Here is a 112645-nt window from a genome sequence, read left to right on the forward strand (position 1 = left end):
CCCAGCGCGCGCCCCAGGCCCAGCATCACGCCGCCTATCACGCCGTTCTTGGTAAAGGGCAGCACGATGCGCCAGATAACTTCCCAGGTGGTGCAGCCGATACCGTAGGCCGACTCTTTCATCATCACCGGGGTCTGTTCGAACACGTCGCGCATCACCGCGGCGATGTAAGGAATGATCATAATGGCCAGGATCACCCCGGCGGCCAGAATGCCGATGCCGAAAGCCGGGCCGGAGAACAGCTCACCGACGATCGGGATGCCGGACAGCACCTCGCCGACCGGCGTCTGGAAATACTCGGCGAACAGCGGGGCGAACACGAACAGGCCCCACATGCCGTAAACGATGCTCGGGATCGCCGCCAGCAGCTCAATGGCGATGCCCAGCGGGCGCTTCAGCCAGTTTGGCGCCAGTTCGGTCAGGAACAGCGCGATGCCGAAGCTCACCGGCACGGCGATAATCAGCGCAATCAGCGAGGTAACCACGGTGCCGTAGATAGGCACCAGCGCACCGAACTGCTCGGCCGGCGCATCCCACTCTTTGGTCCACAGGAAGGCGAAGCCGAATTTTTGCATGCTTGGCCAGGAGGCGAAGATCAGCGAAACAATAATGCCGCCCAGCAACAATAGGGTAATCAACGCAGCCAGTCGAACCAGCGCGCTGAAGATGAGGTCACCATTTTTACCTGGTGCTTTAATGGTCGGCTTGTACTCAGCCATAGATTACTCTCTGTTTGAACCCTGGCAGACCCAAATGGGTTGGGCCCAGAAAAACTGAGTGGGGCGCGGTGAGTCCCGCGCCCCTGCGTTGTTAGTACAGCGCTTTACCGGAACTGTCTTTTACGTTGGTTTTCCATGCTGCGCGCACCTGCTCAACCACTTCGTTCGGCAGGGAAGCGTAATCCAGGTCGTTAGCCTGTTTGGCGCCGGTTTTGTACGCCCAGTCGAAGAACTTCAGCACTTCGGCGCCCTGAGCAGGGTTCTTCTGCTCTTTGTGCACCAGGATGAAAGTGGTGGAGGTGATAGGCCACGCGTTCTCACCTTTCTGGTTGGTCAGGTCCTGAGCGAAGGTCTTGCTCCAGTCCACGCCTTTGGCGGCGTTGCTGAAGCTCTCTTCGGTCGGGCTCACCGGCTTGCCGTCTGCGGAGATAAGCTTGGTGTAGGCCAGGTTGTTCTGCTTGGCGTAGGCGTACTCAACGTAGCCGATGGAGCCCGGCAGACGCTGTACGAAGGCGGCGATGCCGTCGTTGCCCTTGCCGCCCAGGCCGGTTGGCCAGTTAACGGTGGAGCCGGCGCCGATTTTCTCTTTCCACTGCGCGTTGGCTTTGGTCAGGTAGCTGGTGAACACGAACGAGGTGCCCGAACCGTCAGCGCGGCGCACCACGGCGATGTTTTGATCCGGCAGCTTCACGCCCGGGTTCAGCTTGGCGATCGCCGGGTCATTCCACTTCTTCACGTTGCCCAGGTAGATATCGCCCAGGGTTTTACCGTCCAGGGTCAGTTCGCCGGATTTGATGCCAGGAATATTGACCGCCAGCACCACGCCGCCGATCACGGTCGGGAATTGGAACAGGCCGTCAGCCGCCAGCTTGTCGTCAGACAGCGGGGCATCGGAGGCGCCAAAGTCAACGGTGTTGGCAACGATCTGCTTCACGCCGCCAGAGGAGCCGATCCCCTGATAGTTAACTTTGTTGCCGGTTTCTTTCTGATAAGAATCTGCCCACTTGGCGTAAACCGGAGCGGGGAATGTCGCACCTGCACCGGTCAGGCTGGCAGCAGCGAACGCGGACACGGCGGTCAGGGAGAAAGTCGCTGCCACAATACTGGCGACGGTGGTACGCATCAGTTTCATAATCCCTCCTAATGGGATATTTAAAATCGACTTTGAGTCGTTTTAATCAGAGTAAGTATTGCTGCAGGAGGGAAAATAGGACAGTTTGGTGACAGAAAAATGTACGCAATATGACAGTTATATTACACTCAACCAGGCCAGGTTAACTCACTATAGAAATCAGCACTTTAAATACAAAACACCTCAATTATTAATCAATAAAAAAACCGTTTTCACCCTGCCTATCCGCTTGAATATGACAACTTTTATCCAAAATGCCGCTTCAGCGTCGTTGTTGTTACCGCCATGAAAAAAGCCGGCGCAGCGGCCGGCTTTTCGATGATGCCTGAAAGAAATTACTCTACGGTGACAGACTTCGCCAGGTTGCGCGGCTGGTCAACGTCGGTGCCTTTGATCAGCGCCACGTGGTAAGACAGCAGCTGCAACGGCACGGTATAGAAGATAGGGGCCACGATCTCTTCAACGTGCGGCAATGGGATGATGGTCATGCCTTCGCTGCTGACGAAACCGGCGTCCTGATCGGCGAACACGTACAGCTGGCCGCCGCGCGCGCGCACCTCTTCAATATTCGACTTCAGCTTCTCCAGCAGTTCGTTGTTCGGCGCCACCACGATCACCGGCATATCGGCATCGATCAGCGCCAGCGGGCCGTGTTTCAGCTCGCCCGCCGCATAGGCTTCGGCGTGAATGTAGGAGATCTCTTTCAGCTTCAGCGCCCCTTCCATGGCGATTGGGTACTGATCGCCGCGGCCGAGGAACAGCGCGTGATGCTTGTCGGAGAAACCTTCCGCCAGCGCTTCGATGTTTTTGTCCATCGACAGCATCTGCTCGATGCGCGCCGGCAATGCCTGCAGCGCGTGCACGATATCGTGCTCTACGCTTTCCGCCATGCCCTTCAGGCGGCCCAACCGCGCCACCAGCATCAGCAATACCGCCAGCTGGGTGGTGAACGCCTTGGTGGAGGCTACGCCGATTTCGGTGCCGGCCTTGGTCATCAGCGCCAAATCGGATTCACGCACCAGCGAAGAACCGGCAACGTTGCACACCGCCAGCGACCCCAGGTAGCCCAGCTCTTTGGACAGGCGCAGCGCCGCCAGGGTATCGGCGGTTTCGCCAGACTGAGACAGCGTGATGATCAGGCTGCCCGGGCGCACCGCCGATTTGCGGTAGCGGAATTCGGAGGCGATTTCGACGTCGCAAGGCACACCGGCCAGCGCTTCGAACCAGTAGCGCGCCACCATGCCGGAGTGATAAGAGGTGCCGCAGGCGATAATCTGCACGTGCTGTACCTTCGCCAGCAGTTCGTCGGCACGCGGGCCCAGCTCGCTCAGGTTGATTTGGCCATGGCTGAAACGCCCTTCCAGGGTGTTTTTCAGCGCCAGCGGCTGCTCGTAGATCTCTTTTTGCATGTAGTGGCGATATGCGCCCTTGTCGCCGGCGTCGTATTGCACCTGAGATTCGATCTCAGGGCGCTCAACCGGGGTGCCCTGCTTATCGAAGATGCTGACGGAACGGCGGGTCACTTCCACCACGTCGCCTTCTTCCAGGAAGATAAAGCGACGGGTCACCGGCAGCAGCGCCAGCTGATCGGAGGCGATAAAGTTTTCACCGACGCCGCGGCCAATCACCAGCGGGCTGCCGGAACGCGCAGCCACCAGCACGTTGGGATCGCGGCTGTCCATCACCACGGTGCCGTAGGCGCCGCGCAGCTGCGGGATCACCCGCTGAACCACTTCCAACAGCGTGCCGCCCTGCTTTTGCTCCCAGTGCACCAGGTGAGCAATCACTTCGGTGTCGGTTTCCGAGCTGAAACGGTAACCGCGCTCGATCAACAGCTCGCGCAGCGGCTCGTGGTTTTCGATGATGCCGTTATGCACCACGGTAATGTAATCAGAAACATGCGGGTGCGCATTCGCTTCGGTCGGTTCGCCGTGGGTCGCCCAGCGGGTATGGGCGATACCGGTGCCGCCGTGCAGTTCATGCTGCTCCGCAGCTTCGGAAAGCGCATTCACCTTGCCTACGCGGCGCAGGCGACTGACGTTGCCTTCGGCATCAACCACCGCCAAACCGGCGGAGTCGTAACCCCGGTACTCGAGGCGGCGTAAACCTTCCAACAGAATTTCTGCAATATCACGTTGCGCTACTGCGCCTACAATTCCACACATCAGTTGTATTCCTAATTAAACGCCTTTCGGGGCGCTTTCGATGTCCTGACCTGATTTTCGCCGGTTTTTACCGTGCGGCCCCGAGCCTGTAGATGGTGGGGTTATTATGTTTTGTATTGGGCTCTGCATTGGAGCGCAATATAAAACATACTCTTATACTACCTACTACCGCCCAATAGATTTCGGGCTGCAGCTAGGCGGCAAATGTCAGAATCCCCAGGAGCTTACTCAAGTAAGTGACTGGGGTTCTGGCATGAAGCCAACAACGCTGCAGTTCGAAATATGAAGGGCGCCTCCTATTTCTTCTTCACCGGGCGCTGCCAGCCCTGGATATGCACCTGCTTGACGCGGCTCAGCACCAGCTCATCGTCGCCGATATCACGGGTGACCGTAGTGCCGGCGGCGATGGTGGAGCCTTTGCCGACCGACACCGGCGCCACCAGCTGGGTATCGGAACCGACGAACACGCCGTCGCCGATAATGGTCTTGTGCTTATTGGCGCCATCGTAGTTGCAGGTGATGGTGCCGGCGCCGATATTCACGTCGTCGCCAATCTCGGCATCGCCCAGATAGCTCAGGTGGCCGGCTTTCGAACCTTTGCCGAGGCGCGCCTTTTTCATTTCCACGAAGTTGCCGACGTGTGCGCCGGCCGCCAGTTCGGCGCCGGGGCGCAGACGAGCGAAAGGCCCGACGGTGCAGGCGGCCTCCAGCACTGCGTCTTCCAGCACGCTGTATGGGCTGATCTCGCAGTCGTCGCCGATAATGCAGTTCTTGATGACGCAGCCGGCGCCGATTTTCACCCGGTCACCCAGCTTGACGCGGCCTTCGATAATGACGTTGGCATCAATAGAGATGTCGCGGCCGTGGACAAGTTCCCCGCGCAGGTCGAAACGCGCCGGATCCAGCAGCATAACGCCGGCCAGCAGCAGCTTTTGAGACTGTTCCGACTGATACACGCGCTCAAGCGTCGCCAGCTGCAGGCGGTTGTTGACGCCTTCCACTTCGCTCAGGCGCGCCGGGTGCACCGCCTCAATCTTTTTGCCGTCGGCATGGGCCAGGGCGATGATGTCGGTGATGTAGTACTCACCCTGTGCATTGTCGTTGTTCAGCATCCCCAGCCAGCGTTTAAGGTCACGCCCATTGGCCACCAGGATGCCGGTGTTGATTTCGTTAATCTGGCGCTGCGCTTCGCTGGCATCCTTGTGCTCGACGATGCCCACCACCTCGCCGTTTTCACGCACGATGCGGCCGTAGCCGCTTGGGTCGTCCAGTTTTACCGTCAGCAGGCCGATACCGCCCTGCGGCTTGGCCGCCAGCAGGCGAGTGAGCGTATCGACAGAGATCAGCGGCACGTCGCCGTACAGCATCAGCACGTCTTCGTCGTCGGCAAAATGCGGCGCAGCCTGCTGCATGGCGTGGCCGGTGCCCAACTGCTCCGCCTGCAGCACCCAGTTCAGGGCGCCGTCCGACAGGGTGCTTTTCAGCAGATCGCCGCCGTGGCCGTACACCAGATGGACATTTTGCGCGCCCAGTTTCATCGCGGCATCAATGACGTGCTGCACCATTGGCTTGCCCGCCAACGGATGTAACACCTTGGGAAGATCGGAATACATGCGTGTTCCCTTGCCCGCGGCGAGGATCACCACACTCATTGCGCTGTTCGACATAAGCAACCTGATAACTCCATTTTGATAGACGAAAGTAAAACCGTTTAGTGACGAAATTACTACATATTTCTCTGCACGAACCGGGCGCAGGCCGCACGGGCATTGGCTTGCCGCAAAACCGGCTAATTTTGCGCCGCAGCGAAAAAACTGTCGGCATTCGGCGACGTTTCACCCGCCATATCGGGGGTTATACACCACAATGGCGGCCGGTTTGAAACAGTTATTTTAAAGTAAAAAAAAAGCGACCCTATAGGCCGCTTTCTTAAATTTGGGTGCCAGCTAAGCACCCAAACATTACATCGCTTTTCTGGTGAGCTCGATAACGCGCAGTTTTGCGATCGCTTTCGCCAGTTCAGCGGATGCCTGAGCATAGTCGACATCGCCATGAGAGCTGCGAATATGTTCTTCAGCTTTACGCTTAGCTTCCAGCGCTCTCGCTTCGTCGAGGTCAGTTCCACGGATAGCAGTGTCCGCCAACACGGTGACCACGCTCGGCTGTACCTCAAGGATACCGCCGGACAGGTAGATGAACTCTTCTTCACCGTGCTGTTTAACAATACGCACCATGCCAGGCTTGATGGCAGTCAGCAGCGGCGCATGGCCAGGGAAGATCCCCAGTTCACCTTCGCTGCCTGTCACCTGGATCTTTTGCACCAGGCCGGAAAACATCTGTTTTTCCGCGCTGACTACATCCAGATGGTAAGTCATAGCCATATCACCCTCCTCTCAAGGCGTTACAGTTTCTTGGCTTTTTCCACTGCTTCTTCAATGGCGCCAACCATGTAGAACGCCTGTTCTGGCAGGTGGTCATAGTCGCCGTCCATAATGCCTTTGAAACCACGGATGGTGTCTTTCAGCGATACGAACTTGCCCGGAGAACCGGTGAAGACTTCTGCCACGAAGAACGGCTGAGACAGGAAGCGTTGGATTTTACGCGCACGGGATACAACCAGCTTGTCTTCTTCAGACAGCTCGTCCATACCCAGGATGGCGATGATATCTTTCAGCTCCTGGTAACGTTGCAGAATAGACTGCACGCCACGCGCTACGTCGTAGTGCTCCTGGCCAACCACCAGCGGATCCAGCTGACGGCTGGTGGAGTCCAGCGGGTCAACGGCCGGGTAGATACCCAGAGAGGCGATGTTACGGCTCAGTACCACGGTTGCGTCCAAGTGCGCAAAGGTGGTGGCTGGAGACGGGTCAGTCAAGTCATCCGCAGGAACGTAAACGGCCTGTACGGAAGTGATAGAACCGGTCTTGGTCGAGGTGATACGTTCTTGCAGAACGCCCATCTCTTCCGCCAGCGTTGGCTGATAACCTACCGCGGATGGCATACGGCCCAGAAGTGCGGACACTTCGGTACCGGCCAGGGTGTAACGGTAAATGTTGTCAACGAACAGCAGAACGTCGCGGCCTTCGTCACGGAATTTCTCCGCCATGGTCAGACCGGTCAATGCAACGCGCAGACGGTTACCCGGCGGCTCGTTCATCTGGCCGTAAACCAGGGATACTTTGTCCAGAACGTTGGAATCGTTCATTTCGTGGTAGAAGTCGTTACCCTCACGAGTACGCTCGCCCACGCCCGCAAACACGGAATAACCGGAGTGCTCGATCGCGATGTTACGGATCAGCTCCATCATGTTTACGGTTTTGCCCACGCCCGCACCACCGAACAGACCGACTTTACCGCCCTTGGCGAACGGACAAATCAGGTCCATTACCTTGATACCGGTTTCCAGCAGGTCCTGGGAGTTGGACAGCTCTTCGTAGCTTGGCGCAGGACGGTGGATCGCCCAACGCTCTTCTTCGCCGATGTCGCCTTTCATGTCGATTGGTTCGCCCAATACGTTCATGATACGGCCCAGGGTAGCTTTACCCACCGGCACTTCAATCGGGTGTTCCAGGTTGTTCACTTTCAGACCGCGACGCAGACCGTCAGAGGTCCCCATTGCGATACAGCGAACGACGCCACCGCCCAGCTGTTGCTGAACTTCCAGCACCAGTTTTTCGGTACCGTTTTCTACCTCAAGGGCATCGTACACTTTTGGTACGGCATCCTGAGGGAACTCGACGTCCACCACGGCGCCGATTACCTGGATAATCTTTCCAGTAGCCATCTTGAATCCTCTACGTAATTCGTTTACCCGTCATATTTCAAACTGCAGGCGCGTTGGCCGCCTTCCCGCAATCCGAACTATTTGGGGTAATAACCTGGTTAAACCGCGGAGGCTCCCGAAACGATCTCGGTGAGTTCCTGAGTGATGCTGGCCTGACGAGCCTTGTTGTAAACCAACTGCAGCTCTTTGATCAGGCTACCGCCGTTATCGGTTGCGGCTTTCATCGCGACCATTCGTGCGGCCTGCTCGCTGGCCAGGTTTTCCACGACGCCCTGATAAACCTGCGACTCCACATAACGGCGCAGCAAGGTATCAAGCAGCACTTTTGGATCGGGTTCATACAGGTAATCCCAAGGTGTTTTCTTCAGCTCTTCGTCATCGGCTGGCGGTAACGGCAGCAGCTGAATGACCTGCGGCTCCTGGGACATCGTATTGACAAATTTGTTGCTGACAATGTACAGCTTGTCCAAACGACCTTCGTCGTAGGCTTGCAGCATCACTTTCACCGGCCCGATCAGATCCGACAGGGAAGGTTTATCCCCCATGCCGGTCACCTGGGCAACCACGTTGCCGCCCACGGAACCAAAGAAAGAGGCCGCTTTAGAGCCAATCAGCGCCAAATCGGTTTCAACGCCTTTTTCGGACCAGCCTTTCATCTCCGCCAGCAGCTTTTTGAACAGGTTGATGTTCAAGCCGCCGCAGAGACCACGGTCAGTAGACACCACCAGATACCCGACGCGCTTAACGTCACGCTCATCCAGGTACGGGTGCTTGTACTCCAGATTCCCTAACGCAAGGTGACCAATCACTTTGCGCATGGTTTCTGCATAAGGACGGCTGGCCGCCATGCGTTCCTGCGATTTACGCATTTTGGAGGCGGCGACCATTTCCATCGCTTTAGTGATCTTTTGCGTGTTTTGCACGCTAGCGATCTTACTACGTATCTCTTTTGCGCCGGCCATCTCTGCTTCTCCTCAGTGCCAGACGGCCTGCTGTCTTTCAACAGCAGGACCGTTCGACGTTACCAGGACTGGGTTTTCTTGAAGGTCTCGAGCACGCCTTTCAGCTTGCCTTCGATCTCGTCGTTGAAGTTGCCAGTTTGGTTGATGTGGTTCAGCAGTTCGGCGTGCTCGCGGTCCGCATAAGCGACCAGAGCGGCTTCGAAGCTCACAACTTTTGCGACTTCGACGTCGTTCAGGTAACCGCGTTCTGCGGCAAACAGCACCAGAGACTGTTGTGCGACCGACATCGGCGCATACTGTTTCTGTTTCAGCAGCTCGGTCACTTTCTGACCGTGGCTCAGCTGTTTGCGGGTCGCATCATCCAGATCGGAAGCGAACTGGGAGAACGCGGCCAGTTCACGATACTGCGCCAGAGCGGTACGGATACCACCGGACAGTTTTTTCATGATCTTGGTCTGCGCTGCGCCACCCACACGGGATACGGAGATACCCGGGTTAACTGCCGGACGAATACCGGAGTTGAACAGGTTGGATTCCAGGAAGATCTGACCGTCGGTAATCGAGATTACGTTGGTCGGAACGAACGCGGAAACGTCACCCGCCTGGGTTTCAATGATCGGCAGAGCGGTCAATGAACCGGTTTTACCTTTGACTTCACCCTTGGTGAAGGCTTCAACGTATTCGGCGTTAACGCGCGCAGCACGCTCCAGCAAACGGGAGTGGAGGTAGAATACGTCGCCCGGGTAAGCTTCACGACCTGGCGGACGACGAAGCAGCAGGGAGATCTGACGGTAAGCAACGGCCTGCTTGGACAGGTCATCGTATACGATCAGCGCATCTTCACCGCGGTCACGGAAGTATTCGCCCATCGCACAACCGGCATATGGCGCCAGGTATTGCAGTGCGGCGGATTCAGACGCGGTAGCCACCACAACGATGGTGTTGGCCAGTGCGCCGTGCTCTTCCAGTTTGCGCACCACGTTAGCGATGGTGGACGCTTTCTGGCCGATAGCCACGTAAACGCATTTGATGCCGGAGTCGCGTTGGTTGATGATCGCATCGATCGCCAGCGCGGTTTTACCGGTCTGACGGTCACCGATCACCAGCTCACGCTGGCCACGGCCGATTGGAATCATGGCGTCGACGGATTTGTAGCCAGTCTGAACCGGCTGGTCGACGGATTGACGCTCGATAACGCCAGGGGCGATGGCTTCAACCGGAGAGAAACCGTCGTTCTCAACCGGGCCTTTACCGTCGATAGGTGCGCCCAGGGTGTTAACAACGCGGCCCAGCAGGCCGCGGCCAACCGGAACTTCCAGAATACGGCCGGTGCACTTAACCTTCATGCCTTCGGCCAGATCCGCGTACGGACCCATTACCACGGCACCTACGGAGTCGCGCTCCAGGTTCAATGCGATTGCGTAACGGTTGCCTGGCAGCGCGATCATCTCGCCCTGCATGACTTCGGCCAGACCGTGTACGCGGATGATCCCGTCGCTGACGGAAACGATAGTACCTTCATTGTGAGCTTCGCTCACTACATTGAACTGAGCAATGCGCTGCTTGATCAGTTCGCTGATTTCGGTGGAATTCAGTTGCATGCTCCAGTCCCCTTAAGACTGCAAGACGTCTGTCAGGCGTTCAAGACGACCGCGAACGCTGCCATCAATCACCATATCGCCGGCGCGGACGATAATGCCGGCCAGTACAGACTTGTCAATTTTGCAATTCAGCTTAACTTTGCGTGACAGACGTTTTTCCATCGCAGCGGCAATTTTAGCCTGCTGTTCGTCACTCAGTGCGCTCGCAGAGAGCACTTCGACTTCGACGGTGGATTCCAGCGAGGCGCGCAGTTCGATGAACTGCTGCAGCACGGCAGGAAGAACCAATAAACGTCCATTTTCGGCCATTACACGGATAAAGTTCTGGCCATGTTCGTCGAGCTGTTCGCCACAAACCGCGATGAACGTCTTGGACAGCGTCTCTGGCGCAACCGCGCCAGACAGCAGTTCAGAAATCTGTTCATTGCGAGTGACAACAGCCGCAAACGCCAGCATGTCCTGCCAGCGCTCTACGCTTTTATGCTCAACGGCAAAGTCAAAAGCTGCTTTGGCGTAGGGGCGAGCTACAGTTACAAATTCAGACATCAGCCCCTCCCTCCTTACAGTTCAGCGACCAGTTTATCAACGATGTCGCTGTTAGCAGCTTCATCCACGGAACGTTCGATGATCTTCTCGGCGCCGGCAATTGCCAGCATCGCGACTTGCTTACGCAACTCTTCACGAGCGCGCTTACGTTCGGCTTCGATCTCAGCCTGAGCCTGCGCCACGATTTTGTTACGTTCCTGCTCGGCTTCGGCTTTCGCTTCATCCATGATCTGAGCTTTGCGTTTGTTCGCTTGCTCGATGATCACCTGAGCTTCTGCTTTAGCAGTTTTCAGCTGGTCGGTCGCATTGGCTTGCGCTAAGTCCAGATCTTTTTTGGCACGCTCTGCAGAAGCGAGACCGTCAGCAATTTCTTTCTGACGCTTCTCGATGGCAGCCATGATCGGCGGCCATACGTACTTCATGCAGAACCAGACAAACAGAACGAACGCGATGGCCTGGCCGAGGATTGTTGCGTTAAGATTCACAGCACAATGCCTCTTTAAAAGTTAATAGTGTGGTTTCAGTGTAGAGAAATTCTCTACTTACGCGACGGCGAACATCACGTACAGACCCAGACCAACAGCGATCATCGGGATGGCGTCAACCAGACCCATAACGATAAAGAACTGTGTACGCAGCAGAGGAATCAGATCAGGCTGACGCGCTGCGCCTTCCAAGAATTTACCACCCAGGATGCCGATACCGATCGCAGCACCGATTGCCGCTAAACCCATCATCACAGCGGCAGCCATGTACAGCAGATCCATACTCAGGTTTTCCATGACAGTCTCCAGTTTGTTTCAGTTTAAAAGTGCAAGTGTTTTAAGAAAATCAGTGCTCTTCAGACGCCATCGACAGATAGACGATCGTCAGAACCATGAAAATAAAGGCTTGAAGCGTAATGATCAGGATGTGGAAGATAGCCCAAGGCAAGCTCAGGACCCACTGTGACCACCACGGCAACAGGCCGGCAATCAGGATGAAGATCAACTCACCCGCATACATGTTGCCGAACAGTCGCAGGCCCAGTGAAACAGGCTTGGACAGCAGGCTGACACCTTCAAGAATCAGGTTGATCGGAATGAATACCGGGTGGTTGAACGGCTGCATGGTTAACTCTTTAACGAACCCGCCAACGCCTTTCATTTTGATGCTATAGAACAGAATCAGGATAAACACGCCCAGCGCCATCGACAGGGTAACGTTCACGTCGGCGGTAGGCACTACGCGCAGCGCAGGCAGCCCCAGAACGTGCTCGCCGATGTACGGCAGGAAGTCGATTGGGATCAGATCCATCATGTTCATCAGGAACACCCAAACGAACACGGTCAGCGCCAGCGGAGCGATAACCTTGCTCTTGCCGTGGTACATGTCACGAACGCTGCTGTCGACAAACCCGACCACCAGTTCCACTGCGGTTTGCAGTTTACCCGGCACGCCGCTGGTGGCGTTTTTGGCCACTTTGCGGAAGATCACCAGGAAGAGAGCTCCGAGGACAACGGAGAAAAACATCGAGTCGATGTTGATCGACCAGAACCCCGTCCCGACCTGAAGCTGCGTCAGGTGGTGACCGATATACTCCTGTGGAGTCAAGACTTCTCCTGCAGACATGATGCCTCTTACCCTTATTTAGTTAAGTTCGGTAACTGTTAATCACGGCCGGTGCCACTATCTGCACCACTAACACCGCTAAATAGGTCAGGCCAAGCGGTATAAACTCCGCCTTGAACACCCCCAGCGCCACGATCAGCAAAACGATGGTGATCACGACCTTTAGCCCCTCGCCGACGGCGAACGACCAGGCAACCCGTCCGGGCGCCGGCGTCTGCGCCTGATGGCGCAAGGCAAACAGCATAAACATTGCACTCGGCAACCAGGCGGCAAGACCGCCAGCCAACGCCGAAGCGCTCCATTCCAGGCTTTTCAGCAGGAAAACAGCGCTGATCAGAACAAAAGTCATTAACTGCAGAAACAGCAGTTTACGTGCGACTTTCCCGCTGTAAAGGGACACAGACATGACGTTTGTTCTCTCCGTACCCCAGAGGGGGTATGCTGAGTGACGTATACAACTGTTTTTGCTGTCCTGAGTCAAGCAGCAAAAAACGAGCAAATTATACGGGGCACACCAACGAATTCAATCGATAAGTAGCGAAAAGGTGAACAATTATTTAAATTGCCCCATTTCAGGCTATTTTCACAAGAAAACGGTCGGAATAATAGGGCGCATTTAATTGTCTGATTATTCCAGCGTTGCACTACGAAACGCGAAATCGATCACAATAATGTCCCTTTCTGATTTATAGCCGATGGTCAATCAAACCGTCTTTAGCAATTTGAGCGATCAAAAAATTATATAAATCAAAACATTAAAAATTAACTGTTCAAAAACAATCCGTCTACCCGATGAAAACCTTTATTGACAGCCAGCGGGATAATATTCCAACAGACAATTAACATTAGCAGCAAGGTGAAATCTTTCGCACATGATTGCTAACGTGACTATTTCCGATGGCAATTACCCTATTGTCGCTAATTAGCCGTCGTTTTTGTGTTAATCAAAAGTAAATTAACTAAAAAAAGCAGCCAATTAATTAGCCTGCTTAGCTTTATCCCTGCCGCGGCCTTTTAATTCATCCTCGTTTGATCAAAAACAAACTCAGTTTGCCTTAAGGATCACCAAATGGCGTTCGCCTTCCAGTTCAGGCACCTGCAACCGCACCACCGATTCCAGGCTGATGCCTTCCGGCAGCTGCGCCAGCTCTTCATCCGGGCGCACGCCTTTCAGCGCGTAAAAACGGCCCTGCCCTTTCGCCGGCAGATGATGACACCAGGACAGCATGTCCTGCAGCGAGGCGAAAGCGCGGCTGATGACACCGTCGAACGGCGGCTCGGCCGGGAACTCTTCAACGCGGCTCTGCACCGGCTCGACGTTGCTCAGGCCCAGCTCGTGCTGCACCTGGCGCAGGAAGCGCACGCGCTTGCCCAGGCTGTCCAGCAGCGTAAAGTGCGAATCCGGGCGAACAATGGCCAGCGGAATGCCCGGCAGGCCGGGACCGGTGCCGACGTCGATAAAACGTGAGCCCTGCAGATGCGGGTTCACCACTATGCTGTCGAGAATATGCCGCACCAGCATCTGCTGCGGATCGCGCACCGAGGTGAGGTTATAGGCTTTGTTCCACTTGTCCAACATGCCGACATAGCCCAGCAGCTGCTGTTTCTGCCGATCGGGCAGCGCAATGCCTGCTGCCGCGAGCAGCGAGTCTAATTTCTTTTGCACAATGGTTCCTCTGACAGGCGCTGGCAGCCAGCAGCTCTCTGGGGCTGGCGTTACGAGGCGACTATGATAATTCAGGCCGGGAGTGATGTCAGCGGCCGTTTGCTCATCCCGTGAACAAACGGTCGCTCAAATGCGGGTTTTATGCGCTGCGGCGCAGCAGCCCCTGCTTTTTCAGCCAAATCAGCAGAATTGATATCGCCGCTGGGGTGATCCCCGAGATGCGCGATGCCTGGCCGATCGAGTTAGGCTTGTGGTCGTTCAGCTTGGCGATCACTTCGTTCGACAGGCCGGACACCTGACGGTAATCGAGATCCAGCGGCAGCACGGTGTTTTCGTTGCGCTGCTGTTTTTCGATCTCTTCCTGCTGGCGAGCGATGTAGCCTTCGTACTTGACCTGGATCTCCACCTGCTCGGCGGCCTGGGTATCGGCCAGCGCCGGCGCAAAGGCGTCTACGCTGGTCAGCAATGAATAATCCATTTCCGGACGGCGCAGCAGCTCTTCGCCATTGGCTTCGCGCGACAGCGGCGCCTTCAGCAGCGCGTTGACCTGCTCGACGTTCTCGGCATGCGGATGCATCCAGATGTCGCGCAGGCGTTGGCGTTCCTGTTCGATGTGCTCCAGCTTTTCGCAGTAGCGCGCCCAGCGCACGTCGTCCACCAGGCCCAGCTCGCGGCCTTTCTCGGTCAGACGCAGATCGGCGTTGTCTTCGCGCAGCATCAGGCGGTATTCGGCGCGTGAAGTGAACATGCGGTACGGTTCTTTGGTGCCGAGAGTGCTGAGATCGTCCACCAGCACGCCAAGGTAGGCCTGATCGCGGCGCGGCGCCCAGCCTTCGTCTTCTACGGCGTAGCGTCCGGCGTTCAGACCGGCCAACAACCCCTGGGCCGCGGCTTCTTCATAACCGGTAGTGCCGTTAATCTGGCCAGCGAAGAACAGGCCCTGAATGAATTTGCTTTCCAGCGTCGGTTTCAGGTCGCGCGGATCGAAGAAATCGTACTCGATGGCGTAACCCGGACGAATAATACGGGCATTTTGCATCCCTTCCATCGAACGAACGATCTGCATCTGCACGTCAAACGGCAGGCTGGTGGAGATACCGTTCGGATAAATTTCGTTGCTGGTCAGGCCTTCCGGCTCGAGGAAGATCTGGTGCGCGTTACGATCGGCAAAACGCATTACCTTGTCTTCGATCGACGGGCAGTAACGCGGTCCGATCCCTTCGATGATCCCGGCGTACATCGGGCTGCGATCGAGGTTATTACGGATCACGTCATGGGTTTTTTCATTGGTATGAGTGATGTAGCACGCCATCTGTTCAGGATGCTGGCTGGCATCGCCCAGGAACGAGAACACCGGCACCGGCGTATCGCCGTGCTGCGGTGCCAAAACGCTGAAATCTATGGTGCGGGCATCGATACGCGGCGGTGTACCGGTTTTCAAACGGTTAACGCGCAGCGGCAGTTCACGCAGGCGCTGCGAAAGAGAGATCGACGGAGGATCGCCGGCACGGCCGCCGCTGTAATTCTCCAGGCCAATATGGATCTTGCCATCCAGGAAGGTGCCTACGGTCAGTACCACCGCCTTGGCGCGGAACTTCAGCCCCATTTGAGTTACGGCGCCGACCACCCGATCGTTTTCCACGATAAGATCTTCCACCGGCTGTTGGAATATCATCAGGTTGGGCTGGTTCTCCAGCGCAGTGCGCACCGCTTGACGATACAGCACCCGGTCTGCCTGGGCGCGGGTAGCCCGCACCGCCGGCCCCTTGCTCGCGTTTAGTATCCTAAACTGAATGCCGGCATGATCGATCGCAGTGGCCATCAGACCGCCGAGTGCGTCAATTTCCTTAACCAGATGCCCTTTGCCAATACCCCCAATCGCCGGGTTGCAAGACATTTGCCCCAGCGTATCGATATTGTGCGTCAGTAATAAAGTCTGACGTCCCATGCGCGCCGCGGCCATGGCGGCCTCGGTACCTGCATGGCCACCACCGATGATGATGACGTCAAATTGGTCTGGATAAAACATGGAACTGCACCTCGTCGTATTGCGAACGATCGTTGTTTGCCCTGGGGTGGGGGATTCTACTCAAGTTTAGACGATCGACCAAGTGGTCAGGATCGTCGGTAATTAAAAGAAGATCTTTTTTATTTAAAGATCTCTTTATTAGATCTCTTATTAGGATCGCGATCCTCTGTGGATAACTGATTATTCACGATGGAGATCAGTAAATTAAGGAGGATCGTTAGCTGTGAATGATCGGTGATCCTGGCGCTGATAAGCTGGGATCTAAATGGCATGTTATGCACAGGTCAAAAAGCGAACCCCGGTTGTTATTGGGATAACTACCGCTTTTACCCTGCTTTTAAGCTTAGTTATCCACAATCGTTCGGGCGATCTTTGAACGAATTAGAGTAAATTAATCCAGTTTTTTACCCATTCCTCTGCCGGATCCTCAGGAATTTCGTGTTCGGTCACGTCGATCTCGAGCCGATCGCCGATCCTTTTCGCCCCTCTGGCGATCAGAAGATCGTCGATCTGTTGGATCGCACCGCAGAAGGTATCGTATTCAGAGCTGCCTAAACCGACCGCGCCAAATTGCACCTGGGACAGATCCGGCTGTTGCTCAGCGATCTGTTCCAACAGCGGCTGCAGGTTATCAGGCAGATCGCCGGCGCCATGGGTAGAAGTCACTACCAGCCAGCGGCCGGACAGGGTCAATTCATCCAGCTCTGGGCCGTGCAGCGTCTCGGTGGAGAAACCCGCGTCTTCCAGTTTTTCAGCCAAATGTTCAGCGACGTATTCGGCGCTGCCAAGCGTGCTGCCGCTGATCAGAGTAATGTCTGCCATGAATGAACGATCCCAACCTTCAACAAAGTGGCAGCATTGTACGCTGTGAATCGGCTGGGATCTACCTGTGGATAATATGGGTATAGCAATTGGCCGCTTAGGGAGTGATGGTGCGCATGATGGGGTTCTGCAGCGAGATCAGCGTCTCGGTGGACTGGATCTCGTCGATGGTCTGGATCTTGTTGATAAGTACCTGTTGCAGCGCGTCAATCGACCGGCACATCACTTTGATGAATACGCTGTAGTGGCCGGTGGTGTAATAGGCCTCTACCACTTCTTCCAGGCTTTCCAGCTTTTTAAGCGCGGAAGGGTAGTCTTTGGCACTCTTCAATATAATGCCAATAAAGCAACAAACGTCGTAACCCAGCTTTTTGGGGTTCACGTCCACCCGCGCGCCGGTGATGATGCCGGCCTGCTTCATCTTCTCTACTCGTACATGAATGGTGCCGGGGCTGACGGCAAAATTCTTCGCCAGTTCGGCATAGGGCGTGCGCGCATTGTCCATCAGGGCGTTGAGGATGCCGCGATCGAGATTATCGATCTGATAAATTTCCGCCATTTAATCCACCGTTAATTAGTGATTGTTGAATTACACACCGGTAAAAATGAACGATTAAAAATGAAAAGGCAATATTGATTAACGGATATTGAATTAAGCTGCGGTTCTGTTGCTTAATCGATGCAACAGAGACAGGTTTATAAGAGATACGGCAATGAAAAAACAGTTTATCCAAAAACAACAACAAATCAGCCTGGTTAAATCCTTCTTCTCCCGCCAGCTGGAACAGCGGCTGGGTCTGATTGAAGTGCAGGCGCCGATCCTCAGCCGCCTGGGCGACGGCACGCAAGACAACCTGTCCGGCAGTGAGAAAGCGGTGCAGGTAAAGGTGAAAACCTTGCCGGACGCCACCTTCGAAGTGGTGCACTCACTGGCCAAATGGAAACGCAAGACGCTGGGCAGCTACGATTTCGGCGCCGGTGAAGGCCTGTATACCCATATGAAAGCGCTGCGCCCGGATGAAGATCGTCTGAGCGCGATCCACTCGGTGTACGTCGATCAATGGGACTGGGAGCGGGTGATGGGCGACGGCGAACGCAGCCTGGACTACCTGAAAAGCACCGTGAGCCGCATTTATGCCTCCATTAAGGCAACGGAAGCGGAAGTAAGCCGCGAATATGGCTTAACGCCATTCCTGCCGGAGCAGATCCACTTTGTCCACAGCGAAACCCTGCTGCAGCGTTATCCGGATCTGGATGCCAAGGGCCGCGAACGGGCGATCGCCAAAGAACTGGGCGCGGTGTTTCTGATTGGCATCGGCGGCAAGCTGTCGCACGGCAAGTCACACGACGTGCGGGCGCCGGATTATGATGACTGGACCACTCAGGCGGCCGAGGGGCTGGCCGGCCTGAACGGCGATATTCTGGTGTGGAACCCGGTGCTGCAGGACGCCTTCGAGATCTCCTCTATGGGCATCCGCGTTGACGCCGCTGCGCTGCAGCACCAGCTGGCGCTGACCGGCGATGAAGATCGCCTGAAGCTGGAGTGGCACCAGTCGCTGCTGCGCGGCGACATGCCGCAGACCATCGGCGGCGGTATCGGCCAGTCGCGCCTGGTAATGCTGCTGCTGCAGCTGCCGCATATCGGCCAGGTGCAGTGCGGCGTATGGTCGCCGGAAGTGCGCGGGGCGGTCGAAGGCCTGCTCTAATCCCGCCTAGCGCCGCCAGCGGCGCATCAAACGGCTTTTTAGCCCGGTATCAAAGCGCCAGATATGATCGAAGATGCGCATGATGCCGGGTTTGCCATAGGCGGACATCGCCACCGCGTGAAAACGCTGATGATGGCTCTGCTGCTGCAATTTCACCTTCTTTATTACCTCATCCGGCAATCGCTGGGCGATAAAATCAGAAATAATCACCGCATCGGCGTCAAACCAGCCGCTTTCCGCCATCTTGCCGGCGGTGGCGTTCAGGCAGGCCGCCAGATCGGTGCCGCCGCGGAAGTGTTGGCCCAGAAAGCGCACCGCTTGCTCGATACCGCTGGCGGCGGTGAGCTCGTAATGCACGATCTGGTTGGCGAACAGCATGATGTAGCAACGGCGATTATCCGCCAGTGCAATGCGCAGCAACGCCAGGCAGAAGGCCTTGGCGCACTGTTCGTTGAAGCCACCCATCGAGCCTGAGGTATCCACGCAGACGATAAACGGCCCGCGCGGTTGCTGATCCTGCTGCTGATGGGTCACCTGGCGGATTTGGATCTGCTCCTGCCAGACGTCGCCCTGCAGGCGATAGCTCAACAGCCGTTTTTCCAGCAGACGGCGGTAAAACTCGAATTCCAGTTCCTCGATGCCCAGCGTCGCCAGCTCCGGCGGCAGCAGGCGCAAGATATCATCGCTCTGGTGAATGCCGCTCACCTCTTCCGGCAGCGTGGCCGGCACCTGCACCATCACGCGAAACGGCTCCGGCTGCGCGTCCTGCTGCTGCACCGCCTTGGCCTGATAGCTGCGGCCCAGCTGCTGCGCCAGCTTTTTCAGTTCCGGCTGCTGCTGCAAAAAATTGCCGTACTCCACCAGCCGCTGGTAGTCGCCGCGCTGTAGCTGGCCTTTGCTCATGTCCCAAAGCCGCCCGGCGGCGGTGTCGTTTTCCGACAGCAGCGGCTCCAGCGCGCCGCTCAGCGCCAGGCGTTCCTGCAGTTCCGCCATCAGCTGTTCGCGCTCTTGCTCCAGCAGCTGGTGGTGCAGCATGGTGGCCTGCAGCGTCAGGCTGATGCGCCAGCGCTGCAGAAACAGGGTCTGAAAGCTGTCGTCCAGCGGATGATTGGGCAGATCGGCGGCGTCCACCAGCGTGCGCGCCTGTTCATAAAACGGCGAGACCAGCTGGCGCAGCAGCTCCAGCGTATCGCTCAGGTTATGGTAGAACTGGGTATTGTTTTCCAGCTGGCATTGCTGATAGCGATAAAACTCCTGCGCCAGCGCCGGCGGTACCATGGCTTCATGGAGCCGTTCTTTGAGCTGCAGCTTCCAGCGCGGTAAATCGCGATCCAGCGCCCGGCGGATCGCCGGAAACTTTTTGAAGAATACCGTCAGCTGCGGCGCCGCCAGCATGCCGACAATCATTTCCTCTATCAGCTCGCCTTCGGTGATCGCCAGCAGCAGATCGAGCGTCTCCAGGCTGAGCATGGTTACTGGCCGCGCATCTGCTGATGCTGCTGTTTGATTTGTTCCGCCACCTGCAACAGGCTGGCTTCTATTTTCGCCAGGCCGGCGGCCGGGGTAAACAGGCACGGCTGATGCTGGCTGAACAGACGCCGCTGCTCCGCCAAACGCTGGGTCAATGCCTCCATTTCATCCAGCATCGCCTGCGGGGTGGCGGTGGTTTGCTTGCCCGGCAGCGCCAGCAGCGAAGGTTGGCGGCTGACGTCCAGCACCGTCAGATGCAGTTGCTCATCCACCTCCAGATCGATCTGCTGGGCAAAACCGATGCCGTTCAGCTTGGCGCGCACGTCGCCGCCTTTTTGCAGCCAGTTGTCCAGCGCGCTGCTTTCGATACTCAAATGGTTGACCTGAATGTCATGCAGCTGCAGCGGTTTTTGCAGCAATAGGGTCAGGGTGCCGGCAGCGAACGGCGTGGCCGGCGCGTATTGCGGTTTGCGGCTGAACATGCCGCCTTTTTTCACCAGGCCGATGGCCTGACGATCGCTTTGCTGCTGTTGATCCTGCAGCCAGCGGGTATGTATCTGCTGCAGTTGGATCAGCATCGACTGCTGTTGATAAGCCTGCTCGGTCAACAGCTGGTCAATCTGCTGCTGCAGCAGCTTCAGCGAGGTGAGATCGTGCCACAGGCAGTCTTTCAGCAACATCAGGTCCAGCGGGGCGATGGCATCGCGCCCGCTGAAGAAGGCGCAGGCCTGCAGCAGGCGCAGCGCTTTTTTCCAGCGGCGATCGGAAACGTAGGGCGCCTGCTCCAGCGCGTCCAATCGTTGGCGCAGCTGGAAAATCAGTTCAAAGCAGGCTTCCGGCAGCTTGACCTTATCGATCTGCGGCTGCCATTGGTGGAATTCTTCGTCGCTGATGCTCAAGGCTTCCGGCACCGGGTTAAGGCTTTCGTTCTGGCGGTTGACCAGCAGCGAACGGAAATTCTGTTTTTCCTGCACCTTGTCCAGCCACAGGCGGATCAGCATGCGGTCATACAGCGCCTCCAGGCTGTTGTCCGCTTCCGGCAGTTCGTTGGAGGCGGTCACCAGCAGCCGCAGCGGGATCGGCTCTTCACTGTTGCCGTTGCGGAAGCGGCGTTCGTTGATCGCCGTCAGCAGGGTGTTGAGGATTGCCGGGCCGGCTTTCCAGATTTCATCCAGGAATACGATCTCCGCTTCCGGCAGATAGCCGGCGGTCAGGCGCTGATAGCGGCCTTCATCTTTTAATGCCTGAATAGACAGCGGCCCGAACACCTCTTCCGGCGTTGAGAAGCGGGTCATCAGATATTCAAACGAGCGGGCGTTGCGGAAGGCGAACTTCAAGCGGCGAGCGATCAGGCTCTTGGCGATGCCCGGCGGGCCGAGCAGGAACACGCTTTCGCCGCTCAGCGCGGCCAGCAAACACAGGCGAATCGCCTCTTGCCGTTCATAAAGGCCGCTCTCCAGCGCGCTGCTGAGGCGGGAAATTCGTTCTGCCAGAAGTGATGATGGCGCCATATAATCGTCGCATTGTCCGAGAGTTAGCCAATCTTGGTCGATAATCCAATGATAAACCACCATTATTTTTAGTGGTATAGCTTGTTGATTAGTAAAATTTTTCTATTATCAAAAGGGCGGCTGGTTCACATTTTGTTTATTTTTCGGCTCTGATATAAGAGTAGGCAAGCAGTATAAATGGTGCATACTGTGCGGCTTTCTAGTGGGCGTGACGGATCTTTGAGCCCGTATCTCTAGCTTGATGCGGATGCATCGCTAACGGATGTTCTGATAAAGAAACGAATTATGAGCACAGAGCATAAACAGTCCTTATCGGCGGTAACCCTGGCGGCAATTGGGGTGGTTTACGGTGATATCGGCACCAGCCCTCTCTACACCCTGAGAGAGTGTTTTTCCGGCCATTACGGCTTCGACGTGCGTCCAGACGTGGTATTCGGCTTTCTTTCGCTGATTTTCTGGATGCTGATCGTCATTGTCTCCCTCAAATATCTCAGCTACGTCATGCGGGCGGATAACGCCGGCGAAGGCGGCATCCTGACGCTGATGTCCCTGGCCGGGCGCAATACCTCGGCGCGCAGCACCGCGGTGCTGGTGATACTCGGCCTGATCGGCGGCAGCTTCTTCTATGGCGAGGTGGTGATCACCCCGGCGATATCGGTGATGTCGGCGATAGAGGGGCTGGAAATCGCCGCGCCTTCGCTCGACGCCTATATCGTGCCGCTTTCTATCCTGGTGCTGACGCTGCTGTTCGTCATTCAGAAACACGGCACCGGCAGCGTCGGCAAGCTGTTCGCCCCGGTGATGCTGCTGTGGTTTATCGTGCTGGCGGTGCTGGGCGCGCGCAGCATCATTTCCAATCCAGAGGTGCTGCAGGCGCTGAACCCGAAATGGGCGTTCAACTTCTTCGTGGAATACAAGAAGGTATCGTTCTTTGCGCTGGGTGCGGTGGTGCTGTCGATCACCGGCGTTGAGGCGCTGTACGCCGATATGGGCCACTTCGGCAAGTTCCCTATCCGCCTGGCCTGGTTCACCGTAGTGCTGCCTTCTTTGGTGCTCAACTACTTCGGGCAGGGCGCGCTGCTGTTGAAAAACCCTGAGGCGATCAAGAACCCGTTCTTCCTGCTGGCGCCGGATTGGGCGCTGATCCCGCTGCTGATTCTGGCGACGTTGGCGACGGTAATCGCCTCGCAGGCGGTGATTTCCGGCGTATTCTCGCTGACCCGCCAGGCGGTGCGCCTGGGCTATCTGTCGCCGATGCGCATTATTCATACCTCGGAAATGGAGTCCGGCCAGATCTACATTCCGGTGATTAACTGGATGCTGTATATCGCGGTGGTGTTGGTGATCATCGGCTTCGAACACTCCAGCAACCTGGCGGCGGCGTACGGCATTGCGGTGACCGGCACCATGGTGCTGACCAGCATTCTGGTCACCTCGGTGGCGATCAAAAACTGGCACTGGAACCGCTTCTTCGCGGTCGGCATTCTGATTATCTTGCTGATCATCGACGTGCCGATGTTCTCCGCCAACGCCCTGAAGCTGTTCTCCGGCGGTTGGCTGCCGCTGACGCTGGCGCTGGTGATGTTCATCATCATGACCACCTGGAAGAGCGAGCGCTTCCGGCTGCTGCGCCGCATGCATGAGCACGGCAATTCTCTCGAGGCGATGATCGCGTCGCTGGAGAAATCGCCGCCGGTGCGGGTGCCGGGTACGGCGGTATTCATGTCGCGCGCCATCAACGTGATCCCTTTTGCGCTGCTGCATAACCTGAAGCACAACAAGGTGCTGCACGAGCGGGTGGTGTTGCTGACGCTGCGCACCGAAGATGCGCCTTACGTGCACAACGTGCGGCGGGTCACCATCGAGCAGCTTTCGCCGACTTTCTGGCGGGTGGTGGCCAGCTACGGCTGGCGTGAAACGCCGAACGTCGAGGAGGTGTTCCACCGCTGCGGGCTGGAAGGGTTGCCGTGCCGCATGACGGAAACCTCGTTCTTTATGTCGCATGAGTCGCTGATCCTCACCAAGCGGCCGTGGTATCTGTTCCTGCGCGGCAAGCTGTTCATTGCCCTGAGCCGCAATGCGCTGCGCGCGCCGGACCAGTTCGAAATCCCGCCGAACCGGGTGATAGAACTCGGCACCCAGGTCGAGATTTAATTCCCTCTCAGGGGCTCAGCCATGCTGGGCCCCTGTTGTTTTCGCTTTACGCCGGCGGGAGCGAAACGTTTCGATAGCGATCACACTTCTGCGTTATCCCGGTTGCCTTCCCGTGCCGTTTTTTTAAACTCGCCAGAGAGCGAAACGTTTCGCTGTCGGAGTGAGAACATGAAAAAAGGCGTATTACTGAATTCTGACCTGTCCGCCGTGATTGCCCGGCTTGGCCATACCGATCAGCTCACCCTGTGCGATGCGGGGCTGCCTATACCGGCGGCGACGCAGCGCATCGATCTGGCGCTAACCCAGGGCGTGCCGACATTTTTGCAGGTTGTCGGCGGGGTGACGCAGGAGATGCAGGTAGAAAGCGCCATCATGGCGGAAGAGATCGTTGAGCAGAATCCTTCGCTTCATCAGGCGTTGCTGGCCCATCTCACCGAGCTTGGCCAGCGCCAGGGCAACAGCATCAGCGTGCGCTATATCAGCCATGAGGCGTTTAAAGCGCAGACTGAGCACAGCCGGGCGGTGATCCGCAGCGGGGAATGTTCGCCTTATGCGAACGTGATCCTGTGCGCCGGCGTAACTTTCTGAGGCATTTATGCAACCTTTACTGCAACTGAAAGGGATTGATAAAGCCTTTCCCGGCGTGAAGGCGCTTTCCGGCGCCGCCCTCAGCGTGTATCCCGGCAGGGTGATGGCGCTGGTGGGCGAAAACGGCGCCGGGAAATCCACCATGATGAAAGTGCTGACCGGCATCTACCAGAAAGACGCCGGCAGCCAGCATTTTCTCGGCAAAGAGGTGGTGTTCAATGGGCCTAAAGATTCGCAGGATGCGGGCATCGGCATTATTCATCAGGAGCTTAATCTGATCCCGCAGCTGACGATTGCGGAAAACATTTTCCTCGGCCGCGAATTCGTCAACCGTTTTGGCCGCATCGACTGGAAGCGCATGTACGCCGAGGCCGACCGGCTGTTGGCGCGCCTTAATTTGCGCTACAGCAGCCACCGGCTGGTGGGCGAACTGTCGATCGGCGATCAGCAAATGGTGGAAATCGCCAAGGTGCTGAGCTTCGAATCGCAGGTCATCATTATGGATGAGCCGACGGATGCGCTGACCGACACCGAAACCGCCTCCTTATTTAAGGTGATCAACGAGCTGAAGGCTGAGGGACGCGGCATCGTCTATATCTCGCACCGGTTGAAAGAGATCTTTGAAATTTGCGATGACGTCACCGTGTTCCGCGACGGCCAGTTTATTGCCGAGCGCCCGGTGAGCGAGCTGCAGGAGGATTCGCTGATTGAAATGATGGTCGGCCGCAAGCTGGAGGAGCAGTATCCGCGGCTCCGGCTGCCGCGCGGGGAAAAACGCCTGCAGGTCAGCCACCTTTCCGGCCCCGGCGTTAACGACGTCAGCTTCACCCTGTACCGCGGCGAAATTCTCGGCGTGGCCGGGCTGATGGGCGCCGGGCGCACCGAACTGATGAAAATCCTCTATGGCGCAGCGCCGCGCAAAGCCGGCACCGTCACGCTCGATGGGCATGAGGTGGTTACCCACTCACCGCAGGACGGCCTGGCGAACGGCATCGTTTATATCTCTGAAGACCGCAAGCGCGATGGCCTGGTGTTGGGCATGTCGGTGAAGGAAAACATGTCGCTGACCGCGCTGCGCTATTTCAGCCGCGCCGGCGGCAGCCTGAAGCAGACCGAAGAGCAGCAGGCGGTGGGCGACTTCATTCGCCTGTTCAACATCAAAACGCCGTCGATGGAGCAGCCGATTGGCCTGCTTTCCGGCGGCAATCAGCAGAAAGTGGCGATCGCCCGCGGCCTGATGACCCGGCCGAAGGTGCTGATCCTCGACGAACCGACGCGCGGCGTCGACGTCGGCGCCAAAAAAGAGATCTATCAGTTAATCAACCAGTTCAAGCAGGAAGGGCTGAGCATCATTTTGGTGTCTTCGGAAATGCCGGAGGTGCTGGGCATGAGCGATCGCATCCTGGTGATGCACGAAGGCCGGCTCAGCGGCGAATTCCCGATTGAACAGGCCACCCAGGAAGCGTTGATGGCTGCGGCCGTCGGCAAGCAATACGGCGTAAAGCAGGAGTAATCAGATATGAGTTCCCAGACTGTCGCAAAGCGCTGGTTCAGTAAAGAGTGGCTGTTAGAGCAAAAATCTCTGATTGCCCTGCTGGTGCTGATCGCCGTGGTCTCTTCCATGAGCCCGAATTTCTTCACCCTGAACAATCTGTTCAATATTCTGCAGCAAACCTCGGTGAACGCCATTATGGCGGTGGGGATGACGCTGGTGATCCTCACCTCCGGCATCGATCTGTCGGTGGGATCGCTGCTGGCGCTGACCGGGGCCGTCGCGGCCTCGATTGTCGGCTTTGAGGTGAATGCGGTGGTGGCCGTTGCGGCGGCGCTGGCGCTGGGGGCCGCGGTGGGCGCCTGCACCGGGGTGATCGTCGCCAAAGGCAAGGTGCAGGCGTTTATCGCCACCCTGGTGATGATGTTGCTGCTGCGCGGCGTCACCATGGTGTACACCAACGGCAGCCCGGTCAATACCGGCTTTACCGACGTGGCCGACGCCTTTGGCTGGTTCGGCATCGGCCGCCCGCTGGGGGTGCCGACGCCGATCTGGATTATGGCCATCGTGTTTATCGCCGCCTGGTACATGCTGCACCACACCCGCCTGGGCCGCTATATTTATGCTTTGGGCGGCAACGAAGCGGCGACCCGCTTGTCCGGCATCAGCGTCGATAAAGTGAAGATTATCGTCTATTCGCTGTGCGGGCTGCTGGCGGCGTTGGCCGGAGTGATCGAGGTGGCGCGCCTGTCTTCGGCGCAGCCGACCGCCGGCACCGGCTACGAGCTGGACGCCATCGCCGCGGTGGTGCTGGGCGGCACCAGCCTGGCCGGCGGCAAGGGGCGCATTGTCGGCACCCTGATCGGCGCGCTGATCCTGGGCTTCCTGAATAACGGCCTGAATTTACTGGGTGTTTCTTCCTACTACCAAATGATCGTGAAGGCAGTGGTGATACTGCTGGCGGTTCTGGTAGATAACAAAAGCAACAAGTAACCTCCCCCTACAGGAATCACGATGATGAAAATGAAAAAACTGGCAGTTTTAGCCTCCGCGTTCGCCCTCAGCGCCACTTTGAGCGCCAACGCGCTGGCCAAGGACACCATCGCGCTGGTGGTCTCCACCCTCAATAACCCGTTCTTCGTTTCTATGAAGGAAGGCGCGCAGCAGGAAGCCAACAAGCTGGGTTACAACCTGGTGGTGCTGGACTCGCAGAACAACCCGGCGAAAGAGCTGGCTAACGTGCAGGATCTGATGGTGCAGGCGCCTAAGCTGCTGCTGATCAACCCAACCGATTCCGATGCAGTCGGCAACGCCATCAAGATGGCCAACCAGGCCAAAATCCCGGTCATCACCCTGGACCGCGTGGCCGGCAAGGGCGAAGTGGTTAGCCATATCGCTTCGGATAACCGCGTGGGCGGCAAAATGGCCGGTGACTTCATCGCCAAAAAAGTGGGCGCAGACGCGAAAGTGATCCAGCTGGAAGGCATTGCCGGCACCTCCGCGGCGCGTGAGCGCGGTGAAGGCTTCAAACAGTCGCTGGATCAGAATAAATTCAAACTGCTGGCCAGCCAGCCGGCCGATTTTGACCGCACCAAAGGCCTGAACGTGATGCAGAACCTGCTGACCGCGCATCCGGACGTGCAGGCGGTGTTCGCCCAGAATGATGAAATGGCGCTGGGCGCGCTGCGTGCGCTGCAAACCGCCGGTAAATCCGACGTGGTCGTGGTAGGCTTCGACGGCACTGCCGACGGCGTGAAAGCGGTGGAAGGCGGCAAGCTGGCGGCTACCGTAGCGCAGCGCCCGGATCAGATCGGCGTGATCGGCGTGGAAACCGCCGATAAAGTGCTGAAAGGCGAAAAAGTGCCGGCGACCATTCCGGTGGATTTGAAACTGGTCACCAAATAAGTCATACCCGCGCCATCTGATGATGGCGCGCAATTCAGGAATCAATGCGATGGAAACAGGTAAGCTGGTGGTTCTGGGCAGCATCAATGCCGATCATATCCTCAATATTGAACACTTCCCGCAGCCGGGTGAAACGGTGATCGGGAAACAGTATAAGGTGGCGTTCGGCGGCAAGGGCGCTAACCAGGCGGTGGCGGCCGGGCGCAGCGGGGCGGATATCGCCTTTATCGCCTGCGTGGGCGCCGACGATATCGGAGAACGCATCCGCCGACAGCTGGCGACCGACTGCATTGATACCCAACCCATCGAGGCTATCGCCGACAGCACCACCGGCGTGGCGCTGATTTTCGTCAACGCCGAGGGCGAGAACGTGATCGGTATCGATGCCGGCGCCAATGCTGCGGTAACGCCGGACTATCTGGCGCGCTACCGCCAGCAGGTGATCGACGCCGATGCCCTGTTGCTGCAGCTGGAATCACCGCTGGAGACGGTTACCGCCGCCGCGCGCCTGGCGAAGCAACATCAAACGCAGGTGATCCTCAACCCGGCGCCGGCTCGTGAGCTGCCGGACGAGCTGCTGGCGACTATCGATATGATCACTCCCAACGAAACCGAGGCCCAGCGCCTGACCGGCATCGCGATAGGCAACGACGACGACGCGGCGCGCGCGGCGCAGGCCCTGCACGACAAAGGCATCGCCACGGTGATCATTACCCTCGGCAGCCGCGGGGTATGGCTGAGCGAAAACGGCAACGGCAAGCTGGTGCCGGGCTTCAAGGTGAAAGCGGTAGACACCATCGCCGCCGGCGATACCTTTAACGGCGCGCTGGTCACGGCATTGCTGGAAGGGAAAACCATGGCGCATGCGGTGCGCTTCGCCCATGCGGCGGCGGCGATCGCCGTGACCCGCCCCGGCGCGCAACCCTCCGTGCCTTGGCGCGAAGAGATCGACGCCTTCTTGCAGCAGCAGGAGTAATGCCCCCTTGGCCACCATGAAAGATGTCGCCCGCCTGGCGGGCGTTTCAACCTCCACCGTTTCGCATGTGATCAATAAAAATCGCTTTGTCAGCGACAGCGTGCGCGACAAAGTCATGGCGGCCGTTGAACAGCTGAACTATGCGCCATCCGCCCTGGCGCGCAGCCTGAAGCTCAATCAGACGCGCACCATCGGCATGCTGGTCACCTCCAGCAACAACCCGTTTTATGCCGAAGTGGTGCGCGGCGTTGAGCGCAGCTGCTACGAACGCGGCTACAGCCTGATCCTGTGCAATACCGAAGAAGACGCGGCGCGCATGAATCGCAGTATGGAAACCCTGCTGCAAAAGCGCGTCGACGGCTTGCTGCTGATGTGCACCGAGAATCACCGGCCGTCGCAAGATGCGCTGAGCCGCTACCCTTCTTTACCTATCGTGATGATGGACTGGGCGCCGTTTGAAGGCGCCAACGACATTATTCAGGACAATTCGCTGCTGGGCGGTGAGATGGCGACCGATCACCTGATCGCCCGCGGCTATCGCAAAATAGCCTGCATCGCCGGCCCGCAGGATAAAACCACCGCCCGCCATCGCCTGGAGGGTTACCGCAACGCCATGCGGCGCGCCGGGCTGCCTGTTCCGCCGGAATACGAAGTGCACTGCGATTTTGAGTTTGAAGGCGGCGTTCACGCCATGCGGCAGCTGTTGGCGCTGGATGAGCCGCCGCATGCGGTGTTTGCCGGCAACGATGCGGTGGCGGTGGGTGTCTATCAGGCACTGTACCAGGCCAGGCTGTCGGTGCCGCAGGATATGGCGGTGATGGGCTATGACGATATCGAACTGGCCAAATACCTGGCGCCGCCGCTGAGCACCATTCATCAGCCGAAGGATTCGCTGGGTGAGTTGGCGATTGATGCGTTGATCAACCGCCTGCAAAACCCGGAGCGCGAAGCGCAGGTGCTGGTGCTGACCCCCGAGCTGGTGGAGCGCGCCTCGGTAGGCTGCCGCTAGCCGGCTGCCTTCGCTTCTTTTTTGGGCTCCTGGCCGCTAATCAAATTGCGGCCATCCTTTCTTCTCAACAGCATAAAGACCAACGCCGAAGCCACGGTGACTATCCCCATGGTAATAAAGGTGTAGTGGAAGTGGTCAATCATGGTGCCGAGCGACAGGGATTCGTAAAAGCGCAGCACCGCCGCGCTGATCGCCACGCCGAAACTGATCGACAGCTGCTGGGTTACCGCCAGCACGCTGTTGCCTGAACTGGCGTTGGCGTCATTCAGATCCGCCAGGCTGATGGTGTTCATGGCGGTGAATTGAGTAGACATCGCCATCCCCAGCACGAACAGCGGCAAGATCATCAGCCACAGCGGCATGCCTGGGCTCTGCAGTGCGAATTGGGCGATCAGCACGCCGATGATGACGGTGATGCCGACCAGCGTTTTGCGGTAGCCGAACCAGCGCAATACCTGGGTGACGGTGGATTTCGCCATCAGGGAGCCGACGGCGGTCGGCGCCATCATGCAGCCGGCGATAATCGCCGAGTAGCCAAACCCTACCTGCAGCATCAACGGCATCAGGAAAGGCACGCAGCCGGTGCCCAGCCGTGAAGCGACGTTGCCGGCGATGCCGACCGAGAAGGTGCGGGTCTTGAACAGGTCCAGCCCGATCAGCGGTTGCTGATGGCGGCGCGCATGGGCGATATAGCCAAACAGCATCACAAAGCCGCTGAGCAGAATGCCCAGCGAGATGTAGCTCGCCAGCACCCGCTCGCCGAACAGCTCAAGGCCGGTGGAGACCAGCACCAGGCTCAGGCCGAACAGCAGGAACCCGATAAAATCGAAGCGGCGCTTGGGCGTGGTGAAGTCCGGCATATATTTGCGTGCGTAAAAGATGCCGAGTAGGCCTATCGGGATATTGATCAGGAAAATCCAATGCCAGGTGGCATAGGTCACCAGCCAGCCGCCCAGCAGCGGCCCCAGGATGGGGCCGACCAAACCGGGCATGGTGACGAAGTTCAGCACCGGCAGCAGCTCGCTGCGCGGGTAGGCGCGCAGCAGGGCCAGCCGCGCCACCGGCATCATCATGGCGCCGCCGATGCCTTGAATCACGCGTGAGGTGACCAGGATGCTCAGCGTAGGGGACAGTGCGCACAGCAATGAACCGAGGGTAAACAGGGATACCGCGAAGATAAACACCCGCCGGGTGCCGAAGCGGTCCGCCAGCCAGCCGCTGACCGGGATCAGCATCGCTACCGTTAGCGTATAGCTGATAACGGCGGATTGCATCGCCAGCGGCGAACGCTCCAGACTGTGGGCGATGGCCGGCAGCGCCGTGTTGAGAATGGTGGCGTCCAGCGCCTGCATAAAGAACGCCATTGCGGCGATCCAGGGAAGCCCTGCCATACTGCGCGCGGATTTGGTCATGTTCGATCCCGGTTAATAGTCGTCGTGTTCCCTCAGCTCTCTCTTCTATATATAAGCAAGGGAGGCGTCTAGTCTTTCTCTTTAAGCAATATCTGGCAGGCGACCAGCGCGCCGGCGCTGTCGCCGGCGAGTATCGCATCGACGATTGCCTGATGATGCCGCAGCTTAATGACTTCATTGCCGGTGATGGCGCGGAAGTAGCTTTGATACACCGAGCTGAACAGGTTGGCGAATGAGGTCAGAAACGGGTTGCCGCTGGCCTCATAGATCAGTTGGTGGAATTGGGTATCCACCAGGATCCAGCGTTCGCGGTCAAACTGGCTATGCAGCGCGCGCATTTCCGCCATCAGCTCCGCCAACTGCCGGGTTTGCTGCGTGCCGGCATGGCTGGCCGCCAACGCACAGGCCTGCGGCTCCAGAGACGTGCGCAAGATAAGGAAGTGCTGCATGACCTGATCAAAGTTTTCCCGCGTCATCCACCAGGTCAGCAAATCCTGGTCGAGGAAATTCCACTGGCTGCGCGGCATCACCCGGGTGCCGATGCGTGGGCGCGGCAACAGCATGCCTTTCGCCGCCAGCATCTTGACCGCTTCACGTACCGCCGTGCGGCTCACGCCGAATTGTTCGCCCAGTTCCATCTCGCCGGGCAGGATGCTGCCGGCCTGGTAGTCACCCGCCAGAATTTGCTGGCCAAGTTTTTCCGCAAGCAGATAAGAAAGATTGCGCTGGGCGGCCTGTTGTTGCGCATTAAATTGCATGGCTGCGGATCCTTACTGACATCGTTACTCTTATTTTACTCCAGGGATCGCCAGCTTTTATGGCTGTTTGACTGAAAAAGTGACATAAAAGCGCCGCTTTTTGACCCGTTTGCCGAAAAAAACCGCGCTTGAAAAGTTTTTTGCATTTAGGGGTTGCGGCCTTCGGAGAACTCCCTATAATGCGCCTCCACTGACCGGGAACAACGACTCATCTAACGAGAACCAGTCGCCCAGCCAGGAAGAAGCAAGCCGGTGAAAACGCCGTTTCTTAATAAGAAAAAAGCTTGACTCTTCAGCGGGAAAGCGTAATATGCACCTCCCGCGTTACCGAGAGTTATCTCTCAGTAACCAACGCTCTTTAACAATTTATCAGACAATCTGTGTGGGCACTCCACAAGACGATATCCAGTACCTTCGGGTACGAAAAAATATCAAGTCTTGAAGAGTGACTAACTGAAGTAAAATTCATGCAGTAACCTTTGAGCATCGCTTCACGAGTTGAAGCAAATCAAGCTTTTAATTGAAGAGTTTGATCATGGCTCAGATTGAACGCTGGCGGCAGGCCTAACACATGCAAGTCGAGCGGTAGCACGGGGGAGCTTGCTCCCTGGGTGACGAGCGGCGGACGGGTGAGTAATGTCTGGGAAACTGCCTGATGGAGGGGGATAACTACTGGAAACGGTAGCTAATACCGCATAACGTCTTCGGACCAAAGTGGGGGACCTTCGGGCCTCACGCCATCAGATGTGCCCAGATGGGATTAGCTAGTAGGTGGGGTAATGGCTCACCTAGGCGACGATCCCTAGCTGGTCTGAGAGGATGACCAGCCACACTGGAACTGAGACACGGTCCAGACTCCTACGGGAGGCAGCAGTGGGGAATATTGCACAATGGGCGCAAGCCTGATGCAGCCATGCCGCGTGTGTGAAGAAGGCCTTCGGGTTGTAAAGCACTTTCAGCGAGGAGGAAGGGCGAGTGTCTTAATACGGCATTGCATTGACGTTACTCGCAGAAGAAGCACCGGCTAACTCCGTGCCAGCAGCCGCGGTAATACGGAGGGTGCAAGCGTTAATCGGAATTACTGGGCGTAAAGCGCACGCAGGCGGTTTGTTAAGTCAGATGTGAAATCCCCGCGCTTAACGTGGGAACTGCATTTGAAACTGGCAAGCTAGAGTCTCGTAGAGGGGGTAGAATTCCAGGTGTAGCGGTGAAATGCGTAGAGATCTGGAGGAATACCGGTGGCGAAGGCGGCCCCCTGGACGAAGACTGACGCTCAGGTGCGAAAGCGTGGGGAGCAAACAGGATTAGATACCCTGGTAGTCCACGCTGTAAACGATGTCGATTTGGAGGTTGTGCCCTTGAGGCGTGGCTTCCGGAGCTAACGCGTTAAATCGACCGCCTGGGGAGTACGGCCGCAAGGTTAAAACTCAAATGAATTGACGGGGGCCCGCACAAGCGGTGGAGCATGTGGTTTAATTCGATGCAACGCGAAGAACCTTACCTACTCTTGACATCCAGAGAACTTTCCAGAGATGGATTGGTGCCTTCGGGAACTCTGAGACAGGTGCTGCATGGCTGTCGTCAGCTCGTGTTGTGAAATGTTGGGTTAAGTCCCGCAACGAGCGCAACCCTTATCCTTTGTTGCCAGCGATTCGGTCGGGAACTCAAAGGAGACTGCCGGTGATAAACCGGAGGAAGGTGGGGATGACGTCAAGTCATCATGGCCCTTACGAGTAGGGCTACACACGTGCTACAATGGCGTATACAAAGAGAAGCGAACTTGCGAGAGTAAGCGGACCTCATAAAGTACGTCGTAGTCCGGATTGGAGTCTGCAACTCGACTCCATGAAGTCGGAATCGCTAGTAATCGTAGATCAGAATGCTACGGTGAATACGTTCCCGGGCCTTGTACACACCGCCCGTCACACCATGGGAGTGGGTTGCAAAAGAAGTAGGTAGCTTAACCTTCGGGAGGGCGCTTACCACTTTGTGATTCATGACTGGGGTGAAGTCGTAACAAGGTAACCGTAGGGGAACCTGCGGTTGGATCACCTCCTTACCTAATGATATTGATTCGAGTGAAGTGCTCACACAGATTGTCTGATGAAAAAGTAACGAGCAGAAATACCTTTATAGGCTTGTAGCTCAGGTGGTTAGAGCGCACCCCTGATAAGGGTGAGGTCGGTGGTTCAAGTCCACTCAGGCCTACCAAATTCTCCCTTATGCTGCGTTATGCGCGCGGTCGTTTACAAAAGTAAACGTCCCTTCCGCATGCCTGGCCTAAGAAAGAATTAACTCTTGGTTGAGTTGGTAACCATAAAGGTCTCTGCTGTGACTGTATGGGGCTATAGCTCAGCTGGGAGAGCGCCTGCCTTGCACGCAGGAGGTCAGCGGTTCGATCCCGCTTAGCTCCACCATATAGTCCGGTATTTAACTACTTCAGAGTATATTGGCGACAGTATGCTGCGAAGTATTTTGCTCTTTAACAATCTGGAACAAGCTGAAAATTGAAACATGACGGCTGAAATTTATCCCTCCGTAGAAGTACTGGGGTAAAGAGTAACCTGTCATAGAGTCTCTCAAATGTTTGCAGCACGAACGATGGAAACATCTTCGGGTTGTGAGGTTAAGTGACTAAGCGTACACGGTGGATGCCTAGGCAGTCAGAGGCGATGAAGGGCGTGCTAATCTGCGAAAAGCGTCGGTAAGGTGATATGAACCGTTATAACCGGCGATACCCGAATGGGGAAACCCAGTGCAATTCGTTGCACTATCGTTAAGTGAATACATAGCTTAACGAGGCGAACCGGGGGAACTGAAACATCTAAGTACCCCGAGGAAAAGAAATCAACCGAGATTCCCCCAGTAGCGGCGAGCGAACGGGGAGGAGCCCAGAACCTGAATCAGTTCTTGTGTTAGTGGAAGCGTCTGGAAAGTCGCGCAGTAAAGGGTGATAGCCCCGTACACTAAAATGCATTGACTGTGAGTTCGATGAGTAGGGCGGGACACGTGACATCCTGTCTGAATATGGGGGGACCATCCTCCAAGGCTAAATACTCCTGACTGACCGATAGTGAACCAGTACCGTGAGGGAAAGGCGAAAAGAACCCCGGCGAGGGGAGTGAAATAGAACCTGAAACCGTGTACGTACAAGCAGTGGGAGCACCTTCGTGGTGTGACTGCGTACCTTTTGTATAATGGGTCAGCGACTTATATTTTGTAGCAAGGTTAACCGTATAGGGGAGCCGTAGGGAAACCGAGTCTTAACTGGGCGAATAGTTGCAAGGTATAGACCCGAAACCCGGTGATCTAGCCATGGGCAGGTTGAAGGTTGGGTAACACTAACTGGAGGACCGAACCGACTAATGTTGAAAAATTAGCGGATGACTTGTGGCTGGGGGTGAAAGGCCAATCAAACCGGGAGATAGCTGGTTCTCCCCGAAAGCTATTTAGGTAGCGCCTCGTGAACTCATCTTCGGGGGTAGAGCACTGTTTCGGCTAGGGGGCCATCCCGGCTTACCAAACCGATGCAAACTCCGAATACCGAAGAATGTTATCACGGGAGACACACGGCGGGTGCTAACGTCCGTCGTGAAGAGGGAAACAACCCAGACCGCCAGCTAAGGTCCCAAAGTCATGGTTAAGTGGGAAACGATGTGGGAAGGCATAGACAGCCAGGATGTTGGCTTAGAAGCAGCCATCATTTAAAGAAAGCGTAATAGCTCACTGGTCGAGTCGGCCTGCGCGGAAGATGTAACGGGGCTAAACCATGCACCGAAGCTGCGGCAGCGACGCTTAGGCGTTGTTGGGTAGGGGAGCGTTCTGTAAGCCGTTGAAGGTGGCCTGTGAGGGTTGCTGGAGGTATCAGAAGTGCGAATGCTGACATAAGTAACGATAAAGCGGGTGAAAAGCCCGCTCGCCGGAAGACCAAGGGTTCCTGTCCAACGTTAATCGGGGCAGGGTGAGTCGACCCCTAAGGCGAGGCCGAAAGGCGTAGTCGATGGGAAACAGGTTAATATTCCTGTACTCGGTGTTACTGCGAAGGGGGGACGGAGAAGGCTAGGCTAGCCGGGCGACGGTTGTCCCGGTTTAAGCGTGTAGGGGGAGTGACCCGGTAAATCCGGTTGCTTATTCAACCCTGAGGCGTGATGACGATGCACCACGGTGCAGAAGTAGTTGATGCCAAGCTTCCAGGAAAAGCCTCTAAGCATCAGGTAACACAGAATCGTACCCCAAACCGACACAGGTGGTCAGGTAGAGAATACCAAGGCGCTTGAGAGAACTCGGGTGAAGGAACTAGGCAAAATGGTGCCGTAACTTCGGGAGAAGGCACGCTGGCGCGTAGGTGAAGTCCCTTGCGGATGGAGCTGAAGCCAGTCGCAGATACCAGCTGGCTGCAACTGTTTAATAAAAACACAGCACTGTGCAAACACGAAAGTGGACGTATACGGTGTGACGCCTGCCCGGTGCTGGAAGGTTAATTGATGGGGTCAGCCGCAAGGCGAAGCTCTTGATCGAAGCCCCAGTAAACGGCGGCCGTAACTATAACGGTCCTAAGGTAGCGAAATTCCTTGTCGGGTAAGTTCCGACCTGCACGAATGGCGTAATGATGGCCAGGCTGTCTCCACCCGAGACTCAGTGAAATTGAACTCGCTGTGAAGATGCAGTGTACCCGCGGCAAGACGGAAAGACCCCGTGAACCTTTACTATAGCTTGACACTGAACATTGAGCCTTGATGTGTAGGATAGGTGGGAGGCTTTGAAGCGTGGACGCCAGTCTGCGTGGAGCCAACCTTGAAATACCACCCTTTAATGTTTGATGTTCTAACTCGGCCCCGTAATCCGGGGTGAGGACAGTGTCTGGTGGGTAGTTTGACTGGGGCGGTCTCCTCCCAAAGAGTAACGGAGGAGCACGAAGGTTAGCTAATCACGGTCGGACATCGTGAGGTTAGTGCAAAGGCATAAGCTAGCTTGACTGCGAGAGTGACGGCTCGAGCAGGTACGAAAGTAGGTCTTAGTGATCCGGTGGTTCTGAATGGAAGGGCCATCGCTCAACGGATAAAAGGTACTCCGGGGATAACAGGCTGATACCGCCCAAGAGTTCATATCGACGGCGGTGTTTGGCACCTCGATGTCGGCTCATCACATCCTGGGGCTGAAGTAGGTCCCAAGGGTATGGCTGTTCGCCATTTAAAGTGGTACGCGAGCTGGGTTTAGAACGTCGTGAGACAGTTCGGTCCCTATCTGCCGTGGGCGTTGGAAGATTGAGAGGGGTTGCTCCTAGTACGAGAGGACCGGAGTGAACGCACCACTGGTGTTCGGGTTGTCATGCCAATGGCACTGCCCGGTAGCTAAGTGCGGAAAAGATAAGCGCTGAAAGCATCTAAGCGCGAAACTTGCCTCGAGATGAGTCTTCCCTGGGCCTTTAAGGCCCCTGAAGGAACGTTTAAGACTAAGACGTTGATAGGCTGGGTGTGTAAGTGCAGCGATGCATTGAGCTAACCAGTACTAATGATCCGTGAGGCTTAACCTTACAACACCGAAGGTGTTTTAGAGACAAAATCGTCGGGAACGATTTTGAACGTCGCTTGCGACGGCCCCGTAGGGGTGAGTATCAGGATGATACGAATAACTCTAGATTTTCAGCGAAGTTCCGAGATTGGTTTCGATGGCGACACGAAAGTGACGCGGTTGGAATGAAACAGAATTTGCCTGGCGGCAATAGCGCGGTGGTCCCACCTGACCCCATGCCGAACTCAGAAGTGAAACGCCGTAGCGCCAATGGTAGTGTGGGGTCTCCCCATGCGAGAGTAGGACACTGCCAGGCATCAAACAAAGTAAGAAGCCCTGAACGCGAGTTCAGGGCTTTTTGCTGTGTGCGAAAAAGCAAAAATCTGGCGCAGCTAGGCTGCGCCTTTCAGCCATTCCATGATGAAATCGGCAATACTTTCCGGCCGATTGATATCTAACGAGCGCACATTCATGTCTACCGGGCGATCGCTGGCGACGGCGAGCACAAATTCATCCAGCATCTCCTCAAGCGGCCTGCCTATTTCTTCGCGGTAGAGAATGATTTTACCGATCGGTTCATGCTTGAACCCTTCCACCAAAATCAGATCGACCTTATCGGCATCAAAACGGCTGGCCAGATACTGAAGATCTAGCGGTTGCTGCTCTGGCGTTTCGGTCATCAATGCCCAACGGCTATCGCTGGCGACCAGCGTTTGATCGGCACCGGCCTTGCGCAATTCATAGCTGTCTTTGCCCGGAGTATCCACATCCATATTGTGATGGGTATGTTTGATCAACCCGACTCTTACCTGCCGCTGCTTCAACAGCGGGATCAGCTGTTTAAGCAGGGTGGTCTTTCCGGTTCCGCTGTAGGCACCAATGGCCAGCAGGGGAGGAAGTGAGTTATTCATCGCGTAATCCTCGCGTCTGTTGCCAACGCTGGCAGTCTTCAGGTGCATTAAGGTTATGGAATGCGGTCTGCTGTCCGCAAAAGACGACCCGTTGAGCCTTAACCTCCTTCAGGAACAGCATCAATTTGCGTTCTCCGCGGGCCAGATAGTCGGTCAGGTGCGGTATGAGGCCGGTGTTCAGCAATGCCAACGTTGGGTGATCCCGTTCACCGTCGCTGGCATAGGCGGCCAGCGCAGCGCCTTTCTGCCGCCAGAGTTCTTCGACTAATGTGGTAGGAAAATCCGGCACGTCGCAGGGGACAAAGGCTACCCATTTGCCGGCGGCATGTTCCAACCCGGCCAACATGCCGGCCAGCGGGCCGGCAAAGTCGGGTGTCAGGTCGCCAATTACCGGCAGGCCGCTGGCTCGATAACGTACCTGATTGCGGTTGGCGCTGATGGCGACGGAATCTACCTGCGGTTGCAGCCGGGCCAGTACGTATTGATAAAGCGCCTTGCCGGCGACCGGCACTAACCCCTTATCCTCGCCGCCCATGCGTGAGCCACGTCCGCCGGCGAGAATAACGCCAGTAATTTCTTCATGCATGCTGATCCTCCCGCAGTGTTAACGCCCTGATTGTAGCGCTAAAGCTGGTGTGACATCAGGATTTACCTTTATTGACAAGCTGCTTCTTTCACTGCCTTAGTAAGCCTGCTACTTTGTGTGTTTATTCATGCCACTGGACGATATTGAGATGAAAACGCACCGTGTAAACGAGCTGATCGAGCTGTTGCAACCCGCATGGCAGGAAGATCCCGATCTCAATCTGATTCAATTTTTACAAAAGCTGGCGAAAGAGGCCGGTTTTCAAGGCGAACTGTCTGAGCTGAGTGACGATATCCTCATCTATCACCTGAAAATGCGCGGCAGCGCCGGCACGGATCAGATCCCTGGCCTGAAAAAGGATTATGAAGAAGATTTTAAAACGGCGCTGCTGCGCGCCCGTGGGGTTATCAAGGATTAGCTTTTGTGCGGTGCGAAGAAGCATTTCTCGTGAAACTTGCTATTAATGCTACTATTTCTCATTCCCGGCACCGTGCTGTTACCAAGCGAACGTTATGAATAACTCTGCCTTTAATTTTGAAACCCTTTCGCCCGATCTGATTATGGATGCGCTCGAAGGGGTTGGCCTGCGCGTTGATTCCGGGCTGACGGCGCTGAACAGCTATGAAAACCGCGTCTACCAGTTTATGGACGAAGACCGTAAACGCTACGTGGTGAAGTTTTATCGCCCCGAACGCTGGAGTGCTGAGCAGATCGGTGAAGAACATCAGTTTGCTTTGGATCTTGCCCAGGCGGAGATCCCGGCGGTAGCGCCGCTGGCGCTGCAGGGCAATACGCTGCATACCTATGGCGGGTTCTTCTTTACCGTCTTCCCCAGCGTAGGTGGGCGGCAGTACGAGATTGATAATCTGGATCAACTGGAATGGGTTGGCCGTTTTCTCGGGCGTATTCATCAGGTAGGAGGCGAAAGGCTGTTTGCCGAGCGCCCGACGATGGGCGTTGAGGAATACCTCACCGCACCGCGCCAGGTATTGGCGAGCTGTGTGTTGCTGCCTAATGCACAGCGCGAGGCTTTCCTGAAGGCGACAGACAGCCTGATCGCGGCGATCAAACAGCATTGGCATCTGGACTGGCAGCCGCGTCGTTTGCATGGCGATTGCCACCCAGGCAATATCCTGTGGCGCGATGGCCCGTTGTTTGTCGATCTTGACGATGCGCGTAATGGGCCGGCGGTGCAGGATTTATGGATGTTGTTGCATGGCGAACGTCGCGATCGGCTGATGCAGCTGGACATCTTGCTCGAAGCTTACGCGGAGTTTGCCGAATTCGATCAGCGCGAACTGGCGTTGATCGAGCCGCTGCGGGCAATGCGCATGGTGTATTACCTGGCCTGGGTTGCCCGCCGCTGGCAGGATCCGGCCTTCCCTAAAAGTTTTCCGTGGATGGCGGAGTCTGATTTTTGGCTATCTCAGACTGCGGCTTTCACTGAACAGGTTAAGCTGTTGCAGGAACCCCCTCTGCAGCTGACGCCAATGTATTGAAGCTTTAACATAATGGAGAGTTTAGTCTTATGAAGAAAATATGGTTGGCGCTCGTTGGCATGGTGATGGCATTCAGCGCTTCGGCTGCGCAGTTTAGCGATGGCACTCAGTACGTAACCCTGGACAAGCCGGTGACCGGCGAGCCGCAGGTGCTGGAGTTCTTCTCCTTCTACTGCCCGCATTGCTATCAGTTCGAGCAGGTTTATCACGTTTCTGAGAACGTGAAAAAGGCGCTGCCTGCCGGCACCAAAATGACCAAATACCACGTTGAGTTCCTGGGCCCATTGGGCAAGCAGCTGACTCAGGCCTGGGCCGTTGCGATGGCGCTGGGTGTGGAAGACAAGGTCAGCCCGCTGATGTTCGAAGCGGTGCAGAAAACCCAAACGGTGCAAACGCCGGATGATATCCGCAACGTATTCGTTAAGGCCGGCGTGAGCGCGGCGGATTACGATGCGGCCTGGAACAGCTTCGTGGTGAAATCTCTGGTGGTTCAGCAGGAGAAAGCCGCGGAAGATCTGCAGCTGCGCGGCGTGCCGGCGGTATTTGTTAACGGCAAATACATGGTTAAAAACGACGGTCTGGACACCAGCTCGATGGATGCTTACGTGAAGCAATTCGCCGACGTGGTGAAATTCCTCAGCCAGCAGAAATAATCGCGATTCAACATGAAAACGCCGGCTTAGCCGGCGTTTTTTTTAACCGTACTGCCGTTTCAATTTATCCAGCAGCCGATCTTTTTCCTGCCACAGCGTGTTAAGCCATAGCTGGAAGCGCCGCTTGAACAGCTTATCGTTAAAGTAATCGCCATGCATGCTCTCGTCGATTGGCAGCATTTCCACTCTTACCACAATGCGCTTTAACCGCCCGCACAGCATATCCATAAAGGGATGTTCATTATTTTCCGGGTAGAGCAGGGTGACGTTCAATACTTTGTCGAACTGGCTGCCTAATGCGCTGAGCGTGAAGGCGATGCCGGCGGCCTTGGGCGCCAGCAAATTGCGGTAGGGCGAATGGGTTTTAATTTTCTTGGCTTCGGTGAAGCGCGATCCTTCGACGAAATTGACGATAGTGGTCGGGCGCTGGCGGAACTTCTCGCAGGAGCGGCGGGTGGTTTCGATATCCTTGCCGCGTTTTTCCGGATGCTTGAGCAAATAGGCGCGCGAATAGCGTTTCATAAACGGCATATCCAATGCCCAGCAGGCCAGGCCGACAAAAGGCACCCAGGCCAGCTGCTGTTTAAGGAAATACTTATTCATGGGAATATGCTTTCTGAACAGCACGCACAGCACGACAATATCCGACCAGCTTTCATGATTGCTGATCAGCAGATACCAGTTTTTACGGCTCAGCCCCTCAAGACCTTCAATATCCCAACGCAACTGCCAGTTAATGCGCAATAACAGCGCCAGCCCCTGGCACCAGCACCACATCATAAAATCGGCAAAGGCGGAGATACGCCGCCAAACGGCCGGGACGGGAACCAAGAGTTTCACGATGCCGGCCAGCGTGATGGGAATTGAGCACAATACCGTCACCAGAATGGCCAGCATGGCAGAAACGACAAAAATAACAGGGGCTAACAATTTTGACATGGTTATGGGCTGACGGTTTAAGGGAACATCGTTACATGACGGTAGGCATGAACAAAAAAATATTTTAACAGAAACCGCCTGAGGAAAGCGCCGCTTAAAGTAACTGTTTTCATCATGAGCGGAATAGTCATTTGCTGGGTTTTCGTGCAACTTGTCCAGCTTGTGCTATGGTAATTGAGGCGCCGAATTTGATTAATGGTGCGATTAAAATCCGGCGCAAGTTATATCCACAAATCGCATAAATGCCGATAATTATCTGCCAGTAAAAGTCTTTCTTTTAACGCAGTGATTTCAATAGGAATTTTATTTCCCATTATAACGATAAACGCATCGTTATAATTTGTTGTCTTTTCTATGCACAAAGTTATCCACAGGAAGGATCTTGCGGATCCCTTCGCACAATCACATCATTTTCATCCGTAATGCACGCTAAGATTCGTCTCCGGCGGCCAGCTATGGCATGCTTACCGTTATGTCCGATCACGATAAAGAAACGCTATGGCCCAGATTGCAGAAAACCCATTAATCCTGGTTGACGGTTCCTCCTACCTCTACCGTGCCTACCACGCTTTCCCTCCGCTGACCAACTCGGCGGGTGAGCCGACCGGAGCGATGTACGGCGTGCTGAATATGCTGCGCAGCTTGCTGTTGCAATACCAGCCCAGCCACGTTGCGGTGGTGTTTGATGCCAAGGGAAAAACCTTCCGCGATGAACTGTTCGCCGAATACAAATCGCATCGCCCGCCGATGCCGGACGATCTGCGCGCGCAAATCGAACCCTTGCACCAAATGGTCAAGGCGATGGGGCTGCCGCTGCTGGTGACGCCGGGCGTAGAGGCCGACGACGTTATCGGCACGCTGGCGCTGGAGGCTGAAAAGGCCGGCCACGCGGTACTGATCAGCACCGGCGACAAAGACATGGCGCAGCTGGTCACGCCGAACGTCACCCTGATCAACACCATGAACAACAGCATTCTCGGCCCGCAGGAAGTGTGCGACAAGTACGGCATTCCGCCAGAACTGATCATCGACTTCCTGGCGCTGATGGGCGACTCTTCGGATAACATCCCGGGTGTGCCTGGCGTGGGCGAGAAAACCGCGCAGGCGCTGTTACAGGGCCTTGGCGGGCTGGATGCGCTGTATGACAATCTGGACAGCATCGCCACGCTCAGCTTCCGCGGCGCCAAAACCATGGCGGCCAAGCTGGAGCAGAACAAAGAGGTGGCGTACCTCTCCTACAAGCTGGCAACGATCAAAACCGACGTCGAGCTGGAGCTCTCCTGCGCCGATCTCGACGTGTCCGCGCCGGACGTCGACGTGCTGCAGCAGCTGTTCAAACGGTATGAGTTCAAACGCTGGCTGGCGGATGTAGAAGCCGGCGTCTGGCTGGAAAACAAAAAAGGGCCGGGGGTGAAAGCCGCCGGCGCGGCGAAGCAGGCAAGCGCAACGGCGGAGGCGCCGAGGGCTGCGGCGGAAGTCACGCTGTCTCAGGACGGTTATGTCACCATTCTGGACGAAGCAACCTTCGCCGACTGGCTGCAGCGGCTGAAAAAGGCCGAGGTATTCGCCTTTGACACCGAAACCGACGGTCTGGATACCCTGAGCGCCAACCTGATAGGCCTGTCGTTCGCCGTGGCGCCGGGCGAAGCCGCCTATCTGCCGGTGGCGCATGATTATCTGGACGCGCCGCCGCAGTTGGATCGCGACTACGTGTTGGCAACGCTCAAACCGCTGCTGGAAGATGAAAAAGCGCTGAAGGTCGGGCAAAACCTGAAGTTCGACATGGGGCTGCTGGCGCGCTATGGCATTAGCATGCGCGGCATCGCTTACGACACCATGCTGGAGTCCTATGTGCTGGACAGCGTCGGCGGCCGTCACGACATGGACAGCCTGGCCGATCGCTACCTGGGCCATAAGACCATCACCTTCGAAGAAATCGCCGGCAAAGGCAAAAACCAGCTGACGTTCAACCAGATCGCTCTGGAGCAGGCGGCGCCTTATGCGGCGGAAGACGCCGACGTCACGCTGCAGCTGCATCTGGCGATGTGGCCTCAACTGCAGCAAAGCGCCGAGCTGCTGACGGTGTTCAACGAAATTGAAATGCCGCTGGTGCCGGTGTTGTCGCATATCGAACGCACCGGGGTGTTGATCGATCCGGCTATCCTGTCCGCCCACTCTCAGGAGCTGGCCAAGCGCCTCGGCGAGCTGGAAATTCAGGCGCACGAGCTGGCGGAAGAGCCGTTTAACCTGGCGTCGACCAAGCAGCTGCAGGCTATCCTGTACGAAAAGCAAAAGCTGCCGGTGCTGAAGAAAACGCCGGGCGGCGCGCCGTCAACCAACGAAGAAGTGCTGGCCGAGCTGGCGCTGGATTACCCGTTGCCGAAGGTGATCCTGGAGTACCGCGGCCTGGCGAAGCTGAAAACCACCTACACCGACAAACTGCCGCTGATGATCAATCCGGCCAGCGGCCGGGTGCATACCTCTTACCATCAGGCGGTAACCGCCACCGGGCGCCTGTCGTCCAGCGATCCGAACCTGCAGAACATTCCGGTGCGCAATGACGAAGGCCGTCGCATTCGCCAGGCGTTTATCGCCCCTGAGGGCTACCGCATCGTCGCGGCGGACTACTCGCAAATCGAACTGCGCATCATGGCTCACCTGTCGCAGGATGAAGGGTTGCTGAAGGCCTTTGCCGAGGGTAAAGACATCCACCGCGCCACGGCAGCCGAAGTGTTTGGCGTGCCGTTGGACAAGGTGACCGGCGAACAGCGCCGCAGCGCCAAAGCGATCAACTTTGGCCTGATTTACGGCATGAGCGCTTTTGGCCTGGCGCGCCAGCTGGGGATCCCGCGCGGCGAAGCGCAGCGCTATATGGACCTCTACTTCGAGCGTTACCCCGGGGTGCTGGATTACATGGAGCGCACCCGTCAGCAAGCCGCCGATCAGGGCTACGTCAGCACGCTCGATGGCCGCCGGCTCTATCTGCCGGACGTGCGCTCCAGCAATGGCATGCGCCGCAAGGCCGCCGAACGTGCGGCGATCAACGCCCCAATGCAGGGCACTGCGGCGGACATCATCAAACGCGCGATGATCGAGGTCGACGCCTGGCTGCAGGGGCAAGCGCAGCCGCAGGTGCGCATGATCATGCAGGTACACGATGAATTGGTGTTTGAAGTGCATGAATCGGTGATTGAGGCGTCCAGCCAGCGTATTCGTGAGCTGATGGAAGGCAGCATGGCGCTGGCGGTGCCGCTGAGGGTCGACGTGGGCGTGGGCATCAACTGGGATGAAGCTCACTGACGGCCCGGTTACCGCCTGGTGAGGTAACTGGCGATAATCTAAGCATTTTTTGTAATTAAGCTACAAGATACGGCGATTGTTTCCCCAACTTCGCCGTTCTTAAGCCTCATGCTGTGTAAGTAAACTACAAAAAATTCTTTTGCACTGCGAAAAAATGAGGTAGAGTTACAGGCGTAGGGTACAGAGGTAAGATGTTCTATCTTTCAGACCTTTTACTTCACGTAATCGGATTTGGCTGAATATTTAGCCGCCCCAGTCAGTATTGACTGGGGCGTTTTTTATTGTAAAAACAAAGCCAAGCCATAAGTTTTCCCTATCTCCCCGGCGTCTTTTTCTTTCGGCAAACGGCCCTGCCGGCGCCGATATTCGGCATATCGGCGCAAAATCAGCGATAAGCATTTATGATGGTTTTTGGTCAGAAATGTAATTAGATAACAAAATCAGCCGGCCGCGACAGAATGGCGGGCATAAAAAAACCGATGCGGCGCCGCATCGGTTTTATCGCATAACCCCTGCCGTGGCTTATTCGCCGTCGGCGTCTTCTTCCGGCAGCACTTCCGGCGGGATCTCATTGAACCAGGTGTTCAGCTTTTGGCTCAGCTTGTCGACGCCGATTTTTTTCGGTGAAGAGAAGGCTTCGACCTGAATATCGCCCATAAACGGCAGCACCGCTTCACGCACCATATTGAGCTGGGCTTTGCGCGCGCCTGAGGCCAGCTTGTCGGCCTTGGTCAGCAGCACCAATACCGGCGTGCCTACGTCGACCGCCCATTGGATCATTTGCTGGTCGAGATCTTTCAACGGGTGGCGGATGTCCATCAACACCACCAGGCCTTTCAGGCAGTTGCGCATCTGCAGGTATTCCCCCAGCGCGCGCTGCCATTTGCGTTTCATTTCTTCCGGTACTTCGGCGTAACCATAACCCGGCAGGTCGACCAGGCGGATGCCTTCTTCAACTTCGAACAGGTTAATCAGCTGGGTGCGGCCCGGCGTTTTACTGGTGCGCGCCAGGCTTTTTTGGTTGGTCAGCGTGTTTAACGCGCTGGATTTACCGGCGTTGGAGCGGCCGGCAAACGCGACCTCAATACCTTCATCCCCCGGCAGATGGCGAATATCGGGCGCACTGGTGACGAAATGGGTCACATGATAATTGTAATTCTTGCTGTTCAAAATTTTTCGTCTCCGCGAGGATGGCTAACTGGTTGGCGATTATAACTGCATCAGCGGTAAAAATGGTGTGTTTCTCTGTTTTTCGGCCACGGGCCAGCAGAGAGCGGCAGTTATGCCGTGCGGCTCTTGTGAGACATTGACCATTCGAATCGAGGGTAATGTCGCTTTATTCGAAAGTGGTTTTTATTATTTTCCATTTAAAACAAAACGTTAATTTTTCGTTGCGTATGGAGAGGGGCAACTTCAGCCGTAAGTACCTTGAGCCGGCGTAACAATTACGTAAAGTAGAGCCTATCGCAGGGTTGCGCTGGATTAAGGAACATCCGGGAAGGATGAAAAATCTCAGGGAACGCACCGGACGTGCAATGAGTGCCAGGATGAGCACAGAAGGAATTGGCCTCTTTCGCACCTGAATGCGCGAAAGAGACAGGGATGGTGAAGTGATTGCAGTCAGGACGCACGCAGGAAGCGCGCTCAGGGGGAGCGGATGCGAACGGATTGCGGCACGGATGGATTTCCTTTCAGGATGAAGGGCGTAGTGGCAGGGAATGCGGTTATAGCAGAAGGAAAAACCGGGATGTTGCATGTGCGCACGGAGCGCGTAGCAGGAATATCCTTCGCAAGAAGGTGCGAAATAGGCGGCGGGTTTAACCTGCCGCCTTTTTTCTTTGTCCGCTTTCTGCTAGATTCCGCCGCAATTCTATACTGAATCTACATACCTGAGAGCATACGCCATGAACCAGCCATCAAAAGCACCTCGCGCCCCTCGCAGCAGCGCGGCGAAGCCAAAAACGAAGAAGAAAAGCCGTGTGGAGCTTGATCAGGAAGCCCGCGAGCGCAAGCGTCTGAAAAAACGCCGTGGCCATGCTTCCGGCTCCCGCACCCAGGTTGAGTCCGACGGCCAGAAAAACAAATCAGCCGCCCAGGCCAAAGATCCGCGCATCGGCAGCAAGGTGCCGGTCGCGCTGGTGGTGGATGCGGCGAAAGCCAAAGCCAAGCCGCAGCCGAAACCCAAGGCCGCAGCCAAACCGCGCCTGTCGCCGGAAGAAGAGCTGGCGAAGCTGGAAAACGACGAGCGTCTGGATGCGTTGCTGGATCGCATTGACGATGGCGAAACGCTGAACGCGGAAGAACAGGCCTACGTTGACCAAACGCTGGATCGCATCGACGTGTTGATGGATCAGTTGGGCATCGAGCTGGGTGAAGACGACGAAGAAGAAGAGAAGCAGGAAGACATCCTGAAGTTGCTGAAAGGCGGCAATCCGAAAGACGCTTTTTAACGCGCCATGTGGCCGATCTCGGTAATAGCCTTACTCTTGATGTGTTATCTGCTGTGGTTATTCGGTAAACTATGGCGGCTGTCTAAGCGCAAAGCGCGTTTTCGCAGCGCTTCCGCGGCCAGACAGCCTAGACCACTGCCCATTTCCCGGCCCGGTAGAAAAAAACGTCGGAAGGAGTGAGCTGCATGTCAGAGCAGGCAATCGTCTGGGATTTGGCCCTGATCCAAAAATATAACTATTCGGGGCCGCGTTACACCTCATACCCCACGGCGCTGGAGTTTAACCAGAGCTACGACGAAGCGGCGTTTCAACGCGCCGCGGTTCGTTATCCCGATCGTCCGCTGTCGCTGTACGTGCATATCCCGTTTTGCCATAAGCTGTGTTATTTCTGCGGCTGCAATAAGCTGGTGACGCGCCAGACGCATAAGGCCGAGGAATATCTGCAGATGCTGGCGAAAGAAATCGCCCAGCGCGCGCCGCTGTTTGCCGGCCGCCAGGTAGGGCAGATGCACTGGGGCGGCGGCACGCCGACCTATCTGTCCAGGGCGCAAATCAGCCGGCTGGTGGCGCTGTTGCGCCAACACTTTGATTTTCTGCCTGATGCCGAAATGTCGATCGAGGTCGACCCGCGCGAGATTGAGCTGGACGTGATCGATCATTTACGCAGCGAAGGCTTCAACCGCCTGAGCATGGGCGTGCAGGATTTCAACAAGCAGGTGCAGCAGTTGGTGAACCGCGAGCAGGATGAAGAGGTTATCTTCGCCCTGATCGCCCGTGCCAAGGCGCTTGGCTTCCACTCTACCAATATCGATCTGATCTACGGCCTGCCGAAGCAAACGCCGGAAAGCTTCGCTTTTACCCTGCAACGGGTGGTGGAGCTGAACCCGGATCGCCTCAGCGTGTTCAACTATGCGCATCTGCCCAGCCTGTTCGCCGCTCAGCGCAAGATCAAAGACGCCGATTTGCCCAGCGCGCAGCAAAAGCTGGACATCCTGCAGCAGAGCATCGCGACGCTGAGCAAGGCGGGCTATCAGTTTATCGGCATGGACCACTTTGCACGGCCGGACGATGAGCTGGCAATCGCCCAGCGGGAAGGCAAGCTGCACCGCAACTTCCAGGGCTACACCACCCAGGGCGACAGCGATCTGCTGGGGCTGGGCGTGTCCGCTATCAGCATGCTCGGCGACAGCTATGCGCAGAACCAGAAGGAGCTGAAGAGCTACTACGGTAGCGTTGAAGCGCAGGGCCGGGCACTGTGGCGCGGGTTGGCGATGACGCAGGACGACTGCCTGCGGCGCGACGTGATCAAAACGCTGATCTGCAACTTCCAGCTGGAGTACCAACCGATCGAATGGCGGCACGGCATCGATTTTGCCGCGTATTTCGCCGAAGACCTGCAGCTGTTGGCGCCGTTTGAGCGCGATGGGCTGGTGGAGCGCGACAGGCTGGGTATCCGCGTCACGCCGCGCGGCCGGCTGCTGATCCGCAATATCTGCATGTGCTTTGATATTTATCTGCGTCAGCAGGTGCGCAATCAGCAATTTTCCCGGGTGATCTGAAGCATGAAAAAACAGCCGCCGATGCGGCTGTTTTTTTAACTGAAGAAGTTAATCAGCGCTGCGCACAGCACCGCGGCCACCGCCGCCTGCGGGGTGTGGCCGGCGGCAGAGCCAAGCTCCGCGCCTTGAGAAATGAATACGATGAATGAGTCCAGCATTCTCAGCCTCCAGAGTGTGCGAGACGATCATACTGCGCATGCACCGGCTGTAAAGCCTCAAGACGCTGGTTTTTTGTGCGCTGGATTGCGTTTTTACCCTCAACGCCGCCCGTTATTCCATTCCCAGCTCTTTTAGCTTGCGGGTCAGGGTATTTCGCCCCCAGCCCAACAGGCGTGCGGCTTCCTGCTTGTGTCCCTGAGTGTGGCGCAGGGCGGTGGTGAGCAGGGTGCGCTCCATTTCCGGCTGCGCTTCCGACAACAGGTTTTGATGACCGGAACGCAACGCGCGATCGGCCCACTGCGCCAGCAGCGTGGCCCAGCTGTCCGGCAGGCTGTGCCCGGTGCTTTCCGGCGCGGCGGTTTCAAACAGTTCTCCCGGCAGATCCTGGATCAGCACTTCCTGGCCGGCGGCCATCACGGTCAACCAGCGGCAGGTGTTCTCCAGCTGGCGCACGTTGCCCGGCCAGGGCAGGCGGGTCAGCGCGGTTTCGGTTTCCGGATGCAGATTCTTCGCCTCTACCCCCAGCTCCTTGGCGGCAACCTGCAGGAAGTAGCGCGCCAGCCGCGGAATATCCTCGCGGCGCTCGCGCAGCGGCGGCAAATGCACGCGGATCACGTTCAGGCGGTGGAACAGATCCTCACGGAATTTCCCCTCCTGCACCCGCAGCTCCAGATTCTGGTGGGTGGCGGCGATGATGCGCACGTCGACCTTGACCGGGGCATAGCCGCCGACCCGGTAAAACTGGCCGTCCGCCAACACGCGCAGCAAACGCGTTTGCACGTCCAGCGGCATGTCGCCGATCTCGTCGAGGAACAGCGTGCCGCCGTCGGCCTGTTCAAAACGCCCCTGCCGAATCTGGTTGGCGCCGGTGAACGCGCCTTTCTCATGGCCGAACAGTTCGGACTCAATCAGATCTTTGGGTATGGCGGCCATATTCAGGGCGATAAACGGCGATTTGGCGCGCGGGCTGTGGCGGTGCAGCGCATGAGCCACCAGCTCTTTGCCGGTGCCGGATTCGCCGTTGATCAGCACGCTGATCGACGAACGCGACAGGCGGCCGATGATGCGGAACACGTCCTGCATCGCCGGCGCTTCGCCGATGATATCGGCCGCCGGATCGCTGGCCGGCTGGCTGCGCGCCGGCTGCTGCTGTTCCTGATAATGGCTGATGGCGCGTTCCACCAGCGCCACCGCTTCGTCGATATCGAAGGGTTTGGGCAGGTAATCGAAGGCCCCTTGCTGATAAGCGCTGACGGCGGCATCCAGATCCGAATGCGCGGTCATTATGATGACCGGAAGCATCGGGTGGCGTTGTTTTATTTGTTTGAGCAGCGCCAAACCGTCCATACCCGGCATACGGATATCGGACAGCAGCACGTCAGGAGTTTGCGTGGCCAGGGCTTCCAGCACGTCATTGCCGCTGTCGAAGGTGGCGCAGCTCACTCCGGCTCCGGTGAGCGCACGTTCAAGCACCCAGCGGATGGAGCTATCGTCATCGACGATCCAGACTATCCCTCGTTGCATAGCAAACCTCACTGGCGAATGGGCAGGTAGACCGAGAATTCGGTATGGCCTGGCCAACTGTTAAATTCAATTTTTCCGCAATGCTGATCGATAAGATTGCGGGCGATGGATAATCCCAGGCCGGTACCGCCTTCACGGCCGCTGACCATCGGGTAAAACAGGGTGTCCTGCAGCTGCGCCGGCACGCCGGGGCCGTCATCTTCAATGTCGATGAGCGCCGCCAGCCGGTAACGGGTGCCGTGTAGGGTTATCTGAAACGCGGTGCGGGTGCGCAGCGTGATGGTGCCGCCGGTTTCCCCCAGCGCCTGCAACGCATTGCGGGTGATGTTCAGCAGCACCTGTTCGATCTGATCCGGGTCGTGGGCCATTTCCGGCAGGCTCGGATCGTAGTCGCGCACCAGGGTGACGTTATCCGGCTTCTCCAGCGACACCAGCTGGCAAACGCGTTCCGCCACCTGGTGAATGCTTTGGGTGATGTGCTGGCCCGGCCGCTGAGGCCCCAGCAGACGGTCAACCAGGTTGCGCAGGCGATCGGCCTGTTCGATGATCACTTTGGTGTATTCGGTCAGCGCCGGATCGGGCAGTGCCTTGGCCAGCAGCTGCGCCGCACCGCGCAGCCCGCCCAGCGGGTTTTTGATCTCATGAGCCAGCCCGCGCACCAGATCGCGCGCGGCTACCTGTTGGGCATGTTGCAGCTGTTCCTGGCTCAGGCGGCGTTGGTTGTCCATCGGTGCCAGCTCGACCAGGATATAGCCCTCAGGCAGCGCCTGAGCGGTCAGAGAGAGGATATGCGCGCGCCCGTCGACCACCAGGGTCACTTCGTTGTCGGTGAAGCCCTGACCGGCGTGGAGGCTCTCACGCATCAGATCGACGTTCAGCGAAAAATAGCCGAGCAAATCGGGCAGTGGCGTACCGAAAAGTTTACGAGAACTTTGTGCCAGCAGTTGTTGTGCCGCCGGGTTGGCGTAATGAACCGCCAGCCGAGCATCCAACAGCAGAATGCTGTTGATGAGAGAATTGAGGATCTGCCCTGCGTCGGGCAGCTTGCCAGTTGCCATATATGCCCTTCATCTTTCAAGACGCAGCGTTGTTGGCTGCCTTTACTCACACCAGTCACTTGGCAGACCAAGCTCCTGTCGGTTCGCTCGGTTGCCGCCTAGCTGCACCTTGAAATCTATGGGGCATAGCAGACGACTGCACCTTTTTAGTGCATCTATCCTACTCCAACCGCAATTGTCGCGGTACGGAATAGTTTTGCAGAAAATACGGTGGAGAAAAAAACCCATCCGAAGATGGGCTGAAAGTTTCCACGGCAACAAAAAAACGACAACTAAAATTTGGGCGCCGCCCGCAGATGCAGACGGCGCGGTCTGGCTTAAACGCTGTAGTACAGTTCGAACTCAACCGGGTGTGGCGTCATGCGCACGCGGTCCATCTCTTCTTTACGCAGTTCGATGTAAGCGTCGATCGCATCGTCGGTGAACACGCCGCCGCGGGTCAGGAACTCGCGGTCTTCGTTCAGTGCGGCCATGGCTTCATCCAGCGAGCCCGCCACTTTTGGGATCTCGGCTTCTTCTTCCGGCGGCAGGTCATACAGGTTTTTATCCATCGCATCGCCAGGGTGGATCTTGTTGATGATGCCGTCCAGGCCGGCCATCAGCAGTGCGGCGAAGCACAGGTATGGGTTGGCCGCCGGATCCGGGAAGCGCGCTTCGATACGGCGCGCTTTCGGGCTGGCAACCACCGGGATACGGATGGAAGCGGAGCGGTTACGCGCGGAGTAAGCCAGCATGACCGGTGCTTCGTAGCCTGGGACCAGACGCTTGTAAGAGTTGGTGGTCGGGTTGGCCAGGGCGTTGATCGCTTTGGCGTGCTTGATGATGCCGCCGATGTAGAACAGGGCGGTTTCAGACAGGCCGCCGTATTTGTCGCCGGCGAACAGGTTGGTGCCGTTCTTGGACAGCGACATGTGGCAGTGCATGCCGGAACCGTTGTCACCGAACATTGGCTTCGGCATGAAGGTCGCGGTTTTGCCGAAGGCGTGCGCCACGTTGTGCACCACGTATTTGTAGATCTGAATTTCGTCGGCTTTCTTGGTCATGGTGTTGAAGCGGGTTGCCACTTCGTTCTGACCGGCGGTGGCCACTTCGTGGTGGTGCGCTTCAACCACCAGACCCATTTCTTCCATGGTCAGACACATGGTGGAACGGATGTCCTGTGAAGAGTCGACCGGTGGAACCGGGAAGTAACCGCCTTTCACCGCCGGACGGTGGCCTTTGTTGCCGCCGTCGTAGGTGGTGCCGGAGTTCCATGCGCCTTCGATGTCGTCGATGGCCACGTGGGAACCGCGGATGCTGCTGCCGAAACGGATGTCATCGAACAGGAAGAACTCAGGCTCTGGCCCGAACAGCACGGTGTCCGCGATGCCGGAAGAGCGCAGGAAGTCTTCCGCACGTTTGGAGATGGAGCGCGGGTCGCGATCGTAGCCTTGCATGGTGCCCGGCTCGAGAATGTCGCAGCGGATGATCAGGGTGGATTCTTCGAAGAACGGATCCAGTACCGCCGTGCTGGCGTCCGGCATCAGCACCATGTCAGATTCGTTGATGCCCTTCCAACCGCCGATTGAGGAGCCGTCAAACATTTTGCCTTCTTCGAAGAAGTCGGCATTCACCTGATGAGCAGGGATGGTAACGTGTTGTTCCTTACCCTTGGTGTCAGTGAAACGCAGGTCTACGAATTTCACTTCGTGCTCATTCAGCATCGTCAATACGTGTTCAGCGGACATACTTAACTCTCCCGGATTTATCATTGTCGTCGTGGAACGAATCTGTGGAACTGGCTTTTTTTCGTCTTGAAAAGACTAAAGCGAAAACTGTGCCAACTTTTCGAAGAGGCCTTTATCGCCTTTCTGTGCGGGTTTTACGCAACGCCAGTATGCACCATCAGCGATGCATTGCACTAACATGGTGCAAAATGAGTAAGTAAGGGCACCGAAATGGTGCAAAAGTGCACCGTTGGTGGCTTTTTGCACCGTGAAAGGGATCACAAACTGACCGGTACGCAGTTGTTTATAAGAGATGGTTGTGATCTTGTTTAGTACCTCGCTTAATACGTGTACAATAGCGCGCTATTTCTAATGCCTGAGGCAAAGCTGTGATCGAAAATTTGCGTAACATCGCCATTATTGCCCACGTTGACCATGGTAAAACCACCCTGGTTGACAAGCTGCTGCAACAATCCGGTACCTTCGGAGAGCGTGTAGAAGCCACCGAGCGCGTAATGGACTCCAACGATTTGGAGAAAGAGCGTGGGATTACCATCCTCGCAAAAAACACCGCCATTAATTGGAAAGACTACCGCATCAACATCGTGGATACCCCAGGACACGCCGACTTCGGCGGTGAGGTAGAGCGCGTGATGTCAATGGTCGACTCGGTGCTGCTGGTTGTGGATGCAATGGATGGCCCTATGCCGCAAACCCGCTTCGTGACCAAGAAGGCCTTCGCCAACGGTCTGAAGCCGATCGTGGTAATCAACAAGGTTGACCGTCCTGGCGCGCGTCCGGACTGGGTTGTCGATCAGGTGTTCGACCTGTTCGTTAACCTCGACGCGACCGACGAGCAGCTCGATTTCCCAATCATCTATGCATCCGCACTGATGGGCATCGCCGGCAACGACCACAACGACATGGCGGAAGACATGACCCCGCTGTATCAGGCGATCGTCGACCACGTGTCTGCGCCGCAGGTTGAGCTGGAAGCGCCATTCCAGATGCAGATCTCGCAGCTGGACTACAACAACTACCTGGGCGTGATCGGCATCGGCCGCATCAAGCGCGGCAAAGTGAAGCCAAACCAGCAGGTCACCATCATCGACAGCGAAGGTAAAACTCGCAACGGTAAAGTGGGCAAAGTGCTGGGTCACATGGGTCTGGAGCGTATCGAGTCCTCTCTGGCCGAGGCTGGCGACATCATCGCCATCACCGGTCTGGGCGAGCTGAACATCTCCGACACCATCTGCGACACCAACGCCGTTGAAGCGCTGCCGGCGCTGTCCGTTGATGAACCTACCGTCAGCATGTTCTTCAACGTCAACACCTCGCCATTCTGCGGTAAAGAAGGCAAGTTCGTGACTTCTCGCCAAATCCTTGAGCGTCTGAACAAGGAGCTGGTGCACAACGTGGCGCTGCGCGTTGAAGAAACCGAAGATGCCGACGCGTTCCGCGTATCGGGCCGTGGCGAGCTGCACCTGTCCGTTCTGATCGAAAACATGCGTCGCGAAGGCTTCGAGCTGGCGGTATCCCGTCCGAAAGTTATCTTCCGCGAAATCGACGGCCGCAAACAAGAGCCGTTCGAAAACGTGACGCTGGACATCGAAGAGCAGCATCAGGGCTCCGTGATGCAGGCGATGGGTGAGCGTAAAGCCGACCTGAAAAACATGGATCCGGATGGCAAAGGCCGCGTGCGTCTCGACTACGTGATCCCAAGCCGTGGTCTGATCGGCTTCCGTAACGAGTTCATGACCATGACTTCCGGTACCGGTCTGCTGTACTCCACCTTCAGCCACTACGACGACGTGCGTCCGGGCGATGTGGGCCAGCGCCAGAACGGCGTGCTGATCTCCAACGGTCAGGGTAAAGCGGTAGCGTTCGCCCTGTACGGCCTGCAAGATCGCGGTAAGCTGTTCCTGGGCCACGGCGCGGAAGTGTATGAAGGCCAGATCATCGGTATTCACTCACGCTCCAACGACCTGACCGTGAACTGCCTGACCGGTAAGAAGCTGACCAACATGCGTGCTTCCGGTACCGACGAAGCGACTACCCTGGTTCCGGCCATCAAAATGACCCTGGAGCAAGCTCTGGAGTTTATCGATGACGACGAACTGGTGGAAGTGACGCCAACCTCGATCCGTATCCGCAAGCGTCACCTGACGGAAAACGATCGTAAGCGCGCCAGCCGCGGTCCTAAAGACGCGTAATCGCTGATTGAGTTACGATGCTTAGGGCGCGGTTCTGCGCCCTGAGTTTTTTCCTCTGTAATTCCCCGTTTGTACGGCGCGCTATGCGCTTTTCTCCCCGCTCCCTGTTCAGCCTTCTCTTTTCCCGCTACAGTGAAATCTCACCGGCCCATCAGGAGAGGACTATGCTGTATATCTTTGATTTAGGTAATGTGATTGTCGATATCGATTTCAAACGTGTACTGGGTGTATGGAGCAATTTAAGCGGCACGCCGCTGGCGGTGTTGTCCGATCGTTTTGCCATGGGCGAGGTATTCCAGCAGCACGAACGCGGTGAAATCAGCGACGAAGATTTTGCCGGCAAGCTGTGCGAAGAGATGGGCATCGCGCTCAGTTTTGAACAGTTCGCCACCGGCTGGCAGGCGGTTTTCGTCGCCCTGCGCCCGGAAGTGATCGATATCATGCAGCGCCTGCGCAACGAGGGCCACCGGGTGGTGGTGCTGTCGAATACCAATCGCCTGCATTGCAACTACTGGCCGCAGCACTATCCGGAAGTGGCCACCGCGGCGGACCATCTGTATCTGTCGCAGGATCTCGGCATGCGTAAGCCGGACGCCAATATCTATCTGCACGTGCTGAACGCGGAAAACGCCGCGGCGCAAGACGCGGTGTTCTTCGACGATGTGCCGGCGAACGTCGCCGCTGCGCAGGCGCTGGGGATCAAAGCGGTGCTGGTGAGCGATCGCGACGTGGTGCCCGCGTATTTTGCCCAATGAACGGGGCGCGTTAAGCTTAAGGCGTCCCTACCCGCCGTTTTTCAAGCTGCAGCGTGAAATCCATAGGGTGAAACTGACATCAAGGAGTGTCCATGTCGTTTTTCCGCCGCAAAAAGCTGCCCTCTTCGATTAAGCCCGGCGTCACCTTCGGCCGGCTGCTGTACCAGCGCATCGACAGCGACGGCCTGACCATGCTGGCGGGCCACCTGGCTTATGTCTCGCTGCTGTCGCTGGTGCCGCTGGTGACGGTGGTGTTTGCGCTGTTCGCCGCTTTCCCGATGTTTTCCGACATCAGCGCGCAGCTGAAGAGCTTTATTTTTTCCAATTTCATGCCGGCGGCCGGCAACGTGATCCAGCGCTATCTGGAACAGTTTGTCGCCAACTCCAACAAGATGACCGCCGTCGGCACCTGCGGGCTGATCGTCACCGCGCTGCTGCTGATCTCCTCGGTGGACAGCGTGCTGAACACCATCTGGCGCAGCAAGAACAAGCGGCCAATCGTCTTTTCTTTCGCGGTGTACTGGATGGTGCTGACCCTGGGGCCGCTGCTGGTGGGCGCCAGCATGGCCATCAGTTCTTATTTGCTGTCGCTCAACTGGCTGGCGCAAACCGGCGTCAACAGCTTGGTAGATCAGGTGCTGCGCATTTTCCCGCTGATCCTGTCGTGGATCTCGTTCTGGCTGTTGTATTGCATCGTGCCGACGGTGCGGGTGCCGCCGAAAGATGCGCTGATCGGCGCACTGGTGGCGGGGCTGCTGTTCGAGCTGGGCAAGAAAGGCTTTGCGCTGTACGTCACCATGTTCCCGTCCTACCAGTTGATTTACGGCGTGCTGGCGGTGATCCCGATTTTATTCCTGTGGGTCTATTGGAGCTGGTGTATCGTGTTGCTCGGTGCGGAAATCACCGTCACGATTGGCGAATACCGTGACTACCGCCGGCAGAAGGCGGCACAACAGGAACAGCAACAAGAAGGGCAGGATGTATGATTGCGTTAATTCAACGGGTGCTAAACGCCAGCGTAACGGTTGAGGGAGAGACGGTAGGCAAGATTGGCCCCGGTTTGTTAGTGTTGTTGGGCGTGGAGCAGGGCGATAACGAACAGAAAGCCGTGCGCCTGTGTGAGCGCGTGCTGGGGTATCGCATTTTTGGCGACGAGAACGACAAGATGAATCTGAATGTCCAGCAGGCGGGAGGCAGCCTGCTGGTGGTGTCGCAGTTCACTCTGGCGGCGGATACCCAGAAGGGCATGAGGCCCAGCTTCTCGCGCGGCGCCGCGCCGCAGGAGGCCGATCGGTTGTACCAATATTTTGTTGGCCAGTGCCGCGAACGCGGCGTAGAAACCCAGACCGGCGAGTTCGCCGCCGACATGCAGGTGGCGTTGGTGAACGATGGGCCGGTGACATTCTGGCTGCAGGTCTAAGCATTCTGAGAGAGAAGGCGTCTATGTATCACCTACGAGTACCCGTAACAGAGCAAGAACTGAAGGATTATTACCAGTTTCGCTGGGAAATGCTGCGCAAGCCGCTGCACCAGCCGGTGGGTTCGGAAAAGGATGCCTATGACGCCATGGCGCACCACCAAATGGTGGTGGACGAGGTCGGAAAAATTGTCGCTATTGGGCGGCTGTATATCAATGCCGACAACGAGGCGGCTATCCGCTTCCTGGCGGTCGACCCTACGGTGCAGGACAAAGGGCTGGGGACGCTGGTGGCGATGACCCTGGAGTCGGTGGCGCGCCAGGAAGGCGTTAAACGCGTGGTGTGTAGCGCCCGCGAGGATGCGGTGGATTTCTTCGCCAAGCTGGGCTTCGTCAATCAGGGTGAGATCACGGCGCCGCAGACCACCCCTATCCGCCACTTTCTGATGATCAAGCCGGTCGCGACGCTGGACGATATCCTGCATCGCCCCGACTGGTGCGGGCAGCTGCAGCAGGCCTGGTATGAGCATATTCCGCTGAGCGAGAAAATGGGCGTGCGCATAAGCCAATACACCGGCCAGCGTTTTGTCACCACCATGCCGGAGATCGGCAACCAGAACCCACACCATACGCTGTTCGCCGGCAGCCTGTTCTCGTTGGCGACCCTGACCGCCTGGGGGCTGATCTGGCTGCTGCTGCGCGAGCGTCATCTGGGCGGCACCATCATTCTGGCGGATGCGCATATCCGCTACAGCAAACCGATTACCGGCCGGCCGCGGGCGGTAGCGGATCTCGGCTCGTTGAGCGGCGATCTGGCGCGTCTGGCGCGCGGCCGCCGCGCGCGCGTGCAGGCCGAAGTACACCTGTTCGGTGACGACGACAAAGGCGCGGTATTTGAAGGCACTTACATGGTGCTGCCTGCCGCGCCGGAAGGTCCCCTGGATCAGGGCGGTTGCGAGGTGGCAGAAGGCTGAGATCGCGGCCCTTCCAGCGTGGAGGGCCGCGTGCGCATTACGGCAGCTGCTGGTTGACCGTCTGGCCGTCGGCGGTGGCCTGCAGCGCGCCTTTCAGCGAAGCCTTGAACGGCCCGTCGCTGTTCAACAGCCCTTTCAACTGCAGCTGCAGGTTGCCGTCACCCGTTAGCGGCACCGGCTGCCATCCCCACTGCTGCAACGTATTCACCGGCACCGAGCGGCCATTCAGCGACAGCTGGAAAGGTTTGCCCGGCAGCTGATCGACCCTGACTTTAGCCTCCAGCAAGCCCTGCGGCATAAAGGCGCTGAGCTCGGTGACATCAATCTGCCCGGCGTCGGCGGTCAGCGCCAGGGAAGGGCGGCGCACGTCGATCTTGTTGAAGGTGGCTTCGCTGCCGTTCAGGTTCAACGCGCCGGACCAGATGCCCCATTGATGTTCGCGCGCCAGCAGCAGATTGCTGCCGTAGCCGTCCAGCGCGGTGATCTGGAACGGGAAGTCCGGATTGATATCGATGATCAGATTGCGGTTGGTGGTCAGCTTGTTGACGTAAACCTCCGCCAGCCACGACGGCAAGGGCTTCAGCCACAGTTCGCGCCAGTTGATCGGCAGGGTGTACTCCAGCGCCGCCATGGCCACTTCGTCCAGCTGCAGACGTTTGGTCGCGCGCAGCCAGTTGCCGGAGGTGCGCAGCAGGCCGCCTTCCCAGCGGGTGGTGAACTGCTGAATCGCGATGCCGGCGGGCGACAGCCGCATGTTCATGATCGGATCGATCAGATGGAAACCGCCGTTGATCATATCGCTGGCGTTGAAGTTCAGCGAACCGTCCTGGCTGCTCCAGTCGCCCTGTTTGAAGCCGACGTTTTGCAGCGACAGGTCGAGATCGTTGAACGCCCATTCCTTGCCTTCCAGCCGCGCGTCGATCAGGTCAAAGCGTTTGAGGGTGATCGGTGGCAGCTGGGTGAAGCGCTGCATGAACTGTTCCAGCGTCAATGGCGTTTGCATACGCACGCCGCTCAGCCGCAGGCGTTCCACCTGCCAGCTGCCGTCGGCGGCGCGGCTGGCGACCCCGGTCAGATCGCCCTGCGCCAGATCGGCGCCGAAGTTGCTCAGCAACAGTTGATTCTGCTTCAGCTCACCCTGCACCAACACCTGCGAGGCCGGGATGCCGTTCAGCGTCATCGAGCCGGCGCTGAACTGGAACTGGTTGTTTTCCCCCAGCACATGGCCGGCCTTGGGTTGCCATGGCGTGATGCCGGCATTCACCTTTTGCGCGTTGATCTGCCAGCTTTCATCGCTGGATTGCAGCGCCATGTTGCTCAGCTGCAGCACCTCGGCCTGCAGCGGCAGCGCCACCGCTTGCTGCTGGATGTTCAGGGTGCCGTCGCGCAGCGTGACGCTGTGGAAATAGCGCGGTTCGGTGATCTGGCGCAGGCTGAGGCCCAGATCGACCGTTTTGGCCGCCAGCGCCGGCGGCTGATTGTTTCTCGCCAGCTGGACGTCCTCCAGGCTGATTTGGCCCGGTTGGCGCCACGAGTGCGTGATTTTCCCTACCGACAGGCGGTATTGGCCGTTGTCGCTGACCCAATCGCTCAGCTGGCCGGCCGCCCAGCGGGTTTGCCCCACCACGTACAGCAGCACGACGATCAAAAGCAACGTCAGCAACAGTTTTCCGATAAATTTCATCGTCTACATCCGCATCGGTCAAAAAAGATACCCTGTTTATGCCGCAATTGGCCGGGCATCTCAAGGGCAATGGTCTGATAGACAATAAAAAACGGCCGCAGGCGGCCGTTTGGTGGGAAAGGGGAAATTATTTCTGTTCGTGTTCGTGCGGGAACACCAGGTTCAGCACGATGGCGGTAATGCCGCCGGCGGCGATGCCGGAAGAGAGCAGGGTTTTCAGCCAGTCCGGCGCGAACTGCAGGATCAGCGGCTGTTGGGACACGCCCATGCCGACGGCCAGCGACAGCGCCATGATCATGATGGCGCGGCGGTTCAGGCGTTCGCGCGACACGATGCGCACCCCGGAGGCGGCGATGGTGCCGAACATCACGATGGTGGCGCCGCCGAGCACCGGCTCGGGGATGTGTTGCACGAAGCCGGCCACCGCCGGGAACAACCCCAATGCGATCAGCATCAGCGCCACCACAAAGCCGACGTAGCGGCTGGCGACGCCGGTCAGCTGGATCACGCCGTTATTCTGGCCGAAACAGGAGTTGGGGAAGGTGTTGAACACCGCGGACAGCATCGAGTTCAGGCCGTTGGCCAGCACGCCGCCTTTCAGGCGCTTCATGTACAGCGGGCCGCTGACCGGCTGCTCGGAGACGTCGGACGTGGCGGTGATGTCGCCGATGGTTTCCAGCGAAGTGACCATAAAGATCAGCATCAGCGGCAGCAGCAGGTTCCAGTCAAAGCCCAGGCCGTAGTACAGCGGCGTTGGGAGGGTGATCGCCGCCGTTTGCGGCGCCGGTTGGCCCGCAGGCAGCATGTCCATCGCCCAGGCCAGCAGGTAGCCGACCGCCATGGCGATCACCAGCGAGGCAACGCGCAGGTAAGGGTTGCGCTGGCGGTTCAGCAGGATAATCACCACCAGTACCGCGCCGGCCAGCAGCAGGTTTTTCGGTGAGCCGAAGCTGCCCCCGTTCATCGCGGCATAGCCGCCGCCGATCGACGTCAGCCCGACCTGAATCAGCGACAGCCCGATAATCATCACCACGATGCCGGAGACCAGCGGGGTGATGACGCGGCGCGCCAGGTGCAGCACCCGCGACAGCAGGATCTCGGTGCAGGAGGCGACCATCAGCGTGCCGAACAGCGCGGCCATCATGGTCGGCACGTCGGCGCCGCCGTTTTTCAGCGCCAAACCGCCCATGATCAACGGCGATACGAAGTTGAAGCTGGTACCCTGAATCGACAGCAGCCCGGAGCCGACCGGCCCCCAGGTTTTGATTTGCAGAATGGAAGCCAGACCGGAAGCGAACAACGACATGCTGATGATGTGCTGGGTATCCTGCGCCGGCAGGCCCAGGGCCTGGCAGATCAACAGGGCCGGGGTGATCACCGCCACGAACATCGCCAGCAGATGCTGACCGGCGGCAAACAGCGTTTGCGGCAGCGGCGGGCGATCTTCCAGGCGATAAATCAGTTCACTGGCGCGGGGCGTGGCGGCGGCTTTTTGCACGGCATCAAGCTCAGAGGATGACAGGGTCATGGTGTGGCGTTTCCAGAAACGGCAAAGAGGGCATTTTAATGATCCGCCCCGCAAAAGCAAACGGTTGCGCCCAAATATTCTGTTAGGTTCTTTCGCATTTATGTCGCATTTTTATTCATTTTTTCTTGTCTTCGCAGCGTTTTTTCCTTCTAATCCCGCATTCATCAAGTTTAAAAACTAAGTGGTTTTCTATAACTTATTATTTTCTATTGGATATTTATCCTCACAGGGAGTACCTGGATGTTTCATCTTGATACTTATGGCACGTTAGTCGCGGCAACGCTGGTTCTGCTCCTTGGGGGCAAGTGCGTCAAAAGCATCCCGTTGCTGAGAAAATACACCATTCCCGCACCGGTCGCCGGTGGTCTGCTGGTGGCCCTCCTGCTGTTAGCCATGAAAAAGTTCGCCAACTGGGAAATCAGCTTCGATATGTCGCTGAAGGATCCGTTGATGCTGGCCTTCTTCGCCACAATCGGTCTGAACGCCAACCTGGCGCGTTTGCGCGCCGGCGGCAAGGCGCTGATGGTGTTCCTGTTTGTGGTGCTGGGGTTGCTGCTGGTGCAGAACGCCATCGGCATTGGCATGGCGAAAATGCTGGGCCTGGACCCGTTGATGGGCCTGATCGCCGGTTCTATCACCCTCTCCGGCGGCCATGGCACCGGCGCGGCCTGGAGCAAGCTGTTCATTGAGCGCTACGGCTTTGAAAACGCAACGGAAGTCGCCATGGCCTGCGCCACCTTCGGCCTGGTGCTGGGCGGCCTGATCGGCGGGCCGGTGGCGCGTTATCTGGTTAAGCACTCCTCCACGCCGGAAGGTACGCCGGAGGACAGCGTGCAGCCGAGCGGCTTTGAAAAACCGGAAAGCGGCCGCCTGATCACCTCGCTGGTGATGATTGAAACCATCGCCATGATCGCCATCTGCCTGAGTCTGGGGCAGCTGATCTCCGGCCTGCTGAACGGCACGGTGTTTGAGCTGCCCAATTTCGTCTGCGTGCTGTTCGTCGGGGTGATCCTCAGCAACACGCTGGCCTTCACCGGCTTCTACACCGTGTTTGAGCGGGCGGTATCGGTATTGGGCAACGTCAGTCTGTCGCTGTTCCTGGCGATGGCGCTGATGAGCCTGCGCCTGTGGGAGCTGGCCTCGCTGGCGCTGCCGATGCTGGCTATCCTGGCGGTGCAGACGCTGGCGATGGCGCTGTATGCGATTTTTGTCACCTACCGGGTGATGGGCAAGAACTACGATGCGGCGGTATTGGCCGCCGGCCACTGCGGCTTCGGTATGGGCGCCACTCCGACGGCGATCGCCAACATGCAGGCGATCACCGATCGTTTCGGGCCGTCGCACCTGGCGTTCCTGGTGGTGCCGATGGTCGGGGCGTTCTTTATCGATATCGCCAATGCCATCGTCATCAAGCTGTATCTGCTGCTGCCGGTATTCCCGGCGGTGGGATGATGCTCGGGAAGGGGTAATGGAAAAGGGCGCCGCGGGCGCCCTTTTTTATGCGTTGGAGTAGCGTGCCTTCTCCGGCAGCCAGCGCTCGATCAGCGCGCGGGCGTGCTCCGGGTACTGCTGGTGGATATGACGAGCGACGCGCTGCACTTCCGGGATCATCGCCTGGTCGCGCAGCAGGTCCGCGACTTTGAACTCGGCGCTGCCGGTCTGGCGGGTGCCCAACAGCTCGCCCGGACCGCGGATCTCCAGATCGCGCTGGGCTATCACAAAGCCGTCGTTGCTGTCGCGCAGCACCTGCAGGCGTTTTTGCGCGGTTTTGCTCAGCGGCGTTTTGTACAGCAGCACGCAGTGCGAGGCCACGGCGCCGCGGCCCACGCGCCCGCGCAGCTGGTGCAGCTGCGCCAGCCCCAGCCGCTCGGGGTTTTCGATAATCATCAGGCTGGCGTTAGGCACGTCGACGCCCACCTCGATCACCGTGGTGGCGACCAGCAGCTGCAGCTCGCCCTGCTTAAAGGCCTGCATCACCGCCTGCTTTTCCTGCGCTTTCATACGGCCATGCACCAACGCCACCTTCAGTTCGGGCAGCGCGGTTTTCAATTCTTCCCAGGTAGCTTCCGCCGCCTGCGCTTCCAACAGTTCGGACTCTTCAATCAGCGTACAGACCCAGTACGCCTGGCGGCCTTCTTCCATACAGGCGCTCTTCACCCGTTGGATAATGTCGGCGCGGCGGGTATCGGGAATAGCGACGGTGGTGACCGGCGTTCTGCCCGGCGGCAGTTCGTCGATGACCGAAGTATCGAGATCGGCGTAAGCGGTCATCGCCAGCGTGCGCGGGATCGGCGTGGCGGTCATGATCAACTGGTGTGCGTGGAAGCCTTGCTCTTCGCCTTTTTCCCACAGCGCCAGCCGTTGGTGCACGCCAAAGCGGTGTTGTTCGTCGATGATCACCAGGGCCAGGCCGTTGAACTGCACCTGTTCCTGGAAGATAGCGTGGGTGCCGACCACCATCGACACCTGGCCGCTGGCGATGGCCTCCTGCTGCGCAATGCGCGCCTTGCCCTTTTGTTTGCCGGCCAGCCAGCCCACTTCCAGCCCCAGCGGTTCGAACCACTGGCGGAAGTTGTTGGCGTGCTGTTCGGCCAGCAGCTCGGTCGGCGCCATCAGCGCCACCTGCTTGCCGTGGGCGATGGCGCGCAATGCCGCCAACGCCGCCACCAACGTTTTGCCGGAGCCGACGTCGCCCTGCACCAGACGCATCATCGGGAAGCCTTTTTGCATATCGGCTTCGATATCCGCCACCACCCGCGTCTGCGCCCCGGTCGGTGAGAACGGCAACTGGGCGAGGAACTGATTTTTTAATCGGTCATCCGGCAGCAGCGGCAGCGCCTGATAGCTCTGCGCACCGGCGCGTACCGCCAGCATGCTGAGGTTATGCGCCAGCAGTTCTTCGAGGATCAGGCGTTTTTGCGCCGGGTGCTTACCCTGTTCCAGATCCGCCAGCTGGATATCCGGCGGCGGGCGATGCAGGGTGTGCAGCGCCTGCGGCAGGCTCATCAGCCCGCCGCTCAGCTCCGGCGGCAGCAGTTCGGCGATGGCGCAGGTGTCCAGCAGCTCCAGCGCCTGATCGGTCAGCTTGCGCAGCGTGGCCTGCCTGATGCCTTCGGTGGTGGGGTAGACCGGCGTCAGCGACTCTTGCAGCTCCACTTCGCTGCTTTCGCCCTGCACGCGATATTCCGGGTGGATGATCTCCGCGCCGTGGTTGCCGCGCTTGATTTCGCCATAGGCGGTCACGCGGCGGCCGGTGGCCAGGCTGTTCTTCATCGCCGCATTGAAGTTGAAGAAACGCATGGTGAGGATGCCGGTGCCGTCGCTGATCTGGCAGGTCAGCATGCGCCGGCGGCCGAAGCTGATGTCGCTGCGCAGCACCTCTCCTTCCACCGTGGCGTAGATGCCCGGCAGCAGGTCGTTTATCGGATAGAGTCGGGTACGGTCTTCGTAGCGCAACGGCAGGTGCAGCAACAGGTCCTGAATGGTTTCCAGGCCAATCTTGGCCAGTTTGCCCGCCTGGCTGGCGCCAACCCCGGAAAGCGTGGTGAGTGGGACAGCATCCAGCAGGCGGCCTTTCATTTGCGTACCGTTGCCTGCATGGTCGCCCACCATTCGGCGTCGGCGACCACCTGGCCTTGTTCGTCGATGTGCGGGCGCGGCAGCCCTTTGCGCTTGGCCACGTTGGCCAGCACCGGATAGCCGCCTTCAAACAGCAGGCGCTGCTGCTCTTCTTCGTCGAGCATGCTGCGTTCGCGGCGATACAGGCCGGCGTTTTGCCGCTGGCGCTGCGCTTCGTACAGGATCAAGGCCGAGGCCACCGACACGTTAAGTGACTGCACCATGCCGATCATCGGAATGATGATGTCCCGATCGGCCAGCGCCAGCGCTTCTTCGGTGATGCCGGTTTTTTCCTGGCCCAGCAGCACGCAGGTGGGGCGGGTGTAATCCACCTCGCGGAAGTCGACCGCGCGGGCGGACAGATTGGTCGCCAGAATTTGCATGCCCTGGGCTTTCAGGTGGCCTACCGCGTCGGAAATGGTGCGGTGGGTTTTGACATTCACCCAGCTGTTGCTGCCGGCAGCGGAGGAAACCAGGGTACGCATGCGGGTGGTGGGCCACACGGCATGCACCTGATGCACGCCGACGGCGTCGGCGGTGCGGATAATGGCGGAGACGTTATGCGGTTTGTGCACCTGCTCCAGGCAGACCGTCAGATCCGGCTGCCGGGTAGCGAGCATTTCACAAATCCGCGCATAGCGTTCAGGACTCATAAGCGCTAATTTCGGTTGCGGTTAACTTTAATCACATCCGGCATGATACGGATTTTACGCATAATGTTTGCCAAGTGGATGCGATCGCGGGTGGTCAAGCGGATAAAGGCGCTATAAACCCGACCGTCTTTCTCTTCGGTATTCAGGCTTTGAATATTCGATTCGGCCGCGTTGATGGCCGCCGTCAGGTTGGCCAGCGCGCCCTGATGGTTGAACATATCCACCTTGATCTCGGCGATAAACTCCTGCTCGGTCTCTTTATCCCACTCTACCGCCATGAATTTCTCAGGCTCTTTCTGGTAGCCGCGGATGTTGCGGCAGGACTCGTGGTGGATCACCAGCCCTTTGCCCGGGCTGACGTGGGCGATAATCGGGTCGCCCGGTATTGGCCGGCAGCATTTGGCGAAGGTGATCAGCACGCCGTCCGCACCCTTGATAGCCAGGTTGCGCACGCCGGAAGAGGTGCCCAGATTGGATTGGTCGCCCTGCAGGTTTTTGGCCACGACTACGCTCATGGCGTTGCCGAGGCCGATTTCCGCCAGCAGATCGTCCAGCGTCGCCAGCTTCATGCGCTCCAGCTCGTGCTGGATGTTTTCCTGCGGGATTTCAGCCAGTTTGCGGCTGCCGCCCAGCGCATGGTTCAGCAAACGGCGGCCAAGGCCGACGGAGTCGTCGCGCTTGAGGTTTTTCAGCATTTGGCGGATTTTGGCGCGCGCTTTCGAGCTGACGACAAAGTTCAGCCAGGCGGCATTCGGCCGCGCGCCCGGCGCGGTGATGATCTCTACCGTCTGGCCGCTGGTCAGCGACTGCGACAGCGGATACGGCTGGCGATCGACGCGCGCGCCGACGCAGGCATGGCCGATATCGGTGTGCACCGCGTAGGCGAAGTCGACCGGCGTGGCGCCCGCCGGCAGTTCGACGATGCGGCCTTCCGGGGTGAAAACGTAAATCTCGTCCGGGAACAGATCGGATTTGACGCTCTCGATAAATTCAAACGAGCTGCCGGCGCTTTGCTGCAGCTCCAGCAGGCTTTGCATCCAGCGCTGCGCGCGGATTTGCGCCGTGGTGCCGGTTTCGCCCTGTTCTTTTTCTTTATAAGCCCAGTGTGCGGCAACCCCCATTTCGGCCATCTGATCCATATCTTCGGTGCGGATCTGCACCTCAACCGGCACGCCGTGCGGGCCGATCAGCGAAGTATGCAGCGATTGATAGCCGTTGGCCTTGGGAATGGCGATGTAGTCTTTTACCCGGCCCGGGCGCGGTTTATACAGGCTGTGAGCCTGGCCGAGCACCCGATAGCAGGTATCCACCTCTTTCACGATCACCCGGAACGCGTAGATATCCATAATCGAATGGAAACGCTGCTCTTTCAGGTGCATCTTGAGGTAGATGGAATAGAGATGTTTTTCCCTTCCGCTGACGCGGCAAGGAATGCCGGCTTCGGTCAACCGCCCTTCGATCTCGGAGAGGATTTTTTGAATCATCTCTTTACGGTTGCCGCGCGCGGCTTTCACCACTTCTTTGATCACGCGGTAGCGGTTCGGGTACAGCGCCTCAAAGCCCAGCTCTTCCAGCTCGGTTTTCAGGTGGTGGATACCCAGGCGGTGGGCCAGCGGGCTGTAGATTTCCAGGGTTTCACGCGCGATGCGCCGGCGTTTGTCCGGGCGCAGCGAACCGAGGGTGCGCATGTTGTGCGTACGGTCGGCCAGCTTGATCAGCACGACGCGGATATCCTGCACCATCGCCATGATCATTTTGCGGAAGTTCTCCGCCTGCGCTTCTTTTTTATCCTGGAACTTCAGCTTGTCGAGCTTGGATACGCCTTCAACCAGTTCGGCGACGCTTTTGCCGAACAGCTGTTCCATATCCTGATAGGTGGCCGGGGTGTCTTCGATGACGTCGTGCAGCAGGGCTGCCATCAGCGTCTCGTGGTCGAGACGCATTTCCGCCAGAATGCAGGCCACGGCGACCGGGTGAGTAATGTAGGGCTCACCGCTGGAGCGTGTCTGTCCCTCGTGAGCATCACGTGCAACGAGGTATGCCTGTTTGAGGCGCTTAATCTGCTCCTCAGGCAGGTAACGTTGAATCAGCAGATTCAGGCTTTCAAACAGGTACAAGGCAGACTCGCAGTCTAATTAACGACGACCTTCAGCAATCGCGGTAACCGCCTGGATCTCTGCGGCTTCCTGCTCTTGCTGCTCTTGACGCTCACGCACATCGAGGATCTGGCTGGTGATCAGGCCTTCTTCGATTTCGCGCAGGGCGATAACGGTGTACTTGTCGTTCTCTTCCGGAACCAGTGCATCTTTGCCGCCGGTCTGGATTTGACGCGCCCGACGAGCAGCGACCAACACCAGGTCAAAACGGTTACCAATTTTCTCTACAGCGTCTTGAACAGTTACGCGTGCCATATTTGTGCTACTCCACAGGTGACGAAAAGACTGGGCATAATACTGAAACTGCCTTCAGTCTGCCAATAGTTTGCTGATTAAAGCGTCATGCCGCAATAATTGGCGGCCTAAACGCAGGCGTTCGGCGCGAATAATGGTTTTCAGATCGGACAGCGCCAGATCGAAATCATCGTTCACGATTAAATAATCGTACTCCGCGTAGTGCGTCATTTCCGCTACGGCCTGAGCCATGCGCTTGGCGATCACCTCTTCGGAGTCTTGCCCGCGGCCGCGCAGGCGGCGGCCCAGTTCTTCCTTGGACGGCGGCAGAATGAAGATGCTGCGCGCCTGCGGCATTTTGGCGCGGATTTGCTGCGCGCCCTGCCAGTCGATATCCAGAAAAACGTCTACGCCCGTCGACAAGACTTGCTCGATGGCGGCGCGCGAGGTGCCGTAATAGTTGCCGAACACTTCGGCATGCTCAAGAAACGCATCCTGCTCAATCATCCGGCGGAATTCATCTTTTGAGACGAAGAAATAATGCTCGCCGTGAAGTTCGCCCGGGCGGCTGTCGCGCGTAGTGTGCGAAACCGAAACCTGCGTGTCGTACAGCGGTTGCGTCTTTAACAAAGCCTGAATCAGACTTGATTTACCTGCGCCACTGGGAGCAGAGACAATATAAAGCGTGCCTTGAGCCATGATGATGTTCGTTGATAGCGGTTGATATGCCAATAACAGCGGATGTGTATTTTCTCCGCACAGTATACACGGCTAACGCGCGGGATGCAGCGTTAGCTCGCATTTTGCCCGCGTCTTTGTGGTGAAAAAACGTCAAAATGGCGGATTTGCGCGACGGATGGGTAAATATATGCGGTTTTGCCGTAAAAGGCGGCGCTTTTGCGCGCCGCTTCGCAGATGACAATTTATTCGAGATTTGCCGCGCGGGGAGGTTGCACAGGATCCACCCGTTCAGCGGGATGGCGCAGAAACAGAAAAACGATGATGGCGGAAAATAGCGTCGTCAGCGCCAGAATCTGCAACAGGAGATTAAACGCAGACTCGTAGCTTTGCTTAAGCTGCCCGGCGTCGGTATTGAGCAGGTTCCCCAGAGCCAGACGATGGGCGACCGCACCGGCGTCCGCCGGCGGCGGAAGTGGGAAATGCCGCTCCACCAGCATGGCCAGCAAAGCACCCACCACCGCCAGTGCGATGCCTTCTCCAGCGACGCGGACCGTGCTGAAAATACCGGTGGCCATGCCCGCGCGCTCCCGCGGCACTACGCTGACCGCCAGGCCATCCATCAATCCCCAGGGCAGGCTGATGCCGCAGCCAATAGTGAGCATCGGCAGTACCAGCCGCATGAACGGCTGTCCCGGCGAGTACTGCGCCAGCCACACCAAACCGGCGGCACACGTGAGCAGGCCCAGGCTTGAAATGACGCCGGCGGAAAAACGCCGCGCCAGCAGCCCAGCCAGGATTGGCAAGACCAGCAACGGCGCGGACAGCGCCATCATCATCATGCCGGCTTTGACGGCGCTGTAGCCTTCAATACCGATAAACCGCTGCGGCAGCAATACCAACAGCACCACGTAGGAATAGGCCGGCGCCGCCGCCAGAAACTGCACGCCGACAAAACGCGGGTAGCGGAACAGCGACAGATCGAGCATTGGCCGCTGCATGCGCCGCTCGACCGCGATAAAGGCCAGCATGCACAGCAGCGCGCCAAGCAGCGGGACGAGCACCGTTGCGCTGCCCCAGCCGCTGTCGGGCACCAGCAGCACGGCATAGGTCAACAGCGTCAGAGCGAGTGTAAAGGTGGCCGCACCGGGCCAGTCCAGCGTCGAGGCGGCGGGATCGCGGGATTCGGGCATATAGCGCAGGCCGCTGAGCAGGGCTATGGCGCTCAGCAGCGCCACGAACAGAAAAATGGCCTGCCAGCCAAAGTGCTGCGTTAGCAATCCGGCCAGCAACGGGCCAAACGCCAGACCGAGGCCGAAGGTGGTGCCTAACAGGCTGAAGGCTTTGGTCCGTTCGGCCCCGCTAAACACCTGAGCCAGCCCCGCAGTGCCGCCGGCAAACGCCGCGGCTGCGGCAAAGCCCTGCAACGCCCGGAGCGCGTCGAAGGACAAAATATTTTGCACCGCCGGCATGGCCAGCGAACTCAGGGTGAGCGCCGCCAGCCCACCGACAAATATCCGCTTACGCCCGAAACGGTCGGCGCAAGTACCGGCGATCATCAGGCTGCAGCCAAAGGTCAGCATAAAGGCATTGGTGACCCAGCTCAGGGCCACCATGCCGCCGCCCAACCTGGTGGCGATGGCGGACAGAGAGGCTGCCGGGCCGGTAAAGTTGATCGGCATGATCAGGCCGGCCAGGCAGACGGAGAACAGGATCACCCAGCGCTGCGGGTGCGTGCTCTCTTGATAGGGGGGATGATCGTTCATGGGGAACTCCGGTAAAGGGGCGCGTGATGGACAATGATGATAAAGAGGATTTAATCGGCAAAAAATAAGGCTATATTCCATACTTTAAGGACAAAAACGCTCTAATTGGAGACGCTGATGGAAAGTCTGAGCGGGCTGTTGGCTTTTGTGCGCGCCGCCGAATTGCGCAGTTTCGTCGCCGCCGGAGAACGACTGGGGGTCTCGGCCTCCGCCATTGGCAAGAGCATTGCGCGGCTGGAGGAATCGTTGGGCGTCAGGTTGTTCAACCGCAGCACCCGGCGGATTAATTTGACCGATGAAGGGGCGCTGTTCTTCGAACGCTGCCAGCGCATCGTCAGCGAAATTGAAAATGCCCAAGCCGAAATGGCGCGCATCTCGGATGCGCCGCGCGGCAGGCTGCGGGTTAGCATGCCCGCCATCGGTTATCGCATGCTGGTGCCGCTATTGGCTGAGTTTAGGGCGCGTTATCCCGAGGTCGAACTGAACGTGGATTTTAACGACCGGATAGTGGACCTGATCGCCGAGGGGATAGACGTGGCGGTGCGCGGCGGCGAGCTGGCCGATTCACGCTTGATGGTGCGCCGCATTGGGCCGTTTCGACAGGTATTGGTCGGTGCGCCGGACTATTTTCGCCGACGAGGCACGCCGTTGACCCCGACGGATTTACTCGATCACGATTGCCTGCGCTATCGTTTCCCAAGCGGGCAACAGCTGCAGGCGTGGCTGTTGCAGACAGGCGACGACGCGCTGCAGCTAAGGCTGCCGGTGACGATGAGCTTCAACAGCGTCGAGGGGCTAATTCACGCCGCGCAGGAAGGGCTGGGCATTGCTTATCTGCCGGATTTCTCCCTGGGGCCGGCGTTGCAGGCCGGGCGGCTGACGGCGGTGTTGGAGAATCACACCCCTGAGCAGGGTTTTTTCTCCGCGGTTTGGCCGTCAAACCGCCATATGTTGCCCAAAGTCAGAGTGTTTGTGGACTATTTGGCGCAGCACATGCTGCCGCATCGTCAGTGATCCGGATGCTGGTAGTTGAACACCGGCAGACCCAGGCGAAAACGCAGGGCGATCAGGCGCGCGCTCAACCCGGCCACCAGGGTGATGATCACCACCAGATTATGCGGCAGGCTGAGATGCTGCAGGCCGATATACAGCCAGGCGGCGCTGAAGGAGATGCCGGCGTAAATTTCTTTTTGAAACACCAGCGGGATACGGTTGCAGAACATATCGCGCAGCACGCCGCCGAAGACGCCGGTGATCACCGCGGCAATCGCGGCGATGATCGCGCTGTGCCCCATATCCAGCGCGACCTGCGCGCCAATGATGGAAAACACAATCAGACCCACGGCGTCCAGCACCAGAAACAGGCGGCGCAGGTGGCGCATCAGCGGCGCCACCCAGGTGGTGACAATCGCCGCAATGGCGACAATCACGATATATTCCGGATGCTTGACCCAGCCCAGTGGGAAATGGCCGAGCAGCATATCGCGCACCGAACCGCCGCCGATCGCCGTGACCGAAGCGATGATAATCACGCCAAACATGTCCATCTGGCGGCGGCCGGCGGCCAACGCGCCGGTCATGGCTTCGGCGGTGATGCCGATGATATAAAGAATGCTCAGTAACATAAGGTTTTCACTGGGTGGCAGGGATAAATACGCTGGCCGGCAGGGTAATTGCCGCCGGGGCTGTGCGCCACTGAGTTTTTTTCACCAATGGAATTTCGGATTAGTTTAACTAATTTATATTCGCGTTTTTATACTTGCCTTCTGCCTTTTTTAACATTACCGCACTGATAAAAGCATTAGAAATTTCGCGTTAGTTTCCGCCGCTGACTATGCTTTTTGCAGGCGATGATCGGGCCGGACGGCCCCCAATGAGGAATCACGACATCATGAAACACACCCCGATGCTGGTTGCGGCGGTCGCCGCCATGTTGCTGAGCAGCTGCGCGGCGCCGGGCCATAACGGCCTGGCGCCAAAACCGGCTCCAGCCTGCAACGCCGGCGATCCGATGATCCAGACCACGCTCTATTTTGGCCTCAACCGCCCCGCAGGCCCGGCAATCACCGCCGCCGAATGGCAGACCTTTGTCGATCGGCAGGTGACGCCGCGCTTTAAAGACGGGCTGTCGGTGTTTGACGCCAAGGGGCAGTGGCTGGGCAACGACGGCAAACTGGCACGTGAAAACAGCAAGGCGCTGCTGCTGATCCATGCGCCGGGTAAAGAGAGCGAGGGGAATATCGAAGCCCTGCGCAGCAGCTACAAGCGGCAGTTTGCACAGGATTCGGTGATGCGGGTGGATGCGCCGGTGTGCGTGGCGTTTTGACGGCTATCCCGGCCCGCAGGCCGGGATGCGCGATTAGAGCACCAGCCCGGCGACGGCGGCCGATAGCAGGCTAACCAGCGTGGAGCCATAGACCAGCTTCAGGCCGAAGCGGGAAACCACGTTGCCCTGGCGTTCGTTCAGCCCTTTGATGGCTCCGGCGACGATGCCGATGGAGGCGAAGTTGGCGAACGACACCAGGAACACCGACAAAATGCCGATGCCGCGCGGTGACAGTTCGGCGGCGATTTTCTTCAGCTCTATCATCGCAACAAACTCATTGGCCACCAGCTTGGTGGCCATGATGCTGCCGGCCTGCAGCGCGTCCTGCGCCGGGATGCCGATCAGCCAGGCCAGCGGATAGAACACATAACCCAGGATCTGCTGGAAGCTGATGCCGAAAACGGCGGCGAACAGCGCGTTAACGGCGGAGATCAGCGCAATAAAACCGATCAGCATCGCGGCGATAATCATCGCAATCTTGAAGCCGGCCAGGATGTATTCCCCCAGCATCTCGAAGAAGCTCTGGTCTTCATGCAGCTTGCTCAGCTTCAGCTCCGGTTCGTCTTCTACCTGATAGGGATTGATGATCGAGAGGATGATGAAGGTGCTGAACATGTTTAAGATCAGCGCCGCCACCACATATTGCGCGTCGATCATCGACATATAGGCGCCGACGATCGACATCGATACCGTCGACATGGCCGTGGCGGCCATGGTGTACATGCGGCGCGGCGAGATATCGCCAATGATGCCTTTGTAGGCGATAAAGTTTTCCGACTGGCCCAACACCAGGGTACTGACGGCGTTGAACGACTCCAGCTTGCCCATGCCATTGACCTTGGACAACAGCGTGCCGACCACGCGAATGATCAGCGGCAGGATACGGAAATGTTGCAAAATACCGATCAGCGCGGAAATAAAGATTATCGGGCACAAAACCCCGAGGAAGATAAACGCCATGCCGTCTTTGCTCATGCCGCCAAACACAAACTCTGAGCCTTGCGCGGCGTAGGTGAGCAGAATTTCGAAGAAGCCGGCGACGTGCTTGATCACGCTGAGGCCGCTCGCCGAATGCAGGAAGAAATAGGCCAGAGCGCCTTCGATAACCAGCAGCTGGATGATATAGCGCAGGCGGATTTTCTTGCGGTCATTGCTGACCAGCAGCGCCAGGGCGATGATCACCACCAGGGCCATAATAAATTGCAGAATTTGTGGCATAAACGGTCCGTAAAGCTAACGGGCAGAAAAAAACACATTTAGCCACAGCTCTGTCGGCCTTTCATTACCTTGCGTGATAATTAGAACAAAATACTTTCGGCAGGCGGGATAAGTTGCCGATTGTCATTTTCTCCCTCTTCAAGGCAGTTTTTCGTAAACCAAAGCAAAAAGCCCGCATGGCGCGGGCTTGAGAAGCTGAAGTGGCGATCACTCGATGTTTTGGATCTGCTCGCGCATTTGCTCGATCAACACCTTCAGCTCGATGGCGGAGGTGGTGACCTCGGCATTGATCGATTTGGAAGCCAGCGTGTTCGATTCGCGGTTGAATTCCTGCATCATAAAGTCGAGGCGGCGGCCCACGGCTTCTTTTTTCTTCAGGATGTTGTGCGTTTCTTTCACGTGCGCTTCCAGGCGGTCCAGCTCTTCGGCCACGTCGATACGCTGCGCCATCAGCACCAGCTCTTGCTCCAGCCGGGTGTTCTCCAACTGCACCTGGGCTTCTTCCAGCTTGCTGACCAGGCGCTCACGCTGCCACTGCAGAATGTTCGGCATCTGGGCGCGCACCTTGACCACTTCGGCGCTGACGCCGTCGAGGCGCTGCTCGATCAGCGCTTTCAGCGCGGTGCCTTCGCTTTCGCGCGCGGCGATGAAGTCATCCAGCGCGCCGTCCAACGCCTGCATCAGCTCGGCGCTGATGGCATCCAGATCCTGCTCCTGAGCGGACATAACGCCCGGCCAGCGCAGCACGTCGATCGGGTCGATTTCCCCTTCGTCGCTCTGCATTTTCACCCAGTTGGCGGCTTCAACCAGCTGTTTGGCCAGTTTCTCGTTCAGGATCATCGAGCTTTGCGCGCTTGGGTCCAGTTCGAAGCGCAGGTTGCACTCGACCTTGCCGCGGGTCAGACGGCCACGGATACGTTCGCGGATCACCGGCTCCAGGCTGCGGAATTGTTCCGGCAGGCGGATGTAGGTTTCTAAGTAGCGCTGGTTAACGGAACGCAGCTCCCAGGCTGCGCTGCCCCATTCACCCTTGATTTCACGCCGGGCGTAGGCGGTCATGCTGCGGATCATTGTGCGTACCCGTAATAGGAAAAGATGGGGCGATTATAGCGTCGCCGCTGCGGGCAGGATAGGCATTACGTCACGAAGCCCGTATAATGCGCAGCCAATAGTTGATTTGAAGCCGGAGAAAGCCCATGCGTCCTGCAGGCAGAGCACCACAACAAGTTCGCCCACTGACACTGACCCGTCACTATACCAAACACGCAGAAGGCTCAGTGCTGGTTGAGTTTGGCGATACCAAAGTTTTGTGCACCGCCACGGTAGAAGAGGGCGTTCCGCGCTTCCTGAAAGGCCAGGGCCAGGGGTGGATCACCGCTGAGTACGGCATGCTGCCGCGCTCCACCCACAGCCGCAACGCGCGCGAAGCCGCTAAAGGCAAGCAGGGCGGCCGCACGCTGGAAATCCAGCGGTTGATCGCCCGCTCGCTGCGCGCCGCAGTCGATCTGAAAAAGCTCGGTGAGTTTACCATCACCCTCGACTGCGACGTGCTGCAGGCCGACGGCGGCACCCGCACCGCCTCCATTTCCGGCGCCTGCGTGGCGCTGGCCGATGCGCTGAACGCGTTGGTGGCCAACGGCAAGCTGAAGGCCAACCCAATGAAGGGGCTGGTGGCGGCGGTTTCCGTCGGCATCGTCAACGGCGAAGCGTTGTGCGATCTGGAGTACGTTGAAGACTCCGCCGCCGAGACCGACATGAACGTGGTGATGATGGAAGACGGCCGCATGATCGAGGTACAGGGCACCGCCGAAGGCGAGCCGTTCAGCCACGACGAGCTGTTGGCGCTGTTGGCGCTGGCCCGAGGGGGCATCGAAACCATCTTCCAGGCGCAGAAAGCGGCGCTGGCGGGCTAATTTTTCAAGGCGACTGAGAAGTCGCCTTTTTTACGCCTGTCGATCGGGCGGCAGTATTAACAAGACATCAAGATCAGACGAGGAGAAGCAGTAATGAAAGCCTATCAGCGCCAGTTTATCGAGTTCGCGCTTAACAAGCAGGTATTGAAATTCGGCGAGTTCACCCTGAAATCCGGCCGCACCAGCCCGTATTTCTTCAATGCCGGCCTGTTTAATACCGGGCGTGATCTTGCGCTGCTGGGGCGTTTTTACGCCGAAGCGCTGATGGATTCCGGCATCGATTTCGATCTGCTGTTTGGCCCGGCGTATAAAGGCATTCCGATCGCCACCACCACCGCCGTGGCGCTGGCGGAACATCATGAGCGCGACGTGCCTTACTGCTTCAACCGTAAAGAGGCCAAGACCCACGGTGAAGGCGGCTCGCTGGTGGGCAGCCCGCTGCAGGGCCGCGTGATGTTGGTGGACGATGTGATCACCGCCGGCACCGCGATCCGTGAGTCGATGGAAATTATCGGCGCCAGCGGCGCCACGCTGGCGGGCGTGCTGATCTCGCTGGACCGCCAGGAGCGCGGCCGTGCGGATATTTCCGCCATTCAGGAAGTGGAGCGCGACTATCACTGTAAGGTGATCTCTATCGTGACGCTGAAGGATTTGATTACGTATCTGGAAGAGAAACCGGAAATGGCGGCGAGCCTGGCGGCGGTGCGCGCCTATCGCGAGCAGTACGGCGTCTAAATAACAACGCCGGGCGGGCGCCCGGCGTTAAGATTACTGCAGCTGCGCCGCCAGCAGCGGCCAGCGGCCGTCGAACTCCTGCGTTGGGCGGTAGCGGAATTCCGAGCGCACATAGCGCGACAGCATGCCTTCGCAGAAGGCCAGCAGTTGGCTGGCCAACAGCGTTTCATCGACGATAAATCCCTTGCCTTCACGCAATTTGCGTTCTTTCAACACCTGGCGCAGCTGCGCTTCGATGCGTTCGAACAGCTGGTTGATGCGGCCCTGCAGGCGGTCTTGTTCAAACATCAGCGCGTGGCCGGTCATGATGCGCGTCAGCCCCGGGTTGCGTTCCGCAAAACCCAGCACCAGCAGCAGAATCAGGCGCAGGCGGTTAAACGTCTCTTTTTCGTCCTGCAAAATCAGGTTGATGCGCGTTATCAGGCTGTCTTCAATAAATTCGATCAGGCTGTCGAACATCCGCGTTTTGCTGGGAAAATGCCGGTACAGCGCAGCTTCGGAGACCCCCACGTTAGCGGCAAGCTTGGCGGTGGTGATACGCTGGCTGCCGTCGCTGGATTCCAGCATCTGGGCTAACGCCTGCAATATTTCCTCGCGCCGGTTCCTTTTCGTATTTTCTTTTTCTGCCATGTCTGATTAGACCCTTGCTAAAACTGCTTAGACTTTCGGAAACCCGCGCACCGGCCGTTGCAGAGAAAACTCTGTGCGGCTTATGTGATAGCTTTTTTTAGGATGCTGAGGTCAGCGGCCTTAACGACCCTTGTTCTCCGCGCTGCCTGGTGTGCGCTGCAATCATTGCCGAGCAAACCTTGCCATGAAGATGTCCTGCTCTCCGGGGCGGCAAGGTTTCAGGCGACATCTCCCTGTCGGCCATCGTTTGCTACCTCTGGCTTAGTGGCGGCCAGAGTGGCCGAAGCCGCCGGCGCCGCGTTCGCTGCTGTCGAACTCTTCCACCAGATTGAACTCGGCCTGCACTACCGGCACGAAGACCATCTGCGCGATGCGCTCGCCTGGCTCAATGGTGAAGGATTTTTGGCCGCGGTTCCAGACGGATACCATCAGTTGGCCCTGATAATCGGAATCGATTAAGCCGACCAGGTTGCCCAGCACCACGCCGTGCTTATGGCCGAGGCCGGAGCGCGGCAGGATCACCGCCGCCAGGTTGGCGTCGGCGATGTGGATTGCCAGGCCGGTAGGCAGCAGCGTGGTTTCACCCGGCGCCAGTTCCACCGCGCTGTCCAGGCAGGCGCGCAGATCGAGACCGGCGGAGCCCGGGGTGGCGTAGGTCGGTAGCGGGAAATCCTGACCGATGCGCGGGTCGAGGATCTTAACGTCGATTTTTTTCATCATAACGGCTGACTATCTCGTCTATTAAACGTTGGCCAAGGAGTGCCTTGTCGCTCAGCGCTAGGCGCTTTTCTCCATCCTGCCAAAAAAGGTGCAGCGCATTGGTGTCACTGTTGAACCCATGCTCTGCAAGCGATACATCATTAGCGCAAATCAAATCCAGTTTCTTACGCGCCAGTTTTTGTCGCGCGTATTCTTCCACATTCTGGGTTTCGGCGGCAAACCCAACGACAAAAGGTCGATTTTTCGCCATCGCCGCCACGCCGGCGACGATATCGGGGTTTTTTACCATCTTGAGGACGATTTCATCACCCTGTTTTTTAATTTTTTCATCGGCGATCTGTTCGGGGCGGTAATCGGCGACGGCGGCGCAGGAAATGAAAATATTCTGCCGTGCGGCGCGCTGCTGCACCGCCTGCTCCATCTCCAACGCGCTGGTGACGTCCACGCGGGTGACCCACGGCGGCGTCGGCAGGTTGACCGGCCCGGCGATCAGCGTGACCTGCGCGCCGCGCGCGGCGGCGGCGCGGGCAATGGCGAACCCCATTTTGCCTGAGCTGTGGTTGCTGATGAAGCGCACCGGATCCAGCGCTTCGCGCGTGGGGCCGGCGGTAATCATAATCTGTAAATGTTGCAGATCTTGCGGCGCGGAAAAATGTGCGTTCGCCAGATCGGCGATTTCCAGCGGATCAAGCATGCGGCCAGGGCCGACGTCGCCGCAGGCCTGGCTGCCGCTGTCCGGCCCCCAGAGCAGCATGCCGCGCGCCTGCAGCGTTTGCAGGTTGGCCTGGGTGGCGGCGGCGCGGTACATCTGCTGGTTCATGGCCGGCGCGGCGGCAATGGGTGCGGCGGTGGCCAGGCAGACGGTGGTCAGCAGATCGTTGGCCATGCCGGCGGCGACGCGCGCCAGCAGATCGGCGGTCGCCGGTGCCAGAATCACCAGATCAGCCCACTTGCCCAGCTCAATATGGCCCATGGCGGCTTCGGCGGCGGGATCCAGCAGATCGTCGAACACCGGGTAGCCGGAAACGGCCTGCAGCGTCAGCGGCGTGATGAACGCCTTGGCCGCGCCGGTCATTACCACGCGCACTTCAGCGCCCCTGTCGCGCAGGCGGCGCACCAGCTCAGGGCATTTGTAGGCGGCGATACCGCCGCTGATGCCAAGCACAATATGTTTGCCGGAAAGTCCCGTCATCATGATTGTCCGATTGAAAGCCGAAAGATGCGCCATTTTAGCATAACCGCCGGACAGGTGAGCGATTCCGCAGAGGCTGCAGCCCGTTACATCGCACTTTGCGCAGCACTTCGCAATGTTATCAAACACCTGTCGAACGCCACGGGGTGCACATGGCATGCTGTGGCGCTTTCAGGGAGGATGACGATGGGTAACAAGGTAATAGCATTATGGCCGGGTGCGCTGGCGCCGCGGGAGAAACTGTTGAGTTATGGCGCGGCGGCGTTATCCGACGCGGAGCTGCTGGCCATTTTTCTGCGCACCGGGCTGCCCGGCCTGCACGTGATAAAGCTGGCGGAGCAGCTGCTGCGGCAATTTGGTTCGCTGTATCACCTGATGTCGGCCGATCATCAGCTATTTTGCAGCCAGAAAGGGCTGGGCAACGCCAGCTACGCGCAGCTGCAGGCGATTTCAGAGCTGGCGTTTCGTTTCTTTTCCGGCCATCTGACAGAGGAAAACGCCATGCTCAACCCGCGCATCACCCAGCATTATCTGCAAAGTCTGCTGGCGCACCGCGAGCGCGAGGTGTTTCTGGTACTGTTTTTAGACAATCAGCACCGGGTTATTCGCCATCAGGAGATGTTTGCTGGTACCATCAGCAGCGTCGTCGTCTACCCGAGAGAAATTGTGCGCGCAGCGTTGAAGGCTAATGCAGCCGCCGTCATTCTGGCGCATAATCACCCTTCGGGTAAGGCTGAACCCAGTCACGCCGACCGTTTGATAACCGAGCAAGTGGTTAATGCCTGCCTGTTATTGGAGATCCGAGTGCTCGATCACTTGGTGATTGGCCGGGGTGAATGCGTCTCTTTTGCCGAGCGCGGATGGCTTTAAGCGATTTTTTCGCGATCCTTGTGGGATCTTTAGCTGTTCGGGACTTGAGCACTTACGCTTCAGAGCGTATACTACGCCACCTTTGAGAATCTTGGGTTTGGCGTAAGAGCCTATCTCAGCAGGTTTCTGACCTGATGTGTGGTTTCTGACCTGATGACGAGAGTCTCCTCAGTATGAAGTTTGCTGAGATGGGCTCTAAAAGCCTGACGAGGCGGCCATACCCTATACGAAGCTCGAGCTGATTTGATTTTTGGAGAATAGACATGTCCCGAGTCTGCCAAGTTACTGGCAAGCGCCCGGTGAGCGGTAACAACCGTTCCCACGCAATGAACGCGACCAAACGCCGTTTTCTGCCTAACCTGCACTCACACCGTTTTTGGGTTGAGGCTGAGAAGCGCTTTGTAACTCTGCGTGTATCTGCTAAAGGTATGCGTGTTATCGATAAGAAGGGTATTGAGACGGTCTTGGCCGATCTGCGTGCCCGTGGTGAGAAGTATTAAGGAACTGCATCATGGCTAAAGGTGTTCGCGAGAAGATCAAGCTGGTTTCTTCTGCTGGTACTGGTCACTTCTATACCACCACGAAGAACAAGCGTACTAAGCCGGAAAAATTGGAACTGAAGAAATTCGATCCAGTTGTCCGCCAGCACGTGATCTACAAAGAAGCTAAAATTAAATAATTTTAGTGGATTAATGAAAAACCCGGCCTCGGCCGGGTTTTTTGTTTTATAAAGGGTAGCAAAAGACGGGGGAGCGCCAGATGCCTGAATTACCAGAGGTTGAAACCAGCCGACGCGGTATTGAACCTTATCTTGTCGGCCACAGCATTCAGTACGCGGTGGTGCGCAACGCGCGCCTGCGCTGGCCGGTCTCCGAGCAAATCCTGACGCTGAGCGACCAGAAGGTGCTCAGCGTGCAGCGGCGGGCCAAATATTTGCTGATCGAGCTGCAGCACGGCTGGATTATCGTCCATTTGGGGATGTCCGGCAGCCTGCGCATGCTGCGCGAGGAAAACGAGGATCAAGCGGGCAAGCACGACCATGTCGACCTGGTGATCAGCAATGGCATGATCCTGCGTTATACCGACCCGCGCCGTTTCGGCGCCTGGCTGTGGTGTGAGGATCTGGCTGCCAGCAATGTGCTGGCGCATCTGGGGCCGGAACCGCTGAGCGAGGCGTTTGACGGTGCCTACCTGTATGATAAATCCCGCAACAAACGCACCCTGATCAAGCCCTGGCTGATGGACAACAAGCTGGTGGTGGGGGTGGGCAATATCTACGCCAGCGAATCGCTGTTTACCGCCGGGATCCTGCCGGATCGTCAGGCGGGATCGTTAAGCAAGGCGGAAGCGGCGCTGTTGGCGGAAACCATCAAGGCGGTGCTGCTGCGCTCTATCGAGCAAGGGGGGACCACGCTGCGCGACTTCCTGCAATCGGACGGCAAACCGGGGTATTTCGCTCAGGAGTTGCAGGTGTATGGCCGGGCCGGTGAACCCTGCCGGGCGTGTGGCACGCCGATCGAATCCGCCAAACACGGGCAGCGCAGCACCTTCTTCTGCCGCCGCTGCCAGCGCTGATTACTGGGCGGCGAGCTTTTCCATCAGCGCTTGGGTGACCACATCCGGCAGGAAGGGCGCGATATCGCCGCCGTGGCGGGCCACTTCCTTCACCAGCGTGGAGGAGATGAACGACCACTCTTCGGAAGGCATCAGGAACACGCTCTCCAGCGTCGGCATCAGGTGGCGGTTCATGTTGGCCAGCTGCAGCTCGTATTCAAAGTCAGACACCGCACGCAGGCCGCGCACCAGGATATTGGCATTCTGATGGGCGGCAAAGTGCGCCATCAGCTCGCTGAAGCCCAGCACCTCGACATTGTTCAGATGCGAGGTGACCTGGGTCGCCAGCGTTACCCGCTCTTCCAGGCTGAACAGCGGTTTTTTACTCGGGCTGGCGGCGATGGCCAAAATCACGTGATCGAACATCAATGACGCGCGCGTCACTAAATCCAGGTGGCCGTTGGTCATGGGATCGAAGGTCCCGGGATAGATGGCTTTGCTGGTCATGATTCACTTCTCTGAGTAGTTGCGGCCCAATGCCCATAATGCGGCATATTTATTGAAGGTATATTGCGCGTTGACCACCGCTAACAGCAACCCCTGTTTACCGTCCAGGAAGCCGGCGCGCAGCAGCCAGGTTTTGCAGAAGGCGCCGAGCGTGTGGGTGAGAATCGACAGGTACCCGCAGCGTTTGCCGGCCTGGTGGCGCTGGTTGGCCCACTCTTCGGCGTAGCGCAGCTGCTTGCGTTGGAAGGCGAAAAAATCGCGGCAGGTCAGGTGCAGCAGATCGCCGCTGAGCGGCACCACCTTCGCGTTGCCGATGCTGAGCGACTCATGCACCAAATCGTCGTTATAACGATAATGCTGGTTGGCGTACAGCCGGTTGACGCGATCCGGGTACCAGCCGCTGTGGCGCATAAAGCGGCCGAGGAACAGATTGCGACGAGCGCAGCTGTAAACGGCGCCGTCGTCCGGCGCTGCCAGCACTTGCTCTATGGATTGGCGCAGTTCGGGCGTCACGCGCTCGTCGGCGTCGATCATCAGAATGTACTCGTGGCTGGCATGGCGCTGCGCCAGCTGACGCTGCTTGCCAAAGCCCTGCCAGTCGGTATGGGTGAACACCTTCGCCCCCATGCTTTCGGCAATGGCGACGCTGCCGTCCTGGCTGCCGGAATCGAGCACGACGATTTCATCTGCCCAGGCCACAGAGCGCAGGCAGTCCGGCAGCAGGCCGGCTTCGTTCTTGGCTATCATCACCACCGACAGGCTTTTGCGGCTGCTCATTCAATGGCTCCGGGGCGGCAGGTGCGGTTCCAACAGCTGCAGCAGGCGCTGCAGCGCTCCCTGATTCTGATACAGCACTTCCACCGCATGGCGGCCATAGTAACGGCGATAGTCTTCGTCGGTCAGCAGGGTTTCCACTTCTTTCACCAACGAGTCTGCATCGGTTACGGTGATCAGCCCTTCGGCCTGCGACAGCTTGGCGCAGATATCCTTGAAGTTGAAGATATGCGGCCCCATCAGCACCGGAATGGCGTGAGCGGCGGCTTCCAGCGGGTTATGGCCGCCACGTTCGACCAGGCTGCCGCCGACAAAGGCCAGATCGGCAATGCCGTAAAGCAGCATCAGTTCGCCCATGGTATCGCCGATCACCACCTGGGTGCTGCCGGACGGGATCTCGCCGCTGCTGCGCAAGGTGTAGCTGAAGCCGGCTTTTTGCACCAGCTCTTTGGCGGTCGGGAAGCGCTCCGGATGGCGCGGCACCAGGATCAGCAACAGGTCAGGGTGTTTTTCCAGCAGCTTGCGGTGCGCCGCCAGCAGAATGCTTTCTTCGCCTTCATGGGTGCTGGTGGCGATCCATACCGGCCGGCGCGGCGCCCATTGGCGGCGCAGCGTAACGGCGCGGGCGGCCAGTTCCGGGGTGACGGAGATATCGAACTTCAGGCTGCCGGTCACGGTCAGCTGTGAGCGTTTCAGGCCGAGTTCAACGAAGCGATCGCCGTCTTCCTGATTCTGCGCGGCGATCAGCGTAATGCGGCGCAGCATGTCGCGGACAAAGCCGCCGATTTTTTTATAGCCGGCGGCCGAGCGCGCCGAGAGGCGCGCATTGGCGATCACCAGCGGGATCTGTCGCTGGTGCAAAGCGTTAATCAGGTTAGGCCACAGCTCGGTTTCCATGATGATCACCAGCTTGGGATTCACCTGGTCGAGAAAACGGTTCATGGAGCCGGGGAGATCGTAAGGCAGATAGACGTGATGGACATCTTTACCGAAGGCGGACTGCACGCGCTCTGAACCTGTTGGGGTCATCGTGGTCACAGTTATCGGTAAATAGGGATAGCGGTGGCGCAGCGCCCGCACCAGCGGGATGGCGGCCAGCGTTTCGCCGACGGAGACGGAATGCAGCATGATGCCGCCCGGTACGACTTTCCCGGCGCAGAAGCCATAGCGCTCTGCCCAGCGTTTACGGTAGGCTGGAGCTTTGCGGCTGCGCAGCAGTAAGCGGAGCCAGATCAGGGGTTGGATGAGGTAGAGTAGTACCTGATATAAACGCAGCAACATTCTATCAATTTCATTTATATGGGTTATTCAGAATAGTACCATAACTGGAAGGGAAAGGCGCTAATTTGGTAACCTTGGGTGTCAGTTTCGGACAACAGGCGAGTGATTTCGCTGACAGGCTTGGAATGAAGAATATTTTAATTATCCGCCGCGACAATATCGGCGATCTTGTTTGCACTACCCCTCTGATTGAAGGGGTGAAAATTGCCTATCCGGACGCCAAGCTTTATCTGTTGATCAATAAAGTCAGCCAGGATGTTGTTAAAAACAACCCGCACCTTGAGCAGGTTTTCGTTTATAAAAAAGCCAAGCATAAGGCGAAAAATGAAACCACATTAGGGGTTTATTTTGAGCGGATGATGATTTTCCTCCAGCTGAGAAAAATAAAATTCGATGCCGTGATTCTGGCTAACCCGGTTCCCTGTAAATACAGCCTGCGCCTGGCGAAAATGGCCGGCGCCACCAATATCATCGGCGCCGATTTGGGCACGCCTGATATTCATCATCCTTTCAGTAAGCAAGACTTCGGCGGCAAGCATCAGGTCGAGCGCACCTACAGCTACTTGTCGGCTATTACCGATCGGCCTATCCCGGTGCCGCCGGTGCGGGTATTTCTGACGCCGGAAGAGCAGGAGCAGGCGGCGCAGCGGCGGCAAAAACTGCTGCCGTCGGTTGGCCGGATATGCGCAGTGCACATCAGCAGCCGCAGCCCGAAAAGGCGCTGGCCGATAGAGCGTTATGCGGAAATTATCAATCGCCTGGTTGCCGAGCCGGATACCGGCGTGCTGATTTTCTGGTCGCCGGAAGGCACGTTGGCGCCGGATGACATCGGCGATCGGCAACGTGCGGAGCAGCTGCTGGCGCAGTGCAAAAATGAACGGGTGGCGCTTTACCCGACGGCGTCGGTGCGCGAGCTGCTGGGCGGTTTCGATTTATGCGATAAGGTGCTGTGCAGCGACGGCGGGCAGATGCATCTGGCCGCGGCCTTGAATAAGGATATGGTGGTGTTCTTTGGCGATACGGATAAAGAGTCCTGGCATCCCTGGTCTGGCCGCTATCATATTTTGCAAAGCGAGTCGGGCGATTGCGTTGATGTTTCCGTTGACGACGTCTGGCGGAAAATGCAGGAATTCCATTAATTTAAAAATAAGGCAGGGAACTCCCTGCCTTATTTATTTCTTCAGCGCCAGATATTGCCGGCAAATAGGCTCAAGGCCATAGTTCAGCAACTGCTGATGATTAATTTCCGGCGGGTTGGCATAAACTTCCGCCATTTTTTCCGCCAGCGAACTTTCATTTAACTCCGCCAGCGCCTTGGCCATCCCCGCTTTTTCCATAATTTCCGCAGGCCCCCCCGGGCAACGGGTGCTGACCACCGGTGTGTCGCACAGCAGGGCTTCCACCAATACGTTGCCGAACCCTTCGCTGTCGGAGCTGAGCACCAGCAGCGACGCGTTGCGGATAAACGGGTAGGGGTTGGCCTGGAAACCGAGAAACCGCACGCGATCCGCAATGCCCAGTGCTTCCGCCAGCCGTTTGGTTTCCGCCATCTGGGTATCGCTGCCGGCGCCGATCAGCGCCAGAGGCGCCTGGATGCCGGATTGCGCATAGGCTTTCAACAGGCGATCGTGCCGCTTGTGCGGGTGAAAGCGGCCGACGTGAACCAGATAATCCTGCCCCGCCAGTTCGCAGGGCTCCGCCGCCAATTGCTGAATGGCGGCGATATCGAAGGGGTTGTTGATCACCGCCAGCCGATGCGGGCGGATAGGCAGGTTTTGCTGCAGATCGTCTCCCACCGCCTGCGAAACGGCGACGATGTTGCGATCCTGATAGACGGCGGCGATTTTGCGTTGCTTCAGCCAACGGTCCAGCCCCTTGCGGTGGCCGAGATAGGAGGTGGATAAAATGCCGTGAATACAAAACCACAGGCGATCCGAAGCCAGCAGCTTGCTGCGGCTGACGATGCGATCGGTCTTGTGCAGGTTGGAAAACACCAGATCAAAGGCACCATGTTGCCGCTCATGTTCGGCGATCGTCAGATCCAGCGCGGCGGCACGGCGCGAAAGCTCGGTCAGCTTGCGCCACGGTGCGCGGCTGCGGTCGGCCACGACCTGATAATCGATACCTGCCGGGATCGGGTATTTACAGACGTCGCGCAGCGAAATCAGGCTGACGGCGTGACCCATTTGCTGCATGCCCTGGCACAGGGTCAGCACCACTTTTTCCGCACCGCCCCCGGGCAGGCCGTCGATAATCATCAGAATACGCATAGCTAGTCCAGTAGTCGGTTATACAGGGAGATGAGCTGTTCCGAGAGATGCGCCGGCGTGGCCGGCATAATACGCAATCTTGCCGCTTCGCCCATGGCGGAACCCAACGCCTGGCGCGGCAGGGCCTGAATCGCCTCGACGATGGCCGCAACGTCGAGGGCATCGGTGACGAAGCCGTTCTGCCCGGGGGTGATAAACTCGGATCCGCCGCAGGTGGTACTGGTGATCACCGGCAGGCCACACGACATCGCTTCCAGAATCACATTGGGGAAGGGGTCGTAGAGCGTCGGCAGCAGCAGCGCGTCCGCCGCCTGATAAAACGGCAGCGTCTGCTTCTGCACGCCCATAAAGTGCACGCGATCGCCACAGCCCAGTGACTGAGCCAACGCCCGATAGCGTTTTTCGGCCTTGTCCTTGCCGACCACCAGCAGATGGCTGCCCGTGGCGGCCACCGCACGGATCGCGGCCGCCAGGCCTTTGCGTTCAAAACCGGAGCCGACAAAAATCAGGCAGTGCGCCTGTTGGGGAATGTGGTACTGCTCGCGCAGCCTCTGCCGTTGTTCGGCATCGGCGGGCAGGAATTTTTGGTTGTCGATGGCGTTGTAGATCACCGTGATTTTATCGGCGGGCACGCCAAAGTCATCGATGATTTCCTGTTTGATCATCTCGGCGTTGCAGATGACGGCTTTCAGCTCCGGGGCGGCGTACATCGCGCGCTCTGCGCACATCACGTAACGGTGATAGCGATTGGAAAACAGCCATTTGCGTCGCCATTCGGGCAGCAGGCGCGCGCGCTGCAGCAGCCAGCGGCGATGCACGCCGTCGCCGGCGCGGTAGATATCGCAGCCGGGAATGCGCTCATGGCTTTGCACCAAATCGAAGTCTTCTTTCTGCCACAGCGTTCGGGCGGCTTCGGCGAAGCCCCGTTCACGGCTGATGCGGCCGATTTTCAGCGGGTTGCACAGGTGAATGTGCCAATTGGGATTGGCGTCGCCCTGCCATTCGCGGGTAATGACGTTCAGATCGAGATCTTGCTGCTCCAGCGCCTCGAGGGCGCGTGAGACGAAACGCTCAGCTCCGCCGTCGGGGCGGTATTTTTGGCGGACGATCGCCAAACGAAATGCTTTCATGCCAGCGTGCTCCGCGCGGCTGCGATCGCCGCGTCTGTAGGAATAAGGTCAAGATAACGCTCATCGGTGCCGGTATTGATGGCGTCCGGATCGGGCAGTTCGCCGAAGTCGCCGGCCCAAATCACCTGGCCGATAACCTGCCACGGCCGCCAGAAGGTCAGCTTGGAAGGGCCGAACAGCGCAATACACGGCGTTTGCAGCGCGGCGGCCATGTGCATCGGCACCGAATCCACGCCGATAAACAGCTTTGCGTGGTCAATAAGGGCGGCCAGCTGGCGCAGCGTCAACTGGCCGGCCAGCGATACCACGCCCTGCGGCGGACAGAGCGCCAGAATGCGCTCCACCATGGCTTTTTCCCGCGCGTCTGGCCCGGAGGTAATCACCAGCTGGTGGCCGTCGGCCTGCAGCGCGGCGATCGTGGCGGCCATTTTTTCTTCGCTCCAGCATTTAAAGAACCAGCGCGAGGTGGGCTGCACCACGATATAACCGCCGGTCACGCCCTGCTGTTGCAACAGCTGCAGGCTGGCCTGCCAGTCCTGCGGCTCATAGCTCATGGTGACCCGCTGGCTTATCGTCGGCAGCTGCAGGGGGGCCAGCAGCGACAAGTTTTGTTCCACGGTATGCAGGCGGGCGTGATCGCTCACCGGCACCAGTTGAGTGTGACAATGGCGCCACAGGAAACCGCGGCGTTTGGGGAAGTCGAAGCCCAGGCGGATGCGCGCGCCGGTCAAACGAGTGAGAATGGCGCTGCGCCACTGATCGGCAAGGTTGACCACCAGATCGTAGCGCTGGGCCTTCAGGCGGCGCAGCAGATCCAGTTCGTGGCGCAGGTGCGCCCGGGTGCCCTGTTTTTTCCATTGGCGATCGATGGCGAAAATGGTCGACAACTCCGGATTACTGGCCAGCATCTCCCGGGTTTCCTGATACAGCAGCACATCGATCTGCGCCTGCGGGTAGTTTTGCCGCAGGCTGCTGATGACTGGGGTGATCAGCAACATATCGCCATGGTGGCGCAGTTTAACGATCAGAATACGCTGTACGGGTGGGGCAGAAGTTAGGGCTGGCGCGTCGTTCATCATGAGTCGCTTTCAGGGAAACCAATCTTTGATTCTAAATGACCGGATCGCATGTGGCTACTGTTGCACGGCTTTCTTGCCGGGAAGCAAAAAAATAGCCGCGTTCGGGGACGAAAACCCCTCAACGTTGTCCAAACCAGGCAGCAAAGTCGTTTGCTCTGGTGAAACGGCCTGCGTAACATAATGCATTCTGTTGATATCAGGCTCGATATTCATGACTAAACCGGCGTTTCTGATCACTATTGATACCGAAGGCGACAATCTGTGGCAAAACCACGATCGCATTTCCACCGAAAACACGCGTTTTCTGCCGCGCTTTCAGGCACTTTGCGAGAAATACGCCTTCAAGCCGGTTTATCTCACCAACTATGAAATGGCGATGGATCCGGGCTACGTCGAGTTCGCTCGCGATGTGATTGCGCGCGGCGCCGGCGAAGTGGGCATGCATCTGCACGCCTGGAACAGCCCGCCGCTCTCTCCGCTGACCGACGACGACTGGCGGCATAAGCCTTATCTGATCGAGTACCCTGCCGATCAGATACGCGCCAAGGTCGATCATATGACCAAACTGTTGGAGGATGCCTTCCAGACCAAAATGCTCAGCCACCGCGCCGGCCGCTGGGCCTTCAACGAATACTATGCTTCGCTGCTGCTGGAATACGGCTATCAGGTGGACTGTTCGGTCACGCCGCGGGTCAACTGGCAGTTCTCTCCAGGCAACCCGCAGGGCAACGGCGGTACGGACTATCGCCATTTCCCGTCGCAGGCGTATTTTATCGATCCGCAAAATATCGCCAAGCCGGGCGCGTCGTCGTTGCTGGAGGTGCCGATGAGCATCCAGTACAAACATTCGGCGCTGATGAACGCCTTCAGGCAGGGTTACGATCGGCTGCGCGGCAAGCGGCGTTCACCTTCGGTCCACTGGCTGCGGCCCAGCGGCGGCAACCTGGAAAAGATGAAAGGGGTTGCGGAGGCATCGCTGGCGCAGGGGCATGATTACGTAGAGTTTATGCTGCACTCCTCCGAATTTATGCCCGGCGGCAGCCCAACGTTTAAAACCGAGCAGGATATTGACGGGCTGTACCGCGATCTGGAGCAGCTGTTTGCCTGGTTGCAGCAGCGTACGGTGGGCATGACGCTGGCCGAGTACTATCAACTTAAAGTGAATTGAAATGTCGAAGCAATGGAAAGTAAAGCTGGCGAACGCCTGCCTGCGGCTTTATACAAAATTTGGCAGTAATTTTAAAGATAAAGGTTCGTTTGACAAAAGTCGTGAGTTTGAACGCATTGCTATTTTTTCGACTACTGCGCTGGGTGATCTGATGTTTAATACGCCAGCGATTCGCGCGATCCGCGAACGCTATCCCAACGCCAAGATCACCCTGATTTCCAGCTATAAGAACGGCGGGCTGGTTGGCACCTGCAGCTATTTTAATAACGTCATCTATTGGGATCACAAGGCCAAAGACATGCTTGGCGTCATCCTCCAGCTAAGGAAGAATCGGCCGCAGCTGGCGGTGATACTGCATTCAAAGGCGCCGTACGATATCCTCACGGCGATATTTTCCGGCTGCGAGTATGTGTTTAAAGACGCCTATAAAAACGATCTGGGTGGCATGGAGCAGTGGCTTACCGGCATCAGCATTCGCGACCGGGGGCATCTTATCCAACGCAAACTGGATTTGGTCGGCCTATTGGGTTGTGATGCGCAAAATCGAGAAATGTTTATCCCGGTCGATTTCCCGCTGCAGCAGAAACAGCCGGGCAGCATCGTGGTCGGTTTTCAAATGGGGGCTTCCGAGGTGCTGCGTTGTTGGCCGGTAGGCAACTTTATCGGCCTGGCGAAAATGCTGCTGACGCTTTCGCCAGATTACCAGATTGCCCTGATAGGCACGCCAAAAGAACGGACGATTGAGCACGAGTTTATGGCGGGATTGACGGCGGACGAGCAGCGCCGGGTGGTCAGCTATATTGGGAAAACCACGCTGCCGCAACTGCTGGGCGTGATAAAGAACATGGATGCGTTGGTGACCGGGGATACCGGGCCATTGCATTTGGCTATCGCACTGAAGACCAAAACCGTCAGCCTGTTCGTGACGGCCGATCCGCAGCAAACCGGCCCCTATCAGAATCCCGAACTGCATCAGGTGATGCATGTGCCGGTTGAAGCGCAGCAGCTCAGTGAAGCACAGCGCCGCCAGCCCTTAAGCATCATCACCAGCCATGAGGTAATGGCAAGGGTGACTCAGCTGCTCGGCGAACAGCCGAGCAGCTGAGCGTGTTAAAAAGACGGCGCCGCACCTGGTGTAGGGCGGCGCAGTTTTCTGTCAGACCTCGCGCGAATGCCGCCGGGCGGTCATAACGACCCCCAGCGGGAACCAAAAGAGGTACCAGGATTCAGATGGATTACCCACGACGAACATGCCCTGTGAAACATAAAACAGCAGCATGAAGACCAACAGCGCCGCCTCGAGCCGCATGCCGCTGCGCAGGCGCCGTACCGCCAGAACGCCGCAGTAACTCAACAGCGCCAATAACAGCCCTAATCCTACCAACCCGCCTTTCAACAATGTGCCCCAGTAAAGGCTGTGAGTCGTGCGGATAAATTCGCCAGAGTAATTGGTAAAGGTCAATTCATAGTCGAAGCCGTAGCCAAAATAGGGCGCCTGGGCCACCAGTTCGAACGTGTGGCGCCAGATGCTCAAACGCAAGAAGCTCTGGGCATACATCTCTTCGAGCCGGGTTAGCATCAACTGCCCCATCTCCGTGGGCAAAATCGCTGCGGCAATGGCAACCAATGCGACGAGAAAACCGACGACATGTTTCAGTTTCAAGCGGTTGTAAGGCAGTGTCGCCGCCAGGGCAATCAATAAGGCCAGAACCGGCCCGCGGCTTTGAGTGAGCAGCATGGTGCCGAAAAGTATCGGGATGGTTATCAAGATGGCCCTGCTGTGTTTTGCACTGAACAGGCTCAGGCTGAGAATAATGCCGAGCCCCGCCAGACCGGACAAATCAATAACGTTTCCCGGCCCGGGGTTACTTTTTGATACCTGCCGGCTGACTAGCATGTCTTGATAATCAAAGGCGATGGAGTACAAGCACAGAATTGTTAACCCCAGGACAATGCAGGTTAACAACAGATTGCGCCGGGGGCCGTTAAGCGTGGCAATCAGCATGGCCAGATAGAGCAACAGATAAAGGCTGTGTGTTAGGGTGGACTCGATATTGGCCGGATCGTTCGACCATAGATTGCTTAGGGAGAAGTAGAACAGCATTGCGGTGGCAAAGCCCAGGCCGCAGCACACTTCCTTATTGCGCCAGAAAGACAATCGAAGGTCTTTATCGAGGTACAGCGTGATAATGAAAAAAATGGCCGCCAGGTGGAACAGGTTATTAACCTTGGTATAGTTACAAAAAATAGCGCTGAAAAAGGAAAAAAGAAAAAAAAAGGCCACGTACAGTTTTTGTGGACGAAAGGTGTTATTTGAAAAATTCATCGGGATCGACCTTGTCGAAAATGTCACTGCTAATAGCGCTGGCGACAGAAAGATTTTTTATAGTGATATTTTTAGCTTTCATCAGCTGGCTGGCGAGCTGGAAAGCGGGCATGACCAATTCGTCGACCTTGTTTTCCAGTTCGGTCGGTAGTTTATTCTCTGCGGCTTCATAAAAGCGTGGCTGGTGAAAATTGTTCATATCCAGACCGATGATATACAACCGCTCAAAGCCGAGGAAAGTCAGTAGTTGTAACGCCCAGTAAGCGACGGTGCCTGCATCGAAGACGCCGTTGCGAATATCGTAGTTAAAGGCGATATCCTTTCGGTCGGCGGCAAAGATGACATCAGGGTTATCGCGATAGGCCGGCCACAGCTCTTCATTGGTAATCTTGGGCTGATAAATTTTAAATGCGGCGTCTTCTATCACCGCAAAACGGCATTTTATCCGTTCCAGGCTGAATTTTTCGATGATTTTGACCACGCCGTGCGGCGTGGTGAACAGCGTTAGCTGCTGATCGTCGATTATATCGGCGATCAGCTCCGGTTTCTTATCGATAAACCCCATATCGACAATAACATAGAATCTGAAGTCAACGCGCTCGTGCAGAAAATAGGCACCGTTGACCCCCATCGCCGGCATGGCGGGAAATTTTTCCAGACGCAGATTTTTGACCGAAGGGCCAGTTGCGGCCAGCAGAACGTCGCCGGCAAAACGCCCTTTGAGATCGCTTAACTGTGCCAGGGGCACCTGCTTGCGCCGGTAATGCAGTGCTATGATTTCCCCGCTGGCGGCGCGCTGGATCTTGACGTAGGGCCAGATATTTTCGTTATGCCGGAAGGCGCGGGGGTGCGTATAGCGATAGATCTGCTTGAAAAAAGTCCCCATTAAGTCAGCATCCTGTCGTGAATGAGCTTGGCGACCGTTTTTGCCGGGATATCCGCCATATTGTTGCTCTGTTCAGGGCGGCAGACGTGCTGATTCTTACCATAGCCGCCGATCAGCCCGGGATCGGTCGGGCCAAACAGCGTGACGTTCGGTTTGTCGAGCGCGGCGGTGAGGTGGCTAAGGCCGGTATCGACCGAAACTACCCCTTTGGCGCCGGCCAGCACCTCGGCTACCTGCTGCAGGCTGAGCTTCGGCAGCACTTCAACGTGCGCGAAGCCTTCCGCCAGCCGCAGCGCGCGCTGGCGCTCATGTTCGGCGCCCCACGGCAGTTTGACCTTCAGCCCGCTGTTCGCCGTCAGCTCAAGCAGATCGCGCCAGTTTTGTTCCGGCCAGTGTTTGTCGTCACGCGTGGTGGCGTGCAAAAACACCAGATATTGCCCGGCGTCTGCCGGCGGTTGGCTGAGAAACCGCGCGGCGATGGCGTAATCGCCCACGCTTGCCGGTTTGCCGTAGCCCAGGCTTTTGGCGAACAGCTCGCGGGTGCGTTCCACCGCGTGCTGTTGCTTGTCTATCTCATGGCGGTGGTTGTAAAACCAGCTGGCGAAGGGCTCGCGGGCGCTTTTGCAGTCCTGGCCATGCTTGCTGCCCTTGGCGATTCGGGTGACCAGCGCGGCGCTTTTGATCAACCCCTGCGCGTCGATCACCAGATCGTAGTTGCGTTGCTGCACCTCGCGTTTGAAATCGCAGCGCTGTTGCCGGGTCTCGCTGCCAAACCAGTTTTTGCGCCAACGGCGTATCGCCACCGGGATCACGCGGTCTACCGCCGGGTGCCAGGTGGGGATCTGGCTGAAGCCTTCTTCCACCACCCAGTCGAAACGGAGGCCGGGAATGGCCTGCATGGCGTCGGTTAACGCGGGAAGCGTGTGGAGCACGTCCCCCATCGAGGAGGTTTTTACAATCAACACCTGCATGATTATTCCTCGCTGGCGACAAGTAACGGCGTCAGCGCTTCCAACACCTGCTGCGGCTGAATATCGATCAGGCTTTGATGATAGCCCTGATCGGCATCGCCTTTACGCACCTTATGGTAACCGCTGATTAAACGGATCACCCTGGCCTTATCGGATAACGGCGGCGTGAAATCCGGGCTGCTCGGGCCATACAAGGCTATCAGGGGCTTATTCAACGCAGCGGCAACGTGCATTAATCCCGAGTCATTACTGACCACCGCCTGGCAGGAGGCGAGCAAGATCACCGCCTGTTCCAGCTGGGTTTCTCCGGCCAGGTTCATGCAGCAGTCGCGGGCGTCCTCATGCAGCGCGCTGCGGATCTGTTCGCCGGCCTCATGGTCCTTCGCCGAGCCGAACAGCGCGATTTGATAACCCTGATCGATCAACATCTGCGCCAGCGCCGCGTAGTGGTAGTGCGGCCAGCGCTTGGCGGGGCCGAATTCCGCGCCTGGGCAGAAGCCGATAATCGGCCGATGGTCGGTGAGGTTGAACGCGGCGGTGGTTTCGGCGATCTCTTCGTCGCTGACCCGCAGCTGCGGCCACAGCAACGGCTGAGGCAGATCCTCGGCGCGTTGAATGCGTTCTTTGTCATAGGCCAGCGCGACATAGCGTTGCACCATCAGCGGGAACGCCGCTTTGTCGAGCACGCGAACGTCGTTCAGCAGGCCATAGCGCATCTCGCCGCGCCAGCCGGTGCGCTGCGGCACCTGTGCGAAGAAGGGCACCAGCGCCGACTTGAACGAGTTGGGCAGCACATAGGCGCGATCGTAGCGGTTGGCGCGCAAGCTGTGGCCGAGACGCCGGCGTTCGCCGAGCGCCAGGGCGCCGTGGCCCAGCGGCATCGCCAACGCCTGGTTGACTTCCGGCATGCGCGCCAGCAATGGGCGGCACCAGGCCGGTGCCATGACATCGATTTCCGCCGAGGGATGCTCGGCCTTCAGGGTGCGGTAGAGACTCTGCGACATCATCATGTCGCCAACCCATGAAGGGCCGATAACCAGTATTTTCATACCCAGCGTCAATTCCTTCAGCTTATGCGGTGCGGTTTAACCAGGCCATGTACTCTTTCACGCCTTCCGCCACCGTTTTGAACGGCGCATTGTAACCGGCGGCGCGCAGCTTGGTCAGATCGGCCTGGGTGTAAGCCTGATAGCGGCCTTTCAGCTTTTCCGGGAACTCGATGGATTCCACGGCACCTTTCTGGTGGAAGTCCACCACCGCATCGGCCACCGCCTGGAAGCTTTCCGCCCGGCCGGTACCGCAGTTGAAGATGCCGGATTTGCCGGTTTCCCAGAACCACAGATTGACTGCCGCCACGTCGCCGACGTAGATAAAGTCGCGCTTGAAGTTTTCGCTGCCGGCGAACAATTTCGGGTTTTCGCCGCGATTGATCTGGTTGTTCAGATGGAAGGCGACGCTGGCCATGCTGCCTTTGTGCCCTTCGCGCGGGCCATAGACGTTGAAGTAACGGAAGCCGCAGACCTGTGAATCCGCCTCAGGCAGAATTTCACGCACGTACTGGTCGAACAGGAACTTGGAGTAGCCGTAAACGTTCAGCGGCGCTTCATATTGGCGTTCTTCGATAAATTCTTCACGGGCGCCATAGGTCGCGGCGGAAGAGGCGTACAGGAACGGGATTTCGCGGTCCAGACAGTAGTGCAGGATGTCTTTGGAGTACTGATAGTTGTTGTCCATCATGTACTTGCCGTCCCACTCTGTGGTGGCGGAACAGGCGCCCTCGTGGAATACCGCCTCGATTTCGCCCAGATCGTCGCCGGCCACGATGCTGGCGATAAAATCTTCTTTATCGACATAGTCGGCGATATCCAGATCGACCAGGTTGACAAACTTGGTGCCGTCTTTCAGGTTGTCCACCACCAGGATATCGCGGTATCCCTTATCATTCAGTGCTTTAATGATATTGCTGCCAATCATACCGGCGCCGCCAGTGACGATAATCATTGGGTTACCCCTGTTAATCTGCCTGGTGGGGCACAATGCCCCACGCTTAATGCCGCTTATAATAGCATTTCATGTGGCTGCAAACATCGGAAGGGCTCTGAATATCCCGCATTGCCGACGACGGCGGTGATTTGCCGTGATATCTGCTGCATTTTTCATATTCTCTCCTGCGGATTCTCGTCAGTTTGGTTACAAATCAGTAAAATATGTTGGAAATAGGCCAATCCTGGAGATAACCGAATGTCCGCGTCTTTTTATCAGCAGTTGGAACAACAACTTGTCACCACCCGCAGCGAAGGGCTGTTCAAGGAAGAACGCATCATCACTTCGGCGCAGCAGGCGGATATCGCCGTTGCCGACGGTCGTCATGTCATCAACTTCTGCGCTAACAACTACCTGGGCCTGGCCAACCACCCGGCGATGATCGCCGCGGCCAAAGCCGGTATGGACAGCCACGGTTTCGGCATGGCGTCGGTGCGCTTCATTTGCGGCACCCAGGACAGCCATAAGCAGCTGGAGCGGAAGCTAGCGGATTTCCTCGGCATGGAAGACGCAATCCTGTACTCCTCCTGTTTTGATGCCAACGGCGGGCTGTTCGAAACCCTGCTGGGGCCGGAAGACGCCATTATCTCCGACGCGCTGAACCATGCGTCGATCATCGACGGGGTGCGCCTGTGCAAGGCTAAGCGTTACCGCTATGCCAACAACGACATGAACGAGCTGGCCGCGCAGCTGAAGCAGGCCAAGGTCGACGGCGCGCGCCACATCATGATCGCCACCGACGGCGTATTCTCGATGGACGGCGTGATCGCCAACCTGAAAGGGGTGTGCGATCTGGCGGACGAATATCAGGCGCTGGTCATGGTGGACGACTCGCACGCGGTTGGCTTTGTCGGCGCACAGGGGCGCGGCACCCATGAATACTGCGAAGTGATGGGCCGCGTCGATATCATTACCGGCACCCTGGGCAAGGCGCTGGGCGGTGCCTCCGGCGGCTACACCGCCGCCAAAAAAGAGGTGGTGGAGTGGCTGCGCCAACGTTCACGCCCGTATCTGTTCTCCAACTCGCTGGCGCCGGCGATCGTCGCCGCGTCGATCAAAGTATTGGAGCTGCTGGAGCAAGGGGATGCGCTGCGCGATCGCCTGTGGGCCAACGCGCGCCTGTTCCGCGAAAAAATGACCGCGGCCGGTTTTGAACTGGCCGGGGCCGATCACGCCATCATCCCGGTGATGTTGGGTGAAGCCAAGCTGGCGCAGGATTTCGCCAATGCTCTGCTCAAGGAAGGCATTTATGTAACAGGTTTCTTCTATCCGGTGGTGCCGAAAGGCCAGGCGCGCATTCGCACCCAGATGTCCGCAGACCACACCCCGGAGCAAATTGAGCGCGCCGTTGAGGCGTTTATTCGTATCGGTAAAGATCTTGGCGTTATTGCATAAGGTAAAACCATGAAAGCATTGTCAAAATTGAAGGCGGAAGAAGGCATTTGGATGAACGATGTGCCGCAGCCGGAGCTGGGCCACAACGACATCATGATCAAGATCCGCAAAACCGCGATCTGCGGCACCGATGTGCATATCTACAACTGGGACGAATGGTCGCAGAAAACCATTCCGGTTCCGATGGTGGTCGGCCACGAATACGTGGGTGAAGTGGTGGCGATCGGGCAGGAAGTCAAAGGTTTCAGCCTTGGCGATCGCGTGTCCGGTGAGGGCCATATCACCTGCGGCCATTGCCGCAACTGCCGCGGCGGCCGCACCCATCTGTGCCGCAACACCATCGGCGTGGGCGTCAACCGCCCGGGCTGCTTCGCCGAATATCTGGTGATCCCGGCGTTCAACGCCTTCAAGATCCCGGACAACATCTCCGACGAGCTGGCCTCGATCTTCGACCCGTTCGGCAACGCGGTGCACACCGCACTGTCGTTTGACCTGGTCGGCGAAGACGTGCTGGTTTCCGGCGCCGGCCCGATCGGCATCATGGCCGCGGCCGTGTGCAAGCACGTCGGCGCGCGCCACGTGGTGATCACCGACGTCAACGAATATCGCCTGGAGCTGGCGCGCAAGATGGGCGTGACCCGCGCGGTGAACGTCAGCAAAGAAAACCTGAACGACGTGATGACGGAACTGGGCATGACCGAAGGGTTTGACGTCGGGCTGGAAATGTCCGGCGCGCCGCCGGCGTTCCGCACCCTGCTGAATGCGATGAACCACGGCGGGCGCATCGCCATGTTGGGCATTCCGCCGTCGGACATGTCGATCGACTGGAACCAGGTGATCTTCAAAGGGCTGTTCATCAAAGGGATTTACGGCCGTGAAATGTTCGAAACCTGGTACAAGATGGCGGCGCTGATCCAGTCTGGCCTGGATTTGACCCCGATCATCACGCACCGCTTCTCGATCGACGAGTTCCAGCAGGGCTTCGACGCCATGCGCTCCGGCAAATCCGGCAAAGTGATACTCAGCTGGGATTAATCGATAGCGATAAAAAGGGCCGGAATTCCGGCCCTTTTTTTATGCTTTCGGTTTGTCTTGCCCGCTATGCGTCCAGCGCTGCCATTGGCGTTTGATGAATGCCGCCGGCGGCGAGGCCGCCACGCTGTCGCCAATCACGCCCAGCACGGTGCCGGCGTTGACTTTTTCCTTCGCTGGTTTGACCTTGCACTGTTTGATGCCGCCGGTGAACGGATTCTTCGGCTGCGGTTTCTGCGGTTTGACCGGTGGTGGAACGTAGCCGCCGCCGCTGCCGCCCTGCGGTTCATTCAATAGCGAGCTGGGCTTGACCAGCACGATGTCGGCGGGCAGCGTCGGCAGCATCTGCTGCAGCACTTTCACCGTCGCCGGGCGCGGATGGCCGATGGCGATAGCGGAACCGCTGCGCCGCGCCAATTCGACCGCGCGGTTGAACTGGCGGCGGATATCGGCTTCGCTGGCGGTATCGTCGAGGAACACCTTGCGTTTGATCACCTTCACGCCGGTGCCCGCCGCGGCGCGGGTCGCCTGGCTGTTGCCGATGGTCATGCTGTCGAGGAAATAAAGCCGATAGCTTTCGAGCGCCACCATCACCTTCTGCATGCCCGGCAGGCTGGAGGTCATGGCGCTGCCCATATGGTTATTCATGCCCACGGCGTAAGGCACGTTATTCACCGCGTTGCGGATGATGCGCTGCACCTCTTCGCTGCTCATGGAGGGTTGCAGCGTATCGCGCTCCAGCGGCTGTTTGCTGAGCGGCGCCATCGGCATGTGGATCAGCACTTCGCGGCCCTGGCTGTGAGCGCGAGTGGCCATCAGGCGGGCATGGGGCGCATTCGGCAGCACGGCGACCGAGATCGCCGTCGGCATCTGCAGCACCGCGTTTTCCTCGTGCGGGCGGTAGCCTACATCATCGATAACGATGGACAGTTTCCCTGCCTGCGCGGCATAAACCTGCAGCAGACAGCCAGCCAAGACGGCAGTACGGGTTTTGAAATAGCGCAAATCTATCTTCCCAACCACGGCAGTGGGTTAACCGCCTGACCCTGGCGGCGAATTTCGAAATAGAGCGACGGCGTTCCCTGACCGCCGCTGGTGCCCACCAGAGCAATCGGCTGGCCGGCGCGCACCTGCGCCCCGACGTTGACCAGCGCGCTCTGGTTGTAGCCATACAGGCTCATGTCGCCCTTACCGTGCTCAACCACCACCACCAGGCCGTAGCCCTGCAGCCAGTCGGCCAGCAACACGCGGCCGTCGGCGATGGCTTTCACTTCGCTGCCTTCCCTTGCTTCGATCACCATGCCCTTCCAGCGCAGCTCACCCTGCAGCTGTTCACCGAAACCGTGCAACGTGCGGCCGCGAACCGGCCATATCGCCTGGCCGGACGGGCGGCCAAGACCGCCGGTGCGGGCCATCAGTGAGCGATCGGCCTCGCTTGGTTTATAGGTGGTGCCGGTTTTCTTCGCCTGCTGTTCCTTGGCGCGCACCTGCTCGCGCACCCTGGCGGCTTCACGCGCTTCGCGTTCCGCGCGGGCGCGGGCTTCGCGTTCGGCGCGGGCGATCTTGTCGCGCATGCGGGTTTCGTTCTGGCGCAGTTCCACCAGCCGCTGCTGATCTTTCTCCAGCGAGGCTTCCAGCGCCGTCAGCGTTTTCTTGCGGGCGCCGCGCGCCTGTTCCAGCTTCTGCTGTTGGGTTTGCTGTGCGCCCAACAGGGTTTTCTGCTGGCCCTGCTTGGCGATCAGCGTGGTTTTCTGCTTCGCCAACTCGGCGCGGGTCTGCTTCAGCTCTTCAATGGTTTTCTGCCGCGCTTCGTTCAGATAACCGAAATAGGCCAGGATGCGTTCACTGCGCTGGCTCTCTTCACCGCTGAGGATCAGTTGCACTGCGCTGTGCTGCCCCTGGCGGAAGGCGGCGTCGAGCTGTTTGGCGAGGATATCCTGCTGAGTGGTTTGCTGTTTTTGCAGCTTGGCGATGGAGGCGTTCAGGCCGGAAATGTCTTTGCCCAGCTGGCTGAGCGTGCTCTGGGTGTCGCGCAGTTGGCGGCTGGCCTGAGCGATGGTCTTTTCCTGCTGCTTGAGCTGATCCTGCAGCGAGCTGCGCTGCTGCTGCTGCTGTTTCACCGCCTTTTCTTTTTCGGCGATGCTCTGCTGGATGTCTTTAAGCTGGGTTTTGTTGTCTTCCGCCGCCTGGCCGGCGAGCGGCAACAGCAAGACGCCAGCGCAAAATACGCTGGCGCACATGGCGGTCAACTTCCTTGGCGCAGTGCGTTCAGGCAGCGGTTGGCTGCCTGCGTTTGCGCTTCGGGTTACCCTTGATAGTGCAAAAAACGCCTTCTCCCTCATGGAGAAGGATTATTCCACGATGAACAGCGGCTTACCAGTCATCTCTTTCGGGATTTCCATTCCCATCAGCGTCAGCATGGTTGGCGCGATGTCCGAAAGCTTGCCGCCGCCGACCGCCACCGCCGGTTTGCCGACGTAAATCAGCGGCACCGGCAGGCTGGTGTGGGCGGTGTGCGCCTGGCCGGTGGCCGGGTCGCGCATCTGCTCGGCGTTGCCGTGATCGGCGGTGATCAGCAACTGCCCATCGGCCGCCTTAACCGCCTCAACCACCTGGGCGATGCAGGCGTCCAGCGTTTCCACCGCTCTGACCGCCGCCTCATAGACACCGGTATGGCCGACCATGTCGCCATTCGGGTAGTTGCAGATAATGGCGTCGTACTTGCCGCTGCTGATGGCGCTCAGCAGTTTGTCGGTCAGCTGCGCGGCGCTCATTTCCGGCTGCAGATCGTAGGTGGCGACCTTCGGCGAGTTAATCAGCACGCGGTCTTCGCCCTTAAACGGCGCTTCGACGCCGCCGTTATAGAAGAAGGTGACGTGGGCATATTTTTCGGTCTCCGAAATGCGCAGCTGGGTTTTGTCGTGCTTCATCAGCCACTCGCCGAAGGTGTTGACCAGCGAGGCCGGCGGGTAGGCGCAGGCGGTATCGATGTCGGCGGCGTATTCGGTCAGCATCACGAAATCGCCCAGTTTCACCACCTTGGCGCGCGTGAAGCCGTCGAAGTCGGCGTTGACGAAGGCGCGGGTGATCTGGCGTGCGCGGTCGGCGCGGAAATTCATAAAGATCAGCGCGTCGCCATCCTGCAGCGCGGCGTCGGCTTCACCGGCGGCCCGAATCACGGTCGGTTTAACGAACTCGTCGTTCTCACCGCGCTGGTAGGCAGCCTGCAGCGCGGCAACGGCGCCGTCGGCGGCGTATTCGCCTTTGGCTTCGGCCAGCAGGTCATAGGCCAGCTGCACCCGCTCCCAGCGGTTGTCGCGGTCCATGGCGTAATAGCGGCCAATCACGCTGGCGATGCGCCCGGCGCCCAACTCGGCAAAGGCGTCGCTGCAGCGCCGTAAGGCGGCTTCGGCGCTGCGCGGCGGGGTATCGCGGCCGTCGAGGAAGGCGTGCAGATAAATCATGTTGGCGCCACGCTGGGCGGCCAGCCGGATCATCGCCAGGATATGCTCTTCATGGCTGTGAACGCCGCCCGGCGACAGCAGGCCCATGATGTGCACCGCCTTGCCGGCCTGTACCGCTTTATCCACCGCGGCGCTCAGGGTTGGGTTGCTGAAGAAGTCGCCGTCGGCGATGGATTTGTCCAAACGGGTGAGATCCTGATAAACGATGCGCCCGGCGCCGAGGTTGACGTGGCCCACCTCCGAATTGCCCATCTGCCCGTCCGGCAGGCCGACGTCCAGACCGGAGGCGGCGATAAGCTGGTGCGGCTGCTGTTGCCACAGGCGGTCCATCACCGGCGTGCGGGCGTTCAGGATGGCGTTGTCCTGCCGCTCTTCACGGTGGCCGTAGCCGTCCAGGATCACCAGCACCATAGGCTTTTTGTTGCTCGACATTGCATTAACCTCTTATGAACTTTTAAGTTGTGAATAGCGCCGCACCCTGACAAGACGCGGGGCTATTCACCCTCGAAAACCGGCTGATTTTACACTTTGCCCGGTGGCGGATAGCCCAAAGAGATCAAAGTTGCGGCGAACTGCGCAGGCTTTTATGCTCTGACACTGAGAATTTCTCAGCGTAGCCCGCAGTTTCTGCATTAGCGCTTGCTTATTGGCTGTATTTGCCGCACTCGGCAGGTATACTCTGGAGCCTTGACTTATTTTTCCCTTAACTGACGGGAGTCGTTACACCCCATGCTGCAAGAAATTATGCCATTCGTTAGCAAGCATCCCATTCTGAGCCTGGCCTGGATTGCCCTGCTGGTTGCCGTGATCGTCATGACCTTCAAAAGCCGCTTCTCCAAGGTCAAAGAGATCTCTCGCGGCGAAGCGACGCGCCTGATCAACAAGGAAGACGCCGTTGTGGTTGATACCCGCAGCCGCGATGACTTCCGCCGCGGCCACCTGGCCAGCGCCATCAACCTGACCGCCAGCGAAATCAAAAGCGGCAGCCTGGGCGAGCTGGAAAAGCACAAAGCGCAGCCGATCATCGTGGTGTGCGCCAACGGCACCGCTTCGCGCGAGCCGGCGGAAAACCTGCACAAGGCCGGTTTCGAAAATGTGGCTACGCTGAAAGACGGCATCGCCGGATGGAGCGGGGAAAACCTGCCTTTAGTCCGCGGTAAGTGATTCTTTAACGTAGTTGAGGTGGTAATCCATGGCTAACATTGATATCTACACCAAGGCGACCTGCCCGTTCTGCCATCGCGCCAAGGCGTTGCTGAACAGCAAGGGCGCGGCGTTTAACGAGATCGCCATCGATGGCGATAGCGCCAAGCGCGAAGTGATGATCGAACGCAGCGGGCGCACCACCGTGCCGCAAATTTTCATCGATGGCCGGCATATCGGCGGCTGCGATGATTTATATGAGCTCGATGCTCGTGGTGGTTTGGATCCGCTGCTTTAAGCGGAAGCCGCCGTTTTACCGAGTGTCAATAAGGACGTTTAACCAAGGGTATTACACACATGTCAGAACAAAACAGCACAGAGATGGCTTTCCAGATTCAGCGCATTTACACCAAGGATATTTCCTTCGAAGCGCCGAACGCGCCGCAGGTTTTCCAGCAAGAATGGCAGCCGGAAGTTAAACTTGATCTGGATACCGCTTCCAGCCAACTGGCTGACGAAGTGTATGAGGTTGTACTGCGCGTAACCGTGACGGCGTCTCTGGGCGAAGAAACCGCGTTCCTGTGTGAAGTGCAGCAGGCGGGCATCTTCTCCGTAGCGGGCATCGACGGCACGCAGCTGGCGCATTGCCTGGGCGCATACTGCCCGAACATTTTGTTCCCGTATGCGCGCGAGTGCATCACCAGCCTGGTTTCCCGCGGTACATTCCCGCAGCTGAACCTGGCACCGGTCAACTTTGACGCGCTGTTCATGAACTATCTGCAGCAGCAGGCGGAAGGCGAAGGTGCCGCACCACATCAGGATGCCTGATGAACACCGTCAATGCTTCAATGACCGTAATCGGTGCCGGCTCGTACGGCACCGCATTAGCCATTACGCTGGCGCGTAACGGCCACTCCGTGGTGCTGTGGGGGCATAACCCCACGCAAATTCAAAAACTGCAGCAAGACCGCTGCAATCAGGCATTCCTCCCCGGCGTTCCTTTCCCCGATTCGCTGCTGCTCGAAGCCGATCTGCCGCGCGCGCTGGCCGCCAGCCGCGATGTGCTGGTGGTCGTGCCGAGCCACGTATTCGGCGACGTGCTGCGCCAACTGAAGCCGCATTTGCGCCCCGACGCGCGCATTTTGTGGGCGACCAAAGGGTTGGAGGCGGAAACCGGCCGGTTGCTGCAGGACGTAGCGCGTGAAGCGCTGGGCGACGATATCCCGCTGGCGGTGGTCTCCGGCCCGACGTTCGCCAAAGAGCTGGCCGCCGGGCTGCCGACGGCAATTGCGCTGGCGGCGACCGACGCCCAGTTTGCCGAAGATCTGCAGCAGCTGTTGCACTGCGGCAAAAGCTTCCGCGTTTACAGCAATCCCGATTTTATCGGCGTGCAGCTGGGGGGCGCGGTGAAGAACGTTATCGCCATCGGCGCCGGCATGTCCGACGGCATCGGCTTTGGCGCCAATGCCCGCACCGCGCTGATCACCCGTGGGTTGGCGGAAATGAGCCGCCTCGGTTCTGCGCTGGGTGCCGATCCTTCAACCTTTATGGGCATGGCGGGGCTGGGGGATCTGGTGTTAACCTGCACCGATAACCAATCACGCAACCGCCGTTTCGGGATTATGCTGGGGCAAGGCAAAGGCGTGCAGGAAGCGCAGGACAGCATCGGCCAGGTGGTCGAAGGCTATCGCAACACCAAAGAGGTGTTGGCGCTGGCGCAGCGCCACGGCGTGGAAATGCCGATTACCGAGCAGATTTATCAGGTGCTGTACTGCAACAAGGATGCCCGCGAAGCGGCGTTGAGCCTGTTGGGGCGCACCCGGAAAGACGAAAAACATAGCGCGTGACCTAAAAAAACGATATGCCGGGGCAGCGTGCTGATTCTGGCAATTGAACAGGGCCGCCTTACCGCAAACGCAGTGAGGCGGCCCGTTTGGCAAGGCAGAGAGGAATGTGATGTCGTCAGAAGAGTTAGAGCAGGTCTGGAATAGCATTAAATCAGAAGCGAGAGCGCTGGCTGACTGTGAACCGATGCTGGCTAGCTTTTTCCATGCGACGTTGCTCAAGCATGAAAATCTGGGCAGCGCGCTCAGCTATATTCTGGCCAACAAGCTGGCCAACCCGATCATGCCCGCCATCGCAGTGCGCGAAGTGGTGGAGGATGCCTACCTGGCCGACAAACAGATGATCGTTTCGGCCGCGCGCGATATTTTGGCGGTACGCCTGCGCGACCCGGCGGTAGACAAATACTCGACGCCGTTGCTGTACCTGAAAGGCTTCCATGCGCTGCAGGCTTACCGCATCGGCCACTGGCTGTGGCTGCAGGGCCGCCAGGCGTTGGCTATCTATCTGCAAAATCAAATCTCGGTCGCTTTCGGTGTCGATATTCACCCGGCGGCAAACATCGGCTGCGGCATTATGCTCGACCACGCTACCGGCATCGTGATCGGTGAAACCGCGGTGGTGGAAAATAACGTCTCCATACTTCAGTCGGTCACCCTGGGCGGTACCGGCAAAACCAGTGGGGATCGCCACCCGAAAATCCGCGAAGGCGTGATGATTGGCGCCGGAGCCAAGATCCTCGGCAATATCGAAGTGGGCAAGGGCGCGAAAATCGGCGCCGGCTCTGTGGTTCTGCAGGCGGTGCCGCCGCATACCACGGCGGCGGGGGTGCCGGCGCGCATCGTTGGCCGGCCGGAAAGCGATACGCCTTCGATGGATATGGACCAGTACTTCAACGGCGCCAACCACGGCTTCGAATACGGCGACGGCATTTAATCGGTCGATAAAACAGGGGGAGCTTAGGCTCCCCCGGTGCTTTTCCGGATACCGGGCAAGGCTTAGCCCTGTTTCGGGAAGGTGACGATATCGTTGACCATTTCATCGATCGCCGCTTTCACTTCCTGCTCCGTCACCGGCGCGCTGTCGTTGCTGACGGTTTTGCCGTAGCTCTTGCGCACCACTTCCAGCACCGTTTTGCCGGTGTCCTGATCGAGCAGTTGGGCCTCCAGGAACAGCGTGGTGTTCTGCGTCCGGTGGCCGGTGGCGGCCATGGTGCTGGCTACCACCGCCGCCACCGGCACCACTTCATAGAATTTCATATCTTCATCTTCGGCGGACACGGCGGTAATCGCCACTTTGGCCAGCAGCACGCGGGAGCCCGCCGGGCTGTCCAACAGGGTGGTGCGCTCCGCTACCGCTTTTCTCACGCTTTGGTCGGTATAGTTTCTAATTTTATCCAGCGTCTGCTGGCTGACGCGGGCGGTGGGTTTAGCCGCCGGGTAATAAATCACGGGGGCGACATACACGCCGCGATAACTGGATTCTTTAAAGTTGGGATCGATCCAGCACAGCGTTTTATGGCCGCTTGGCGAGCTGGTTTCCTGCAGCTTGCCGTAGTCCGGCAGGAAGCCGGAGTACTGATCCGTTTTCGTTACTTTGGACGAACAACCCGCCAGCAACAGGCCCGCTGCCAGAACCGCCGTGGCAACGCACAAGCGTTGTTTTTTCATATGGTTTCCTATGATGAATGTCTATTACCCCTACAAAACATAGCTCATTATCTCCCGCGTCAAAGAAAGTTTTCGGTGCAGGATGAGGCATACCGCCGCGGCGCTAGTCAGTATTGTGATGCGCCGCCGATTTTAACGCCGGGGACAGCGACGCCAGCGCGCGTTCAGCCTCTTTCAGGGCGGCATCGCGCGCCGATTGCCAATGCGGCAACAGCGGCCAAAGATCCTGCTGGTGTTCTGCCAACTGGCACCAGACAAAGCGATCGTGCCAGTCCCCCAGCGCGCTTTGCGCCGCTTTCAGACTGGCGGCCGCTGCGGGCGCAATGGGGGAGAGCGAGGGGTAGGCGTCGGCGACGTAGCGTACGCGCTTCACCAGCAGCCGCAGCCGGTGGCGATCGTAATCCGGATCGGCCAATGCGCGGGCCAACCGTTGCACCTGTCGCCGCAGGCGCTGCCGTAAGCGGCGTTTAAGGTGCCGCCTGCGGGTTTTCAGCAAGGCGTTGGGCCAGGCGCGCAACAGGGGAGGGAAACTCAGCAGCAGAGGCTCCGACACCAACGAGGCATAACGGTTTTGCAACTCGGTCTTGCGCACGTTGGCCTGCCAATCCAGCTGATGACGCGCCAGCTCGGCGATCAGCACTTCCAGATCGCGCACCGGCGTGGTGAGCTTCCCCAGGCCGGCGGCGGCGCTGTCGAGCCGCGCTACGCCGGAGGCGCCGCGCAGAGGCCGCAGCAGGCTGCGCACGCGCCGCAGGTTGATGCGCAGGTCATGCAATGCTTCGGCGTCCGTGCCGCTCTGCAGGCGCAGCAGCGCCTGATTCAGCGCAGTCTCAAGCCGGCGGGCCTGAGTGGCGATGCTCTCGACGAAGGCCATGCGATATTCCCGAAGAGATGAACCTGAAGGTTATCTTTCCAGTATGGCGCGTTACCGTCGGTTACGCCTTGATCGCTGCTCCGGCGTAGTCCAGCTGCCGCCAGGCTTCGTACACCACCACCGCCACGGCGTTCGACAGGTTCATGCTGCGGCTTTGCGCCTGCATCGGGATGCGGATCTTGTGCTGCGCCGGCAGCGCGTCGAGGATGTCGGCGGGCAGCCCGCGGGTTTCAGGCCCGAACAGCAGATAGTCGCCGGCCTGATAGCTGACCGCGCTGTGCGCCGGAGTGCCCTTGGTGGTCAGTGCGAACAGCCGCTGTGGGTTTTCGCTGGCGATAAAGGCGGCGTAGTCGGCGTGCCGGCGAATGCTGGCGAATTCATGGTAGTCCAGCCCGGCGCGGCGCAGGCGCTTGTCGTCCCATGGGAAACCCAGGGGCTCGATCAGATGCAGCTGAAAGCCGGTATTGGCGCACAGGCGGATGATATTGCCGGTATTGGGTGGAATTTCGGGTTCAAATAAAACGATGTTCAGCATGTAAAAAGCCCCTCGTGAACGAGGGGCGCAGGATAGCAAAATCTGATTACTCTGTCTTAGCCGATCGGCGTTGGTGATGCAGCGGCAGCCATAGCACCAGACGCAGGCCGCCGAGCGGGCTGTCTTCCGCCTTCACCCAACCGCGGTGCTGGTTGACCGCCGCTTCGACGATCGCCAGGCCCAGGCCGGTGCCGCCGGATTCGCGGTCGCGCGCTTCGTCGGTGCGGTAGAACGGCCGGAAAATCTGCTCGCGGTCTTCTTCGCTGACGCCAGGGCCATCGTCGTCAACCACGATGGTGACGCCCTGCTGATCGGCGCTGAAGGCGACGGCAATGCGCGTGTGCGAGTAGCGCAGGGCGTTGCGCACGATATTCTCCAGCGCGCTGTCCAGAGCGCCGGCGTTGCCGAACAGTGTCCAGGGGCCAGGAGGGGAGGTGATCTCCAGCTGTTTGCCCATCTGTTCGGCTTCGAAACCGGCGTTGTCCAGCACGTCGGCCCACAGCTCGTTGGCCTTCAATTGCTCGCGCGACAGCTCGCTTTTTTGCTGCCCGCGCGACAGCACCAGCAGATCGTTGATCATCGAGTCCAGCCGCTGGGCTTCGGTTTCGATGCGTGCCAGCTCATGGCCTTCGCCGTGGCGGCGGCGCATCAGCGCAGTGGCCAGCTGCAGGCGAGTCAGCGGCGTGCGCAGTTCGTGCGAGATGTCCGAAATCAGCCGCTGCTGGGCGGTCATCATGCGTTCCAGCGCGCTAACCATCTGGTTGAAGCTGGCGCCGGTGGCCAGGAACTCTTGCGGGCCGGCCTCCAGTTCCGGGTGCTGCTTCAGGTTGCCGCGCGCTACGTCATCGGCGGCGTTTTTCAGCTTGCGCGCCGGTTTCGCCAGGCTCCAGGCCAGCCACAGCAATAGCGGGGCGCTGATCAACATGGTGACGATCAGCAGCAGCAGCGGCCGGTCGAACATCAGGTTGATGAAATCGGATTGCGGGCTGTTGGCGGGGCGGATCAGATACAGCTGGTAGTTATCTTCGCCGTCGCGCACCGAGAACGGGCCGACCAGCTCGACGCGGCCGTATTTTTTCTTCTTCGGGTGATCAGAGTTGTCGGACTGGCCGATGAAGTTGCGCACGATCTGCATTTCGTTGCGCTGCGCGCCAATCACCCGCCCTTCGCTGGTGACCAGGATCAGGCGCTGGCCCGGCGGGGCCCATTTGTCGATGGCGCGGAACAGCCGCCGCCACCACATCAGGTCGTTGGCCGGATCGTTTTGCAACTCGGCCTCGACGTGTTGCTCCAGCATCAGCCCCTGCCGCTGCTCGCTGTCCAGCAGCGAGGTCATTTGGCGGGAGTCGAGCTTGGGCACCATCAGCACCAGCATTAGCACCAGGGCTAACGTGAACCAGAAAATGGCGAAGATGCGTGCCGTCAAACTGTTGATCATGTTGCAGATACCATCAGATAACCGCGGCCGCGCAGGGTTTTGAACCACGGATGGCCGTCTTTGCGGTCCGGCAGCTTACGCCGCAGGTTGGAGATGTGCATGTCGATGGCGCGGTCAAACGGCGTCAGGCGTTTGCCCAGCACTTCCTGGCTCAGCAGTTCGCGAGAAACCACCTGGCCCAGGTGTTGCGCCAACAGGTAAAGCAGGGTGAATTCGGTGCCGGTCAGATCCAGCACCTGGCCGTCGAAGCTGGCTTCCTGGCGGCCGGGGTTCAGCTGCAGGCCGTCGACGTCCAGCGTCGGCGCGCCGGTGTCCACATGCTGCTGCTGTTCGCTCCAGTTGGAGCGGCGCAATATGGCGCGAATGCGTGCGACCAGTTCGCGATCGTTGAAAGGTTTGGGCAGGTAGTCATCGGCGCCAAGCTCCAGGCCCAGCACGCGGTCCAATTCGCTGCCGCGGGCGGTCAGCATGATGACCGGCGTCTGGTGATGTTGGCGCAGCTCTTTCAGCGTATCGATGCCGTTTTTTTTCGGCATCATGATGTCGAGCAGCAACAGATCGATGGAGCTGTCCAGCAGCGACAACGCCTGCTCGCCATCGTAAGCGACGACGATATTAAAACCTTCCATTTCAAGCAGTTCTTTTAACAGCGAGGTGAGCTCGCGGTCGTCGTCAACTAGCAGAATCTTGTTCATTGTGATTTACCTCCTGACGCAAAATACGTCATCAACTGTTGGCATTCCATGACTTTACGTAGTTTTACATGCACTGACGCATGTTTGCAGGTGCAGCAGTACACTGCTCCTCGTTGATTCGCAAAGTGAGAAAGCACGAGGAGTTGAAATGCGTAAGGTGACCGCATTAGTTATGGCATCAATGCTGGCAATAGGTTCTACCGCCGCCTTCGCTGCCGATACTACATCGGAAACTGCTCAGACTCCCGGCAACGACGCGATGACCAGAACACCTGGCCAACACCACATGTTTGACGGTGTCAGCCTGACCGAACAGCAGCGACAGCAAATGCGCGATTTGATGCGCCAGGCCCGCCATGATTTGCCTGGTGTCACTGTAGCTGAAATGGAAGCCATGCATAAACTGGTGACCGCAGACAAATTTGATGAAACCGCCGTTTATGACCAGGCGGAGAAAATGGCCCAGCAACAGGTTAAGCGCCAGGTCGAAATGGCCCGGGTACGCAACCAAATGTATAACCTGCTGACGCCGCAGCAAAAAAGTGTTTTAGACCAGAAACATCAGCAGCGCATGCAGCAGATGGAGCAACAGATTTCTGGTTTGCAGCAAACTTCTGCCCAGAAGTTGAGTACGACTGAGTAGTCCCCTGTTTTTCCTTGCCATAGACACCATCCCTGTCTTCCCCGCCATGATGGCGGGGCTTTTTTTGCCTGACATTCCGCTATACTGAGCGCCTCACGTTTAACCGGGGTTCGTTATGGAACAGCAATATGCGCGCCTGGTGAAGTCCGCCGCGCTCGCCGCCACCGCGCTGGCATCCATGCTTCTGTTGATAAAGATTATCGCCTGGTATCACACCGGCTCGGTCAGCCTGCTGGCGGCGCTGGTGGATTCGTTGGTCGATATCGCCGCCTCCCTGACCAACCTGCTGGTAGTGCGATATTCGCTGCAGCCGGCCGACGAAGAGCACACCTTTGGCCACGGCAAGGCCGAATCGCTGGCGGCGCTGGCGCAAAGCATGTTTATTTCCGGCTCCGCGCTGTTTCTGTTTCTTACCGGCTTCCAACACCTCTACACCCCGCAAACGCTGCGCGATCCCGGCGTCGGCATCGCCGTCACTGTGGTGGCGCTGATCAGCACGCTGATCCTGGTCACCTACCAGCGCTGGGTGGTAAGAAAAACGCGCAGCCAGGCGGTGAGGGCAGATATGCTGCATTATCAGTCAGATGTCATGATGAATGGTGCTATTCTTATCGCTCTTGGGCTAAGCTGGTATGGCTTTCAACGGGCGGACGCGCTGTTCGCTTTGGGGATTGGCGTTTACATCCTCTACAGCGCGCTGCGCATGGGCTATGAGGCGGTGCAGTCGCTGCTGGATCGGGCGCTGCCGGATGAGGAGCGCCAGGCGATTATC

Annotated in this window: 103 protein-coding genes, 2 tRNA genes and 3 rRNA genes (2 of these 108 running past the window's edge); 46 read left to right on the forward strand and 62 right to left on the reverse strand. The window is 58.1% G+C overall.

Translation table 11 applies throughout. The features are described 5' to 3' along the window. From pstC to asnC, 17 genes are all read right to left on the reverse strand, one after another. Positions 1-719, reverse strand: partial view of a phosphate ABC transporter permease PstC gene (pstC, locus tag KHA73_RS23125; protein ID WP_234587039.1) — the 5' portion only. Its footprint begins 238 nt before the window's first position; 719 of the gene's 957 nt are visible here — the first part of the coding sequence; it begins with the start codon at positions 717-719; its stop codon lies off the left edge, out of view. A 91-nt stretch (positions 720-810) separates the two neighbouring features. Then, positions 811-1851 carry a phosphate ABC transporter substrate-binding protein PstS gene (pstS, locus tag KHA73_RS23130; protein WP_234587041.1) on the reverse strand — a complete coding sequence of 347 codons (1041 nt, stop codon included), beginning with the start codon at positions 1849-1851 and terminating at the stop codon, positions 811-813. A 335-nt stretch (positions 1852-2186) separates the two neighbouring features. Next, positions 2187-4016, reverse strand: a complete 1830-nt coding sequence (gene glmS, locus KHA73_RS23135) for a glutamine--fructose-6-phosphate transaminase (isomerizing) (RefSeq protein ID WP_234587043.1) — start codon at positions 4014-4016, stop codon at positions 2187-2189. 296 nt (positions 4017-4312) lie between these two features. Continuing rightward, positions 4313-5683, reverse strand: a complete 1371-nt coding sequence (glmU, locus tag KHA73_RS23140; RefSeq protein WP_234587045.1) for a bifunctional UDP-N-acetylglucosamine diphosphorylase/glucosamine-1-phosphate N-acetyltransferase GlmU — start codon at positions 5681-5683, stop codon at positions 4313-4315. A 294-nt stretch (positions 5684-5977) separates the two neighbouring features. After that, a complete protein-coding gene (locus KHA73_RS23145; protein WP_004933814.1) occupies positions 5978-6397 on the reverse strand; it encodes a F0F1 ATP synthase subunit epsilon in 420 nt (139 codons plus the stop codon). A gap of 20 nt (positions 6398-6417) precedes the next feature. Further along, positions 6418-7800 (reverse strand): F0F1 ATP synthase subunit beta, encoded by a 1383-nt coding sequence (atpD, locus tag KHA73_RS23150; protein ID WP_234587046.1) that lies wholly within the window; start codon positions 7798-7800, stop codon positions 6418-6420. A 98-nt stretch (positions 7801-7898) separates the two neighbouring features. Next, entirely contained in the window at positions 7899-8762 is an 864-nt protein-coding gene (atpG, locus tag KHA73_RS23155) for a F0F1 ATP synthase subunit gamma (RefSeq protein WP_061800276.1), read from the reverse strand. 59 nt (positions 8763-8821) lie between these two features. Then, positions 8822-10363 carry a F0F1 ATP synthase subunit alpha gene (atpA, locus tag KHA73_RS23160; protein WP_234587048.1) on the reverse strand — a complete coding sequence of 514 codons (1542 nt, stop codon included), beginning with the start codon at positions 10361-10363 and terminating at the stop codon, positions 8822-8824. A 12-nt stretch (positions 10364-10375) separates the two neighbouring features. After that, positions 10376-10909, reverse strand: a complete 534-nt coding sequence (gene atpH / locus KHA73_RS23165; protein WP_234587050.1) for a F0F1 ATP synthase subunit delta — start codon at positions 10907-10909, stop codon at positions 10376-10378. Between the two features lie 14 nt (positions 10910-10923). Next, on the reverse strand, positions 10924-11394 hold the full coding sequence (gene atpF / locus KHA73_RS23170) for a F0F1 ATP synthase subunit B (protein ID WP_004933804.1): 471 nt from the start codon (positions 11392-11394) through the stop codon (positions 10924-10926). Between the two features lie 57 nt (positions 11395-11451). Next, entirely contained in the window at positions 11452-11691 is a 240-nt protein-coding gene (gene atpE / locus KHA73_RS23175) for a F0F1 ATP synthase subunit C (protein WP_004093904.1), read from the reverse strand. Positions 11692-11740: 49 nt separating this feature from the next. Continuing rightward, complete coding sequence (atpB, locus tag KHA73_RS23180; protein WP_234587052.1) at positions 11741-12520, reverse strand: F0F1 ATP synthase subunit A; 780 nt, start codon at positions 12518-12520, stop codon at positions 11741-11743. 22 nt (positions 12521-12542) lie between these two features. Beyond that, a complete protein-coding gene (gene atpI, locus KHA73_RS23185; RefSeq protein ID WP_234587054.1) occupies positions 12543-12926 on the reverse strand; it encodes a F0F1 ATP synthase subunit I in 384 nt (127 codons plus the stop codon). A gap of 639 nt (positions 12927-13565) precedes the next feature. Next, positions 13566-14186, reverse strand: a complete 621-nt coding sequence (gene rsmG / locus KHA73_RS23190; RefSeq protein ID WP_234587056.1) for a 16S rRNA (guanine(527)-N(7))-methyltransferase RsmG — start codon at positions 14184-14186, stop codon at positions 13566-13568. A gap of 139 nt (positions 14187-14325) precedes the next feature. Next, positions 14326-16215, reverse strand: a complete 1890-nt coding sequence (gene mnmG, locus KHA73_RS23195) for a tRNA uridine-5-carboxymethylaminomethyl(34) synthesis enzyme MnmG (protein ID WP_234587058.1) — start codon at positions 16213-16215, stop codon at positions 14326-14328. Positions 16216-16596: 381 nt separating this feature from the next. Continuing rightward, positions 16597-17037 carry an FMN-binding protein MioC gene (gene mioC / locus KHA73_RS23200; RefSeq protein WP_234587060.1) on the reverse strand — a complete coding sequence of 147 codons (441 nt, stop codon included), beginning with the start codon at positions 17035-17037 and terminating at the stop codon, positions 16597-16599. Between the two features lie 97 nt (positions 17038-17134). Continuing rightward, positions 17135-17596 carry a transcriptional regulator AsnC gene (gene asnC / locus KHA73_RS23205; protein WP_234587062.1) on the reverse strand — a complete coding sequence of 154 codons (462 nt, stop codon included), beginning with the start codon at positions 17594-17596 and terminating at the stop codon, positions 17135-17137. A gap of 154 nt (positions 17597-17750) precedes the next feature. On the opposite strand from asnC, the gene asnA reads away from it, so the two are divergent. Then, complete coding sequence (asnA, locus tag KHA73_RS23210) at positions 17751-18743, forward strand: aspartate--ammonia ligase (protein WP_234587063.1); 993 nt, start codon at positions 17751-17753, stop codon at positions 18741-18743. Between the two features lie 6 nt (positions 18744-18749). On the opposite strand, the gene viaA is transcribed toward asnA, so the two are convergent. Beyond that, positions 18750-20213, reverse strand: a complete 1464-nt coding sequence (gene viaA / locus KHA73_RS23215) for an ATPase RavA stimulator ViaA (RefSeq protein WP_234587064.1) — start codon at positions 20211-20213, stop codon at positions 18750-18752. Between the two features lie 2 nt (positions 20214-20215). Continuing rightward, positions 20216-21724: an ATPase RavA gene (gene ravA / locus KHA73_RS23220; RefSeq protein WP_234587065.1), complete on the reverse strand. Its 1509-nt coding sequence runs from the start codon at positions 21722-21724 to the stop codon at positions 20216-20218. Between the two features lie 285 nt (positions 21725-22009). On the opposite strand from ravA, the gene kup reads away from it, so the two are divergent. The 7 genes from kup (at position 22010) to rbsR (ending at position 29848) form a co-directional block, all read left to right on the forward strand. After that, the gene (gene kup, locus KHA73_RS23225) at positions 22010-23878 is read left to right on the forward strand and encodes a low affinity potassium transporter Kup (protein WP_234587067.1); all 1869 of its coding nucleotides are present in this window, start codon (positions 22010-22012) and stop codon (positions 23876-23878) included. Positions 23879-24046: 168 nt separating this feature from the next. Further along, positions 24047-24466: a D-ribose pyranase gene (gene rbsD / locus KHA73_RS23230; RefSeq protein ID WP_234587069.1), complete on the forward strand. Its 420-nt coding sequence runs from the start codon at positions 24047-24049 to the stop codon at positions 24464-24466. A 7-nt stretch (positions 24467-24473) separates the two neighbouring features. Then, on the forward strand, positions 24474-25979 hold the full coding sequence (gene rbsA / locus KHA73_RS23235) for a ribose ABC transporter ATP-binding protein RbsA (protein ID WP_234587071.1): 1506 nt from the start codon (positions 24474-24476) through the stop codon (positions 25977-25979). A gap of 6 nt (positions 25980-25985) precedes the next feature. Further along, entirely contained in the window at positions 25986-26951 is a 966-nt protein-coding gene (gene rbsC, locus KHA73_RS23240) for a ribose ABC transporter permease (RefSeq protein ID WP_234587073.1), read from the forward strand. A 24-nt stretch (positions 26952-26975) separates the two neighbouring features. Then, positions 26976-27863, forward strand: coding sequence for a ribose ABC transporter substrate-binding protein RbsB (rbsB, locus tag KHA73_RS23245; protein WP_234591378.1), 888 nt, complete (start codon positions 26976-26978; stop codon positions 27861-27863). A gap of 49 nt (positions 27864-27912) precedes the next feature. After that, positions 27913-28839, forward strand: a complete 927-nt coding sequence (gene rbsK, locus KHA73_RS23250) for a ribokinase (RefSeq protein WP_234587074.1) — start codon at positions 27913-27915, stop codon at positions 28837-28839. Positions 28840-28846: 7 nt separating this feature from the next. Then, positions 28847-29848, forward strand: coding sequence for a ribose operon transcriptional repressor RbsR (rbsR, locus tag KHA73_RS23255; RefSeq protein ID WP_234587076.1), 1002 nt, complete (start codon positions 28847-28849; stop codon positions 29846-29848). Here the strand turns inward: rbsR and mdtD are convergent. Both mdtD and KHA73_RS23265 read right to left on the reverse strand, forming a co-directional pair. Next, positions 29845-31260: a multidrug transporter subunit MdtD gene (gene mdtD / locus KHA73_RS23260; protein WP_234587078.1), complete on the reverse strand. Its 1416-nt coding sequence runs from the start codon at positions 31258-31260 to the stop codon at positions 29845-29847. The two genes, rbsR and mdtD, sit on opposite strands and share 4 nt — an antisense overlap. Positions 31261-31328: 68 nt before the next feature. Next, positions 31329-32018 carry a FadR/GntR family transcriptional regulator gene (locus KHA73_RS23265; protein WP_234587079.1) on the reverse strand — a complete coding sequence of 230 codons (690 nt, stop codon included), beginning with the start codon at positions 32016-32018 and terminating at the stop codon, positions 31329-31331. Positions 32019-32535: 517 nt separating this feature from the next. Between KHA73_RS23265 and KHA73_RS23270 the strand changes: the two genes are divergently transcribed. The 5 genes from KHA73_RS23270 (at position 32536) to rrf (ending at position 37845) form a co-directional block, all read left to right on the forward strand. Further along, a 16S ribosomal RNA gene (locus tag KHA73_RS23270) occupies positions 32536-34077 on the forward strand. 75 nt (positions 34078-34152) lie between these two features. Next, positions 34153-34229, forward strand: a tRNA-Ile gene (locus tag KHA73_RS23275). Between the two features lie 130 nt (positions 34230-34359). Continuing rightward, a tRNA-Ala gene (locus KHA73_RS23280) sits at positions 34360-34435 on the forward strand. A gap of 207 nt (positions 34436-34642) precedes the next feature. After that, a 23S ribosomal RNA gene (locus KHA73_RS23285) occupies positions 34643-37551 on the forward strand. 178 nt (positions 37552-37729) lie between these two features. Beyond that, positions 37730-37845 (forward strand): 5S ribosomal RNA (gene rrf, locus KHA73_RS23290). Together the 16S, 23S and 5S rRNA genes with 2 tRNA genes alongside form the textbook arrangement of a ribosomal RNA operon. A gap of 76 nt (positions 37846-37921) precedes the next feature. On the opposite strand, the gene mobB is transcribed toward rrf, so the two are convergent. Together mobB and mobA are read right to left on the reverse strand one after the other, a co-directional pair. Next, entirely contained in the window at positions 37922-38440 is a 519-nt protein-coding gene (mobB, locus tag KHA73_RS23295) for a molybdopterin-guanine dinucleotide biosynthesis protein MobB (protein WP_234587081.1), read from the reverse strand. After that, positions 38433-39026, reverse strand: coding sequence for a molybdenum cofactor guanylyltransferase MobA (mobA, locus tag KHA73_RS23300; RefSeq protein ID WP_234587083.1), 594 nt, complete (start codon positions 39024-39026; stop codon positions 38433-38435). The genes mobB and mobA overlap by 8 nt, the downstream gene beginning before the upstream one ends. A gap of 148 nt (positions 39027-39174) precedes the next feature. On the opposite strand from mobA, the gene KHA73_RS23305 reads away from it, so the two are divergent. From KHA73_RS23305 to dsbA, 3 genes are all read left to right on the forward strand, one after another. Continuing rightward, a complete protein-coding gene (locus tag KHA73_RS23305; RefSeq protein WP_234587084.1) occupies positions 39175-39444 on the forward strand; it encodes a YihD family protein in 270 nt (89 codons plus the stop codon). Between the two features lie 94 nt (positions 39445-39538). Next, entirely contained in the window at positions 39539-40525 is a 987-nt protein-coding gene (locus KHA73_RS23310) for a serine/threonine protein kinase (protein WP_234587086.1), read from the forward strand. A gap of 29 nt (positions 40526-40554) precedes the next feature. After that, the gene (dsbA, locus tag KHA73_RS23315) at positions 40555-41178 is read left to right on the forward strand and encodes a thiol:disulfide interchange protein DsbA (protein ID WP_234587088.1); all 624 of its coding nucleotides are present in this window, start codon (positions 40555-40557) and stop codon (positions 41176-41178) included. Positions 41179-41220: 42 nt separating this feature from the next. On the opposite strand, the gene KHA73_RS23320 is transcribed toward dsbA, so the two are convergent. Beyond that, the gene (locus KHA73_RS23320) at positions 41221-42117 is read right to left on the reverse strand and encodes an acyltransferase (protein WP_234591380.1); all 897 of its coding nucleotides are present in this window, start codon (positions 42115-42117) and stop codon (positions 41221-41223) included. A 498-nt stretch (positions 42118-42615) separates the two neighbouring features. On the opposite strand from KHA73_RS23320, the gene polA reads away from it, so the two are divergent. After that, complete coding sequence (gene polA, locus KHA73_RS23325) at positions 42616-45417, forward strand: DNA polymerase I (RefSeq protein WP_234587090.1); 2802 nt, start codon at positions 42616-42618, stop codon at positions 45415-45417. Positions 45418-45608: 191 nt separating this feature from the next. Further along, entirely contained in the window at positions 45609-45656 is a 48-nt protein-coding gene (locus KHA73_RS24725; RefSeq protein WP_071892919.1) for a spot 42 RNA, inhibition of DNA synthesis, read from the forward strand. Between the two features lie 283 nt (positions 45657-45939). Here the strand turns inward: KHA73_RS24725 and yihA are convergent, their stop codons facing one another. Continuing rightward, positions 45940-46587: a ribosome biogenesis GTP-binding protein YihA/YsxC gene (gene yihA, locus KHA73_RS23330; protein WP_234587092.1), complete on the reverse strand. Its 648-nt coding sequence runs from the start codon at positions 46585-46587 to the stop codon at positions 45940-45942. A gap of 734 nt (positions 46588-47321) precedes the next feature. On the opposite strand from yihA, the gene yihI reads away from it, so the two are divergent. Together yihI and hemN are read left to right on the forward strand one after the other, a co-directional pair. Next, positions 47322-47867 (forward strand): Der GTPase-activating protein YihI, encoded by a 546-nt coding sequence (yihI, locus tag KHA73_RS23335; RefSeq protein ID WP_234587094.1) that lies wholly within the window; start codon positions 47322-47324, stop codon positions 47865-47867. A 185-nt stretch (positions 47868-48052) separates the two neighbouring features. Then, positions 48053-49426 (forward strand): oxygen-independent coproporphyrinogen III oxidase, encoded by a 1374-nt coding sequence (hemN, locus tag KHA73_RS23340; protein WP_234587096.1) that lies wholly within the window; start codon positions 48053-48055, stop codon positions 49424-49426. A 35-nt stretch (positions 49427-49461) separates the two neighbouring features. Here hemN and KHA73_RS23345 read toward each other — a convergent pair whose 3' ends face one another. The 4 genes from KHA73_RS23345 to glnA all read right to left on the reverse strand — a co-directional run bounded on the left by KHA73_RS23345 (position 49462) and on the right by glnA (position 53894). Next, positions 49462-49584 (reverse strand): YshB family small membrane protein, encoded by a 123-nt coding sequence (locus KHA73_RS23345; protein ID WP_139285505.1) that lies wholly within the window; start codon positions 49582-49584, stop codon positions 49462-49464. Between the two features lie 112 nt (positions 49585-49696). Then, positions 49697-51109: a nitrogen regulation protein NR(I) gene (glnG, locus tag KHA73_RS23350; protein ID WP_234587098.1), complete on the reverse strand. Its 1413-nt coding sequence runs from the start codon at positions 51107-51109 to the stop codon at positions 49697-49699. An 8-nt stretch (positions 51110-51117) separates the two neighbouring features. Then, entirely contained in the window at positions 51118-52167 is a 1050-nt protein-coding gene (gene glnL, locus KHA73_RS23355; protein ID WP_234587099.1) for a nitrogen regulation protein NR(II), read from the reverse strand. Between the two features lie 317 nt (positions 52168-52484). Further along, a complete protein-coding gene (glnA, locus tag KHA73_RS23360) occupies positions 52485-53894 on the reverse strand; it encodes a glutamate--ammonia ligase (RefSeq protein ID WP_234587101.1) in 1410 nt (469 codons plus the stop codon). A 368-nt stretch (positions 53895-54262) separates the two neighbouring features. Here glnA and typA point away from each other — a divergent pair, with 368 nt between their 5' ends. The 5 genes from typA (at position 54263) to fabY (ending at position 59232) form a co-directional block, all read left to right on the forward strand. Then, entirely contained in the window at positions 54263-56086 is a 1824-nt protein-coding gene (gene typA / locus KHA73_RS23365; protein WP_234587103.1) for a ribosome-dependent GTPase TypA, read from the forward strand. Positions 56087-56250: 164 nt separating this feature from the next. After that, the gene (gene yihX, locus KHA73_RS23370; RefSeq protein WP_234587104.1) at positions 56251-56841 is read left to right on the forward strand and encodes a glucose-1-phosphatase; all 591 of its coding nucleotides are present in this window, start codon (positions 56251-56253) and stop codon (positions 56839-56841) included. A gap of 92 nt (positions 56842-56933) precedes the next feature. Next, complete coding sequence (locus tag KHA73_RS23375; protein WP_234587106.1) at positions 56934-57827, forward strand: virulence factor BrkB family protein; 894 nt, start codon at positions 56934-56936, stop codon at positions 57825-57827. Beyond that, on the forward strand, positions 57824-58261 hold the full coding sequence (gene dtd / locus KHA73_RS23380) for a D-aminoacyl-tRNA deacylase (protein ID WP_234587108.1): 438 nt from the start codon (positions 57824-57826) through the stop codon (positions 58259-58261). The genes KHA73_RS23375 and dtd overlap by 4 nt, the downstream gene beginning before the upstream one ends. Positions 58262-58284: 23 nt before the next feature. Then, positions 58285-59232, forward strand: a complete 948-nt coding sequence (gene fabY / locus KHA73_RS23385; RefSeq protein WP_234587109.1) for a fatty acid biosynthesis protein FabY — start codon at positions 58285-58287, stop codon at positions 59230-59232. Positions 59233-59269: 37 nt separating this feature from the next. On the opposite strand, the gene KHA73_RS23390 is transcribed toward fabY, so the two are convergent. Together KHA73_RS23390 and KHA73_RS23395 are read right to left on the reverse strand one after the other, a co-directional pair. Next, entirely contained in the window at positions 59270-60916 is a 1647-nt protein-coding gene (locus KHA73_RS23390; protein ID WP_234587111.1) for an AsmA family protein, read from the reverse strand. Between the two features lie 127 nt (positions 60917-61043). Further along, positions 61044-62444: a nucleobase:cation symporter-2 family protein gene (locus KHA73_RS23395; protein WP_234587113.1), complete on the reverse strand. Its 1401-nt coding sequence runs from the start codon at positions 62442-62444 to the stop codon at positions 61044-61046. Positions 62445-62684: 240 nt separating this feature from the next. On the opposite strand from KHA73_RS23395, the gene gltS reads away from it, so the two are divergent. Continuing rightward, a complete protein-coding gene (gene gltS, locus KHA73_RS23400; protein ID WP_234587115.1) occupies positions 62685-63896 on the forward strand; it encodes a sodium/glutamate symporter in 1212 nt (403 codons plus the stop codon). Positions 63897-63941: 45 nt separating this feature from the next. On the opposite strand, the gene recG is transcribed toward gltS, so the two are convergent. The 6 genes from recG to KHA73_RS23430 form a co-directional block, all read right to left on the reverse strand. Further along, the gene (gene recG, locus KHA73_RS23405; RefSeq protein WP_234587117.1) at positions 63942-66023 is read right to left on the reverse strand and encodes an ATP-dependent DNA helicase RecG; all 2082 of its coding nucleotides are present in this window, start codon (positions 66021-66023) and stop codon (positions 63942-63944) included. Further along, on the reverse strand, positions 66020-66715 hold the full coding sequence (gene trmH / locus KHA73_RS23410; RefSeq protein WP_234587119.1) for a tRNA (guanosine(18)-2'-O)-methyltransferase TrmH: 696 nt from the start codon (positions 66713-66715) through the stop codon (positions 66020-66022). Before trmH ends, recG begins: the two co-directional genes overlap by 4 nt. A gap of 5 nt (positions 66716-66720) precedes the next feature. Beyond that, on the reverse strand, positions 66721-68832 hold the full coding sequence (gene spoT, locus KHA73_RS23415) for a bifunctional GTP diphosphokinase/guanosine-3',5'-bis pyrophosphate 3'-pyrophosphohydrolase (RefSeq protein ID WP_234587120.1): 2112 nt from the start codon (positions 68830-68832) through the stop codon (positions 66721-66723). 18 nt (positions 68833-68850) lie between these two features. Continuing rightward, entirely contained in the window at positions 68851-69126 is a 276-nt protein-coding gene (gene rpoZ, locus KHA73_RS23420; RefSeq protein ID WP_004931221.1) for a DNA-directed RNA polymerase subunit omega, read from the reverse strand. A 54-nt stretch (positions 69127-69180) separates the two neighbouring features. Next, positions 69181-69804 carry a guanylate kinase gene (gene gmk, locus KHA73_RS23425; protein ID WP_061799631.1) on the reverse strand — a complete coding sequence of 208 codons (624 nt, stop codon included), beginning with the start codon at positions 69802-69804 and terminating at the stop codon, positions 69181-69183. 224 nt (positions 69805-70028) lie between these two features. After that, complete coding sequence (locus KHA73_RS23430; protein ID WP_234587122.1) at positions 70029-71549, reverse strand: MFS transporter; 1521 nt, start codon at positions 71547-71549, stop codon at positions 70029-70031. Positions 71550-71666: 117 nt separating this feature from the next. Between KHA73_RS23430 and KHA73_RS23435 the strand changes: the two genes are divergently transcribed. Next, positions 71667-72563 (forward strand): LysR family transcriptional regulator, encoded by an 897-nt coding sequence (locus KHA73_RS23435; RefSeq protein ID WP_234587124.1) that lies wholly within the window; start codon positions 71667-71669, stop codon positions 72561-72563. Here KHA73_RS23435 and KHA73_RS23440 read toward each other — a convergent pair. Further along, the gene (locus tag KHA73_RS23440; RefSeq protein WP_019452191.1) at positions 72557-73174 is read right to left on the reverse strand and encodes a trimeric intracellular cation channel family protein; all 618 of its coding nucleotides are present in this window, start codon (positions 73172-73174) and stop codon (positions 72557-72559) included. The two genes, KHA73_RS23435 and KHA73_RS23440, sit on opposite strands and share 7 nt — an antisense overlap. A 266-nt stretch (positions 73175-73440) precedes the next feature. Here KHA73_RS23440 and KHA73_RS23445 point away from each other — a divergent pair, with 266 nt between their 5' ends. Continuing rightward, positions 73441-73875 carry a DUF3574 domain-containing protein gene (locus tag KHA73_RS23445; RefSeq protein WP_234587125.1) on the forward strand — a complete coding sequence of 145 codons (435 nt, stop codon included), beginning with the start codon at positions 73441-73443 and terminating at the stop codon, positions 73873-73875. A 33-nt stretch (positions 73876-73908) separates the two neighbouring features. On the opposite strand, the gene KHA73_RS23450 is transcribed toward KHA73_RS23445, so the two are convergent. Together KHA73_RS23450 and KHA73_RS23455 are read right to left on the reverse strand one after the other, a co-directional pair. Continuing rightward, complete coding sequence (locus KHA73_RS23450) at positions 73909-75093, reverse strand: NupC/NupG family nucleoside CNT transporter (protein WP_234587127.1); 1185 nt, start codon at positions 75091-75093, stop codon at positions 73909-73911. A gap of 207 nt (positions 75094-75300) precedes the next feature. After that, on the reverse strand, positions 75301-76164 hold the full coding sequence (locus KHA73_RS23455) for a YicC/YloC family endoribonuclease (RefSeq protein WP_061799628.1): 864 nt from the start codon (positions 76162-76164) through the stop codon (positions 75301-75303). A gap of 125 nt (positions 76165-76289) precedes the next feature. Between KHA73_RS23455 and rph the strand changes: the two genes are divergently transcribed. Both rph and pyrE read left to right on the forward strand, forming a co-directional pair. Continuing rightward, positions 76290-77006 carry a ribonuclease PH gene (rph, locus tag KHA73_RS23460; RefSeq protein WP_234587128.1) on the forward strand — a complete coding sequence of 239 codons (717 nt, stop codon included), beginning with the start codon at positions 76290-76292 and terminating at the stop codon, positions 77004-77006. 93 nt (positions 77007-77099) lie between these two features. Next, positions 77100-77741, forward strand: coding sequence for an orotate phosphoribosyltransferase (pyrE, locus tag KHA73_RS23465; RefSeq protein WP_234587130.1), 642 nt, complete (start codon positions 77100-77102; stop codon positions 77739-77741). 33 nt (positions 77742-77774) lie between these two features. Here pyrE and slmA read toward each other — a convergent pair whose 3' ends face one another. The 3 genes from slmA to coaBC form a co-directional block, all read right to left on the reverse strand. Next, positions 77775-78371: a nucleoid occlusion factor SlmA gene (gene slmA, locus KHA73_RS23470; protein WP_234587132.1), complete on the reverse strand. Its 597-nt coding sequence runs from the start codon at positions 78369-78371 to the stop codon at positions 77775-77777. A 261-nt stretch (positions 78372-78632) separates the two neighbouring features. Then, positions 78633-79091, reverse strand: a complete 459-nt coding sequence (gene dut / locus KHA73_RS23475) for a dUTP diphosphatase (RefSeq protein WP_234587134.1) — start codon at positions 79089-79091, stop codon at positions 78633-78635. Continuing rightward, positions 79069-80286: a bifunctional phosphopantothenoylcysteine decarboxylase/phosphopantothenate--cysteine ligase CoaBC gene (gene coaBC, locus KHA73_RS23480; RefSeq protein ID WP_234587135.1), complete on the reverse strand. Its 1218-nt coding sequence runs from the start codon at positions 80284-80286 to the stop codon at positions 79069-79071. Before coaBC ends, dut begins: the two co-directional genes overlap by 23 nt. A gap of 183 nt (positions 80287-80469) precedes the next feature. Between coaBC and radC the strand changes: the two genes are divergently transcribed. The 4 genes from radC (at position 80470) to mutM (ending at position 82728) form a co-directional block, all read left to right on the forward strand. Next, positions 80470-81153 (forward strand): RadC family protein, encoded by a 684-nt coding sequence (radC, locus tag KHA73_RS23485; protein ID WP_234591381.1) that lies wholly within the window; start codon positions 80470-80472, stop codon positions 81151-81153. Between the two features lie 263 nt (positions 81154-81416). Then, on the forward strand, positions 81417-81653 hold the full coding sequence (rpmB, locus tag KHA73_RS23490) for a 50S ribosomal protein L28 (RefSeq protein ID WP_004931195.1): 237 nt from the start codon (positions 81417-81419) through the stop codon (positions 81651-81653). A gap of 11 nt (positions 81654-81664) precedes the next feature. Then, a complete protein-coding gene (gene rpmG, locus KHA73_RS23495) occupies positions 81665-81832 on the forward strand; it encodes a 50S ribosomal protein L33 (RefSeq protein ID WP_004392084.1) in 168 nt (55 codons plus the stop codon). Positions 81833-81912: 80 nt separating this feature from the next. Further along, a complete protein-coding gene (gene mutM, locus KHA73_RS23500) occupies positions 81913-82728 on the forward strand; it encodes a bifunctional DNA-formamidopyrimidine glycosylase/DNA-(apurinic or apyrimidinic site) lyase (RefSeq protein WP_234587137.1) in 816 nt (271 codons plus the stop codon). On the opposite strand, the gene coaD is transcribed toward mutM, so the two are convergent. From coaD to waaA, 3 genes are read right to left on the reverse strand one after another with little or no spacing between them, the layout of a single operon-like run. Next, positions 82729-83214, reverse strand: a complete 486-nt coding sequence (gene coaD, locus KHA73_RS23505) for a pantetheine-phosphate adenylyltransferase (RefSeq protein ID WP_234587139.1) — start codon at positions 83212-83214, stop codon at positions 82729-82731. It lies immediately after the preceding gene. A gap of 3 nt (positions 83215-83217) precedes the next feature. After that, entirely contained in the window at positions 83218-83991 is a 774-nt protein-coding gene (locus tag KHA73_RS23510; RefSeq protein WP_234587141.1) for a glycosyltransferase family 2 protein, read from the reverse strand. Continuing rightward, complete coding sequence (gene waaA, locus KHA73_RS23515; protein WP_234587143.1) at positions 83992-85269, reverse strand: lipid IV(A) 3-deoxy-D-manno-octulosonic acid transferase; 1278 nt, start codon at positions 85267-85269, stop codon at positions 83992-83994. It abuts the gene before it with no gap. Between the two features lie 125 nt (positions 85270-85394). On the opposite strand from waaA, the gene KHA73_RS23520 reads away from it, so the two are divergent. Next, positions 85395-86408, forward strand: a complete 1014-nt coding sequence (locus KHA73_RS23520) for a glycosyltransferase family 9 protein (protein WP_234587144.1) — start codon at positions 85395-85397, stop codon at positions 86406-86408. Positions 86409-86441: 33 nt separating this feature from the next. Here the strand turns inward: KHA73_RS23520 and KHA73_RS23525 are convergent, their stop codons facing one another. Genes KHA73_RS23525 through rfaQ form a run of 3 tightly spaced genes read right to left on the reverse strand, consistent with a single transcriptional unit; the run spans position 86442 to position 89748 of the window. Beyond that, on the reverse strand, positions 86442-87539 hold the full coding sequence (locus KHA73_RS23525; protein ID WP_234587146.1) for a glycosyltransferase: 1098 nt from the start codon (positions 87537-87539) through the stop codon (positions 86442-86444). 2 nt (positions 87540-87541) lie between these two features. After that, the gene (locus KHA73_RS23530) at positions 87542-88669 is read right to left on the reverse strand and encodes a glycosyltransferase family 4 protein (protein ID WP_234587148.1); all 1128 of its coding nucleotides are present in this window, start codon (positions 88667-88669) and stop codon (positions 87542-87544) included. Next, positions 88666-89748 (reverse strand): putative lipopolysaccharide heptosyltransferase III, encoded by a 1083-nt coding sequence (gene rfaQ, locus KHA73_RS23535; RefSeq protein ID WP_234587150.1) that lies wholly within the window; start codon positions 89746-89748, stop codon positions 88666-88668. Before rfaQ ends, KHA73_RS23530 begins: the two co-directional genes overlap by 4 nt. A gap of 211 nt (positions 89749-89959) precedes the next feature. Here rfaQ and KHA73_RS23540 point away from each other — a divergent pair, with 211 nt between their 5' ends. After that, positions 89960-90916: a polysaccharide deacetylase family protein gene (locus KHA73_RS23540; protein WP_234587151.1), complete on the forward strand. Its 957-nt coding sequence runs from the start codon at positions 89960-89962 to the stop codon at positions 90914-90916. Position 90917: 1 nt separating this feature from the next. Next, positions 90918-92021: a glycosyltransferase family 9 protein gene (locus tag KHA73_RS23545; RefSeq protein ID WP_234587153.1), complete on the forward strand. Its 1104-nt coding sequence runs from the start codon at positions 90918-90920 to the stop codon at positions 92019-92021. Positions 92022-92072: 51 nt separating this feature from the next. Here the strand turns inward: KHA73_RS23545 and KHA73_RS23550 are convergent, their stop codons facing one another. From KHA73_RS23550 to rfaD, 5 genes are read right to left on the reverse strand one after another with little or no spacing between them, the layout of a single operon-like run. Then, positions 92073-93242 (reverse strand): O-antigen ligase family protein, encoded by a 1170-nt coding sequence (locus KHA73_RS23550; protein WP_234587155.1) that lies wholly within the window; start codon positions 93240-93242, stop codon positions 92073-92075. Next, on the reverse strand, positions 93226-94128 hold the full coding sequence (locus KHA73_RS23555; RefSeq protein ID WP_234587157.1) for a sugar glycosyltransferase: 903 nt from the start codon (positions 94126-94128) through the stop codon (positions 93226-93228). Before KHA73_RS23555 ends, KHA73_RS23550 begins: the two co-directional genes overlap by 17 nt. Next, positions 94128-95099 carry a lipopolysaccharide heptosyltransferase RfaC gene (rfaC, locus tag KHA73_RS23560; RefSeq protein WP_234587159.1) on the reverse strand — a complete coding sequence of 324 codons (972 nt, stop codon included), beginning with the start codon at positions 95097-95099 and terminating at the stop codon, positions 94128-94130. Before rfaC ends, KHA73_RS23555 begins: the two co-directional genes overlap by 1 nt. A 2-nt stretch (positions 95100-95101) precedes the next feature. Further along, the gene (gene rfaF / locus KHA73_RS23565) at positions 95102-96148 is read right to left on the reverse strand and encodes an ADP-heptose--LPS heptosyltransferase RfaF (protein ID WP_234587161.1); all 1047 of its coding nucleotides are present in this window, start codon (positions 96146-96148) and stop codon (positions 95102-95104) included. Between the two features lie 22 nt (positions 96149-96170). Continuing rightward, on the reverse strand, positions 96171-97100 hold the full coding sequence (rfaD, locus tag KHA73_RS23570; protein ID WP_234587162.1) for an ADP-glyceromanno-heptose 6-epimerase: 930 nt from the start codon (positions 97098-97100) through the stop codon (positions 96171-96173). A 240-nt stretch (positions 97101-97340) separates the two neighbouring features. Here rfaD and kbl point away from each other — a divergent pair, with 240 nt between their 5' ends. Further along, positions 97341-98537, forward strand: a complete 1197-nt coding sequence (gene kbl, locus KHA73_RS23575; RefSeq protein WP_234587163.1) for a glycine C-acetyltransferase — start codon at positions 97341-97343, stop codon at positions 98535-98537. A 9-nt stretch (positions 98538-98546) separates the two neighbouring features. Next, entirely contained in the window at positions 98547-99572 is a 1026-nt protein-coding gene (gene tdh, locus KHA73_RS23580; protein WP_234587165.1) for an L-threonine 3-dehydrogenase, read from the forward strand. A 39-nt stretch (positions 99573-99611) separates the two neighbouring features. On the opposite strand, the gene KHA73_RS23585 is transcribed toward tdh, so the two are convergent. The 3 genes from KHA73_RS23585 to gpmM are packed head-to-tail and all read right to left on the reverse strand — an operon-like array spanning position 99612 to position 103465. Beyond that, positions 99612-100574 carry a divergent polysaccharide deacetylase family protein gene (locus KHA73_RS23585; RefSeq protein WP_234587167.1) on the reverse strand — a complete coding sequence of 321 codons (963 nt, stop codon included), beginning with the start codon at positions 100572-100574 and terminating at the stop codon, positions 99612-99614. A gap of 2 nt (positions 100575-100576) precedes the next feature. Beyond that, a complete protein-coding gene (gene envC, locus KHA73_RS23590) occupies positions 100577-101911 on the reverse strand; it encodes a murein hydrolase activator EnvC (protein WP_234587168.1) in 1335 nt (444 codons plus the stop codon). 9 nt (positions 101912-101920) lie between these two features. Then, positions 101921-103465, reverse strand: coding sequence for a 2,3-bisphosphoglycerate-independent phosphoglycerate mutase (gpmM, locus tag KHA73_RS23595; protein ID WP_234587170.1), 1545 nt, complete (start codon positions 103463-103465; stop codon positions 101921-101923). Between the two features lie 297 nt (positions 103466-103762). Here gpmM and KHA73_RS23600 point away from each other — a divergent pair, with 297 nt between their 5' ends. The 5 genes from KHA73_RS23600 to cysE all read left to right on the forward strand — a co-directional run bounded on the left by KHA73_RS23600 (position 103763) and on the right by cysE (position 106954). Next, complete coding sequence (locus KHA73_RS23600; RefSeq protein WP_234587172.1) at positions 103763-104197, forward strand: rhodanese-like domain-containing protein; 435 nt, start codon at positions 103763-103765, stop codon at positions 104195-104197. Positions 104198-104225: 28 nt separating this feature from the next. Beyond that, entirely contained in the window at positions 104226-104474 is a 249-nt protein-coding gene (grxC, locus tag KHA73_RS23605) for a glutaredoxin 3 (protein ID WP_019452217.1), read from the forward strand. 59 nt (positions 104475-104533) lie between these two features. Continuing rightward, a complete protein-coding gene (gene secB / locus KHA73_RS23610) occupies positions 104534-105004 on the forward strand; it encodes a protein-export chaperone SecB (protein WP_004953255.1) in 471 nt (156 codons plus the stop codon). Continuing rightward, a complete protein-coding gene (gene gpsA / locus KHA73_RS23615) occupies positions 105004-106023 on the forward strand; it encodes an NAD(P)H-dependent glycerol-3-phosphate dehydrogenase (RefSeq protein ID WP_234587174.1) in 1020 nt (339 codons plus the stop codon). Before secB ends, gpsA begins: the two co-directional genes overlap by 1 nt. A gap of 109 nt (positions 106024-106132) precedes the next feature. After that, entirely contained in the window at positions 106133-106954 is an 822-nt protein-coding gene (gene cysE / locus KHA73_RS23620) for a serine O-acetyltransferase (protein WP_234587176.1), read from the forward strand. Positions 106955-107016: 62 nt separating this feature from the next. On the opposite strand, the gene KHA73_RS23625 is transcribed toward cysE, so the two are convergent. From KHA73_RS23625 to cpxR, 5 genes are all read right to left on the reverse strand, one after another. Then, the gene (locus KHA73_RS23625) at positions 107017-107688 is read right to left on the reverse strand and encodes a DUF3313 domain-containing protein (protein ID WP_234587177.1); all 672 of its coding nucleotides are present in this window, start codon (positions 107686-107688) and stop codon (positions 107017-107019) included. A gap of 103 nt (positions 107689-107791) precedes the next feature. After that, positions 107792-108562, reverse strand: a complete 771-nt coding sequence (locus KHA73_RS23630; RefSeq protein WP_234587179.1) for a CHAD domain-containing protein — start codon at positions 108560-108562, stop codon at positions 107792-107794. A gap of 61 nt (positions 108563-108623) precedes the next feature. Further along, positions 108624-109097 (reverse strand): tRNA (uridine(34)/cytosine(34)/5-carboxymethylaminomethyluridine(34)-2'-O)-methyltransferase TrmL, encoded by a 474-nt coding sequence (gene trmL / locus KHA73_RS23635; RefSeq protein ID WP_234587181.1) that lies wholly within the window; start codon positions 109095-109097, stop codon positions 108624-108626. 46 nt (positions 109098-109143) lie between these two features. After that, entirely contained in the window at positions 109144-110535 is a 1392-nt protein-coding gene (gene cpxA, locus KHA73_RS23640) for an envelope stress sensor histidine kinase CpxA (RefSeq protein ID WP_234587182.1), read from the reverse strand. After that, positions 110532-111230, reverse strand: coding sequence for an envelope stress response regulator transcription factor CpxR (gene cpxR, locus KHA73_RS23645; RefSeq protein WP_234587184.1), 699 nt, complete (start codon positions 111228-111230; stop codon positions 110532-110534). The genes cpxA and cpxR overlap by 4 nt, the downstream gene beginning before the upstream one ends. Before the next feature lie 148 nt (positions 111231-111378). On the opposite strand from cpxR, the gene cpxP reads away from it, so the two are divergent. Both cpxP and fieF read left to right on the forward strand, forming a co-directional pair. Further along, positions 111379-111873 (forward strand): cell-envelope stress modulator CpxP, encoded by a 495-nt coding sequence (gene cpxP / locus KHA73_RS23650; protein ID WP_234587186.1) that lies wholly within the window; start codon positions 111379-111381, stop codon positions 111871-111873. A 115-nt stretch (positions 111874-111988) separates the two neighbouring features. After that, on the forward strand, positions 111989-112645 hold the 5' portion of the coding sequence (gene fieF, locus KHA73_RS23655) for a CDF family cation-efflux transporter FieF (RefSeq protein ID WP_234587188.1). The gene runs 246 nt beyond the window's last position; 657 of the gene's 903 nt are visible here — the first part of the coding sequence; the start codon lies at positions 111989-111991; its stop codon lies off the right edge, out of view.

It is taken from the genome of Serratia entomophila (genome assembly GCF_021462285.1).
Classification (GTDB): domain Bacteria; phylum Pseudomonadota; class Gammaproteobacteria; order Enterobacterales; family Enterobacteriaceae; genus Serratia; species Serratia entomophila.

What these genes read in the sequence shown, in the direction of transcription:
- gpmM (WP_234587170.1), bottom strand. Translation starts at nt 103,465, where the DNA reads ATGTCGAGCAACAAAAAGCCTATGGTGCTGGTGATCCTGGACGGCTAC.
- trmL (WP_234587181.1), bottom strand. Translation starts at nt 109,097, where the DNA reads ATGCTGAACATCGTTTTATTTGAACCCGAAATTCCACCCAATACCGGC.
- atpH (WP_234587050.1), bottom strand. Translation starts at nt 10,909, where the DNA reads ATGTCTGAATTTGTAACTGTAGCTCGCCCCTACGCCAAAGCAGCTTTT.
- atpE (WP_004093904.1), bottom strand. Translation starts at nt 11,691, where the DNA reads ATGGAAAACCTGAGTATGGATCTGCTGTACATGGCTGCCGCTGTGATG.
- dtd (WP_234587108.1), top strand. Translation starts at nt 57,824, where the DNA reads ATGATTGCGTTAATTCAACGGGTGCTAAACGCCAGCGTAACGGTTGAG.
- KHA73_RS23510 (WP_234587141.1), bottom strand. Translation starts at nt 83,991, where the DNA reads ATGAGCAGCCGCAAAAGCCTGTCGGTGGTGATGATAGCCAAGAACGAA.
- KHA73_RS23375 (WP_234587106.1), top strand. Translation starts at nt 56,934, where the DNA reads ATGTCGTTTTTCCGCCGCAAAAAGCTGCCCTCTTCGATTAAGCCCGGC.
- KHA73_RS23305 (WP_234587084.1), top strand. Translation starts at nt 39,175, where the DNA reads ATGAAAACGCACCGTGTAAACGAGCTGATCGAGCTGTTGCAACCCGCA.
- KHA73_RS23550 (WP_234587155.1), bottom strand. Translation starts at nt 93,242, where the DNA reads ATGAATTTTTCAAATAACACCTTTCGTCCACAAAAACTGTACGTGGCC.
- rfaF (WP_234587161.1), bottom strand. Translation starts at nt 96,148, where the DNA reads ATGAAAATACTGGTTATCGGCCCTTCATGGGTTGGCGACATGATGATG.
- slmA (WP_234587132.1), bottom strand. Translation starts at nt 78,371, where the DNA reads ATGGCAGAAAAAGAAAATACGAAAAGGAACCGGCGCGAGGAAATATTG.
- kup (WP_234587067.1), top strand. Translation starts at nt 22,010, where the DNA reads ATGAGCACAGAGCATAAACAGTCCTTATCGGCGGTAACCCTGGCGGCA.
- KHA73_RS23445 (WP_234587125.1), top strand. Translation starts at nt 73,441, where the DNA reads ATGAAACACACCCCGATGCTGGTTGCGGCGGTCGCCGCCATGTTGCTG.
- rpmB (WP_004931195.1), top strand. Translation starts at nt 81,417, where the DNA reads ATGTCCCGAGTCTGCCAAGTTACTGGCAAGCGCCCGGTGAGCGGTAAC.
- glmS (WP_234587043.1), bottom strand. Translation starts at nt 4,016, where the DNA reads ATGTGTGGAATTGTAGGCGCAGTAGCGCAACGTGATATTGCAGAAATT.
- ravA (WP_234587065.1), bottom strand. Translation starts at nt 21,724, where the DNA reads ATGGCGCCATCATCACTTCTGGCAGAACGAATTTCCCGCCTCAGCAGC.
- pyrE (WP_234587130.1), top strand. Translation starts at nt 77,100, where the DNA reads ATGAAAGCCTATCAGCGCCAGTTTATCGAGTTCGCGCTTAACAAGCAG.
- atpI (WP_234587054.1), bottom strand. Translation starts at nt 12,926, where the DNA reads ATGTCTGTGTCCCTTTACAGCGGGAAAGTCGCACGTAAACTGCTGTTT.
- dut (WP_234587134.1), bottom strand. Translation starts at nt 79,091, where the DNA reads ATGATGAAAAAAATCGACGTTAAGATCCTCGACCCGCGCATCGGTCAG.
- KHA73_RS23600 (WP_234587172.1), top strand. Translation starts at nt 103,763, where the DNA reads ATGCTGCAAGAAATTATGCCATTCGTTAGCAAGCATCCCATTCTGAGC.
- pstS (WP_234587041.1), bottom strand. Translation starts at nt 1,851, where the DNA reads ATGAAACTGATGCGTACCACCGTCGCCAGTATTGTGGCAGCGACTTTC.
- rfaQ (WP_234587150.1), bottom strand. Translation starts at nt 89,748, where the DNA reads ATGATGAACGACGCGCCAGCCCTAACTTCTGCCCCACCCGTACAGCGT.
- rbsC (WP_234587073.1), top strand. Translation starts at nt 25,986, where the DNA reads ATGAGTTCCCAGACTGTCGCAAAGCGCTGGTTCAGTAAAGAGTGGCTG.
- KHA73_RS23265 (WP_234587079.1), bottom strand. Translation starts at nt 32,018, where the DNA reads ATGCAATTTAATGCGCAACAACAGGCCGCCCAGCGCAATCTTTCTTAT.
- glmU (WP_234587045.1), bottom strand. Translation starts at nt 5,683, where the DNA reads ATGTCGAACAGCGCAATGAGTGTGGTGATCCTCGCCGCGGGCAAGGGA.
- mnmG (WP_234587058.1), bottom strand. Translation starts at nt 16,215, where the DNA reads ATGTTTTATCCAGACCAATTTGACGTCATCATCATCGGTGGTGGCCAT.
- atpG (WP_061800276.1), bottom strand. Translation starts at nt 8,762, where the DNA reads ATGGCCGGCGCAAAAGAGATACGTAGTAAGATCGCTAGCGTGCAAAAC.
- rbsK (WP_234587074.1), top strand. Translation starts at nt 27,913, where the DNA reads ATGGAAACAGGTAAGCTGGTGGTTCTGGGCAGCATCAATGCCGATCAT.
- cysE (WP_234587176.1), top strand. Translation starts at nt 106,133, where the DNA reads ATGTCGTCAGAAGAGTTAGAGCAGGTCTGGAATAGCATTAAATCAGAA.
- gpsA (WP_234587174.1), top strand. Translation starts at nt 105,004, where the DNA reads ATGAACACCGTCAATGCTTCAATGACCGTAATCGGTGCCGGCTCGTAC.
- kbl (WP_234587163.1), top strand. Translation starts at nt 97,341, where the DNA reads ATGTCCGCGTCTTTTTATCAGCAGTTGGAACAACAACTTGTCACCACC.
- KHA73_RS23540 (WP_234587151.1), top strand. Translation starts at nt 89,960, where the DNA reads ATGACTAAACCGGCGTTTCTGATCACTATTGATACCGAAGGCGACAAT.
- KHA73_RS23530 (WP_234587148.1), bottom strand. Translation starts at nt 88,669, where the DNA reads ATGAAAGCATTTCGTTTGGCGATCGTCCGCCAAAAATACCGCCCCGAC.
- trmH (WP_234587119.1), bottom strand. Translation starts at nt 66,715, where the DNA reads ATGAGTCCTGAACGCTATGCGCGGATTTGTGAAATGCTCGCTACCCGG.
- mdtD (WP_234587078.1), bottom strand. Translation starts at nt 31,260, where the DNA reads ATGACCAAATCCGCGCGCAGTATGGCAGGGCTTCCCTGGATCGCCGCA.
- waaA (WP_234587143.1), bottom strand. Translation starts at nt 85,269, where the DNA reads ATGTTGCTGCGTTTATATCAGGTACTACTCTACCTCATCCAACCCCTG.
- envC (WP_234587168.1), bottom strand. Translation starts at nt 101,911, where the DNA reads ATGAGGGAGAAGGCGTTTTTTGCACTATCAAGGGTAACCCGAAGCGCA.
- mobA (WP_234587083.1), bottom strand. Translation starts at nt 39,026, where the DNA reads ATGCATGAAGAAATTACTGGCGTTATTCTCGCCGGCGGACGTGGCTCA.
- yihX (WP_234587104.1), top strand. Translation starts at nt 56,251, where the DNA reads ATGCTGTATATCTTTGATTTAGGTAATGTGATTGTCGATATCGATTTC.
- glnA (WP_234587101.1), bottom strand. Translation starts at nt 53,894, where the DNA reads ATGTCCGCTGAACACGTATTGACGATGCTGAATGAGCACGAAGTGAAA.
- KHA73_RS23520 (WP_234587144.1), top strand. Translation starts at nt 85,395, where the DNA reads ATGAAGAATATTTTAATTATCCGCCGCGACAATATCGGCGATCTTGTT.
- glnL (WP_234587099.1), bottom strand. Translation starts at nt 52,167, where the DNA reads ATGGCAACTGGCAAGCTGCCCGACGCAGGGCAGATCCTCAATTCTCTC.
- atpB (WP_234587052.1), bottom strand. Translation starts at nt 12,520, where the DNA reads ATGTCTGCAGGAGAAGTCTTGACTCCACAGGAGTATATCGGTCACCAC.
- rbsB (WP_234591378.1), top strand. Translation starts at nt 26,976, where the DNA reads ATGAAAATGAAAAAACTGGCAGTTTTAGCCTCCGCGTTCGCCCTCAGC.
- gltS (WP_234587115.1), top strand. Translation starts at nt 62,685, where the DNA reads ATGTTTCATCTTGATACTTATGGCACGTTAGTCGCGGCAACGCTGGTT.
- KHA73_RS23630 (WP_234587179.1), bottom strand. Translation starts at nt 108,562, where the DNA reads ATGGCCTTCGTCGAGAGCATCGCCACTCAGGCCCGCCGGCTTGAGACT.
- hemN (WP_234587096.1), top strand. Translation starts at nt 48,053, where the DNA reads ATGTCAGAGCAGGCAATCGTCTGGGATTTGGCCCTGATCCAAAAATAT.
- KHA73_RS23450 (WP_234587127.1), bottom strand. Translation starts at nt 75,093, where the DNA reads ATGCCACAAATTCTGCAATTTATTATGGCCCTGGTGGTGATCATCGCC.
- KHA73_RS23440 (WP_019452191.1), bottom strand. Translation starts at nt 73,174, where the DNA reads ATGTTACTGAGCATTCTTTATATCATCGGCATCACCGCCGAAGCCATG.
- polA (WP_234587090.1), top strand. Translation starts at nt 42,616, where the DNA reads ATGGCCCAGATTGCAGAAAACCCATTAATCCTGGTTGACGGTTCCTCC.
- KHA73_RS23625 (WP_234587177.1), bottom strand. Translation starts at nt 107,688, where the DNA reads ATGAAAAAACAACGCTTGTGCGTTGCCACGGCGGTTCTGGCAGCGGGC.
- KHA73_RS23430 (WP_234587122.1), bottom strand. Translation starts at nt 71,549, where the DNA reads ATGAACGATCATCCCCCCTATCAAGAGAGCACGCACCCGCAGCGCTGG.
- gmk (WP_061799631.1), bottom strand. Translation starts at nt 69,804, where the DNA reads ATGGCTCAAGGCACGCTTTATATTGTCTCTGCTCCCAGTGGCGCAGGT.
- KHA73_RS23555 (WP_234587157.1), bottom strand. Translation starts at nt 94,128, where the DNA reads ATGGGGACTTTTTTCAAGCAGATCTATCGCTATACGCACCCCCGCGCC.
- cpxR (WP_234587184.1), bottom strand. Translation starts at nt 111,230, where the DNA reads ATGAACAAGATTCTGCTAGTTGACGACGACCGCGAGCTCACCTCGCTG.
- atpA (WP_234587048.1), bottom strand. Translation starts at nt 10,363, where the DNA reads ATGCAACTGAATTCCACCGAAATCAGCGAACTGATCAAGCAGCGCATT.
- rpmG (WP_004392084.1), top strand. Translation starts at nt 81,665, where the DNA reads ATGGCTAAAGGTGTTCGCGAGAAGATCAAGCTGGTTTCTTCTGCTGGT.
- grxC (WP_019452217.1), top strand. Translation starts at nt 104,226, where the DNA reads ATGGCTAACATTGATATCTACACCAAGGCGACCTGCCCGTTCTGCCAT.
- asnA (WP_234587063.1), top strand. Translation starts at nt 17,751, where the DNA reads ATGAAAAAACAGTTTATCCAAAAACAACAACAAATCAGCCTGGTTAAA.
- KHA73_RS23145 (WP_004933814.1), bottom strand. Translation starts at nt 6,397, where the DNA reads ATGGCTATGACTTACCATCTGGATGTAGTCAGCGCGGAAAAACAGATG.
- rpoZ (WP_004931221.1), bottom strand. Translation starts at nt 69,126, where the DNA reads ATGGCACGCGTAACTGTTCAAGACGCTGTAGAGAAAATTGGTAACCGT.
- KHA73_RS23345 (WP_139285505.1), bottom strand. Translation starts at nt 49,584, where the DNA reads ATGCTGGACTCATTCATCGTATTCATTTCTCAAGGCGCGGAGCTTGGC.
- rfaD (WP_234587162.1), bottom strand. Translation starts at nt 97,100, where the DNA reads ATGATTATCGTCACTGGCGGCGCCGGTATGATTGGCAGCAATATCATT.
- rfaC (WP_234587159.1), bottom strand. Translation starts at nt 95,099, where the DNA reads ATGCAGGTGTTGATTGTAAAAACCTCCTCGATGGGGGACGTGCTCCAC.
- tdh (WP_234587165.1), top strand. Translation starts at nt 98,547, where the DNA reads ATGAAAGCATTGTCAAAATTGAAGGCGGAAGAAGGCATTTGGATGAAC.
- KHA73_RS23545 (WP_234587153.1), top strand. Translation starts at nt 90,918, where the DNA reads ATGTCGAAGCAATGGAAAGTAAAGCTGGCGAACGCCTGCCTGCGGCTT.
- rph (WP_234587128.1), top strand. Translation starts at nt 76,290, where the DNA reads ATGCGTCCTGCAGGCAGAGCACCACAACAAGTTCGCCCACTGACACTG.
- rbsA (WP_234587071.1), top strand. Translation starts at nt 24,474, where the DNA reads ATGCAACCTTTACTGCAACTGAAAGGGATTGATAAAGCCTTTCCCGGC.
- recG (WP_234587117.1), bottom strand. Translation starts at nt 66,023, where the DNA reads ATGAAAGGCCGCCTGCTGGATGCTGTCCCACTCACCACGCTTTCCGGG.
- mioC (WP_234587060.1), bottom strand. Translation starts at nt 17,037, where the DNA reads ATGGCAGACATTACTCTGATCAGCGGCAGCACGCTTGGCAGCGCCGAA.
- coaD (WP_234587139.1), bottom strand. Translation starts at nt 83,214, where the DNA reads ATGACCAGCAAAGCCATCTATCCCGGGACCTTCGATCCCATGACCAAC.
- coaBC (WP_234587135.1), bottom strand. Translation starts at nt 80,286, where the DNA reads ATGATGACGGGACTTTCCGGCAAACATATTGTGCTTGGCATCAGCGGC.
- KHA73_RS23395 (WP_234587113.1), bottom strand. Translation starts at nt 62,444, where the DNA reads ATGACCCTGTCATCCTCTGAGCTTGATGCCGTGCAAAAAGCCGCCGCC.
- cpxA (WP_234587182.1), bottom strand. Translation starts at nt 110,535, where the DNA reads ATGATCAACAGTTTGACGGCACGCATCTTCGCCATTTTCTGGTTCACG.
- secB (WP_004953255.1), top strand. Translation starts at nt 104,534, where the DNA reads ATGTCAGAACAAAACAGCACAGAGATGGCTTTCCAGATTCAGCGCATT.
- yihI (WP_234587094.1), top strand. Translation starts at nt 47,322, where the DNA reads ATGAACCAGCCATCAAAAGCACCTCGCGCCCCTCGCAGCAGCGCGGCG.
- asnC (WP_234587062.1), bottom strand. Translation starts at nt 17,596, where the DNA reads ATGGCGGAAATTTATCAGATCGATAATCTCGATCGCGGCATCCTCAAC.
- mobB (WP_234587081.1), bottom strand. Translation starts at nt 38,440, where the DNA reads ATGAATAACTCACTTCCTCCCCTGCTGGCCATTGGTGCCTACAGCGGA.
- radC (WP_234591381.1), top strand. Translation starts at nt 80,470, where the DNA reads ATGGGTAACAAGGTAATAGCATTATGGCCGGGTGCGCTGGCGCCGCGG.
- viaA (WP_234587064.1), bottom strand. Translation starts at nt 20,213, where the DNA reads ATGCTCAGCCTGGAGACGCTCGATCTGCTGCTGGCGATCACCGAAGGC.
- KHA73_RS23525 (WP_234587146.1), bottom strand. Translation starts at nt 87,539, where the DNA reads ATGCGTATTCTGATGATTATCGACGGCCTGCCCGGGGGCGGTGCGGAA.
- cpxP (WP_234587186.1), top strand. Translation starts at nt 111,379, where the DNA reads ATGCGTAAGGTGACCGCATTAGTTATGGCATCAATGCTGGCAATAGGT.
- mutM (WP_234587137.1), top strand. Translation starts at nt 81,913, where the DNA reads ATGCCTGAATTACCAGAGGTTGAAACCAGCCGACGCGGTATTGAACCT.
- KHA73_RS23310 (WP_234587086.1), top strand. Translation starts at nt 39,539, where the DNA reads ATGAATAACTCTGCCTTTAATTTTGAAACCCTTTCGCCCGATCTGATT.
- KHA73_RS23390 (WP_234587111.1), bottom strand. Translation starts at nt 60,916, where the DNA reads ATGAAATTTATCGGAAAACTGTTGCTGACGTTGCTTTTGATCGTCGTG.
- KHA73_RS23435 (WP_234587124.1), top strand. Translation starts at nt 71,667, where the DNA reads ATGGAAAGTCTGAGCGGGCTGTTGGCTTTTGTGCGCGCCGCCGAATTG.
- glnG (WP_234587098.1), bottom strand. Translation starts at nt 51,109, where the DNA reads ATGCAACGAGGGATAGTCTGGATCGTCGATGACGATAGCTCCATCCGC.
- KHA73_RS23320 (WP_234591380.1), bottom strand. Translation starts at nt 42,117, where the DNA reads ATGTCAAAATTGTTAGCCCCTGTTATTTTTGTCGTTTCTGCCATGCTG.
- KHA73_RS23455 (WP_061799628.1), bottom strand. Translation starts at nt 76,164, where the DNA reads ATGATCCGCAGCATGACCGCCTACGCCCGGCGTGAAATCAAGGGTGAA.
- dsbA (WP_234587088.1), top strand. Translation starts at nt 40,555, where the DNA reads ATGAAGAAAATATGGTTGGCGCTCGTTGGCATGGTGATGGCATTCAGC.
- fabY (WP_234587109.1), top strand. Translation starts at nt 58,285, where the DNA reads ATGTATCACCTACGAGTACCCGTAACAGAGCAAGAACTGAAGGATTAT.
- rbsD (WP_234587069.1), top strand. Translation starts at nt 24,047, where the DNA reads ATGAAAAAAGGCGTATTACTGAATTCTGACCTGTCCGCCGTGATTGCC.
- atpD (WP_234587046.1), bottom strand. Translation starts at nt 7,800, where the DNA reads ATGGCTACTGGAAAGATTATCCAGGTAATCGGCGCCGTGGTGGACGTC.